This window comes from Leclercia sp. 1548 (assembly GCF_050435045.1).
In the GTDB taxonomy this organism is placed as follows: Bacteria; Pseudomonadota; Gammaproteobacteria; order Enterobacterales; family Enterobacteriaceae; genus Enterobacter; species Enterobacter adecarboxylatus.
In genome coordinates, this window is the sequence record NZ_JBNDJP010000006.1 from 57,271 (window position 1) to 172,613 (window position 115,343).

Annotated in this window: 100 protein-coding genes, 1 tRNA gene, 1 other RNA gene, 1 pseudogene and 1 other annotated feature (2 of these 104 only partly in view); of the genes and pseudogenes, 47 read left to right on the top strand and 56 right to left on the bottom strand. The window is 57.2% G+C overall.

Going from position 1 to position 115,343, the window contains the following annotated elements; genetic code table 11:
• The 3 genes from ABIE02_RS16415 to ABIE02_RS16425 form a co-directional block, all read right to left on the bottom strand.
• Positions 1-2,272: the 5' portion of an efflux RND transporter permease subunit gene (locus ABIE02_RS16415; RefSeq protein WP_336994783.1), read on the bottom strand. 824 nt of this gene lie to the left of the window's left edge; 2,272 of the gene's 3,096 nt are visible here — the first part of the coding sequence; its start codon is at positions 2,270-2,272; its stop codon lies beyond the left edge, outside the window.
• A gap of 9 nt (positions 2,273-2,281) precedes the next feature.
• The gene (locus tag ABIE02_RS16420; protein WP_059308562.1) at positions 2,282-3,346 is read right to left on the bottom strand and encodes an efflux RND transporter periplasmic adaptor subunit; all 1,065 of its coding nucleotides are present in this window, start codon (positions 3,344-3,346) and stop codon (positions 2,282-2,284) included.
• Between the two features lie 357 nt (positions 3,347-3,703).
• Positions 3,704-6,424: a cation-transporting P-type ATPase gene (locus tag ABIE02_RS16425; protein ID WP_336994784.1), complete on the bottom strand. Its 2,721-nt coding sequence runs from the start codon at positions 6,422-6,424 to the stop codon at positions 3,704-3,706.
• Positions 6,425-6,911: 487 nt separating this feature from the next.
• Between ABIE02_RS16425 and ABIE02_RS16430 the strand changes: the two genes are divergently transcribed.
• Complete coding sequence (locus tag ABIE02_RS16430) at positions 6,912-7,160, top strand: DUF1158 domain-containing protein (protein WP_032616939.1); 249 nt, start codon at positions 6,912-6,914, stop codon at positions 7,158-7,160.
• Here the strand turns inward: ABIE02_RS16430 and ABIE02_RS16435 are convergent.
• Positions 7,146-8,714, bottom strand: a complete 1,569-nt coding sequence (locus tag ABIE02_RS16435; protein ID WP_336994785.1) for an alpha/beta hydrolase-fold protein — start codon at positions 8,712-8,714, stop codon at positions 7,146-7,148. The two genes, ABIE02_RS16430 and ABIE02_RS16435, sit on opposite strands and share 15 nt — an antisense overlap.
• A gap of 122 nt (positions 8,715-8,836) precedes the next feature.
• On the opposite strand from ABIE02_RS16435, the gene ABIE02_RS16440 reads away from it, so the two are divergent.
• A complete protein-coding gene (locus ABIE02_RS16440; RefSeq protein ID WP_336994786.1) occupies positions 8,837-10,981 on the top strand; it encodes a TonB-dependent siderophore receptor in 2,145 nt (714 codons plus the stop codon).
• A 108-nt stretch (positions 10,982-11,089) separates the two neighbouring features.
• On the opposite strand, the gene ABIE02_RS16445 is transcribed toward ABIE02_RS16440, so the two are convergent.
• Positions 11,090-11,431 carry a RamA family antibiotic efflux transcriptional regulator gene (locus ABIE02_RS16445; RefSeq protein WP_032616935.1) on the bottom strand — a complete coding sequence of 114 codons (342 nt, stop codon included), beginning with the start codon at positions 11,429-11,431 and terminating at the stop codon, positions 11,090-11,092.
• A gap of 32 nt (positions 11,432-11,463) precedes the next feature.
• Entirely contained in the window at positions 11,464-12,567 is a 1,104-nt protein-coding gene (locus ABIE02_RS16450; protein ID WP_117385893.1) for an MBL fold metallo-hydrolase, read from the bottom strand.
• A gap of 190 nt (positions 12,568-12,757) precedes the next feature.
• On the opposite strand from ABIE02_RS16450, the gene ABIE02_RS16455 reads away from it, so the two are divergent.
• The 3 genes from ABIE02_RS16455 (at position 12,758) to nfsB (ending at position 14,439) form a co-directional block, all read left to right on the top strand.
• Complete coding sequence (locus tag ABIE02_RS16455; protein WP_032616933.1) at positions 12,758-13,348, top strand: TetR/AcrR family transcriptional regulator; 591 nt, start codon at positions 12,758-12,760, stop codon at positions 13,346-13,348.
• A complete protein-coding gene (locus ABIE02_RS16460) occupies positions 13,338-13,709 on the top strand; it encodes an MmcQ/YjbR family DNA-binding protein (protein ID WP_032616932.1) in 372 nt (123 codons plus the stop codon). Before ABIE02_RS16455 ends, ABIE02_RS16460 begins: the two co-directional genes overlap by 11 nt.
• A gap of 76 nt (positions 13,710-13,785) precedes the next feature.
• On the top strand, positions 13,786-14,439 hold the full coding sequence (gene nfsB, locus ABIE02_RS16465; RefSeq protein WP_103791867.1) for an oxygen-insensitive NAD(P)H nitroreductase: 654 nt from the start codon (positions 13,786-13,788) through the stop codon (positions 14,437-14,439).
• A 27-nt stretch (positions 14,440-14,466) separates the two neighbouring features.
• Here the strand turns inward: nfsB and ABIE02_RS16470 are convergent, their stop codons facing one another.
• The 3 genes from ABIE02_RS16470 to ABIE02_RS16480 all read right to left on the bottom strand — a co-directional run bounded on the left by ABIE02_RS16470 (position 14,467) and on the right by ABIE02_RS16480 (position 17,126).
• Positions 14,467-15,069, bottom strand: a complete 603-nt coding sequence (locus ABIE02_RS16470) for a hypothetical protein (protein WP_151583705.1) — start codon at positions 15,067-15,069, stop codon at positions 14,467-14,469.
• A 153-nt stretch (positions 15,070-15,222) separates the two neighbouring features.
• On the bottom strand, positions 15,223-16,260 hold the full coding sequence (locus ABIE02_RS16475; protein ID WP_077226211.1) for a DUF2157 domain-containing protein: 1,038 nt from the start codon (positions 16,258-16,260) through the stop codon (positions 15,223-15,225).
• Complete coding sequence (locus tag ABIE02_RS16480) at positions 16,257-17,126, bottom strand: helix-turn-helix transcriptional regulator (protein WP_155166409.1); 870 nt, start codon at positions 17,124-17,126, stop codon at positions 16,257-16,259. Before ABIE02_RS16480 ends, ABIE02_RS16475 begins: the two co-directional genes overlap by 4 nt.
• Before the next feature lie 107 nt (positions 17,127-17,233).
• Between ABIE02_RS16480 and ABIE02_RS16485 the strand changes: the two genes are divergently transcribed.
• Positions 17,234-18,670, top strand: coding sequence for an MFS transporter (locus tag ABIE02_RS16485; RefSeq protein WP_103791865.1), 1,437 nt, complete (start codon positions 17,234-17,236; stop codon positions 18,668-18,670).
• 66 nt (positions 18,671-18,736) lie between these two features.
• Complete coding sequence (locus ABIE02_RS16490) at positions 18,737-19,981, top strand: mechanosensitive ion channel family protein (RefSeq protein ID WP_077226214.1); 1,245 nt, start codon at positions 18,737-18,739, stop codon at positions 19,979-19,981.
• Between the two features lies 1 nt (position 19,982).
• Here ABIE02_RS16490 and ABIE02_RS16495 read toward each other — a convergent pair whose 3' ends face one another.
• From ABIE02_RS16495 to ABIE02_RS16510, 4 genes are all read right to left on the bottom strand, one after another.
• Positions 19,983-20,963, bottom strand: a complete 981-nt coding sequence (locus tag ABIE02_RS16495) for a LacI family DNA-binding transcriptional regulator (protein WP_032616924.1) — start codon at positions 20,961-20,963, stop codon at positions 19,983-19,985.
• 75 nt (positions 20,964-21,038) lie between these two features.
• A complete protein-coding gene (locus ABIE02_RS16500; RefSeq protein WP_077226215.1) occupies positions 21,039-22,181 on the bottom strand; it encodes a Gfo/Idh/MocA family protein in 1,143 nt (380 codons plus the stop codon).
• Positions 22,174-23,199, bottom strand: a complete 1,026-nt coding sequence (locus ABIE02_RS16505) for a sugar phosphate isomerase/epimerase family protein (RefSeq protein WP_059308572.1) — start codon at positions 23,197-23,199, stop codon at positions 22,174-22,176. Before ABIE02_RS16505 ends, ABIE02_RS16500 begins: the two co-directional genes overlap by 8 nt.
• A gap of 11 nt (positions 23,200-23,210) precedes the next feature.
• Entirely contained in the window at positions 23,211-24,452 is a 1,242-nt protein-coding gene (locus ABIE02_RS16510) for an MFS transporter (protein WP_077226245.1), read from the bottom strand.
• A 276-nt stretch (positions 24,453-24,728) separates the two neighbouring features.
• Between ABIE02_RS16510 and ABIE02_RS16515 the strand changes: the two genes are divergently transcribed.
• Positions 24,729-25,091: a type II toxin-antitoxin system RelE/ParE family toxin gene (locus ABIE02_RS16515; protein WP_317518908.1), complete on the top strand. Its 363-nt coding sequence runs from the start codon at positions 24,729-24,731 to the stop codon at positions 25,089-25,091.
• Positions 25,079-25,378 (top strand): helix-turn-helix domain-containing protein, encoded by a 300-nt coding sequence (locus ABIE02_RS16520; protein WP_059308573.1) that lies wholly within the window; start codon positions 25,079-25,081, stop codon positions 25,376-25,378. The genes ABIE02_RS16515 and ABIE02_RS16520 overlap by 13 nt, the downstream gene beginning before the upstream one ends.
• Before the next feature lie 140 nt (positions 25,379-25,518).
• On the opposite strand, the gene pheP is transcribed toward ABIE02_RS16520, so the two are convergent.
• The 6 genes from pheP to ABIE02_RS16550 all read right to left on the bottom strand — a co-directional run bounded on the left by pheP (position 25,519) and on the right by ABIE02_RS16550 (position 33,917).
• Entirely contained in the window at positions 25,519-26,904 is a 1,386-nt protein-coding gene (pheP, locus tag ABIE02_RS16525) for a phenylalanine transporter (protein WP_077226217.1), read from the bottom strand.
• Positions 26,905-27,007: 103 nt separating this feature from the next.
• Complete coding sequence (locus ABIE02_RS16530) at positions 27,008-28,981, bottom strand: PhoX family protein (protein ID WP_130589209.1); 1,974 nt, start codon at positions 28,979-28,981, stop codon at positions 27,008-27,010.
• A 119-nt stretch (positions 28,982-29,100) separates the two neighbouring features.
• Positions 29,101-31,287, bottom strand: coding sequence for a TonB-dependent receptor (locus tag ABIE02_RS16535; protein ID WP_130589210.1), 2,187 nt, complete (start codon positions 31,285-31,287; stop codon positions 29,101-29,103).
• Positions 31,288-31,351: 64 nt separating this feature from the next.
• A complete protein-coding gene (locus ABIE02_RS16540; RefSeq protein ID WP_077226220.1) occupies positions 31,352-32,434 on the bottom strand; it encodes a hypothetical protein in 1,083 nt (360 codons plus the stop codon).
• A 497-nt stretch (positions 32,435-32,931) separates the two neighbouring features.
• Positions 32,932-33,777 (bottom strand): hypothetical protein, encoded by an 846-nt coding sequence (locus tag ABIE02_RS16545; protein WP_117385907.1) that lies wholly within the window; start codon positions 33,775-33,777, stop codon positions 32,932-32,934.
• Between the two features lie 63 nt (positions 33,778-33,840).
• Positions 33,841-33,917 (bottom strand) — tRNA-Arg (locus tag ABIE02_RS16550).
• Between the two features lie 222 nt (positions 33,918-34,139).
• Between ABIE02_RS16550 and folD the strand changes: the two genes are divergently transcribed.
• From folD to ABIE02_RS16575, 5 genes are all read left to right on the top strand, one after another.
• Positions 34,140-35,006, top strand: coding sequence for a bifunctional methylenetetrahydrofolate dehydrogenase/methenyltetrahydrofolate cyclohydrolase FolD (gene folD, locus ABIE02_RS16555; protein ID WP_032616914.1), 867 nt, complete (start codon positions 34,140-34,142; stop codon positions 35,004-35,006).
• Position 35,007: 1 nt separating this feature from the next.
• Positions 35,008-35,220: a ribosome-associated protein YbcJ gene (ybcJ, locus tag ABIE02_RS16560; protein ID WP_032616913.1), complete on the top strand. Its 213-nt coding sequence runs from the start codon at positions 35,008-35,010 to the stop codon at positions 35,218-35,220.
• Positions 35,221-35,492: 272 nt separating this feature from the next.
• Positions 35,493-36,992, top strand: a complete 1,500-nt coding sequence (locus ABIE02_RS16565; RefSeq protein WP_032616912.1) for a PTS transporter subunit EIIC — start codon at positions 35,493-35,495, stop codon at positions 36,990-36,992.
• A 74-nt stretch (positions 36,993-37,066) separates the two neighbouring features.
• A complete protein-coding gene (gene malI, locus ABIE02_RS16570) occupies positions 37,067-38,083 on the top strand; it encodes a Mal regulon transcriptional regulator MalI (protein WP_032616911.1) in 1,017 nt (338 codons plus the stop codon).
• A gap of 72 nt (positions 38,084-38,155) precedes the next feature.
• Positions 38,156-38,677: a metal-dependent hydrolase gene (locus ABIE02_RS16575; RefSeq protein ID WP_230431252.1), complete on the top strand. Its 522-nt coding sequence runs from the start codon at positions 38,156-38,158 to the stop codon at positions 38,675-38,677.
• An 87-nt stretch (positions 38,678-38,764) separates the two neighbouring features.
• Here ABIE02_RS16575 and cysS read toward each other — a convergent pair whose 3' ends face one another.
• Positions 38,765-40,150, bottom strand: a complete 1,386-nt coding sequence (cysS, locus tag ABIE02_RS16580; RefSeq protein WP_032616909.1) for a cysteine--tRNA ligase — start codon at positions 40,148-40,150, stop codon at positions 38,765-38,767.
• Between the two features lie 205 nt (positions 40,151-40,355).
• Here cysS and ppiB point away from each other — a divergent pair, with 205 nt between their 5' ends.
• The 7 genes from ppiB to mnmH all read left to right on the top strand — a co-directional run bounded on the left by ppiB (position 40,356) and on the right by mnmH (position 45,082).
• On the top strand, positions 40,356-40,850 hold the full coding sequence (gene ppiB / locus ABIE02_RS16585) for a peptidylprolyl isomerase B (RefSeq protein ID WP_032616908.1): 495 nt from the start codon (positions 40,356-40,358) through the stop codon (positions 40,848-40,850).
• Positions 40,851-40,853: 3 nt separating this feature from the next.
• Entirely contained in the window at positions 40,854-41,576 is a 723-nt protein-coding gene (lpxH, locus tag ABIE02_RS16590; RefSeq protein WP_144883528.1) for a UDP-2,3-diacylglucosamine diphosphatase, read from the top strand.
• Positions 41,577-41,721: 145 nt separating this feature from the next.
• Positions 41,722-41,931, top strand: coding sequence for a YdgH/BhsA/McbA-like domain containing protein (locus ABIE02_RS16595; RefSeq protein WP_032616906.1), 210 nt, complete (start codon positions 41,722-41,724; stop codon positions 41,929-41,931).
• A gap of 70 nt (positions 41,932-42,001) precedes the next feature.
• Complete coding sequence (locus ABIE02_RS16600) at positions 42,002-42,190, top strand: hypothetical protein (protein WP_032616905.1); 189 nt, start codon at positions 42,002-42,004, stop codon at positions 42,188-42,190.
• A 173-nt stretch (positions 42,191-42,363) separates the two neighbouring features.
• Positions 42,364-42,873 carry a 5-(carboxyamino)imidazole ribonucleotide mutase gene (gene purE, locus ABIE02_RS16605; protein ID WP_032616904.1) on the top strand — a complete coding sequence of 170 codons (510 nt, stop codon included), beginning with the start codon at positions 42,364-42,366 and terminating at the stop codon, positions 42,871-42,873.
• On the top strand, positions 42,870-43,937 hold the full coding sequence (gene purK / locus ABIE02_RS16610) for a 5-(carboxyamino)imidazole ribonucleotide synthase (RefSeq protein WP_103791855.1): 1,068 nt from the start codon (positions 42,870-42,872) through the stop codon (positions 43,935-43,937). Before purE ends, purK begins: the two co-directional genes overlap by 4 nt.
• 74 nt (positions 43,938-44,011) lie before the next feature.
• Positions 44,012-45,082: a tRNA 2-selenouridine(34) synthase MnmH gene (gene mnmH, locus ABIE02_RS16615; protein WP_032616901.1), complete on the top strand. Its 1,071-nt coding sequence runs from the start codon at positions 44,012-44,014 to the stop codon at positions 45,080-45,082.
• 83 nt (positions 45,083-45,165) lie between these two features.
• Here mnmH and ABIE02_RS16620 read toward each other — a convergent pair whose 3' ends face one another.
• The 3 genes from ABIE02_RS16620 to ybbA all read right to left on the bottom strand — a co-directional run bounded on the left by ABIE02_RS16620 (position 45,166) and on the right by ybbA (position 49,591).
• Positions 45,166-46,311 carry a porin gene (locus ABIE02_RS16620; protein WP_336994846.1) on the bottom strand — a complete coding sequence of 382 codons (1,146 nt, stop codon included), beginning with the start codon at positions 46,309-46,311 and terminating at the stop codon, positions 45,166-45,168.
• A gap of 182 nt (positions 46,312-46,493) precedes the next feature.
• Positions 46,494-48,908 (bottom strand): putative ABC transporter permease subunit YbbP, encoded by a 2,415-nt coding sequence (gene ybbP / locus ABIE02_RS16625; RefSeq protein WP_336994847.1) that lies wholly within the window; start codon positions 48,906-48,908, stop codon positions 46,494-46,496.
• Positions 48,905-49,591 (bottom strand): putative ABC transporter ATP-binding protein YbbA, encoded by a 687-nt coding sequence (gene ybbA / locus ABIE02_RS16630; RefSeq protein WP_032616898.1) that lies wholly within the window; start codon positions 49,589-49,591, stop codon positions 48,905-48,907. The genes ybbP and ybbA overlap by 4 nt, the downstream gene beginning before the upstream one ends.
• On the opposite strand from ybbA, the gene tesA reads away from it, so the two are divergent.
• The 7 genes from tesA (at position 49,559) to ABIE02_RS16665 (ending at position 56,323) form a co-directional block, all read left to right on the top strand.
• On the top strand, positions 49,559-50,185 hold the full coding sequence (tesA, locus tag ABIE02_RS16635) for a multifunctional acyl-CoA thioesterase I/protease I/lysophospholipase L1 (RefSeq protein ID WP_164539983.1): 627 nt from the start codon (positions 49,559-49,561) through the stop codon (positions 50,183-50,185). The two genes, ybbA and tesA, sit on opposite strands and share 33 nt — an antisense overlap.
• Positions 50,175-50,984 carry an SDR family oxidoreductase gene (locus ABIE02_RS16640; protein ID WP_191153084.1) on the top strand — a complete coding sequence of 270 codons (810 nt, stop codon included), beginning with the start codon at positions 50,175-50,177 and terminating at the stop codon, positions 50,982-50,984. The genes tesA and ABIE02_RS16640 overlap by 11 nt, the downstream gene beginning before the upstream one ends.
• A 57-nt stretch (positions 50,985-51,041) precedes the next feature.
• Positions 51,042-51,896: a co-chaperone YbbN gene (locus ABIE02_RS16645; RefSeq protein ID WP_032616895.1), complete on the top strand. Its 855-nt coding sequence runs from the start codon at positions 51,042-51,044 to the stop codon at positions 51,894-51,896.
• A 213-nt stretch (positions 51,897-52,109) separates the two neighbouring features.
• On the top strand, positions 52,110-53,024 hold the full coding sequence (locus ABIE02_RS16650) for an SPFH domain-containing protein (RefSeq protein ID WP_032616893.1): 915 nt from the start codon (positions 52,110-52,112) through the stop codon (positions 53,022-53,024).
• The gene (locus ABIE02_RS16655; RefSeq protein ID WP_130589219.1) at positions 53,021-53,479 is read left to right on the top strand and encodes an NfeD family protein; all 459 of its coding nucleotides are present in this window, start codon (positions 53,021-53,023) and stop codon (positions 53,477-53,479) included. The genes ABIE02_RS16650 and ABIE02_RS16655 overlap by 4 nt, the downstream gene beginning before the upstream one ends.
• Positions 53,480-53,495: 16 nt before the next feature.
• Positions 53,496-55,640: a hypothetical protein gene (locus ABIE02_RS16660; protein ID WP_336994848.1), complete on the top strand. Its 2,145-nt coding sequence runs from the start codon at positions 53,496-53,498 to the stop codon at positions 55,638-55,640.
• On the top strand, positions 55,610-56,323 hold the full coding sequence (locus tag ABIE02_RS16665; RefSeq protein WP_032616890.1) for a DUF3142 domain-containing protein: 714 nt from the start codon (positions 55,610-55,612) through the stop codon (positions 56,321-56,323). Before ABIE02_RS16660 ends, ABIE02_RS16665 begins: the two co-directional genes overlap by 31 nt.
• Here ABIE02_RS16665 and cueR read toward each other — a convergent pair.
• A complete protein-coding gene (gene cueR, locus ABIE02_RS16670) occupies positions 56,320-56,730 on the bottom strand; it encodes a Cu(I)-responsive transcriptional regulator (RefSeq protein WP_032616888.1) in 411 nt (136 codons plus the stop codon). The genes ABIE02_RS16665 and cueR overlap by 4 nt on opposite strands.
• Before the next feature lie 107 nt (positions 56,731-56,837).
• On the opposite strand from cueR, the gene copA reads away from it, so the two are divergent.
• The 3 genes from copA to ybaK all read left to right on the top strand — a co-directional run bounded on the left by copA (position 56,838) and on the right by ybaK (position 60,889).
• Positions 56,838-59,336 carry a copper-exporting P-type ATPase CopA gene (gene copA / locus ABIE02_RS16675; protein ID WP_336994849.1) on the top strand — a complete coding sequence of 833 codons (2,499 nt, stop codon included), beginning with the start codon at positions 56,838-56,840 and terminating at the stop codon, positions 59,334-59,336.
• 78 nt (positions 59,337-59,414) lie between these two features.
• Positions 59,415-60,209, top strand: coding sequence for a TraB/GumN family protein (locus ABIE02_RS16680; RefSeq protein ID WP_144838285.1), 795 nt, complete (start codon positions 59,415-59,417; stop codon positions 60,207-60,209).
• Positions 60,210-60,409: 200 nt separating this feature from the next.
• A complete protein-coding gene (gene ybaK, locus ABIE02_RS16685) occupies positions 60,410-60,889 on the top strand; it encodes a Cys-tRNA(Pro)/Cys-tRNA(Cys) deacylase YbaK (protein ID WP_032616885.1) in 480 nt (159 codons plus the stop codon).
• Between the two features lie 97 nt (positions 60,890-60,986).
• On the opposite strand, the gene ushA is transcribed toward ybaK, so the two are convergent.
• Positions 60,987-62,639, bottom strand: coding sequence for a bifunctional UDP-sugar hydrolase/5'-nucleotidase UshA (gene ushA, locus ABIE02_RS16690; RefSeq protein WP_059308592.1), 1,653 nt, complete (start codon positions 62,637-62,639; stop codon positions 60,987-60,989).
• Between the two features lie 163 nt (positions 62,640-62,802).
• Here ushA and ABIE02_RS16695 point away from each other — a divergent pair, with 163 nt between their 5' ends.
• Both ABIE02_RS16695 and ybaL read left to right on the top strand, forming a co-directional pair.
• Positions 62,803-64,008: an MFS transporter gene (locus ABIE02_RS16695; RefSeq protein WP_059308593.1), complete on the top strand. Its 1,206-nt coding sequence runs from the start codon at positions 62,803-62,805 to the stop codon at positions 64,006-64,008.
• Between the two features lie 233 nt (positions 64,009-64,241).
• A complete protein-coding gene (gene ybaL, locus ABIE02_RS16700; protein WP_059308594.1) occupies positions 64,242-65,918 on the top strand; it encodes a YbaL family putative K(+) efflux transporter in 1,677 nt (558 codons plus the stop codon).
• A gap of 91 nt (positions 65,919-66,009) precedes the next feature.
• Here the strand turns inward: ybaL and gsk are convergent, their stop codons facing one another.
• The 9 genes from gsk to ABIE02_RS16745 all read right to left on the bottom strand — a co-directional run bounded on the left by gsk (position 66,010) and on the right by ABIE02_RS16745 (position 75,529).
• Positions 66,010-67,314 carry an inosine/guanosine kinase gene (gene gsk / locus ABIE02_RS16705; protein WP_059308595.1) on the bottom strand — a complete coding sequence of 435 codons (1,305 nt, stop codon included), beginning with the start codon at positions 67,312-67,314 and terminating at the stop codon, positions 66,010-66,012.
• 62 nt (positions 67,315-67,376) lie between these two features.
• Complete coding sequence (hemH, locus tag ABIE02_RS16710) at positions 67,377-68,339, bottom strand: ferrochelatase (RefSeq protein WP_032616879.1); 963 nt, start codon at positions 68,337-68,339, stop codon at positions 67,377-67,379.
• A gap of 246 nt (positions 68,340-68,585) precedes the next feature.
• A complete protein-coding gene (adk, locus tag ABIE02_RS16715; RefSeq protein WP_032616878.1) occupies positions 68,586-69,230 on the bottom strand; it encodes an adenylate kinase in 645 nt (214 codons plus the stop codon).
• A gap of 217 nt (positions 69,231-69,447) precedes the next feature.
• Positions 69,448-71,322, bottom strand: a complete 1,875-nt coding sequence (htpG, locus tag ABIE02_RS16720; RefSeq protein WP_032616876.1) for a molecular chaperone HtpG — start codon at positions 71,320-71,322, stop codon at positions 69,448-69,450.
• Positions 71,323-71,433: 111 nt separating this feature from the next.
• Complete coding sequence (recR, locus tag ABIE02_RS16725; protein ID WP_032616875.1) at positions 71,434-72,039, bottom strand: recombination mediator RecR; 606 nt, start codon at positions 72,037-72,039, stop codon at positions 71,434-71,436.
• Complete coding sequence (locus ABIE02_RS16730; protein WP_032616874.1) at positions 72,039-72,371, bottom strand: YbaB/EbfC family nucleoid-associated protein; 333 nt, start codon at positions 72,369-72,371, stop codon at positions 72,039-72,041. Before ABIE02_RS16730 ends, recR begins: the two co-directional genes overlap by 1 nt.
• 53 nt (positions 72,372-72,424) lie before the next feature.
• Positions 72,425-74,359, bottom strand: coding sequence for a DNA polymerase III subunit gamma/tau (dnaX, locus tag ABIE02_RS16735; RefSeq protein WP_336994850.1), 1,935 nt, complete (start codon positions 74,357-74,359; stop codon positions 72,425-72,427).
• Positions 73,031-73,095: a sequence feature (DnaX frameshifting element), on the bottom strand. (Overlaps the previous gene by 65 nt.)
• Positions 74,360-74,447: 88 nt before the next feature.
• Entirely contained in the window at positions 74,448-74,999 is a 552-nt protein-coding gene (gene apt, locus ABIE02_RS16740; protein ID WP_000127359.1) for an adenine phosphoribosyltransferase, read from the bottom strand.
• Between the two features lie 152 nt (positions 75,000-75,151).
• Positions 75,152-75,529, bottom strand: coding sequence for a DUF454 family protein (locus ABIE02_RS16745; protein WP_032616872.1), 378 nt, complete (start codon positions 75,527-75,529; stop codon positions 75,152-75,154).
• Between the two features lie 50 nt (positions 75,530-75,579).
• Between ABIE02_RS16745 and priC the strand changes: the two genes are divergently transcribed.
• Positions 75,580-76,107: a primosomal replication protein N'' gene (priC, locus tag ABIE02_RS16750; protein WP_032616871.1), complete on the top strand. Its 528-nt coding sequence runs from the start codon at positions 75,580-75,582 to the stop codon at positions 76,105-76,107.
• Between the two features lie 12 nt (positions 76,108-76,119).
• Complete coding sequence (gene rsmS, locus ABIE02_RS16755) at positions 76,120-76,278, top strand: pleiotropic regulatory protein RsmS (protein WP_032616870.1); 159 nt, start codon at positions 76,120-76,122, stop codon at positions 76,276-76,278.
• 49 nt (positions 76,279-76,327) lie between these two features.
• On the opposite strand, the gene mscK is transcribed toward rsmS, so the two are convergent.
• Complete coding sequence (gene mscK, locus ABIE02_RS16760; protein WP_059308597.1) at positions 76,328-79,675, bottom strand: mechanosensitive channel MscK; 3,348 nt, start codon at positions 79,673-79,675, stop codon at positions 76,328-76,330.
• 108 nt (positions 79,676-79,783) lie between these two features.
• Positions 79,784-80,437: a multidrug efflux transporter transcriptional repressor AcrR gene (gene acrR / locus ABIE02_RS16765; protein ID WP_059308598.1), complete on the bottom strand. Its 654-nt coding sequence runs from the start codon at positions 80,435-80,437 to the stop codon at positions 79,784-79,786.
• Between the two features lie 142 nt (positions 80,438-80,579).
• Here acrR and acrA point away from each other — a divergent pair, with 142 nt between their 5' ends.
• The 5 genes from acrA (at position 80,580) to ABIE02_RS16790 (ending at position 86,783) form a co-directional block, all read left to right on the top strand.
• Positions 80,580-81,773, top strand: coding sequence for a multidrug efflux RND transporter periplasmic adaptor subunit AcrA (gene acrA / locus ABIE02_RS16770; protein WP_032616867.1), 1,194 nt, complete (start codon positions 80,580-80,582; stop codon positions 81,771-81,773).
• A gap of 22 nt (positions 81,774-81,795) precedes the next feature.
• Positions 81,796-84,936, top strand: coding sequence for a multidrug efflux RND transporter permease subunit AcrB (acrB, locus tag ABIE02_RS16775; protein WP_117385933.1), 3,141 nt, complete (start codon positions 81,796-81,798; stop codon positions 84,934-84,936).
• A 491-nt stretch (positions 84,937-85,427) separates the two neighbouring features.
• On the top strand, positions 85,428-85,820 hold the full coding sequence (gene tomB, locus ABIE02_RS16780) for an Hha toxicity modulator TomB (protein WP_032616865.1): 393 nt from the start codon (positions 85,428-85,430) through the stop codon (positions 85,818-85,820).
• Between the two features lie 8 nt (positions 85,821-85,828).
• Positions 85,829-86,047 (top strand): HHA domain-containing protein, encoded by a 219-nt coding sequence (locus ABIE02_RS16785; RefSeq protein WP_032616864.1) that lies wholly within the window; start codon positions 85,829-85,831, stop codon positions 86,045-86,047.
• 271 nt (positions 86,048-86,318) lie between these two features.
• On the top strand, positions 86,319-86,783 hold the full coding sequence (locus ABIE02_RS16790; protein WP_032616863.1) for a YlaC family protein: 465 nt from the start codon (positions 86,319-86,321) through the stop codon (positions 86,781-86,783).
• Between the two features lie 59 nt (positions 86,784-86,842).
• Here ABIE02_RS16790 and ykgO read toward each other — a convergent pair whose 3' ends face one another.
• Entirely contained in the window at positions 86,843-86,983 is a 141-nt protein-coding gene (ykgO, locus tag ABIE02_RS16795; protein ID WP_032616862.1) for a type B 50S ribosomal protein L36, read from the bottom strand.
• A gap of 265 nt (positions 86,984-87,248) precedes the next feature.
• Here ykgO and ABIE02_RS16800 point away from each other — a divergent pair, with 265 nt between their 5' ends.
• On the top strand, positions 87,249-88,817 hold the full coding sequence (locus ABIE02_RS16800; protein ID WP_191153090.1) for an EAL domain-containing protein: 1,569 nt from the start codon (positions 87,249-87,251) through the stop codon (positions 88,815-88,817).
• Positions 88,818-88,849: 32 nt separating this feature from the next.
• On the opposite strand, the gene ABIE02_RS16805 is transcribed toward ABIE02_RS16800, so the two are convergent.
• The 4 genes from ABIE02_RS16805 to ABIE02_RS16820 form a co-directional block, all read right to left on the bottom strand.
• Positions 88,850-89,203: a DUF1428 domain-containing protein gene (locus tag ABIE02_RS16805; RefSeq protein WP_336994851.1), complete on the bottom strand. Its 354-nt coding sequence runs from the start codon at positions 89,201-89,203 to the stop codon at positions 88,850-88,852.
• A 59-nt stretch (positions 89,204-89,262) separates the two neighbouring features.
• Positions 89,263-92,349 (bottom strand): beta-galactosidase, encoded by a 3,087-nt coding sequence (locus ABIE02_RS16810; RefSeq protein ID WP_336994852.1) that lies wholly within the window; start codon positions 92,347-92,349, stop codon positions 89,263-89,265.
• A gap of 106 nt (positions 92,350-92,455) precedes the next feature.
• Positions 92,456-93,529 carry a LacI family DNA-binding transcriptional regulator gene (locus tag ABIE02_RS16815; RefSeq protein WP_336994853.1) on the bottom strand — a complete coding sequence of 358 codons (1,074 nt, stop codon included), beginning with the start codon at positions 93,527-93,529 and terminating at the stop codon, positions 92,456-92,458.
• Positions 93,530-93,605: 76 nt separating this feature from the next.
• A complete protein-coding gene (locus ABIE02_RS16820; RefSeq protein ID WP_032616857.1) occupies positions 93,606-94,214 on the bottom strand; it encodes a YczE/YyaS/YitT family protein in 609 nt (202 codons plus the stop codon).
• 84 nt (positions 94,215-94,298) lie between these two features.
• Between ABIE02_RS16820 and ABIE02_RS16825 the strand changes: the two genes are divergently transcribed.
• Positions 94,299-95,720: a PLP-dependent aminotransferase family protein gene (locus ABIE02_RS16825; protein WP_130589229.1), complete on the top strand. Its 1,422-nt coding sequence runs from the start codon at positions 94,299-94,301 to the stop codon at positions 95,718-95,720.
• Between the two features lie 127 nt (positions 95,721-95,847).
• Here the strand turns inward: ABIE02_RS16825 and ABIE02_RS16830 are convergent, their stop codons facing one another.
• The 3 genes from ABIE02_RS16830 to ffs all read right to left on the bottom strand — a co-directional run bounded on the left by ABIE02_RS16830 (position 95,848) and on the right by ffs (position 96,713).
• Positions 95,848-96,066, bottom strand: coding sequence for a hypothetical protein (locus ABIE02_RS16830; RefSeq protein ID WP_077226238.1), 219 nt, complete (start codon positions 96,064-96,066; stop codon positions 95,848-95,850).
• Positions 96,063-96,314, bottom strand: a complete 252-nt coding sequence (locus tag ABIE02_RS16835; RefSeq protein ID WP_032616854.1) for a hypothetical protein — start codon at positions 96,312-96,314, stop codon at positions 96,063-96,065. The genes ABIE02_RS16830 and ABIE02_RS16835 overlap by 4 nt, the downstream gene beginning before the upstream one ends.
• A 302-nt stretch (positions 96,315-96,616) precedes the next feature.
• Positions 96,617-96,713: signal recognition particle sRNA small type (gene ffs, locus ABIE02_RS16840), an RNA gene on the bottom strand.
• Positions 96,714-96,889: 176 nt separating this feature from the next.
• Here ffs and ABIE02_RS16845 point away from each other — a divergent pair.
• Positions 96,890-97,204, top strand: a pseudogene (locus ABIE02_RS16845) (MGMT family protein); the annotation flags it as partial.
• A 33-nt stretch (positions 97,205-97,237) separates the two neighbouring features.
• Here the strand turns inward: ABIE02_RS16845 and ABIE02_RS16850 are convergent.
• Positions 97,238-97,807, bottom strand: coding sequence for a YbaY family lipoprotein (locus ABIE02_RS16850; RefSeq protein WP_032616852.1), 570 nt, complete (start codon positions 97,805-97,807; stop codon positions 97,238-97,240).
• Positions 97,808-98,015: 208 nt separating this feature from the next.
• Here ABIE02_RS16850 and tesB point away from each other — a divergent pair, with 208 nt between their 5' ends.
• Complete coding sequence (gene tesB, locus ABIE02_RS16855; RefSeq protein WP_032616851.1) at positions 98,016-98,876, top strand: acyl-CoA thioesterase II; 861 nt, start codon at positions 98,016-98,018, stop codon at positions 98,874-98,876.
• A gap of 88 nt (positions 98,877-98,964) precedes the next feature.
• On the opposite strand, the gene amtB is transcribed toward tesB, so the two are convergent.
• From amtB to ABIE02_RS16880, 5 genes are all read right to left on the bottom strand, one after another.
• Positions 98,965-100,251, bottom strand: coding sequence for an ammonium transporter AmtB (gene amtB / locus ABIE02_RS16860; RefSeq protein ID WP_130589231.1), 1,287 nt, complete (start codon positions 100,249-100,251; stop codon positions 98,965-98,967).
• Positions 100,252-100,284: 33 nt separating this feature from the next.
• Positions 100,285-100,623 carry a P-II family nitrogen regulator gene (gene glnK, locus ABIE02_RS16865; protein ID WP_032616849.1) on the bottom strand — a complete coding sequence of 113 codons (339 nt, stop codon included), beginning with the start codon at positions 100,621-100,623 and terminating at the stop codon, positions 100,285-100,287.
• Positions 100,624-100,819: 196 nt separating this feature from the next.
• Complete coding sequence (locus ABIE02_RS16870; RefSeq protein ID WP_130589232.1) at positions 100,820-102,598, bottom strand: SmdB family multidrug efflux ABC transporter permease/ATP-binding protein; 1,779 nt, start codon at positions 102,596-102,598, stop codon at positions 100,820-100,822.
• Positions 102,591-104,363, bottom strand: coding sequence for a SmdA family multidrug ABC transporter permease/ATP-binding protein (locus ABIE02_RS16875; protein WP_336994854.1), 1,773 nt, complete (start codon positions 104,361-104,363; stop codon positions 102,591-102,593). The genes ABIE02_RS16870 and ABIE02_RS16875 overlap by 8 nt, the downstream gene beginning before the upstream one ends.
• 42 nt (positions 104,364-104,405) lie before the next feature.
• Complete coding sequence (locus tag ABIE02_RS16880) at positions 104,406-104,864, bottom strand: Lrp/AsnC family transcriptional regulator (protein ID WP_032616846.1); 459 nt, start codon at positions 104,862-104,864, stop codon at positions 104,406-104,408.
• Positions 104,865-104,977: 113 nt separating this feature from the next.
• Here ABIE02_RS16880 and ABIE02_RS16885 point away from each other — a divergent pair, with 113 nt between their 5' ends.
• Positions 104,978-106,027 (top strand): PLP-dependent cysteine synthase family protein, encoded by a 1,050-nt coding sequence (locus ABIE02_RS16885; RefSeq protein WP_220123977.1) that lies wholly within the window; start codon positions 104,978-104,980, stop codon positions 106,025-106,027.
• Between the two features lie 40 nt (positions 106,028-106,067).
• Here ABIE02_RS16885 and cof read toward each other — a convergent pair whose 3' ends face one another.
• Positions 106,068-106,886 carry an HMP-PP phosphatase gene (gene cof / locus ABIE02_RS16890; protein WP_059308606.1) on the bottom strand — a complete coding sequence of 273 codons (819 nt, stop codon included), beginning with the start codon at positions 106,884-106,886 and terminating at the stop codon, positions 106,068-106,070.
• 101 nt (positions 106,887-106,987) lie between these two features.
• On the opposite strand from cof, the gene ABIE02_RS16895 reads away from it, so the two are divergent.
• Together ABIE02_RS16895 and queC are read left to right on the top strand one after the other, a co-directional pair.
• Positions 106,988-108,688, top strand: coding sequence for an SgrR family transcriptional regulator (locus ABIE02_RS16895; RefSeq protein WP_059308607.1), 1,701 nt, complete (start codon positions 106,988-106,990; stop codon positions 108,686-108,688).
• 66 nt (positions 108,689-108,754) lie between these two features.
• Positions 108,755-109,450: a 7-cyano-7-deazaguanine synthase QueC gene (queC, locus tag ABIE02_RS16900; RefSeq protein ID WP_032616842.1), complete on the top strand. Its 696-nt coding sequence runs from the start codon at positions 108,755-108,757 to the stop codon at positions 109,448-109,450.
• A gap of 53 nt (positions 109,451-109,503) precedes the next feature.
• Here queC and ABIE02_RS16905 read toward each other — a convergent pair whose 3' ends face one another.
• From ABIE02_RS16905 to lon, 5 genes are all read right to left on the bottom strand, one after another.
• Complete coding sequence (locus tag ABIE02_RS16905) at positions 109,504-109,902, bottom strand: YbgC/FadM family acyl-CoA thioesterase (RefSeq protein WP_032616841.1); 399 nt, start codon at positions 109,900-109,902, stop codon at positions 109,504-109,506.
• A gap of 96 nt (positions 109,903-109,998) precedes the next feature.
• Positions 109,999-110,367, bottom strand: a complete 369-nt coding sequence (locus tag ABIE02_RS16910) for a helix-hairpin-helix domain-containing protein (protein WP_059308609.1) — start codon at positions 110,365-110,367, stop codon at positions 109,999-110,001.
• Positions 110,368-110,515: 148 nt separating this feature from the next.
• Complete coding sequence (ppiD, locus tag ABIE02_RS16915; RefSeq protein ID WP_077227874.1) at positions 110,516-112,387, bottom strand: peptidylprolyl isomerase; 1,872 nt, start codon at positions 112,385-112,387, stop codon at positions 110,516-110,518.
• A gap of 211 nt (positions 112,388-112,598) precedes the next feature.
• A complete protein-coding gene (gene hupB, locus ABIE02_RS16920; protein WP_002444653.1) occupies positions 112,599-112,871 on the bottom strand; it encodes a nucleoid-associated protein HU-beta in 273 nt (90 codons plus the stop codon).
• 210 nt (positions 112,872-113,081) lie between these two features.
• Positions 113,082-115,343 carry the 3' portion of an endopeptidase La gene (gene lon / locus ABIE02_RS16925; RefSeq protein ID WP_117385945.1) on the bottom strand. Its footprint extends 93 nt past the window's final position, so only the last 2,262 of its 2,355 coding nucleotides appear in the window; its start codon lies beyond the right edge, outside the window; it ends in the stop codon at positions 113,082-113,084.

Consider the following 115,343-nt stretch of genomic DNA (forward strand, 5'->3'; position numbering starts at 1 on the left):
CGCGGTTGTTGACGCTGAAATCCCCGGCACGCGTGCCGCCAAAGGCGGTCTGCAGGCTGCTGAAGATGCGAGAGACGGGCATATCAAGACGGGCGGCACGCTCGCGATCGACGGTCAGCGTCAACTGTGGCACGTTGCTGCTCCAGGTAGTGAATACCCGGCTCAGCTGCGGATGCTGGTTGGCTTTTGCCAGCACCTGGCGGGTGACGCGCTCCAGCTCCACCGGGCTTTGTCCTGCCTGGGCCTGTATGCGCAGGTCGAAACCTGAGGCGTTCCCCAGCCCCGGTAGCGTCGGCGGCGCGAAGGTCATGATGGTCGCTTCCGGCAACGCCAGCAGCTGGCGCTGAAGCGTGCCCATCACCTCGTCCAGGGTTGGACGCTCGCTCCAGTCTTTTAGCATCACGGAGATAAACCCACCGTTGGAGGCGCTGGTGCCGTTGAGAATGTTAAACCCGGAGACCTGAATCACATCGTCCACCGCCGGATGTTGTGCAATCAGCGCCCGGGCCGTCGCCATCACCGCTTCGGTGCGTTCCAGCGAGGCCGACTCCGGCAACTGAACGCTGGCAAAGAAGTAGCCCTGATCCTCCTGGGGCAGGAAGCCTTTTGGCATCGACATAAAGCTGAATGCCACCACGACGGCAGCGCCTGCGGTTGCCAGCAGCGCCAGCCACGGGCGCAAGGTAAACAGGCTCAGGATTCGAGTGTAAAAGTTGCGCGTGGCATCCAGCCCGCGGTTGAAGGCGCGGTAGACTGCCGCCGGGCGCGCAGGGCGCGGGCGCAGCAGCATCGCGCACAGGGCAGGCGTCAGGGTCAGCGCCACCAGGCTTGAGAGCGTGACGGTGGTCGAGAGCGTCACCGCAAACTGGCGGTACAGCTCACCGACAATCCCCGGCAGCAGCGCCACCGGGATAAATACCGCCAGCAGCACCAGGGTGGTGGCAATCACCGGCCCGGCAATCTGGCGCAGCGCCTGCGCGGTCGCCGCCGTGCGGCTCTGCCCTTCCGCCATCAGCGTTTCAACACTTTCTACCACCACGATGGCGTCATCCACCACCATGGTCAGCGCCAGAATAAGGGCGAACAGGCTCAGCGTGTTGGCGGAGTAGCCGAGCGTATAGAGCACGGCAAACGTGCCCACCAGCGACACCGGGATCGCCAGCGCGACAATCAGCGTGGCGCGCCAGCTCTGCAGGAACAGGGAGACCACCACCACCACGGCCAGCAGGGTTAACGTCAGCGAAACGCCAATCTCTTTGATGGTCGCGGCAACAAACTGCGTGGTATCGAATTTGACTTCGTAGACCAGGTCGTCCGGGAAGCGCGTCGAGAGATGCTCCAGCTCAGTACGCACCGCATCGGCCACCCGCAGGGCGTTGGCGGACGGCGTGGGGTAGATGGCGAGATAGGCGGAGTCATGCCCGTTCAGCTGTGCGCCCGCGCTATAGCTGCGCGAGCCGAGTTCGATGCGGGCGACATCTTTCAGGCGCACCAGCTGGCCCATCTCACCGACGCGGATAATGATATCGGCAAAGTCTTCCGCCTGATTTAAACGCCCCAGCCCGTTGATGGTCAGGGTCTGCTGCTGACCGTTAAACACTGGCGGCGTGCCCACCTGGCCTGCCGCCCCCTGCACGTTCTGCTCGCGCAGCGCCTGCGCCACGTCGTCGGTGGTCACGTTGAGAGCGTTCATGCGATCCGGTCGCAGCCAGATGCGCATGCTGTAGTCCCGTGCGCCAAACAACTGCACCTGCCCCACGCCCGGCAAACGCGACAGCGCCTCACGCACATGGGTGCTGGCGTAGTTGCTGACCAGCAGCGGCGTGTGGGTGTTATCCGGGGAGTAAAGACTTACCCCCATCATCAGGTTGGTGGCGCGCTTGCGCACCTGTACGCCGTTTTGCTGTGCCTCGGCGGGGAGTTGCGCCACGGCCTGCGCCACGCGGTTTTGAACATCGATGGCAGCCAGATCCGGGTCGGTGCCCGCCGCAAAGGTGATATTCAGGCTGTAGGTGCCCTCGTCGGAACTGGTGGACTCCATATAGAGCATGTGATCCACGCCGTTAAGCTGGGTCTCCAGCGGTGTGGCGATGGCCTCCGCCACGTCAGCCGAGCTGGCTCCCGGCCAGGACGCACTGACATTCACCACCGGGGGCGTGATCTGCGGATACTGCTCTACCGGAATAATTCTCAGCGCGATGGCCCCCAACAGGGTTATCACCAGCGCAATCACCATCGCGAAGCGCGGGCGTTTGATGAAAAACGTCAGCATGATGGCTCCTTAATTGAGAATCTGAACGGCCGCGCCCGGCTGCACGCGCTGCGCGCCGTCGGTGATCGCTCGCTCGCCGGAAGTGACGCCGGACGCGATCCGGAACTGCTGGCCAATTTGCCCTGCGACGGCCAGCGGACGCATTTCTGCTTTGCCGTCGGCGTTAACCACCCAGGCATAGAATCCGTCGCCGTTTTGCTGCACCGCCGCGGCGGGCAGGGTCAGCACCGGCTGCTCGCTTGCCGGGCGCAGAAAGACATTCACATTCCCGCCGGGCAGCAGCTGATGGCGCGGATTCGCAAACTCGGCACGCAGCATCACGCTGGCGGTGCGCGGATCGATGCGGTTATCCACGGACGTCAGTTCACCGCTGATGCGCTGGCCGTTGCTGTCTATCAGCGCCTGCCAGGCCTTTTTCAGGGCACTGATATCCGCATGCTGTCCGACCTTGGTGGCAAACGCCCCCTCTTCCAGCGCAAAGGCGATGCGGATCGGGTCAAGCTGTACCACGTCCACCAGCACGCCGCTTGAGGGATTCACGAGGCTGCCCACGTGAAAGCGGCTGTGGCCCACGCGGCCATCGATGGGTGACGTGATGCGCGTGTACCCCAGCGTGACATGGCGGGTTTCCAGCCGGGCTTTCGCCTGCTCCAGCGCGGCGCGGGCAACGTCGCGCTGCATGCGGGCGTTATCCACGTCGTGGCGGCTGATGGCGTTATTGCTGCCCAGACTTTCGAAGCGGGAAAGCTGCTGCTGCGCCTGGCGCAGGGTGGCTTCAGCGCTTTGCACTTCGGCCTGTGCCAGCCGCACGGCGGCACGCGGCTCGGCGTCGTCCAGCTCGAACAGCAGGTCGCCTTTTTTCACATACTGTCCGTCGCGAAAGTTGATTTTGGTAATGGCGCCCTCCGCGCGGGCGCGCAGCTCAACGGTGTGAATGGCTTCAATGCGCCCGGGGATCTGGCGCTCGGCGGCATGGGCGGTCTGCTCCACGGTAGCGACGCGCACGGGAATGGCGGCGGCAAATGCGGGTTGCAGGGTGCTGGCGAGAAGCACGAACAGGAGCGGGAGTTTCATGGGTGTACCTCAGTGTAATTTTCCCCTCACCCCGGCCCTCTCCCCAAAGGGGCGAGGGAGAAAACCGAGCCGTCCTCTCTCCCCGCAGGTGGGGGGAGAAAACCGAGCCGTCCTCTCTCCCCACAGGTGGAGGAAGAAAACCGAGCGGTTCCATCCCCCCACAGGTGGAGGGAGAAAACCGGGCGGTACCATCACCCCACAGGTGGAGGGAGAAAACCGAGCAGCTCCCTCTTCCCACAGGTGGAGGGAGAGTGCCGAGCGGTTCCCACTCCAAACAGGTAGAAGGAGAGTGCCGGACTGTCCCCTCTCCCCTATGGGGAGAGGGTTAGGGTGAGGGGTAAGGTTTTACGTTTTCAGTTATGCAGCCTTACGGAACCTGCGGGTCAGTCGCTTCTCGATCTCGACGATGAAGAACATCGCGCTCGCCATACCCAGGGTGACACCCCAGTAGCGCAGCGGCAGGGCTTCGGTGCCGAACAGCATCTGCATAAACGGCAGGTAGATAATCGCCAGCTGCAGCAGGAGCAGCACGCCCGTGACCAGCCAGATCCCCTTGTTCGCCAGCAGACCGCGATTAAGGGAGAAGCCTTCGGTGTTGCGGCAGTTAATCATGTAGACCCACTGCGCACAGACAAGCATCTGCAGCAGCACGGTGCGGATGAACTCGGCGCTGTGGCCGCGCGGGGCCAGCCAGGCTTCCAGCGCAAAGGCGGCAACGGCAATCAGGGTGCCGACGAAGGCCACACGCCATACGGCGTAAGCATCCATCACGTGCTGGCCGGTCTGACGCGGCGGACGGCGCATGATGTTGCGCTCGGCGGCTTCAAAGGCCAGGCCGAAGGAGAGCGTGGCGGACGTGGCCATGTTCATCCACAGGATCAGCACCGGCGTCAGCGGAATAATGTTCCCGGCCAGCAGGGCAATCACAATCAGCAAACCCTGCGCGAGGTTAGTCGGCATGATGAAAAGGATGGTCTTCTTCAGGTTGTCGTAGACGCGACGCCCCTCTTTTACCGCGCTGGCGATGGTGGCGAAGTTATCGTCCGTCAGGACCATATCCGCCGCCTCTTTGGTGACTTCTGTCCCCTTGATGCCCATGGCGATGCCCACGTCTGCCTGGCGCAGGGCCGGTGCGTCGTTTACGCCGTCGCCGGTCATGCCGACGATCTCGCCCTGCTCCTGCAAGGCCTTCACCAGACGCAGCTTATGCTCCGGGCTGGTGCGAGCGAAGATGTCATACTCCACCGCCGCTTTCGCCAGTTCGCCATCGTCCATGTGCTCCAGCTGATAACCGGTCACCGCCTGGGCGCTGTTGGTGATCCCCAGCATCTGCCCGATGCTCATCGCCGTCTGCGGGTGATCCCCGGTGATCATCTTCACGCGGATCCCGGCCTGCTGGCAGGCGTGAATAGCGTCGATCGCCTCCGGGCGCGGCGGATCCATCATCCCGGCGATGCCGAGGAAGATCAGGCCGTGGTTCAGCACATCATGAGTCAGCGCCTGCCCCTCCTGAGCCGGTTTGAACGCCGCGGCCACCATGCGCAGCCCCTGACGGGCATAGCGCTCCATCTCCGCTTCCCAGTAGGCGCGGTTAAAGGCTTCTGGGCCGTTACGGGTCTGCTGCTCTGCGCAGAGGGCAAAAATCACGTCCGGCGCGCCGGTGATCAGGATCTGCTCCTCGCTACCGATTTGGTAGTGGGTACTCATGTACTTGTACTGCGAGTCGAACGGGATTTTGTTGATAAGCGTGGTCATCACCGGTGCAAGGTGGGCTTTCGCCGCCAGCACCTTCAGCGCGCCTTCGGTTGGCCCGCCGGTGATCCCCCACAGGCCGCGCTCGTCCTGAATCATCTGGCTGTCGTTACACAAATCGACGGTGCGCAGATACTGCTCCAGTACGGTGCCCGGCTGGATCTGCACCGGCTCGTCGCTGCCCTCAAGGCAGATCTTGCCTTCCGGGGCATAGCTGTCGCCCTCAACGCGATAGCAGCTGTCGGCGGTGATGATCGCCTTAACGGTCATCTCGTTCATTGTCAGGGTGCCGGTTTTATCCGAGCACACTACGGTCATCGCCCCTAAGGTTTCCACGGTAGGCAGCTTGCGGATGATTGCCCGCTGACGCGCCATCGCCTGTACGCCCAGCGACAGGATAATCGAGATGATGGCAGGCAGACCTTCAGGCACCGCCGCCACCGCCAGGCTAATCAACGACAGCAGCAGTTCGCCGAGCGGCATGTCGCGCAGCAGCAGGCTGAAGACAAAGAGCGCGGCCATCATCGCCATGATCAGCCCGAAGATGGCTTTGCCGAGCTTGTCCATCTGCACCAGCAGCGGGGTGCGGTGTTTTTCAATCCCGTCCATCATCTGATTGATGTGGCCCAGTTCCGTTTCCTGGCCGGTAGCAATCACCACGCCCATGCCGCCGCCCGCGCTGACGGTGGTACCGGAAAACAGCAGATTGGTCCGGTCGCCGAGGGTTAATTCTCCGGTTAACGGCTGAATATGTTTATCAACCACCGTGGATTCGCCGGTGAGGATCGCCTCTTCCACACGTAAATTATGCGCTTCAATCACTCGCATATCCGCGGGAATACGATCGCCAGCGCGTAATACAATAATATCCCCGGGAACTATTTCAATTGTAGGTATTGTTTCGTGAACGCCTTCACGAATAACGCGCGCATCGCTGGCGAGCATATTTCGAATGCTGCTCAGGGATTTTTCGGCGTTGCTCTCCTGAATATGACCAATTAAGGCATTAATCACCGCCACGCCCAGAATAACCAGCGTATCCACCCAGTGGCCCATTATTGCGGTTAAAACCGCGGCGGCCAGCAATACGTAAATTAAGACATCGTTAAAATGGGCCAGAAAACGCAGCCATGCGGGTCTGGCTTTTTTTGCCGGCAGGGCATTGGGGCCATGCTGCTGCAGGCGCGCCTGCACCTCTGCGCGGCTCAGTCCGGCCATGGTGCTGCGCTGTGCGGCAAGGGTCTGCTCGACGGTCTGCTGATAAGCGTGCGTCGGAGTGCGGTCCTGGCTGGACGGGGGCGTGTGGGGGTGATGCATTTTGGTCATATTTCAGCTCCTTCAGTTTGCGGTGAGCAAAAGCCTGAATTCCATGTCTGCTTTTAAAAATCGTGAGCGTTAATTTAATGGGTTGTCACGGCAATTAATTTAACGCACTATTATTTCTGTCGATGGCATTAAACAGAGAACGTTTCATTTCGTTACAGTGATTTTTACAAATTATTTTTAAACCTAAACTAAACGAGGGATAAGCATGTTTGGTATTTATCGCGGTCGGCGTCTGGCGTTATATATTATCGCTGCCATTGTTATTGCAACGTTAATTGGATATAGCACTTATACCTTTGTAAGATTATTAGCCGGAGGGTGACAATAATTTACATTAACGCAGGTTAATTGAATTAATGGACATGATGAGGGTAAATAATAGTGAATAAACGGGCGATTATTTATCGCCCGCCTGCTTTACGGTTGATATTGCTTTACGAAGCCCTATCCGTGACAATGTTATTTTTAACTGACGATTAACATAATCATGAAACACCCGTTAGAATCGCTGCTTACTGCGGGGGGCATTTTATTGATGGCCCTGCTGTCCTGCCTGCTGTTACCTGCGCCGTCCCTTGGGCTGGTGCTGGCGCAAAAGCTGGTTCAGACCTTTCACATGGTCGATCTGAACCAGCTTTACACCATTTTATTCTGCCTGTGGTTTTTAGTCCTCGGTGCCGTTGAGTTCTTTATCCTGCGCTTTATCTGGCGCCGTTGGTTTTCACTGGCGTCGTAAGCCCATGAAATCACGCATCCCGTGGATCAACGCTTCACACCAGGCCGCGTAGTCGTGGCCGCTCGACCACGGGTGGAAACTGACACGATAGCCTTTCTCCCGTAGCACCTGTTCGAAATCCTGCGTGGTGCGATAGATCCCCCTACCCGGCCCCGTGGTTTCAAACTTCCCGGCCTGCAGCCAGAAGCGCACCGGATACTGCGGCGACTGTTGATACTGCCGCGTCAGCCAGCCTGGTGCTTCATCTTTCGGCGCCCACCAGTAAGAGCCAGAAAGACTCAACACATTGCCAAACAGTCGCGGGTAGCGCAGCGCCACCCATGAGGAGGCGATCCCCCCGTAGCTTGAACCCGCCAGCACCGTTTTCTGCCGCTGCATCGCCACGCCCTGTCCGCGCAACCACGGCAACAGTTCATGCGCCATAAAATCGGCAAAAGCCGGGTTCGGCGGCAGCTCTTTACTGCGTCGGGCGTGATCGAGGCTGTCGATAAACACAACATTGACCGGGGGCAGATGATGGCGGGCGATCAGGCCATCCAGCACGTTAGCGAAATGGTAGTCATCCTGATAGATCTGTCCGTCGAACAGGATTAACGTCCAGCGGGCGGGTTGTGCGCCGCGCGGCTTGTAAATCATCACTTCCCGGGAATTGCCGAGGATTTTGCTGCTCAGCATCTGGCGGGTCAGGGTGCCGCTCACCAGCGGCTGCGCGGCAGCCTGCACCGAGCAGTAACGTGCCGGGCTGAGATCGAGCAGTGAATAGCGGTTCCAGCGATCTGCCTTCTGTTCACCAAAGGTGTTCGGGTTGAGCGGATCGGCCTGGGCGCTCACCAGGATCGCCCGTCGTTGATCCCGCGCGGAGCCGTCAATCACGGGGACATCAGGCGCGAGCTTGTACTGCATCACCGTATCGGCGGGCACGACGTAACTGCGAAACCAGACGTCGCTTTTGCCCAGACGGAACAGCGGGTCGTGATCCCCCGCCGGCGAGCCGAGAATAAATACGTTGCCGCGCGCCCCGCGCCACAGGAAGGTGACGCGCTTATGGCTGGCGTCTACCGGCTCCACCATCGGCGTTCCCTGCCGAATCTGCGCCTGCCAGAACGCATCAGTACTCCCACCGGCAGCAACCGTTTTTGCCAGCGCCTGCAACGTGGGGCTTTCAGGCTCCAGCATCTGTACGCGTGGTAAGGCAGAGGTCTCTTTCATCCGCCACTGAAAACGCCAGGGTTTGCCAGCTTCGCCGTGCAGCACCAGAGACGCGTTGTGTTTCACGGGCAGAGCAAACAACAGGGTGTGTTCACCGTCGGCGGGGCCATTTTCAACCAGCGTGCGAATGCGGCGGTTTTGCGCGTCCAGCAGGCGGGCATCCGTCACGCCGTTCAGCGTGGCAGAAACATAGTTTTCACTCAGCTCAGGCAGGATAAAACAGACTTCACCGCTGGCATCAAACTTTCCGTGAATGTCTCCCTGAAGGGACGAATGTTCGCACGTCACCGCCACCGCGGGCAGCGTCACTATCCCTAATAACAATCCACTCCATGCCCTCTTCATTACCGCAAGTTCCCCGACAAAATTTGTTAATAACGCTAATGCAAATGGTAATAGTTTGCAATATCATCTATCAGAATTAACCGGTGTTTTATGGCGATAGCAACCAAGGACGTTAAAAAAACATGTTTAAAAATAATAAGATAATGCAGGCATGGCTTCTTAGTCTGGCCACGGTCAGCGTGGCGGCCCAGGCAGAAAATAGAGAAGAAACCATGACGGTGACGCAGGGGACGAGTGAAGATCCTACCGCCCCTGTGAAGGGGATTGTGGCAACGAAGACGCTCTCTGCCACCAAGACCAGTGCAGAGATCGTGAGGACGCCGCAGTCGGTATCGGTGATCACCCGCGATCAGATGGACATGCAGGATGTGACCTCCGTTTCGCAGGCGCTGCGCTATTCGGCGGGGGTGTTTACCGAGTACCGCGGATCGTCTAACCGCAACGATGAGGTGTTTGTTCGTGGCTTTAGCTATGTGCCGAAATTCCTCGACGGCCTGAGCTTCGGTGCCACCGCCTCGTCACAGACGGGAACGATTGACCCCTGGTTACTGGAGCGCGTGGAGCTGGTTCGTGGCCCGGCATCGGTGTTGTTTGGCCAGGTCAATCCGGGTGGATTAATCAGCATGACCAGCAAGCGCCCGACCTCTGAATCTATTCACAACATTCAGTTCCGCACCGGCAATAACCACCTCGCGGAGGGCGCGTTTGATTTCGGCGGCAAGCTCAGCGACGATGGCCGCGTGCTGTATCGTGTTAACGGGATTGCCCGCACCCAGCATAATCAGGTAGAGGATTATAAAGAGACGCGCATGGCGATTGCGCCAGCGATCACCTGGTATCCTAACGATCAGACCCGCTTTACGCTGCTCACCAGCTACCAGAAAGATCCCGACGCGGGATACCGCAACTTTCTGCCCGCGTACGGGACGGTGAAAAGCGTCGACGGCAAATACATCCCGCGCGACTTTAACGTCAGCGACCCGGATTACGATCAATCCTGGCGCGAGCAGACGATGATCGGCTACGAGCTGGAACATCAGTTCGCCGATAACCTCATCTTCCGCCAGAACGCGCGTTACGCCACTATCAAGCAGAAGTATCGTTATCTTGTTTACGCCACCAGCGCCGCCAACAGTTCGGTATTGACCCGCCGCGCCCAGCATGAAGAGCGCACCACCAACGAGTTTGGCCTGGATAACCAGCTGGAATACCTGATGGATACCGGGCAAGTGAGCCATACGCTGCTCGGCGGATTCGACTATAAAACCAGCAAAGATAAACAGCTGCTGGAACGTGGGAGCGGTTCGCAGTACAACCTCGACTGGATGAACCCGGTCTACGGCGTGAATGTGGATGAAAGCAGCTTTACTACCGCCAGTAACGAACAGCAAAACCTCGATCAGATGGGCCTGTATTTGCAGGATCAGATGAGCTGGCATAACTGGGAGTGGCTGGTATCCGGGCGCTATGACTGGAGCGAAGTACGCACTAACGACTTCACCGATAGCAGCTTTACTCAGCAGAATGACAATAAATTCACCTGGCGTACCGGCCTGCTGTACGCCTTCGACTTTGGCCTGTCGCCGTACGTCAGCTACAGCACCTCGTTTGAACCGAACCTGCAAACCAACCGGGCACCGGGCGTAGGGCCGTTTAAACCGACCACCGGTGAGCAGACGGAGATTGGCCTTAAATATCAGCCGGTTGATACCACGCTGATGACCCTGGCACTGTACGATTTAACCCAGGATAACGTGGCGACCTATAACAGCACCGAAGGCTGGTTCGAGAATGCGGGCAAAGTGCGTTCGAAAGGCGTTGAGGCAGAAGTTCACTCCACGCTGATGGACACCATCAATCTGATTGGCTCGTACACTTACACCGACGCGAAAACCGAGAGCACGACGGTGGCTGGCACCGAAGGCAAAACGCCAGCGCGTATTCCGGCGCACATGGCCTCGGCGTTCGCCAGCTACACCCTGCCTGGCGGGCCGCTGAAGAGCCTGACCGCTGGCGTGGGCATGCGCTATATCGGCACCAGCTACGGCGACGCGAAAAACACCTTTAAGGTGCCTTCGGTAGATCTGTATGACGCGATGGTGAGCTATGAGCTGGGCGAGTTGAACAGCAGCCTGAAGGGGGCGAATCTGCAGTTTAACGTCAATAACATCGCCGACACCAAATACGTGGCTTCCTGCGCCAGCGATACGGCATGCTTCTACGGCATTGGCCGGACGATAACAGCGACGGTTAACTACAGCTGGTAAAGTGCTTTTTGTTGACGCGGTAAGCGCAGCGCCACCGGACAATACGGTATTGTGCCAATAAAAACGCCGGGTAGTGGCTACGCCCTACCCGGCCAACCTTCGATGCCTTCAGTGTGCCCGGCTGGGGTGATCCCTGCGGTAAGCCCCGGGCGGCTGGTTAAAGGTGCGGGTGAAGACGCGGGTAAAGGTCTGCTGGGAGTCAAAGCCGTAACGCAGGCAAATATCGTAAACTTTTTCGTCCGATTCACGCAGATCCCGCGCCGCCAGGCGCAGCTTACGTTCCCGAATGTAACGCCCCAGACTCTCGCCCTTATACTGCATAAACAGCCGCTGGAGGTGCCATTTGGAATAACCCGCATGGCGGGCGATATCCTCGATACGCAACGGCTGATGAAGGTTGTCGTCGATCCACTCGACTATGGTGTCGATAACCTGAGCGGAAATAGTCATGCTGCTCTCCCCCTCTGCTCTTCGATTAAACATTATTCCCACCACGCGCGAAATTGTTGCGTGGCATCATTCACTCTGAGTGGCTCCCCGAGTTCCGGCGTCAACAGGCGATAGGGTTTATCCTTGCTGGCCTGCGAAAGCTTGATCAGCGGGTCGTTCCAGGTGTGTTTTGCCAGTACAAAGCGGCCGGAGTGACCCGGCACTACCGCCCTGGCATTTAAATCCGTGGCGGCCTGCGCCGTTTCAGAGGGCTGCATGTGGATGTACTTCCAGTCCTGGTCGTACTGCCCGTTCTCCATGATCGCCAGATCGACGCTGCCAAACCGCTCCCCGATGGCGCTAAAGTGCGGGCCGTAGCCGGAATCCCCGCTGTAGAACACCTTTTGCTGCGGGGTGACAAACATAAAGCTGCCCCACAGCGTCTGGTTGCGCTTCAGCCCGCGCCCGGAGAAATGGCGCGCGGGCAGGACGTGTACGGTCAGGTCATCGCTGATGCGCACCGATTGATCCCAGTCCCGCTCCTCAATGATGGACGACTCCATGCCCCAGTAGCGCAGATGAGAACCCACGCCGAGCGGCGTGACCACGCGCCTCACTTTTGGCAGAAGCGCCTTGATGGTGGCGTAGTCGAGATGGTCGTAGTGATCGTGGGAGATAATCAGCAGATCGATGTCGGGCATCTCTTCCGCGTGCCACGGATATTCCCCGGCAAAGGCTTTGTTGAGGAAGGAGAACGGCGCCGCGTAATTGCTGAACACCGGGTCGATCAGGATACGTTTGCCCGCCAGCTGCAGATACCACGAGGAGTGACCGAGCCAGACCAGGGTGTCCTGATCCAGCGGCAGCTGTGCCAGATCGGTTTTGACCAGCGGCAGGGGCTGGGCCGGACGCGCGTTTTCACGTTTCGTCACCAGAAAATCCCACCAGGCCGCCAGCATGTTCTTGTTGCCGGTAAAGCCCGGTGTGGGCAAGGTGTTATGGAACTGCCCGTCGCGATACTGCGGCGAAGCGGCAAACTCACTTAGCTGCGCGCCCTGTGGCGGCTGGCCGAATCCGGCATTCAGTACGAACGGCAAACTCGCCGCTGATGCAATAATCATCACTACCACCAGGCTAATAATAAAACGCTTTTTCATATCCCGACCCGAATTCGCGCCCCATCCAATGGCCTGCGCGGGCAAAACTTGATTATGAGTGAGTAAGCACTCATTATAGGAGTGATGCGAAAGTCGTCAAGACGTTTTAAGAACTTTGACATTCCGCGTTGCAGCCCCGCAAAGAGCATGATTCAATCAAGGTTTTTGCACATAAACTGGAGGAAATGCAGTGGCTCGTCCGAAAAGTGAAGATAAAAAACTGGCGTTGCTGGACGCGGCAACCTCCGCTTTTGCCCAGTCGGGCATTGCGGCTTCAACCGCGTTAATCGCCCGCAGCGCAGGGGTGGCTGAAGGCACCCTGTTTCGCTATTTCGCCACCAAAGACGATCTGCTCAATGCCCTCTACCTGCACCTGAAACAGGATCTGTGCCAGACCATGCTGGCGAATATGGATCGTGCCCTCACCCAGCCGAAAGAGCATACCCGCAATATCTGGAACAGCTACGTTGACTGGGGGATCCGTAACCCGATGGCCCACGGTGCGATCCGCCAGCTCGGGGTGAGCGAGAAGATCAACGCCGAGACCGAACAGGCGGTGCACGAGATGTTCCCGGAACTGCATGAGCTTTGCCGCCGTCATATCCGCCCGGTGTTTATGTCTGAAGATTTTCGTCTGTTTGGCGATGCGCTGTTTTTATCGCTGGCGGAGACAACCATGTCCTTCGCCACCCGCGAACCGGCGCGCGCCACCGAATTCAAGGCGCTGGGTTTTGAAGCCATGTGGCGCGCGCTGGCCGAAGAGGATAGCCATGGACAGTAAAACGCTCGCCGCCTGCGCACAGCAAGTGGCACTGGAACTGCCCTTTACCGAGCACTGCTGGCCGTTTGGACCGGAATACGATGTGTTCAAAGTGGGCGGCAAGATTTTTATGCTGATGGGCGTGGCGCACGGGCGTCAGCACGTCAGCCTAAAGTCCGATCCGCAAAAATCGCTGCTCAACCAGCAGATCTACCGCGGGATCGAGCCGGGCTACCATCTGAATAAAAAGCACTGGATCTCGGTTTACGCAGCGGAGGATATCACCCCTGAGCTGATAGCCGATCTGGTCAACGATTCGTGGCATCTGGTGGTGGATAAGTTGCCGAAGAAAGAGCAAAAACGGTTACGCCCCGGCGGTTAAGCGCTCGGAATGCCCTTACCTTTGTTCACCTCTCTTTGTATCATTTTCCCTTTTGCACTTAATCCCAGGAGTCGTAATGGATATCATCTCTGTTGCCTTGAAGCGTCACTCTACCAAGGCCTTTGATCCGAACAAAAAATTGACTGCCGACCAGGCGGAACAGATTAAAACCCTGCTGCAGTACAGCCCGTCCAGCACCAACTCGCAGCCATGGCACTTTATCGTGGCCAGCACCGAAGAAGGTAAAGCCCGCGTGGCGAAATCCGCAGCCGGTGGCTTTGTCTTCAACGAACGCAAAATGCTGGACGCCTCTCACGTGGTGGTCTTCTGCGCCAAAACCGCGATGGACGATGCATGGCTTACGCGCGTCGTGGATCAGGAAGAGGCCGATGGCCGTTTCGCCACCCCGGAAGCGAAAGCCGCCAACCACAAAGGCCGCACCTTCTTTGCCGATCTGCACCGTGTCGATCTGAAAGATGACCACCAGTGGATGGCGAAACAGGTTTACCTGAACGTCGGCAACTTCCTGCTGGGCGTGGCCGCGATGGGTCTGGACGCCGTGCCGATTGAAGGCTTTGACGCCGCGGTCCTCGACGAAGAGTTTGGCCTGAAAGAGAAAGGCTTCACCAGCCTTGTGGTGGTGCCGGTTGGCCATCACAGCGTGGAAGATTTTAACGCCACGCTGCCAAAATCGCGCCTGCCGCTGAGCACGGTTGTGACTGAGTGCTAAGACAAACGGGCCGCAGAAAGCGGCCCGTTACTTTTTACTGATAACCAGTCTGCGATGCGGATGCACGTCACGATCGTCTCCCCAGGCGAACGTAATCCAACGCTCTTCCAGTTCAGCGTAAGAATGAATCGGCGTTAAATGCCACTCTTCCCCGCCAGTGCCGTCCGCCACACCGATCTGATAATTCATGTTAAACGCCCAGTCGATCATCCGTAGCCAAAAGCGCTGCCCGTCTCCGGTTTGTTCGCTGTCTGACACAACAATGTCGTATTCGCTGAGTACCCACTGAAAGAATAATTGTGGTAATCCGCTTATCACGCGTTGATGGACAGCGCGTGGCGTACGCCAGACCATAACTTGCGTAGCGGCACCGTGGGGAAAGGTAATTTTTTTATGAAACGCCAGCTTAACGGCATAGGCCGTGTAAGGCTTACCGCTATCGGTGGTCACGAGACGGTATTCATCGCCATAACGCGATTTCAAAAGTTGGTATCCCACAGGAAGCAAAAAACCCGGCAGGTGAAAATCCATTGTGCCCCGTGCCAGAAACGCTTCGGTATGTTCGACGTTTCGGGAGATAAGGCCGAGTTTTTGGCTGAAATCTGCGGAATCAATCATCAGTGGCGACACGGGTGGTTTCTCATCGCGTAAGTATAGTCCACATTACTCTTCATCTAAATGACGTAGATTCAGTAGGTTGGTTTAAATTAAAACCCACCTTACGCGTTTTGAGAGCCTTTTACAGAACGGGCTGCCGATCCCGGAAGCCCCCTCGCAAAAGATTTACTTCGCCGCTTTTCCCGCGTGCCAGATCCGCTCCGCATAACGTCCAATCACCGCCAGCGATGCCGCCAGGATCAGGAAAAACAGCACCTTGTTCATTCCATCCCAGAAGTATTCGAAATAGCGGGTGTAGAGGTTAATGGCCAGAAAAGTCAGGCCAAACCCGCGCAGCATGCCGTCGTCGGTTTTCAGGCTGATCCAGATACAGATCCCCGCCGCCACGGCAAACAGCAGCACCCACGGCAGCAGCGCCGCACGGGTAGCACCGTACCCGCCATTATCGATATCGTAATGACCAAAAATCGACATGATCCACAGGGCGACAAACAGATAGGTTAGCCCCATCGCTTTACTGGTGGTGTACAGATGGCGTTTGCGCAGCATCCCACGCAGCCACCAGCACAGGGCCAGCAGCGCGCCGCCGAAGAAGATAAAGCGCATCGGGTAGCTCATCCCCAGCCAGTAGGCTCCCCAGCCGGACATATAGCCAGTCTCTGCGCCGAACCAGTTGCCAAGCGAGAGCAAAAAGAACAGCCACACCAGGCCAGAGCGGCCTAAGAACCCGACCAGCCCATAAATGACGCAACCCAGCAGGAACAGCGGCGCGATATGGCCGCTGCCGGTATCAAGCCGCTCCCCCAGTTGCCAGAGGGCGATGGCGGTAAAAAATACGCCGAGGAATAAAATCGCCTCGGTGCTGTAGTGCCACTGCGTTTCCCGCCGCTGGCGGCTGAATCCCCACAGATAGAACAGCACGGCAACCAGCGCAGGCAGCCCGATGCGGGCGAGGGTTGAGAAGGCAAAAAATTCAATAATGCGCGCCATCAGTTCGCTGTCAGCAAACAGGCTACCGATAGCGATGATGACGCAGGCGATAGCCGTCCAGAAGGCGTAGCGACTGAGGCGCTGCCAGTCCAGGGTGACGCGTTTTAAGCTACTGGCCAGACGTTGATGCTCGTCGGGGGTGAGTGCCCCTTCCTGTTGCCACTCGGTGAGGGCGCGGCGCAGGAGGCGTTCCTGCTTGCGGGTGACGTTCATTTTGCCTGCTCCGTCAGCCACGCCAGCGCGCGCTCGCCTGCATCATCCACTGGCAGATAAACCAGCAGCCGCGAGCCGTTGCGCGGGGCGGAGTACCAGTACATCTGCTGGAGATGAAAATCGCCCAGCTCAGGATGGGTAAAGAGCTTGAGCTGGTTTTCCACGCCGCGCACGTCGTTGCGCTGGTGCCACAGGGTTTTGAACTCCTCAGAGACCGCAAAGAAGCGCGCCAGTTTGGCCTCCCACTGCGGATCGCCCCGGTGCTCGGCCATCGCCGCGCGGAAGTAAGAGACAAAGATCGGCAGCACGTCATCGCGCTTACCGAGGCGGGCGCGCCACGCCGGGTGGGTAAGGAACAGATAAATACAGTTACGGTCTTCCGGGGGAATGGTGTTGAAATCCACGCCCATCAGATGACCGAAGCTGTCGTTCCACGCCACGATATCGAAATTTGGTTTCTGAATGCTGGCAGGTTTTGGCATCAGGGTGTCCAGCAGACGACGGGTGCCCTCGCTGATCCCCTCACAGCAGACCGCCTGAGGTGCTTCGCCCGGTGGCAATCCGGCCAGCAGGAACAGGTGCCGGGCTTCGGTCGGGGTACACTGCAAGGCTTTCGCCACCGCCGCCATCACCGCGCTGGAGGGGTTCACATCCCTGCCCTGCTCAAGCCAGGTGTACCAGGTTACGCCCACGTCGGCCAGCAGGGCCACCTCTTCCCGGCGCAGGCCCGGCGTGCGACGGCGGCCGCTGCGCGGTAAGCCGAGGCGCTGCGGATCGAGACTTTCTCGTCGGGCGCGTAAAAATGCGCCCAGCTGTTTACGGGTGTCATCCTGGAGTGAGGTGACGGGTTCAGACATCAGCGCCATATTGCCCCCTGCATGGTAGTACCAGTACCAGTATAAGCAAGAACTGGTACCCGTTTATCAGATGGTTGATGCTACGACGCTACGCTGTTTGACGCAATGGAGTCACCATGAATACGTCAGTTGTTTCACCGGGCCGGGCAGGCCTGATATTGCTGTTAACTGGCCAGATGCTGCCGCTGATTGATACCTCAATCACCAACGTGGCGCTGGATTCTATTACCCACTCCCTGCACGCCACCGCCACCGAACTGGAGCTGATTGTTGCCCTCTACGGCGTGGCCTTTGCCGTCTGCCTGGCGCTCGGCAGCAAGCTGGGGGATAACCTTGGCCGTCGTCGTCTGTTTATGTGGGGCGTGGCGAGCTTTGGCCTGGCCTCGCTGCTGTGCGGCATGGCGGGGAATATCGAGCAACTGCTGGCCGCGCGCGTCGTCCAGGGTGCCGGGGCGGCGCTGATCATGCCGCAAATTCTCGCCACCCTGCACGTGACGCTCAAAGGCAGCGCCCACGCGAAGGCGATTAGCCTGTTTGGCGGCATCGGCGGGATTGCGTTTATCGTCGGGCAGATGGGCGGTGGCTGGCTGGTGTCGGCGGATATCGCCGGGCTGGGCTGGCGTAACGCCTTCTTTATCAACGTGCCGATCTGTCTGCTGGTGCTGGCCCTGAGCCGTCGCTACGTGCCGGAAACCCGCCGCGATACGCCGTCGCGCATCGACTGGCCGGGCACCGCGCTGCTGGCCGTCATCCTCTGCTGCCTGCTGTTCCCGATGGCGCTCGGTCCGCAGTGGCACTGGTCATGGCCGCTGAAGGCCATGCTTATCGCCATTGTTCCGCTGGCCGGGTTAATGGCGCTGAATGCGCGTAAAAAAGAGCGCGAAGGTGCCCACCCGCTGATCCCGCCGCGTCTGCTACAACTCGGCAGCATCCGTTTCGGGGTGCTGATTGCGGTACTCTTTTTCAGCGTCTGGTCCGGGTTTATGTTCTGCATGGCGCTGACCATGCAAACCGGTCTGGGAATGGCACCTTGGCAGTCCGGTAACAGCTTTATCGCCCTCGGCGTGACGTACTTTGTCTCGGCGTGGTTTGCCCCGCGCCTGATTGCCCGCTACAGCACCAGCACGATTTTGCTGACCGGTCTGGCAATCCAGATAACCGGTCTGCTGGCGTTGATCGCCACCTTCCGCTACTGGGGAATGGCGAACACTGCCCTGACCCTCGCCCCGGCGACAGGGCTGGTGGGCTACGGCCAGGCGTTGATTGTGAACAGCTTCTACCGTATCGGGATGCGCGATATTCAGCCCGACGACGCCGGGGCCGCCAGCGCCATTCTCAGCACCCTGCAACAGGCGGCGCTTGGCCTCGGCCCGGCCCTGTTTGGCGCGATCTTACTTCATGCCCTGCACAACCATCACGGGGATTACGCCCAGGCGATTAACGTCTTCCTGGTTGTCGAAACCGTCATGATGCTCGTGCTGGCACTCGCCACCCTGCGGCTGCGCCACCGCCTCTGCCTGCCGGTGGTGAAGACCTGTCAGGCGGTAAAATAAGCCTGCGAATTTGCATAATAGATCCGCAGCCGCCATTATGGCGGCTGCATTAATACAGGAGACGTTATGCAGGAGTTCATTTCCCTGATCGAAGAGTCAGGCATTGAAATTAATCACACCACTTCAATCGCGATCATCTTTGGCATTATTTTTCTTACCGCCGTCATTATTCACTTTATTCTGCACAAAATCGTGCTGCGGGCTTTTGAAAAACGCGCCCGGGCCAGCAGCCATTTATGGCTGCAAATCATTACCGAGAATAAGTTATTTCACCGTCTGGCCTTTACCCTGCAGGGGATAATCGTCAATGTCCAGGCGGTATTGTGGCTGCAAAAAGGCAGCGATGCGGCAGAAATACTCACCACCTGCGCAAAGCTGTGGGTAATGGTGTATGCCCTGCTGGCGTTTTTCTCGCTGCTGGACGTGATCTTCAATCTGTCGCAAAAAATGGCCACCGCCTCGCAGCTGCCGCTGAAGGGGATTTTCCAGGGCATTAAGCTGGTGAGCGCCATTCTGGTGGGGATCCTGATTATCTCCCTGCTGATCGGCCAGTCCCCCGCCATTCTGATTAGTGGCCTGGGGGCGATGGCGGCGGTGCTGATGCTGGTGTTCAAAGACCCCATTTTAGGGCTGGTGGCGGGCATTCAGCTCTCCGCCAACGACATGCTCAAGCTCGGCGACTGGCTGGAGATGCCGAAATACGGTGCCAACGGTACGGTGACCGACATCGGCCTGACCACCGTCAAGGTGCGTAACTTCGATAACACCATCACCACTATCCCGACCTGGGCGCTGGTCTCCGATGCCTTCATCAACTGGAGCGGCATGTCGGCCTCTGGCGGACGGCGCATTAAGCGCAGCCTGAACATCGATACCACCAGCATCCATTTTCTCGACGAGCAGGAACAACAGCAGTTAATACAGGCGAAGCTGCTGAAGCCCTATATGGCCACGCGCCACGAAGAAATTACGCTGTGGAATCAGGAGAATGGCGAAGGTGATTCGGTTCTGAACATGCGCCGGATGACCAATATTGGCACCTTCCGCGCCTACCTGAATGAATATCTGCGCAACCATCCGCGTATTCGCCAGGATATGACCCTGATGGTGCGGCAATTAGCACCGGACGCCAACGGGCTACCGATTGAAATATATGCGTTTACCAACACCGTGATCTGGGCGGAATATGAAGCCATTCAGGCCGATATTTTCGACCATATTTTCGCGGTGATTGATGAATTTGGTCTGCGCATTCACCAGACGCCGACCGGAAACGATATTCGCTCACTGGCAGGCGTTCTGGCGAAATAACTCAGCTACTGGCGCGGGAAATAAAGCGCCAGTTCATCATCACCCGTTCGGTGGGGGCGTCGGGGTTGTCGATTTTATTCAGCAGCAGATCGACCGCCTTACGCCCGATATCCCGCGACGGCTGCTTGATGGTGCTGAGCGGCGGCGAGACCATTTCAGAGAGTTCAGTGCCGTCGAACCCCACCACGGCGATATCCTGCGGGATACGCAGACCGGCCTTTTCGATGGCGCGCAACGCACCAGCGGCCAGGGTATCGGACACCGCAAAAACCGCATCCGGGCGCGGTTCCGCCGCCAGTAGTCGGGTCATGGCCGCCATGCCGGCCGCCGCGCTGAGATCGCTGGCGTACTCAATGGCCTGATACGATAGATCGCGCAGGTGCAGCACGCTTTTGTAGCCCCGCTCGCGCAGGCGGGCATATTTGTAGCTCAGGTCGTGGTTGATCAGGGCGATACGCTGACGCCCGCCGTCGGCCAGGCGGCTGACCACGTGCTGGGAGGCATCGACGTCGTTAATGCCGACGCAGGAGACTGCCCCCGCATCGGCATATTCAGCGCACTGCACCCAGGGCGCATCGCCAATCAGCGCCGCCAGCTCGGTGAGCCGGGTAAACGCATCCATGGTGATAATGCCATCGACCATTTTGCCGGTCAGCAGGCTTAGCCCTGAACGGGAACGTTCAATATCGGAGCCGGAGTTGCACAGCAGAATGCGATAGCCGTTTTTCTCTGCCTGCTCCTCAATGCCTTTCACCACCTCAGCACAGAACGGGTTAGCAATGTTGGAAACCATCACCAGGATCATAAAGCTGCGCGAGGTGCGCAGCTGACGGGCAAGAAGATTGGGCTGATAGTTAGCCTCTTTAATCGCCTGCAAGACGCGATCGCGATTTTTGGCTTTGACGGTATCGCTGTTATTCAGCACACGCGATACCGTCGCCACCGAGACGCCCGCCAGTTGGGCGATTTTCTGAATTGACATAGCGACGAGTGATCCTGCAGTTAGCGTTAGCAGCAGGCTACCATAAATTCATTGCCCGGCGTACCGGGCAAGGTGTTACTGCGCGACGCTGACCCAGCGCTGCTGCTGATGGCTTTTCACTATGGCATCAATGATATACATCACGTTCGCCCCGTCATGGAAGGTGGCAAACAGCGGCTTTTCGGGCATCCTGCCCGCCTGTACCGCCCGATAAAACTGCGCCATCATGTTCTTAAACGCATCCGGCCAGCCTTCGATGTGGCCGCCCGGGAAGTGGGCGCTGTCGGCCACGTCACGGTTCATCAGCCCCGGATCGTCCGTCAGCGTCTGGTTAGCCTGCGCGCGATGGCCGACCCACAGCTGCTGGGGCACCTCCTGATCCCAGGCCACGGAGCCGTCGCTGCCGTTCACCTCCAGGCTCAGGCGGTTTTTCCGTCCGGCGCTCACCTGCGAGACGTTAAAGCTGCCCTTGCTGCCATCGTCGAAGCGGAACAGCACCGAGCCAAAATCCTCGGTGGTGACGGGTTTGTCTTCATAGACGGCGTCGGCTGCCTGGCTGAAGGTCTGATGACCGGCCACGTTCGCCTTGCGGGTCGGCCAGACGATAGAGAGGTCAGCCATGACCTCAGTGATGCGCCGCCCGGTAATAAACTGGATTGTGTCGCACCAGTGGGAACCGATATCGGCCACCGCACGCGACGCCCCCCCGAGCGCGGCGTCGACACGCCAGTTGTAATCTGTTTCCAGCAACATCCAGTCCTGCAAATAGCTGCCATGGGCGGCAAACAGCCGTCCGAGCGTGCCCGCCTCCACCATGCTCGCCGCCTGGCGTACCATAGCAAACTGGCGATAAACAAAGCTCACGCCGTGCACCACGCCCGCCTGCTCCGCCAGCGCAACCAACTCCCGCGCCTCGTCCGGGGTCATGCACAGCGGTTTTTCGGAAAAGACATGCTTCCCGGCACGCAGGATCTGGCGGTTGATCTCCGCATGCAGATGGTTTGGCGTGCAGTTGTGGACCACGTGGAGATCCGGGTGCGCCAGCAATGCCTCCACGCTGCCGTAGGCATGGGGGATGTTCAGTGCCCGGGCCTTCTCCTCGGCCTGTGCCTGGGTGCCGTCGCACAGGGCGACAACCTGCACAAAGCCGAGACGGCGCAGGGCTTCGATGTGCGCCGGGCCGATAAAGCCGCTGCCGATAATGCCGACGTTAATCATGAAGTTCTCCTGCGGCGAAATCGTCAAACGCCCGGTCGGAGACCGGAATAATGTGGCGGGAGATAAACTCACGCCCTTCCCGTGCGCCGGTATCGCCCTCTTTCAGGCAACACTCCCACTCCAGAACCGCCCAGCCGTCGTAGTCGTACTGCGTCAGCTTGCTGAAGATGCCCTTGAAATCGATCTGCCCGTCGCCCGGCGAGCGAAAGCGCCCTGCGCGGTTAATCCAGCTTTGATAGCCGCCATACACGCCGCTGCGTCCGTTGGGGCGGTACTCGGCATCTTTAACGTGAAACGCCTTGATGCGGGTATGGTAGTGGTCGATAAAGGCCAGATAATCCATCTGCTGTAGCAGCAGGTGGCTCGGATCGTAGAGAATGTTGCAGCGCGGATGGTTATCCACCAGCGCCAGAAAACGCTCGAAGGTCACGCCGTCGTGCAGATCTTCTCCGGGGTGGATCTCATAGCAGACATTCACCCCCTGCTCGTCGAAGGCGTCCAGAATCGGACGCCAGCGGCGGGCCAGCTCGCTGAACGCCTCCTGGAAACGCGCCTCGTTATGGGGCGGCCAGGGATACATCCACGGCCAGGCCAGCGAGCCCGAGAAGGTGGCATGGGCGGTCAACCCAAGCCGTGCCGATGCGACCGCCGCCTTTTTCACGATATCGGTGGCCCACGCCTGGCGGGCAGCGGCATTACCGCGCACCGCCTGCGGGGCGAAGTTATCAAACGCCTCGTCATAGGCCGGATTCACGGCGATAAGCTGACCTTCCAGATGGGTGGACAGCTCGCTTACCACCAGTCCGTGCTGCGCCAGCTTGCCGCTTATCTCATCGCAGTAGGTCTGGCTTTCTGCCGCCAGCTCCACGTCAAATATCGCCTTGTGATTGCAGGGAATTTGCAACGCTTTGTAGCCTTTTTCCGCTGCCCAACCTGCCAGCCCGTCGAGCGTGTTAAACGGGTGTTGCCCGCCGATAAACTGCGACAGAAAAATGCCTGGACCTTTAATTGTCCTCATACCACCTCCAGTTAGTGCGCCTTTTCTTCGTCATATTTGAACGAGAAGAGGAAAATCAGCGCGATGACCGCAGCCGCCACCGCCGGGATCCACCAGAAGGTGACCCAGGCTTGTGGAACGGTCTGCCCCGCCACCAGGCGGTTGTACAGCGCGCCGGAAATCTGTGAGCCGAGCAGCATGCCGATACCGTAAGTGAACATCACGATCATGCTCTGCGCCTGGCCTTTTACCTTTTCGCCCGCCACGCGGTCGGTGTAGATAAAGCCCACCACAAAGAAGAAGTCATAGCAGACGCCGTGCAGCAGGATGCCGAGATACAGCAGGATACGTCCCTCTTCGCTCATGCCCAGGGCAAACATGGCGTAACGGACGAACCACGCCAGCATGCCGATCAGCAGCATGTATTTCACGCCCAGACGGCGGAACAGCAGCGGGATCACCAGCATGAAGAAGATTTCAGACATCTGGCCAAAGGACATGGCGGTACTGACATCAGCGATACCGGCATCGGCCAGATAGGACGCGGTGTAGGCGTAGTAAGTGCCCAGCGGAACGGAGATCAGCATCGCGCACAGGCAGAAGATAAAGAAGTGACGGGTTTTCAGCAGCGCGAAGGCGTCGGCGCAGAAGAGATCGCGCATCTGCACTGGCATCCCTTTGGCCGGCGCCGGCGTGTGCGGCAACGTCAGGCTATAGAGCGCCAGCAGGACGGAGCTGGCCGCCGCTACGTGGAAGATGGTGACGCTGGACGCCACGCCGGTCACGCCGATAAAGATCCCGGCCACAATCCAGCCAATAGTGCCGAATACGCGAACCACCGGGAAGGTCTTATCGACGTTCGCCAGGCTGTGGAAGGCAATGTTGTTGGTCAATGCCAGGGTCGGCATGTAGCAGAGCGTGTAGCCAAACAGCAGGCCGATCAGCAGCGCACCGTTTTCCGCAATTAATGCCCCCGGCACGAACCACAGGATTGCCGCGCCAGCGAGGTGCATTACCGCCATCACCTTTTGCGAGGCGAAGAAGCGGTCCACCAGCATGCCGAGGACAAACGGCGACAGAATAGAGGCAATCGGCCCGGCAGAAAAAGCATCGCCGATCAGCAATGACATGTTGTGCTGGGTCATGACCAGACCGAGGGTAACTGACCAGCTACCCCAGATAAAAAATTGCAGGAACATCATCAGCGACAGGCGCGGCACCAGCATCCGGTGCTGCCCTATCACCTTTCCACTACTTTCAGTTGTTGACACCATGATCATCCCCACCCTTAAAAAGTAATCGATTACAAACCGTATCAAATGAAAAGTAATCGATTACAAAATAAAGATCCTGTGGATCGATTCAGAAGTGCGAGGAGGGTCACGATAAAGGTTTGGATTGGGGCGAGCAGGTGCCGGGTGAGAGGTGCGCCTTGCCCGGAATAGGGGTTGTCAGGCTTGTGAGAGCGCCGCGCCGCAATATAGTTGCAGTTGCAGTTATAGCCTTTTGGCTATAATCTTTTATAGCCAAAAGGCTATAAGGAAATAGTTATGTGGGAAGTCGAAACAACGGATACGTTTGACAAGTGGTTTAACCACCAGACACAAGCCTTGAAAGAAGATGTCCTGGCTATAATGCATATCCTCTCAGAGTACGGTCCACAGCTGGGCCGTCCCTGGGTCGATACAGTTAAAAACTCACATTACGCGAATTTGAAAGAGCTACGCATTCAGCATGCAGGGGATCCGGTTCGTGCTTTTTTTGCCTTCGATTCTGTTCGTAAAGCCATAATTTTATGTGCTGGAAATAAGACGGGAAAAAATGAAAAGCGATTCTATAAAGATATGATCACCATGGCTGACGCTGAATTCAGCGATTATCTGGCGAGTAAGGAGGCCGAATGGCTACGTTAAAAGAACTCATGGCCCAGCAGAGCCAGGAAAGTCAGGAGCGAATTGCCGCTAAAGTTGAGGATCTGCGCATTATTGTCGCGCTCAACCAGCTCCGGGAAGAACTCAACATATCGCAAACTGAACTTGCTGCCGCGATGGGGGTTAAACAGCCTACCGTTGCGAAAATTGAGCAACCGGATAATGATCCGCGTCTTTCTACGCTTAAACGCTATGTTACGGCATTAGGGGGTGAAGTGAGTATTGATGTCATTCTGCCCACCGGGAAGCGGGTGGCGTTTCATTTTTGATTACCCTGCGGCATTTTTGCGGTTAGTGCTGTGCTTACCTGGTTTACGGTTTTTGTAGGCTGTTACAAGCGCCGCGCCGCAATGCGAAAACGGGAATGGTGCGGCCTGAAGCCCTCTCCCACCGGGAGAGGGCCAACGCTTTACTTTCTGGAAAGTTTAAAGGCCGCAAACAGGAACACAATCCACACCGGCAGCAGGATGGCCGAGGTGCGCATGCCGTCCATGGTGCACATCAGCACCAGGATCATCGCCAGGAAGGCGATACAGAGATAGTTACCCGCCGGATAGAGCAGCGCTTTGAACTGCGTCTCGCGTCCTTTGCGGCGCATCGCCGCGCGGAACCGCAGGTGCGCCAGGCAGATCATGATCCAGTTCAGCAGCAGGGTCGCGACCACCAGCGCCATCAGCAGGCCAAAGGCTTCGTGCGGCAGCAGGTAGTTGACCAGCACCACCAGCGAGGTAATGCCCCCGGAGAGCAGCAGCGAGTTCACCGGGACGCCGCGACGGCTGACGCGGGTTAAAAACTTCGGCGCGTTACCCTGTACGGAGAGGCCAAACAGCATGCGGCTGTTGGAGTAGACGCCGCTGTTATAGACCGACAGCGAGGCCACCAGAATCACAAAGTTCAGCGCCGACGCCACCACGTTGCTGTTCAGATCGTGGAAAATCATCACAAACGGGCTGCTGTCAGACTTCACTTCCACCCACGGGTAGAGCGCCAGCAACACCACCAGCGAACCGATATAAAACAGCAGAATACGGTACACCACCTGGTTGACCGCTTTCGGGATACTTTTATGTGGGTCCTGCGCTTCAGCGGCGGTAATGCCGATCAGCTCCAACCCACCAAACGAGAACATGATCACCGCCAGCGACAGCACCAGCCCTTTCCAGCCAGTCGCGAGGAAGCCGCCGTGCTGCCACAGGTTGTCGAGGGTCGCCCGCTCGCCGCCGTGGCCGGAGAACAGCAGCCACAGGCCAAAGCCGATCATACCGATGATGGCCAGCACCTTAATTAAGGCGAACCAGAACTCGGTCTCTCCGTACAGGCGCACGTTCACCAGGTTAACGGCGTTAATGATGATGAAGAATACCGCCGCCCAGATCCAGGTGGGTACCTCTGGCAGCCAGTACTGCATATAGATGCCCGCGGCGGTCAGCTCTGCCATCCCCACCAGCACGAACATCACCCAGTAGTTCCAGCCAGAGAGGAAACCGGCGAACGGCCCCCAGTATTTATAGGCAAAATGGGCAAAGGAACCGGATACCGGCTCTTCTACCACCATCTCGCCGAGCTGGCGCATGATCAGAAAAGCGATAATGCCCGCGATGGCATAACCCAGCAGCACGGCAGGACCGGCCATCTGAATGGCAGGACCGATGCCGAGAAACAGCCCGGTGCCGATAGCGCCACCGAGTGCGATAAGTTGAATATGTCGGTTCTGTAAACCACGATGCAGCGTCGGTGTCTGTTCCGACGAGGCTTCAGTAACACCAGTACCTGAAGCGGATGACGCGTTTTTCACGTCTTACCCCTGTCTCTTTTTATGGAAGGGGCACCTTTTAACACTTCAGGCAGACGGGAGCAAGTTAAACGCCGGGCAACGGTTGCTGCCCGGCGGGAGGCTATCACGAACCGATAATACCGCCGTCCGCTCTGGTGATGACCACCGTTGAGGCGCGAGGACGCCCTTGCGGATTGTTATCCGGCCAGTTAGAAACGGCGCGCGGGTTTGCCGGGTCGGTAATATCGTCCCCGCCCTCCCCCGGATGCTGAATATTAATAAACAGCGTGCGGTTGTCCGGGGTGAACGCAATGCCGGTGATTTCGCAGCCGCGTGGGCCAGTCAGGAAGCGGCGATACTCGTTGGTGCCCGGAATGGTCGCCACCATCTGGTTATTGCCCATCCCCTCATAGGCTTTCTTGTTAATGGTGCTGGAGGAGACGTCGGTCTGGATCCAGAGCACGCCCTGATGGTCAAACGACAGGCCGTCCGGGCTGCCAAATTCGGCCCCCTTCATGCTGCCTTTCGCCTTTTCATCCGCAGTGTCCGTTCGCCCGGCCAGCACCAGGATGTCCCATTTAAAGCGTAACGCTGCCGGATCGCCGCCCTCTTCGTGCCAGTGCATGATGTGGCCAAACGTGTTGTTTGCTCGCGGGTTGGCTGCATCCACCGGCGCTTTGCCCTCTTTGCCGCGATCGCTGTTGTTGGTCAGCGTGCAGTAAACGCTGCCGCTGTTATGGGGATCGACCGCAATCCACTCAGGACGGTCCATCTTAGTCGCCCCCACGGCGTCGGCCGCCAGACGGGTTTTAATCAGCAGGTCGCCCTGATTGTCGAACCCTTTGCTCTTATCCAGGCCGTTCTGGCCAAACACCAGCGGCAGCCACTCGCCGGAGCCGTCATCGTTGAATCTGGCGACATAGAGCGTGCCAGCGGAGAGCAACTGCATGTTGGCTTCGCGATCCGCCGGATTGTAATGGTTGTCGGAAACAAATTTGTAGATGTACTCAAACTTCTGGTCATCCCCCATATAGGTGACCACGCGCTTATCGGCGGCCAGGGTGACGGCGGCCCCTTCGTGTTTGAAGCGACCCAGCGCGGTGTGCTTGCGCGGCGTGGAGTTCGGGTTGTACGGATCGATTTCGACCACCCAGCCAAAGCGATTCGGCTCGTTAGGGGTTTTATCCACGTTGAACCTGTCGTCCACCTCGCTCCAGCGGTAGGACTCATCGCTGTCGCTGATGCCGTAGCGCTTCTCCAGCGCGTTACGCTCGCTTTTTTTGACGAAAATATCCGACCAGTTCTCTTCGCAGGTGAGATAGGTTCCCCAGGGGGTATAACCGTTAGCGCAGTTTTGCATGGTGCCGAGCACCTGCTCGCCCTGCGGATCGGCGGCGGTTTTCATTAACGCCTGCTGACGCGCCGGGCCGGTGAGCTGCATCGGGGTATTTACCGTGATACGGCGGGCAAAGCCGGAGGGGCGCACCACTTCCCAGTCGCTGCCGCTCTTTTTCACTTCGATAATCGACACGCCCATCGCGTTCTGGCCTTTACGCGCCTTCTCCAGGCTCCAGTTGGCGGTGCCGTCGGTAAAGAGCATACCGTTGTCGATATACTCGTGATTCATCGCCAGCAGGCCATGGGCGGGATCCTGCTCCCCTTGCGGCAGGCTAAACCACGCCATGCCGTCATGGTGCATACCCGCCTGTGCCGCCTGCTCGTCTGTCGTGTTGCTGGCGTCAAATTTGAAGGCTGGCAGATTGCCCTTGATGCCGGTGGCGTCGCCCCAGCGATAGAAAGGACGTGCAATGTAGCCCTCGGGCACCCTGACCGCATCGTCGGTTGAGACCGGAATGCTGGTAAAACCGAGCGAGACCGCTTTGCTCAGGGCTGAAGGCTGTGACACCGCGGCCAGAGCGTTTTCAGGCTTGAGTAAAAAAGGGAAAGAGGCGGCGGCACCGGCAACGGCACCCATCTGCAGGAAACGGCGGCGGGAGAGGAACATCTCCGCCACGGTGGAAAATACCGGGTTAGCGCTGGGATTGCTGACATCATCGCGATGTTCTTTTTTGAATACGGACTTAAGAGGTTTACCCACGATGGCTTCCTTTCTTTAGGCTAAGAAATGACAAAGTGGGAACACTATAAGAACAATTTGTTACATTTTTATAACAGGCGGACGGTGGGGCATCCCTGCCCCGATAACGAGGGTCGAACTCAGAACTCGTAGCCGACAGAGACCTTAAAGGTACGCGGCTCACCCTGGAACAGGTAAGTGCCGCTGTCGTCAACGCTTGACCAGTAGTTTTCGTCGGTGACGTTTTCAATGCCAGCGCGAACGGTCATCTGGTTCTGGTCATTGTTGACCGCGAAGCGGTAACGCATGCCCAGATCCAGGGTGGTGTAGCTGTCCAGCTTTTTGCTGTTGGCCAGATTGGCATACTGCGAACCGGAGTGGTTCACACGGGCGGTGGCGGTCAGGCCGTCGACAGGCTTGATGTCATACTCCGCACCCAGCACGCCGTAGAACGACGGAACGCCAATGGCATCGTTGCCCTGATTAACGCCGTTGTTGGTTTTGGTCAGCTCCGCCTGCAGCCAGGTGGCGCTGGCATTCAGACGCAGGCCCAGCGTCGGCTCGCCAAAGACGTTCAGCTCGATGCCGCGGTTACGCTGCTCTGCATCCAGCCCGTAATATTTGGTCTGGCTGTCGAGAATGGCAGACGGCATTTTAATTTCAAACAGGGCCAGCGAGCCGCCAACGCGACCGAAGTCAGCCTTCACGCCCACTTCGTTCTGCTTAGAGTGGACGATACCGGTGCTCTGGCCGTAGTTGATGGCGGTGTTAGGCGCGGTTTTACCCGGCTGCAACGCTTCGGTGTGGTTAGCGTACAGCGAGATTTCGTCCCAGGGTTTGTACACCACGCCATAGGTAGGCATCCAGCGGTCGCCGTCGAAGCTATCGCCAGCGTTTTCCAGGCCGGTGACTTTGTTATACCCGCGAATGACCACTTTCTGATGGCGCGCCCCGACGGTGAATAGCAGTTTGTCGTCCAGCACGCCGAGGGTGTCGCTCAGCAGCCAGCCCTGGGTTCGGGTGCGGCCGCTGGTCAGCGGATCGCTGTAGTTACCGCCCGCCCCATTGGAGTTGGTGCTCGGTGGCGCATCCACACCGGTGTTGTGGTAGATATTGGTGACCGGGTTATCCTTCGCCGCCGACATTTTCCAGGCAATTTTCTCGTTTTTGGTCATCGCCGAGTAGCCGACGTTAACCTTATGGGTCACAAAGCCGGTCGCAAAGTTACCGCGGATCCCCGCCATGCCGCTTACGCTGTCGCTGATACGGTTGGTATCCAGGCGGCTCGCGGTGGCTTTGCCGCTCTTATCCACCAGCTTCGCACCGCTGTACAACCCTTCTTCATGGGCGTGTTGCGCCCCCAGACCGGTATAGGCGGTCCAGTTGTCGCTGATGTCGTACTCGCTGCGCCACATGCCAAATTCGTTTTCGATATTGCTATAGGCCCATTTCTGCGAGTAGTTGCGATCGTTTTTCGGCGGCTCTGGCACGAAATCTACGCCAGAGATGTTGACCCCGGTTTCCGAGCCATGGAAGGTTTTCTTCTGATACCCAAAGTCCACGGAGGTACGGAAGTCATCTCCCGCATAGTCCAGACCGGTGGACAGCAGCGTGGTGCGGCGGCGGTCGTTAGCAACCGGCGCTTCGCCTTCACGGTGCACCACGTTGACGCGGGCACCAAACTGGTCGCTGTCGCCGAAGCGACGACCGGCATCAAGGGTGGTGCCAATCTGCGAATCCGAGGTGTAGTCCACGCCCACTTTCGCCTGCGGCGTTGCCCCCGCGTGTTTCGGTTCGAGGTTAATCATGCCGCCCACGCCAGAGCTGGCCGCGCCGTTCATCAGGGAGTTGGCACCTTTGAAGATCTCAATGCGATCCACCATCTGTGCGTCCACCACCTGACGCGGCAGCACGCCGGAGAGGCCGCCGAAGGTCATGTCATCCCCGTCGAACTTCAGGCCACGAATGCGATAGCTTTCTGCGCTGTTGCCGTAGCCCTGTACGGACTGGACGCCCGCATCGTTAGCCACCACGTCAGCAATGGTGTGCGCCTGCTGATCTTCCACCAGTTTGGAGGTGTAGCTGATGATGTTAAAGGGGACGTCCATCGCATTTTGCTGACCGAGCATCCCCATGCGACCGCCGTTCGCCACCTGCCCGTCCAGGAAGGCTGGCACCAGCTGGTCGCCGCCGGGTTTAAAATCGCTGGCGGCAGACTGCACCACGATGGTCTCTTCTTTTTTGCTCTCCGCTGCCACCGCGGAATGGGCGATGGCGCCTATAGCGAGTGCCAGCAGCGTTTTGTTCATTTTTCTGGTGTGGTTCATGATTAACTCGTTCAAATTTCGCGCAAAATGGCCCGTTGCCGGGCCTGAGTTGTTATGAGAAAGCTTATTTCAGGGCGATACGCACAACGCTGTCCGGCCCGTTAGTCGAGTGGTCTTTGTTGAACGCCTGCTTAACGGTGACGTACAGCGTCTGGCCGTCAGCCGACAGCAGCAGGCTGTTCGGGTTCGGCGGCAGATCCCACGTCTGCTTGACGGCATAGGTGGTGGCATCGAGGCTCAGCAGCTTGCCGCTTTCACGCTGGGTGATGTACAGCTCGTTGCGTTTGGCGTTGAACTTCACCGCCAGCGAGTCGCCGACGTCGAGCTGTTTAATGATTTCACCGGTATGGATGTCCAGCACCAGGGTGGTTTTGGCTTTCGAGTTGTCGGTGACAAACAGGCGGCCCGTCGCGCTGTCTTCCGCGAGGTTCAGCAGCAGCGCCGGTTTATCCCCGAGCGGCTTCCAGCGTTTTTCAATGCGGTTGCGCTTAGGATCCAGGATCAGAATCTCTCCCCCGCCATTCGCCACGTAGATGCGTTGGGTCTGTTCAGACCACATCAGACCGGTGACCCACTGGCCCGCGTTCTGGATGGTCTTTTTCAGCTTCAGTGTTTTTGCATCTACCACCCAGATCACCGCCGGATCGGCCACGCCGCCGATGTAGAGCACGTCGTTATGCAGCAGCACCTGGCGCGCGCCGTACGGGAAGCCCTCTTTGTTGCGCTCGGTGAACAGCAGGCGCTGTTTCACTTTGCCATCGGCGGTGTTGATGGCGCTGATCCCGCCGTCCAGTGAGTTGGTGGTATAAAGGGTCTGGCCGTCCTCAGAGATCGCGAGGGCGAAGTTTTTCAGATCGGTATGGCTGCGGCCGATGGTTTTCAGGGTCGCCGGATCGAGCTTGTACACCACCCCGCCCTGCACATCCTTGAAACCTTCCGAGCTGGCAACGTACAGCGCATCGCCTTTCGGGCTCATAACCATTTCGTACAGGCCGTCAGCCAGATCGCGTTTAACGACGTTGGTCTGCGCCGGGGCGGCAGGTTTCGGGGCATCAGCAGCGGGAGCGGTGGTCGCGGTGTGTTGAGCGGCGCAGCCGCTGAGTGAGACAGCAACCAGCAGCGCCAGGGCGGACAATTTTTTTGACATCAGGAACATCCTTTACCGTGCAAATCGAATTTGAGGTGGACGTCTGCGTCGCATATACATTGCGATTAGAAGTGTGATTTCGGGCCATCAGGCCTGTGCAGCGTCCACCGTTAACACTCAGTGTTCCGTGTGAGATCTGCACTCACTGTTGATGCGGGAAAGTCCCTACGCGCCCACAAACACTAAAGAGAATGAGAACTATACTCATTATCCTTCTGTAATCAAGTGTAAACAGGGTCACAAAGTAAAAAAGCGGTTCAAAAACATCCCGGTAATGGCTCGGGGTTATCCTGTCGTGGAAGAGAGGTTCGGAGAGGTGCGGTTGGTTAACACGCCGCTGTGAGGTGTGGCGGGAATAGAGATTTGTGGCGGGTCGATAGCGTGATCGTCTTCGGGAAAGCTTGCCCCTGAATGTCTGTCTGAAGGGGGAGTCAATAGCCCAGGCCGATCATGTATGCCTTTAGCACAGCGATTTATGCCGGGGGTTTTGCTAGCCGTTACCGGCCAGTAAGCTTATCCATCGGGTTATTGCCCTTACTCGCAAGTTCTCCATCTGTCGCTTTCAAAACCGGCGTCGGGCTTTCCGACAGCGCCGCCATTCCCAGCGCCGAGGCGATGCCGCTTGCGATCGTCTCATCGGAAAACGGCACGTTCCCATTTTCCTGATGAATAATGGCCTTGCTCAGGGCGGTTAAGACGTCAGGCGAGGCGACATCCAGCCGGGTCGTCGGTGTTACGCCGAGCGCCTGGCTGACGTTCTGTATATAGGCGGTGGTATTGTTATTATCCTGCGGCGGTGCCCAGCGGGAGATAATTTTGCTGATGGTATCCAGTCCACGCCGCTGGTAGGCGAGCAGGTTTACGCCCAGAGCGCGGATCCCATGCTCAGGAGAGGCGAAGGTAGCGAAGCGCCCGTCGGTGCCGTTCTGCCCCTGCCAGGTAAAGGCCCAACTGGCTTCCAGATTGCCGGGGTTGTTATTGCGGATGCCGCGAACGCCCCCGACGGGCGACCATGCAGGCCCGGTGTGGCTGTTTCGGTACTGGGGCAAGCGGTTCATGAGCGCCAGTTGATTTTCACTCCAGCCCTGCAGGCTGGCGTACTGCCCCAGTTGCTCAAACGAGGCGGGTGTGGCGGTAACCGATGTCTGGCGGTGGTCAGCGGGTTGCGATGTGCTTGCCGCAGGCTGGGCGATGATCGGCTGGGAAGAGAGTGTTACCTGCTGAAAGGAGGCGGGTACGCTGGTCTGCGTCATTCCGGCAGCGGGCGCCTGAGCCGATAGCGTGGCCAGTTGCTGCGTGTGAACGCTCTGCTCGTGTAAATGGTAATGCGCAATACCGGACATGATTTCAATCTGGTTCTAATAAGAAACACGAAGAGACGGAGAAATGCGACGTTATGATGCGAATGGCACGCCCTAAAGGATTCGAACCTTTGACCTACGGCTTAGAAGGCCGTTGCTCTATCCAACTGAGCTAAGGGCGCACAGAGAAGAATGTCTTCGCAGTGGTGAAGCGCGTGGAATTATACGGTCAATGACCGATGAGTCAATGGATTTTAGTACAATCCCCTTGCAGTTCATACCTATGCCCGACAACAACGCCGCTTAACAGGAAAATCCGCAAAGTGTGACTGACAGCAGCGCGCGCTTCTGACAAAATATGCTCATCCCCCCTTTCACTCCTTACAGATGGAATCTTCTCTCTGATGGCAGCAAAGATTATTGACGGTAAAACGATTGCGCAGCAGGTGCGCTCTGAGGTTGCGGAAAAAGTGGCAGCTCGTCGGGCCGCTGGAAAACGCGCCCCCGGGCTGGCCGTTGTGCTGGTCGGCAGCAACCCGGCATCGCAAATTTATGTCGGCAGCAAACGCAAAGCGTGCGAAGAGGTGGGCTTTCTCTCCCGCTCCTACGATCTGCCAGAAACCACATCCGAAGCAGAGCTGCTTGAGCTGATTGATACCCTGAACGCCGATAACGAGATCGACGGCATTCTGGTACAGCTGCCGCTGCCTGCGGGCATCGACAACGTGAAGGTGCTCGAACGTATCGCGCCTGACAAAGATGTGGACGGCTTCCACCCGTACAACGTTGGCCGTCTGTGCCAGCGTGCGCCGCGCCTGCGTCCGTGTACCCCGCGCGGCATCGTCACGCTGCTGGAGCGTTATAACATCGACACCTACGGCCTGAACGCCGTGGTGATTGGCGCGTCCAATATCGTGGGCCGTCCGATGAGCATGGAGCTGCTGCTGGCTGGCTGCACCACCACCGTCACCCATCGCTTTACCAAAAATCTGCGTCAGCACGTCGAAAATGCCGACCTGCTGATCGTCGCCGTGGGTAAGCCGGGCTTTATTCCGGGCGAGTGGATCAAAGAAGGCGCTATTGTCGTCGACGTAGGGATTAACCGTCTGGAAAGCGGCAAAGTGGTGGGGGATGTGGTTTACGAAGATGCTGCCGCCCGCGCCTCTTACATCACGCCGGTACCGGGTGGCGTAGGCCCGATGACCGTAGCAACACTGATTCAGAATACTTTGCAGGCATGCGAAGAGTATCACGACGTAGAGGAAGCGTAAGATGGCCACTTTTTCATTAGGAAAACATCCGCACGTTGAGCTGTGCGATCTGCTGAAGCTCGAAGGCTGGAGCGAAAGCGGTGCCCAGGCCAAAATCGTCATTGCTGATGGTCTGGTGAAGGTTGACGGTAAGGTTGAAACCCGCAAACGTTGCAAGATTGTTGCCGGGCAGACCGTGAGTTTTGAAGGCCAGAGCGTCACCATTACTGCCTGAGTGCGCTTACCCCTCCTCTCCCCCAAACGGAGAGGAGTCAAACGCCATGCCGGGCAAGGCGCCAGCCGCCACCCGGCAGCTTCCCTCAACAATCCCCCACGACCATCACGGTTAATTATCGATCGACTTCAAATAATCACTATTTCATCTGTTGAAATGTGAAAATTCAGTTGCGCGAAATTCAGGCTTTCCTCACGATAAGTAGAACGTTCTACTAAAACGTTCTACTCACTATAACAAGCGCTCACAGAGCGCACTCGGGGGAAATCAGCATGAGTCTGATATCAGGGTTTGTTAAATCGCTGTCGAAATTATCGATGATTGGTCGCGCCTTAATGCTGCCAATCTCACTGCTTCCTGCTGCGGGCCTGCTGTTGGCCTTCGGGGATAAGTTCCACCTGCCGCTGATGATGAATGCGGGCGGCGTTATCTTTGATAACCTGCCGATGCTGTTTGCCATCGGCTCGGCCGTGGGGCTGGCATCTGAATCCGGTATCGCGGCGCTGTCAGCGGCGGTGGCGGTATTTGTCACCAATATCACCATCGGCACCGTGCTCGGCATTACGCCGGAGATGGCCTCCCAGGGCGGTAAATACGCCATGGTGGTGGGCATCCCGACACTGCAGATGGGCGTCTTTGGCGGCCTGCTGTGCGGTATTCTCGCCGCCTGGTGTTACAACCGCTTCCACACCATGCAGTTGCCAGAGTTCCTCGGCTTCTTCTCCGGTAAGCGTTTTGTCGCCATTGCCACGGCGTTCCTGTCCTTTGTGATGGGCCTGCTGCTGCCTTATATCTGGCAACATATCCAGGCCGGTATCGACGCCCTGTCGGTGGTGGTGAACGGGGATAACCAGGCGGCATCGACCTTTATCTTTGGTCTGGTGGAACGCGCGCTGATCCCGCTGGGTCTGCACCACATCTGGTACCCCTCTTTCTGGTACTCGTTCGGGGATTACACCACGCAGGCAGGCCAGGTGATTCACGGCGACCAGACTATCTGGTTCAAAATGCTGGAAGAAGGCACCAAATCCTTCAGCAGCGATACCTACCAGAACGCCGGTAAGTTCATGCAGGGGGAGTTCCCGCTGATGCTGTTCGCGCTGCCTGCCGCCTGTCTGGCGATGTACCACGAAGCGCACACCAAAAATAAAAAGATCGCTGCCGGTATCCTGTTCTCTGCGGCACTGACCTGCTTCCTGACCGGGATCACCGAGCCGGTAGAGTTCACCTTTATCTTCGTGGCACCGATCCTCTATGTCTTTAACGCCATCATGGCGGGCCTGGCCTACATGACCATGTACCTGATGCATGCGCATATCGCCAAATCCTTCTCTGCCGGCTTTATCGACTACCTGTCGTTCGGGATCCTGCCGTCGTTTAACGGCTACCAGACCAACTTCCTCAACGCCATTATCATCGGTATTCCGATGGCGCTGATTTACTACTTCACCTTCCGCTTTGTGATCCGTCGTTTCGACGTGAAAACGCCGGGCCGCACCGAAGTGACGGCTAACGCGGATGATAAGACCGACAACGAAATCGCCACCGAAATTATCGGCCTGCTGGGCGGCGCGCAGAACATCGACTCTGTCGGCTCCTGCATCACCCGTCTGCGTCTGGAAGTGGCGAAGAGCGAGATGGTGGATAAAGACGGTCTGAATGGCCTCGGCGCACGCGGCGTGGTCTTCGTCGGTGACTCTGGCATCCAGGTTATCTTTGGCGCCCGGGCGCAGTTTATCGCCCAGACGATGTCCACCATGATCGGTAAATAATAAGCTGCCTGACCGACACGTCTCCTGTACTCTTACGGGAGACGTTGTCTTATCAGGCATTTCAGGGAGAAGATGTGAAGAAGGTCAGCATCATTGATGTCGCCAGAGAGGCAGGCGTTTCGGTCTCCACCGTCTCGCTGGTTCTGCGTCAGAAAGGAAAGATCTCCGAGGCGACGATCGAAAAAGTCCACGCCGCCATCACCGCCCTGGGCTACGTCCATAACGTGGCCGCCGCCAACCTCCGCGCCAACACCTCGAATCTTATCGGTCTGATCCTGCGCGATTTCAGCGACAGTTTTTCCATCAAAGTGATGGCGAGCATCGTTCAGGAGCTGGAGAAGCAGGGTTTTATGGTTTTTCTCGGCCAGCCGCTGAATGATGGCGAACATCTCGAGCGCTGCCTGCTCTCCTTTAAGCAGCAGGGTGTCGCCGGGGTAATCTACCTGGCGTCCAACACGCGACATGCCACCCTGCCGACGTTGATCCGTCAGTGTCCGCTGCCGCTGGTTGCGGTGTCGCAGTCGCTACTGGATGAAACCTGCAATCTGGTGATGCGCGATAATCGCCAGGCAGCGCATCTGGCGACCCGCTACCTGATTGAGCGCGGCCATCGCAATATCGCCTACATCGGCGGCCGGGAAGGGGATCTGATCCGCGAGCAGCGCCTGCTGGGTTTTCGCAGCGCGATGACGCAAAACGGGCTGGTGTTCCGCGACGAATCTGCCCCGGCCTGCAGCGACGACACCCAGGCGGTGAGTTTCGCCACCCGTCAGTTGCTGGAGAAAAACAACACCATCACCGCCCTGCTCTGCCACTCGCCGGATGCAATGATCGGCTCTATCTCCGGTATTCACCACGTGGGCCGCACGGTAGGAAAAGATGTGTTTCTCACCCAGCAGGTGGCGCTGGTAGGGTTTGAAGATATGCTGCACGTCAATCTCACCTCCCCGTCCTTTACCTATGTCTCCTCCGCCAGCGAAGAGACGGGCCGTCAGGCGGCGGGGCTGATGATCCGCAAGCTGAAAGAGCCTGAACTGCAAACCCAGCGCATTACCCTGTCGGGGCAGTTAATCGCAAGGGAATCGGCCTGATTCAGATTTACGCCCGGGCCTGACTTCCACCGCGCTCTGCTATATTTCCATGCTTTGCCATGGATAATTTTTATGCCAACGATCATTACCCACGCCGCTGTGCCGATTTGCCTCGGACTGGGACTGGGCACCCGGGTTATTCCCCCTCGCCTGCTGTTCGCCGGGGTTGTCTTCGCCATGCTGCCGGATGCCGACGTGCTGTCGTTTAAGTTTGGCGTCGCCTACGGCAATATTTTTGGTCATCGCGGCTTTACGCACTCCCTTCTGTTCGCCTTTGTGGTGCCCCTACTCTGCGTGTTAATCGGCCGACGCTGGTTCAGGGCCAGCCTGATGCGCTGTTGGCTGTTTTTAACGGTATCGCTGCTGTCACATAGCCTGCTGGACTCGGTGACGACGGGCGGGAAAGGGGTTGGCTGGCTGTGGCCCTGGTCGGATGAACGTTTCTTCGCCCCCTGGCAGGCGATCAAGGTCGCGCCCTTTGCGCTGTCGCGCTACACCACGCCTTACGGGCATCAGGTGATTCTCTCGGAGCTGCTGTGGGTGTGGTTACCGGGGGCGATCCTGATGGGGATGTTGTGGTGGAAACGGCGTTAAAAAAGCCGGGTGGCGGCTACGCCTGACCCGGCCTGTCTTCTTGCATTTGTCGGCCCGGCAAGCGAAGCGCCGCCGGGCGTTACAGACTTACTTACGGCGCCAGGTGGTCCCTTGCGGGCCATCTTCCAGAATGATACCCATCTCGGTAAGACGGTTACGCGCGGCGTCGGCTGCGGCCCAGTCTTTCGCCTGACGTGCTTCCAGTCGGGCTTTAATCAGCGCTTCGATCTCCGCGACTTCGCCGTCATCGGCCTGGGCACCGCTCTGCAGGAACACTTCCGGTGCCTGCTCCAGCAGACCCAGCACGCCAGCCAGCTTACGCATATGGGAGGCCAGGGCGTTAGCGGCATGCGCATCTTCCCCTTTCAGGCGGTTGACTTCACGGGCCATATCAAACAGCGCCGAGTAAGCTTCCGGGGTGTTGAAGTCGTCGTTCATCGCCTCGACAAAACGGGCTTCGAACGCCTCGCCACCGGCTGCAGGTACGGAGGTATCGGTCCCGCGAAGCGCGGTATACAGACGCTCCAGGGCGGAACGTGCCTGCTTGAGGTTCTCTTCGCTGTAGTTCAGCTGGCTACGATAGTGGCCGGACATCAGGAAGTAGCGGATGGTTTCGGCATCGTAATACTTCAGCACGTCGCGCACGGTGAAGAAGTTGCCCAGCGATTTGGACATCTTCTCGCGGTCAATCATCACCATCCCGGAGTGCATCCAGTAGTTCACATACTCGCCGTCGTGCGCGCAGGTGGACTGGGCAATTTCGTTTTCATGGTGTGGGAACATCAGGTCTGAACCGCCGCCGTGAATATCGAAATGATTACCCAGCTGTTTGCAGTTCATGGCCGAACATTCGATGTGCCAGCCCGGACGGCCCGCGCCCCACGGCGACGGCCAGCTTGGCTCACCCTCTTTGGACATCTTCCACAGTACGAAGTCCATTGGGTTACGCTTCACGTCAACCACATCCACGCGAGCACCGGCTTGCAGCTGATCCAGGTCCTGACGGGAGAGTTGACCGTAATGCGGATCGGTCGGTACATCGAACATCACGTCGCCGTTATCTGCCACGTAGGCGTGACCTTTGGCGATCAGCTGTTCGGTGATCTCAATGATCTCAGGAATATGGTGCGTCGCACGCGGCTCCAGGTCCGGGCGCAGGATATTCAGCGCATCGAAATCTTTATGCATTTCGGCGATCATACGATCGACTAATGCGACGAAATTCTCGCCGTTTTCATTAGCGCGCTTGATAATTTTGTCGTCGATATCGGTGATATTGCGTACATACTTAAGGTTGTACCCGAGGAAACGCAGATAGCGTGACACCACGTCGAAGGCGACAAAAGTACGGCCGTGGCCAATATGACAGAGATCGTAAACGGTAATACCACACACGTACATGCCGACTTCCCCGGCATGAATAGGTTTGAATTCCTCTTTTTGGCGCGTCAGTGTGTTGAAGATTTTTAACATCGAAGATTCCATGTGAGACGTGTGTGGACGAAAACGGCGTATTCTACACGCAAAATCATTTAAAGGGATGCGGCGTGTAACCGTAATTCAAACCCGAAGCCGCCAACAATGCAAGGTGATCGCGCCGTGAGGTTATGCTATAACAAGCGCTTATTGTGGCCCCCCGAGGGGTCGAAGCACCACTATAACGGAACAGGATGCAAAAATGGTTACTTTCCACACTAATCATGGCGATATCGTAATCAAAACCTTTGATGACAAAGCGCCTGAAACAGTTAAAAACTTCCTGGACTACTGCCGCGAAGGTTTCTACGACAACACCATCTTCCACCGTGTCATTAATGGCTTCATGATTCAGGGCGGCGGTTTTGAACCTGGTATGAACCAGAAAGAGACCAAAGCAGCCATCAAAAACGAAGCTAACAACGGTCTGAAAAACACGCGTGGTACGCTGGCAATGGCCCGTACTCAGGCTCCGCACTCTGCAACCGCACAGTTCTTCATCAACGTAGCGGACAACGACTTCCTGAACTTCTCCGGCGAAAGCCTGCAGGGTTGGGGCTACTGCGTGTTCGCAGAAGTCGCTGAAGGCATGGACGTGGTTGATAAGATCAAAGGCGTTTCTACTGGCCGCAGCGGTATGCACCAGGACGTTCCAAAAGAAGACGTCGTGATCACAAGCGTGACCGTCAGCGAATAATTCGTGGCGACACTCTTTATTGCAGATCTGCATCTGCAAACAGAAGAACCGGCGATCACCGCCGGTTTTCTGCGTTTTTTACAGGGTGAAGCCCGCCACGCCGATGCGCTTTATATCCTCGGGGATCTGTTCGAAGCCTGGATTGGCGATGACGACCCAAACCCGCTGCACCGCGAAATAGCCATTGCCATCAAGGCGCTGGTGGATTCCGGCGTTCCCTGCTTTTTTGTCCATGGCAACCGCGACTTTCTGCTCGGCAAGCGCTACGCCCGCGATTGCGGCATGACCCTGCTGGCAGAAGAGACCGTCCTCGACCTGTATGGCCGCAACATTCTGATCATGCATGGCGACACGCTCTGCACCGACGATACCGGTTATCTGGCGTTTCGCGCCAAAGTGCATAACCCCTGGATCCAGACCCTGTTTCTCGCCCTGCCGCTGTTTATCCGCAGCCGCATCGCCGCGAAGATGCGCGCCGGGAGCAAAGCCGCCAACAGCAGCAAATCCATGACCATCATGGATGTGAATCCCCAGGCCGTCGCCAGCGTGATGGCAAAACACCAGGTTCAGTGGCTGATCCATGGCCATACCCATCGCCCATATATGCACGACCTGACCGTCAACGATAAACCCGCCCATCGCGTGGTGTTAGGGGCCTGGCATACCGAAGGTTCGATGATCAAGGTTACGCCGGATGGCGTAGAGCTGATCGCTTTCCCGTTCTAAAATCCCCCCGCCTGAAATTCATTCAATTTTTTTGAACCGTAACCGCAAATTGTTTTGATTTTAATCACACTCTGGTCGGCCTATGATTACTCACATCAGGGCAACAACGCCCTATCCCAAACAAAAACGCTTAAGGAATACGACCATGAAATCCATCAAAACTTTCGTTGCAGTTGCCGCTCTGTCTCTGATCTCTTTCGGTTCTTTTGCACAGAGCATTAGCACCACCGCCTCTACCCTTGACCGTGCCGAAGCCAATATCGCCGCGCAGGCTGCTAAAGAAGGCGCCGCTTACAAAATCACCAGCGCCCAGTTCGACAACCGCGTGCACATGACCGCTGAACTGACCAAATAATTTAACTGATTGCCGTGCCGCCAGATAACACACCCGCGACAGCGACAATACGATGAAGAAGGAAAAGAGAATGAAAAATATCAGCATCGTCAGCGCCCTGCTGCTGGCCGCAACCCTGTCATCTGGCGCAATGGCTGCAGCGCATCCTGTCTCCACACCGGAGGCGGGTTCGAATATCGACACGGCGATCCATCACAATCATATTGATGTGAACCATGCCTTCGACAAAGAGAACCTGACCGCAGGCAATCTCCTGTAAAAAGGGTTCAGGTATCCTGTGAAAGACCGCCGAAAGGCGGTCTTTTTTATTGCAGCAAGAGACCGACTTTGGCTGAAGTTTTAGCCGCGCAACCGTTTTCCTTGCCTGTGTATCGTGCTATTCTCTGTCACCTCAAAAGCCGAGAGTTGTGCACCACAGGAGTTTTAAGACGCATGTCTTCCAGCAATAATCCGGCGCGTGTCGCCATCGTGATGGGGTCCAAAAGCGACTGGGCTACCATGCAGTTCGCCGCCGAAATCTTTGACATCCTGAATGTTCCTCACCACGTTGAAGTGGTTTCCGCACATCGCACCCCCGATAAACTGTTCAGCTTCGCCGAAGGTGCGGAAGAGAACGGCTATCAGGTGATTATTGCCGGTGCCGGCGGGGCCGCGCATCTGCCCGGCATGATTGCCGCCAAAACCCTGGTGCCGGTGCTCGGCGTCCCGGTACAAAGTGCTGCCCTGAGCGGTGTCGATAGCCTCTACTCCATCGTGCAGATGCCGCGCGGCATCCCGGTGGGCACCCTGGCGATTGGCAAAGCGGGTGCCGCTAACGCCGCCCTGCTGGCGGCACAGATCCTGGCGACGCACGATAAAGAACTGCATCAGCGTCTGGTCGCATGGCGTACCGCCCAGACCGACGAGGTGCTGGAGAACCCGGATCCGCGAGGTGCGGCATGAAACAGGTTTGCGTCCTCGGTAACGGTCAGTTAGGCCGGATGCTGCGTCAGGCCGGTGAACCACTGGGTATCGCCGTCTGGCCGGTCGGGCTGGATGATGAACCCGAAGCCGTACCGTTCCAGCAAAGCGTGATCACCGCAGAGATTGAGCGCTGGCCAGAGACCCCGTTAACCCGGGAGCTGGCGCGCCATAATGCCTTCGTTAACCGCGACGTCTTCCCGATCATTGCCGACCGTCTGACGCAAAAACAGCTGTTCGATAATCTGCACCTCGCCACCGCTCCGTGGCAGCTGCTTACGGAGAAAGGCCAGTGGCCTGACGTCTTTGCCACGCTGGGTGAACTGGCGATCGTCAAGCGCCGCGTTGGCGGCTACGACGGACGCGGCCAGTGGCGTCTGCGCGCCGGTGAAACCGACCAACTGCCGGATGAGTGCTATGGTGAGTGCATCGTTGAGCAGGGTATTAACTTTAGCGGTGAAGTGTCGCTGGTGGGTGCCCGCGCCCACGACGGCAGCACCGTCTTTTATCCCCTGACCCACAACCTGCATCAGGACGGCATTCTGCGCACCAGCGTGGTCTTCCCGCAGGCCAATGCGGCCCAGCAGGCGCAGGCCGAAAGCATGCTCTCGGCCATTATGCAGGAGCTGGGCTACGTTGGGGTGATGGCGATGGAGTGCTTCGTCACTCCTGAAGGTCTGCTGATCAACGAGCTGGCACCGCGCGTGCACAACAGCGGCCACTGGACGCAAAACGGCGCTTCCATCAGCCAGTTTGAACTGCACCTGCGCGCCATCACCGGCCTGCCGCTGCCGCCGCCGGTGGTCAATAGCCCGTCGGTGATGATCAACCTGATCGGCACCGATCTGAACTATGACTGGCTGAAACTCCCGCTGGTGCATCTGCACTGGTACGACAAAGAGGTTCGTCCGGGTCGTAAGGTTGGCCATCTTAACCTGAACGACGGCGATATCCCTCGCCTGAGCGCGACGCTGGAAGCCATTGTGCCTCTGCTGCCGCCGGAGTACGCAAGCGGCATCGCCTGGGCGCAGGCAACACTCCGCTAAGCCCCACCGCCGGGGAGTTGCTATTCCCCTTCCCCGGCGTAAAATCCTGCCCATCGCTGTTTTGAGGGATCCTTATGAACGATGGGACGGACTACCGCGCCATACTTGCCGCCGACACGCCGTTAATCGACGTGCGTGCGCCCGTGGAATTTACCCAGGGTGCCATGCCTGCGGCAATCAACCTGCCATTAATGAATAACGACGAACGCGCCGCCGTGGGCACTTGCTATAAACGCCAGGGGCCGGAGGCAGCGCTGGCGCTCGGCCATCGTCTGGTAAGCGGCGAGACGCGCGAGCAGCGGCTCGAAGCCTGGCGCACCGCCTGCCTTGCGCAACCTCAGGGCTATCTCTGCTGCGCCCGGGGCGGGCAGCGCTCGCACATTGTGCAGTCGTGGCTGCAGGCGGCGGGCGTCGATTACCCGCTGATTCGTGGCGGCTATAAAGCTCTGCGTCAGGCAGCGATGCAGGCTACCGTTGAGCAGGTGCAAAAGCCGATGGTGCTGATTGGCGGCTGTACGGGGAGCGGCAAAACGCTGCTGGTGAAGGCCCGGCCTGACGGCATCGATCTTGAAGGTCTGGCGCACCATCGCGGCTCGTCTTTTGGCCGCACGCTGACGCCGCAGCTTTCGCAGGCAAGCTTTGAAAATCATCTCGCGGTGGAATTGCTGAAGAGAGACGCCGCGCGCTGGGTACTGGAAGACGAGGGGCGGATGATTGGCTCCAACCACCTGCCGGAATGCCTGCGCGACCGCATGGTGCAATCGCCGATTGCAGTAGTTGAGGATCCGTTCGAGGTGCGCCTTGAGCGCTTGCGCGAGGAGTATTTCGCGCTAATGTGGCAGGCCTTTCGCACCGCGCGGGGCGAAGAGGCAGGCTGGCAAGAGTACAGCGAGTATCTGCACCACGGCCTGTTTGCCATCCGCCGTCGGCTGGGATTACAGCGCTATGCTGAATTTACCGCCCTGCTGGATACCGCCCTGGATGAACAGCAGCGCACCGGCAATACCGAGGCGCATTTCACCTGGCTGGCACCGCTGCTCAATGATTATTACGATCCGATGTATCGCTATCAGCTTGAGAAAAAAGCGGAGAAAATTGTTTTTCGCGGGACCTATGCAGAGGTTGCGGAGTGGTTGAATCGCTAATAAAAAGCCGGATGCGCTCATGCTTATCCGGCCTACAGGTTCTGCCCGACGCTTCCCTCTCCCTTTCAGAGAGAGGGTGAGGGTCAGAAGTCGTAACGCAGACGCACCAGGTTCATGTCACCCAGGTCGTCGGTGCTGGAGGTGAATACGTGTTCGTAATCAACACGGAAACCGTAATCCAGCTGGAAGCTAATACCCACGCCGTTGTCGATGCGCTGATAGTTGCGGCCATTCATGGTCTCAATACGGTCACCCATGAAGTAAGGCTGGATGGATTTCACCGCATACTGACCAATCGGGAATTTATAGCCCGCGAAGTACTCAATACCCCACGCATCACCCGCGAAGTAGTCGTTTACCGACACTTTTTTGCTGGTCATAAAGTTCTGATACCAGCCGCCGCCCGCAGAGAAGGTCCAGTTGTCCGGGGTCCAGCTCAGCGCGGTGCCGAGGATATTCTGATCCCAGGACTTGCTGTCGCCGTTGTCCGGGTTACGCATGTCTGCACGGGTGTAGTTCCACGCGGCGCCCCAGGTCAGGTCGGTGGTCAGACGATAATCCAGACCCAGCGAGCCGCCGCCTTTACGCTTGTAACGCAGGCCATTGCCTGGCAGGTATTCGCTGTCTTCGAACAGGTAAGAGGCGTAGATGTCGGCATCGCCGAGGGTTTTCTTGTACTTCAGCATCTGGCGTGAACGGTAAGAGCCGTCGTAATCACCGTTGATGCCGTTACCCGGTGCCTGGCCGATCATGTCGTAATCCCAGATATCGGTTTTCGCGCCAACCACATCATAGTAAACGCTGTTCTGCTGACCGAAGGTCAGGGTGCCCCAGGTGTCGCTTTTCAGGCCGGTGTAGAGCATACGACGGGAGGTGTCGTGCGCGCCCTCAGCATGGTGATTATCCCAGTCGAACTGGGCCGGAATGTTCACGCCCAGTTCGTAATAGCTGATCCAGCTGATGTCATCAAACAGGTAATAATCTGCCGCGAAACGGAAACGGGTGCCGCCATCAAAACCGTTACGCTTATAGCTGTTCTTGCCGTCGTCGCCGGTCATGTTCTGGAACTGCGGACGAATACTGCCGCCCACGGTGAAGTTCAGGCGGCTCAGCGGGTTACCTGCCTGTGGATCCTGTTTCAGTACGGTGATTTCAGCCTGGGATGCAAAAGACGCCAATACCACTGCCGCGCCGATCGCAACCGCCAGCGCTTTTTTTGTTATGGTCATTATTTTTCCTTGATAGACACACTGCCATTTATTTAGCAGGTGAATATTAACCAGGATTTATCTGCCCGTGTTGCCCGGTTTTTAATGATTTGTGCCACTAAAATTCAAGGAGTTATCTTTTTATGCTACTTAAGTGGAACGCGCCGGTATATTAACCGGCGCGTTATGACTACAAAGGGGAATTAACCAGAGAACTGACGGAACAGGGCTTTGCCTTTCAGTAAACGAGCGCCCAGCCAGCCGCCGCACAGCGAGAGCATCACCGCCCCACAAAGTGGAAGGATCACCCACAGCCGCCAGTCAGGCTCCCACGGGAAGTAGAACACCCGGGTCTGTAGCACCGCCAGCGCCGTTTCTGCGCCAATGGCCGCCACCAGGCCTGCCACCAGTCCCAGCAGGGCAAACTCGCTCCACAGCGTGGTACGGAGCAGCTTTTTACCTGCGCCCAGGGTGCGATAGACCACCAGCTCCTGATGACGCTGACGCATCCCGACCTGCACTTGCGCCAGCAGCAGCAGCACGCCGCAAATCGTGACCAGCACCACCATCACCTCCAGCGCCCGGCTCACCTGCTCCAGTACCTGCCCGACCTGTCTCAGGATCGCGCCGATATCCAGCAGGCTGATCGTCGGGAACTCGCGGTTAAGCTGGGTGAGCATGCCGTTGCCGTTCTCCCAGCGGAAGCTGGTCAGCCAGCTCTGGGGTTGCCCGTCCAGCGCCCCGGAAGGGAAGATAAAGAAGAAGTTTGGCCGCAGGCTCTCCCAGTCAACCTTGCGCAGGCTGGTGACTTTCGCGCTGAAGTCCTGCGTATCGCCGGTAAAGGTCACCGTATCGCCCAGCCCGACGTTGAGGCGTTTCGCCAGCCCCTCCTCCATCGACACCTCCCCCGCTTTCGGCGGCCAGTTGCCGGCAGTGATCGGGTTATGATCCGGGCGTTTATCCTGCCAGGTCAGATTCAGCTCGCGGTTAAGGGATTCATCTTTATTACCCTCGGTCGATTGACCGTTAATCTGAGTCAGGCGCGCCCGCACGATGGGATAATACGACTCGGGGATAACCTGGTGCTCCGCAAGGAATTCCTTCAGCGGGGCGATCTGCTCCGGGGCGATGTTAATCAGGAAATAGTTCGGGCTTTCCGGCGGGAGCTGCTGTTGCCAGCGATCCAACAGGTCGCCGCGCAGCACTAGCAGCAGCGCCAGCAGCATAAACGACAGCGAAAACGCCGACAGCTGGCTAAGGGTCGACCACGGCTGGCGCAGCAGGCGGTTCACCGCCAGACGCACCGGCAGCGACTTCACCGTTAGCCCTTTCAGCACGCTGAGCAGCATCCAGCCCAGCATGCCACAGAGCAGGGCCAGCACTATCGCTCCGGCCAGCACCGCCCATAGCAACATGCTACCGCCCATCAGCCAGGCGAGCAGCGCTACCACCACCATCACGATAACCGGCAGATAAAATTTCAGCGGCCAGACGCTGGCGACCACATCGCGGCGCAGGACGCGCAGCGGCTGGGTCGCCAGCAGCAGCCGGTAAGGACGCAGCCCCACCAGCAGTGAGATGACGATCATCGCGCCGACGGCCCACAGCCACGGCCAGAGGCTGGCAGGCGGCAGCGCGGCGGGCAGTACCGGCTTAAGCAGTACCATCAACACCTTTTCAAACAGCAGGCCCATCGCCCCGCCGGTCACGGCAGAGAGCGCGAGCACCATCAGCCACTGGCCGACAATCAGCTTACGCAACTGCGCCCTGCCCGCCCCCAGCGTTTTGAGGATCGCCACCAGGTCGTAGCGGCTGCGGCAGTAGTGACCCATCGCCACCGCCACGGCCGCCACGGCCAGCAGCAGCGTCAGCAGCGCCGAGAGCAGCAGGAACTGCTGGGAACGCTCCAGCGACTTACCGAGCGCGCCGTCCTCCTGTTCCATCCCTGACCAGCGATGCTCCGCCTTCAGCTGCGGCAGCAGCCACTTCTCGTAACTCGCCAGTTGAGCGGGCGTGCCGCCAAACTTAATACGCCAGGTGACGCGGCTCCCGGGCTGGACCGCCCCGGTTTTTGCCACATCTGCGGTATTCATCAGCAAGCGCGGCGCCATCTGGAAGGGGTTAAAGCCGGAGTCCGGCTCCTGAACCACTTCCCCGGCAATTTTGAGCGTGGCATCCCCGACGTCGATGCTGTCACCGGTTTTTAAATTCAGCAGTGCCATCAGACGCGAGGCCAGCAGCACCGTGCCCGGGGCCGGTTTCAGGCCCGGCGGGTTGGTCTGCAACGCGCCGTACATCGGATAAATATCATCCACGGCCTTCACGCTCGCCAGTTGCGGGGTGTCGGCGGCAAAGGTCATGGTCTGGAAACTCAGTTGCTCGCTGACCTTCAGCCCCGTTTTTCTCGCCTCATCAAGCCATGCCTGCGGCACCTCGCGGGAGCTGCGTAGCGTCCGGTCGCCCGCCATAAACTCGCGGCTTTGCTGGCTAAGTCCCTTTTCCATCCGGTCGCTGACACTGCCGAGCGCCAGCACGCAGGCCACCGCCAGGCTTAACGCCAGCCAGACGATCAGCAGCGAGGGGGAGCGCCATTCGCGCCAGAACCAGCGGGCAATCATGCTTCCTCCTGCAGTTCACCGTTGACCAGCCGCAGGCGGCGATCACAGCGGGCCGCCAGCTGCGGATCGTGGGTGACAAGGATCAGCGTGGTGCCGTGCTCACGGTTCAGGGAGAACAGCAGATCGGCAATTTTGTCCCCGGTCTGGCGATCGAGGTTACCGGTGGGTTCGTCGGCAAAGAGCACGTCCGGGCGGCCATTGAACGCCCGGGCCAGCGCCACGCGCTGCTGCTCACCGCCGGAGAGTTGCGCCGGAAGGTGATCAAGACGCTTACCCAACCCCAATTGCTCCAGCAGGGCTTTAGCGCCCGCCCGGCTCTGGGTCGTATTCTCGCCGCGAAGCAAACCCGGCAGCTCAACGTTCTCCAGCGCATTGAGGGTGGGGATCAACATAAACGACTGGAAAACAAAGCCAATGTGCTTTGCGCGCAGGGCGGCGCGCGCCTCTTCATCCTGCTGATGTAGCGGTTGCCCGACCAGATGGACCTCACCGCTGCTGCCGTCATCCAGACCGGCGAGGATCGCCAGCAGGGTGGATTTGCCGGAACCCGACTCACCAATCAGGGCGATGCTCTGCCCGCGTTTGACAATGAGTTCAACTCCGGTGAGGATGGAAAGCTCGTGCTCACCCTGACCCACGGACTTCTTAAGATGATGAACTTCAACAATGTTTTCCGCTGGCATTTGCCCTTCCTGTTTCTGATTCTGATGACATTTCGCGCCGCGGCGGCGGACACGTTATTAATTCTGGGCGACAGCCTCAGCGCGGGCTACCGGATGGCGGCCAACGCCGCCTGGCCTGCCCTACTGAACGATAAATGGCAGACCCAAACCTCGGTTATTAACGGCAGCATCAGCGGCGATACCTCCCAGCAAGGGCTTTCTCGTCTGCCTGCCCTGCTGAAACAGCACCAGCCGCGCTGGGTGCTGGTGGAACTGGGCGGCAATGACGGTCTGCGCGGCTTCCAGCCTCAGCAGACCGAGCAGACGCTGCGGAAAATTTTGCAGCAGATCCGCGCGGCGAACGCCCAGCCGCTGTTAATGCAAATTCGTCTGCCTGCTAACTATGGTCGTCGTTATAATGAAACCTTCAGCGCGATATATCCGAAGCTTGCCAAAGAGTTCGATATTCCGCTGCTGCCCTTTTTTATGGAAGAGGTCTACCTGAAGCCGCAGTGGATGCAGGATGACGGTATTCACCCCAATCGGGACGCACAGCCGTTTATTGCCGACTGGATGGCAACCCGGCTGGCTCCTTTAGTTAAACATGACTCGTAATTCAGCGGAGATCCTGACAGGTAAAGTTATGCAAAAATCGGTCTTAATAACAGGATGTTCCAGCGGAATTGGCCTTGAAAGCGCCCTTGAACTCAAGCGTCAGGGATTCTGGGTGCTGGCCGCCTGCCGCAAACCCGAAGACGTTGAACGGATGAACGGCATGGGGTTAACTGGCGTATTGCTGGATCTGGATTGTACCGACAGCATTGAGCGCGCCGCCGATGAGGTGATCGCTCTGACCAATAATCGTCTGTATGGGCTGTTTAACAATGCCGGTTTCGGCGTTTACGGCCCCCTGCAGAGCGTGACCCGCCACCAGCTTGAACAGCAATTTTCCGCCAACTTTTTTGGCGTTCACCAGCTCACCATGCGCCTGCTGCCTGCCATGTTGCCGCACGGCGAAGGGCGGATTGTGATGACCTCCTCGGTGATGGGGCTGATCTCTACGCCAGGCCGCGGGGCTTATGCCGCCAGCAAGTACGCACTGGAAGCCTGGTCAGATGCGCTGCGCATGGAGCTGCGCCACAGCGGCATTAAGGTCAGCCTGATTGAACCGGGGCCAATCCGCACCCGCTTTACCGACAACGTTAACCAGACCCAGGCCGATAAACCGGTAGAAAATCCGGGTATTGCCGCACGTTTTACGCTGGGGCCGGAGGCAGTCGTCGCCAAAGTGCGCCATGCTTTTGAGAGCAAAAACCCCAAAATGCGTTATCCGGTCACGCTGGTGACCCACGCCGTCGGCCTGCTGAAGCGCCTGCTGCCCGGCCGGATGATGGACAAAATTTTACAGGGCTGAGTTGAAGCCACGCGCCACGCCCCCATGTAAATAAAAACTCATAACCGAGAATGACGCATGTCCGTACAGAATATTGTCAACATTACCGAAGCAAACCTGCACCAGACCCTTGAACAGTCAATGACCAAGCCGGTGCTGTTCTACTTCTGGTCTGAACGTAGCCAGCACTGTCTGGAGCTGACGCCGGTGCTCGAGAAGCTGGCAGCCCAGTACAACGGTCAGTTTATTCTGGCAAAACTGGACTGCGACGCTGAACAGATGATCGCCTCGCAGTTTGGCCTGCGCGCCATCCCAACGGTTTATCTGTTCCAGAACGGCCAGCCGGTTGATGGCTTCCAGGGGCCGCAGCCGGAAGAGGCGATCCGCGCCCTGCTGGATAAAGTCCTGCCACGCGAAGATGAGCTGAAAGCACAGCAGGCGGCGGCCCTGATGGCCGAAGGCAAACACGACGAAGCCCTGCCGCTGCTGAAAGAGGCCTGGCAACTTTCCGGTCAGAACAGCGAGACCGGTCTGCTGCTGGCAGAAACGCTGATTATCCTGAAACGCTCCGAAGATGCCGAAGTCGTGCTGAAGACCATCCCGCTACAGGATCAGGATACCCGTTACCAGGGTCTGGTAGCGCAGATTGAACTGCTGAAACAAGCCGCGGATACCCCGGAAATTCAGCAGCTGCAGCAGCAGGTTGCCGCTAACCCTGCCGATGCCGCGCTGGCCAGCCAGCTGGCACTGCAGCTGCATCAGGTTGGTCGCAACGAAGAGGCGCTGGAGCTGCTGTTCAGCCATCTGAAAACCGATCTGGCTGCCGCTGATGGCCAGGCGCGTAAAATGTTCCAGGAAATTCTGGCGGCGCTCGGTACGGGCGATTCACTGGCCTCGACCTATCGCCGTAAGCTGTACGCCCTGCTGTACTGATCACTCTAACCAGCCCGGCGGCACGTTGCTCGCCGGGCCAGCCACACCTTGCTGTTTTTATCTCGCCCCGCCATATTTAGCGGGGCGTTTTTATGTCTGGATCCCGCCCGCCTCGTTGATTCCGCGCGAATTTATGCCTGTTTGTCGGTATACTAATGAACAACAAACGAACAGTTGTTATCGCAACAAGGAATGCAAAACAGGAGGTTTTATATGTTCATCGTCATCCCTATTCTGATCTTCGTCGCGCTGGTCATTGTGGCCGCCGGGGTGAAAATTGTCCCTCAGGGCTATCAATGGACGGTTGAGCGTTTTGGTCGTTACACCAACACGCTGCAGCCGGGCTTAAGCCTGGTCGTCCCCTTTATGGATCGCATTGGTCGCAAGATCAATATGATGGAACAGGTGCTTGATATCCCGTCCCAGGAGGTTATCTCCAGAGATAACGCCAACGTCACTATCGACGCGGTCTGTTTTATTCAGGTCATTGACGCGCCAAAAGCCGCCTACGAGGTGAGCAACCTTGAGCTGGCCATCATCAATTTAACCATGACCAATATCCGTACCGTTCTCGGCTCGATGGAGCTGGACGAAATGCTCTCCCAGCGCGACAGCATCAATACCCGCCTGCTGCACATCGTGGATGAAGCCACTAACCCGTGGGGCATCAAAGTCACCCGTATTGAGATTCGCGACGTGCGTCCACCCGCTGAGTTAATCACCTCCATGAACGCCCAGATGAAGGCCGAGCGAACCAAACGCGCCTATATTCTGGAAGCCGAAGGGGTGCGCCAGGCAGAGATCCTGAAGGCCGAAGGGGAAAAACAGTCACAGATCCTCAAAGCCGAGGGCGAACGCCAGTCTGCATTTTTACAGGCTGAGGCTCGCGAGCGGTCGGCCGAAGCGGAAGCCCGCGCCACCCAGATGGTCTCGGAGGCAATCGCCGCCGGGGATATCCAGGCGATTAACTACTTCGTGGCGCAAAAATATACCGACGCGCTGCAACAAATCGGTTCGGCGGATAACAGCAAAGTCGTGATGATGCCGCTGGATGCCAGCAGCCTGATGGGGGCGATCGGTGGCATCGCGGAACTGATCAAAAACAGCGGCAACGAGCGCAAATCATGATCGAGACGATCGCAGCACATCCGCATGTCTTCTGGCTGAGCCTTGGCGGCCTGCTGCTGGCGGCAGAAATGCTCGGCGGCAACGGCTACCTGCTGTGGAGCGGCGTGGCGGCGGTGATCACCGGGCTGCTGGTCTGGCTGCTGCCGTTTGACTGGGCGTGGCAGGGGGCGCTGTTTGCGGTGCTGACCCTGACCGCCGCCTGGCTCTGGTGGCGCTGGCTCTCAAGACAGGTGCGCAGGCAAAAGCCCGCCGACGCCCGGCTCAACCAGCGTGGACAGCAGCTGGTGGGGATGCAGTTTACGCTGGATAGCGCCCTGGTAAACGGGCGCGGCCATATGCGCGTAGGCGACAGTTCCTGGCCGGTTATTGCCGATGAGGATCTCAGCGCGGGCACCAAAGTCGAGGTCGTTGCCGTCGAGGGGATCACCCTTCGCATCCGAACCCTTTCCCGATAAGAACAGGAATAGCATCATGGTCAGGAAGACGACGCTGGCAATCAGCGTTAGCGCATTACTGGCGAGCACCGCACCGGCATTCGCCTCGTTTGATATGGAAGACTGCAAGTGGAGCGATGAGCACTGTCTGCTGAAAGGCGATCCAGTGCTGACGCCCGGCAACGACTCTCGCGATAACCTGCTGCGTCTGCTGAGTGAAGCCAAATCCTTCACTCTGCCCGTGCAGTCGATACCAGCGGATATTACCCGCTCCCGGGATGTCTATTTTGCCTACCACCCGGAGTGGGATGACCTGGAGGATCCGGCTCCCGCAGCCGTGGACAAACCGGCTGAAGAGAGCCTCCTCAACAAGCAGTTGGCCGCCTTGCAGCTTGAGCCAGTCGAAACGGATCAGGATGGTGAGCAGGAAAACCGCTTCGTCTCGAACAACGCCGGGAGCCTCAGTCAGTTTTTTGCCGCGCTGCTGGCCGACGATTCCCTGACGGCGGAACAGCGCCATGCCCTGGCGCAGGCGCGTCTGGGGCTTTACGCTGCCGCGTCCGATGAGCAGATTTCGGCCTCGCTGGCGACGCTTCCCGCCGACTCGGCCGCCCTGCTGTATAAAACCTATCTGACCGGCGCAGCCCGTTTTTATGCCGGGGATTACGAGGGCGCGGATCGGGCCTTTGCCCCGCTGATCGACAGCGATCGCCCGTGGCTGGCTGAAACCGCGCACTATATGCTGATGCGCACGGCGCTGAACAAAAGTAGCCAGAACAGCATGGGCGAGTATGGCGATTTTACTATCGATCGCATCGACCGTCCGGCTGCAGAACAGGCGCAGAAAGCCGCCCAGGCATATCTTCAGCGCTGGCCCGAGGGCCGTTACGCCGACTCCACGCGCGGGATGCTGCGCCGCATCAACTGGTATCTGCAGGCGTGGCCGCAGCTGGCGGGGCTGTACGAGCAGCAGTTCCAGCAGGCTGCCGATGCCGGGGCGCTGCGGGGGTTGGTTATCGAATACGATAATGTCTACGGCATGCAGTTCAACGGTCGCGCCGTGCGGGAGGCTTTCCCCGATGCGCCGCTGATAAGCTATATCGAGCTGCTGCGCGCCCTTCGCCTGAACAGCGATGAGAAACCGACGCTGACGCAGGACGATCTCAATAGCAGCAAACCGGCCTTTGAACAGCGCGGCAAGCTGGCGCTGTGGCGCAATTTACAGCTGAACCTGTGGCAGGCGACAGACAACAATGCCGCCATCCTTCAGGCCGTCAAACCGGCAGAACAGCTCCCGCCGCACGACATTCTCGCCTTTAGCGAACAGGTTCTGTATGGCGAAGCGCTGATGGCGCAAAAGCAGTGGCCCGCCGCGCGCGATTTCTGGCTCAAATTGCTCAAGCTCAGCCAGGATGCGGAACAGCAGCAGTATGTGCAGGCCAAACTGGCGGCTACCCTGGTCTTTAGCGGCGACACAGAGGCAATTTTTGCCGCGGACAGCGCCATCACCAATCTGCGTTTTCGCTCGCGGGTGCTGAAAACGGTGGCCTCCCCCGAACGGTTACGCCAGCAGGCCAGCCAGGGACCTAACAACGAAGAGCGCACCATTGCGCTGCATACCCTGCTGGTGCGCGATTTGACTGAGAACCGCTTTAGCGACTGGTTAAAAGACAGAAAGCTCGCCAGCGCCATTACGCATCCGGTTCTGGGCAAGGCGTTTGACGATGTGAATCTGAGCGCCTTCGACTGGAACGGCGATGCCGCCGAAAACGGGTACGTCTGTCGAAGCCTGAATGAAACGGTGCACGTGCTCAGCCAGAACGCCAACGATGCCCATGCCCTGAACTGTCTGGGTGAGTTCTTCCGCACCTCAAATACCCATGTCGATCTGTGGAAAGACAGCGCGGGTAATGACGTACTGGAGATGGCGATCCACCGCAAAACGCCTTACGGGCAGTTCGACAGGCAGGCCTACTATCAGCAGGTCATTGCGGCACCGAAGGCAGAGCCAGAAGATAAAAGCTATGCGCTTTATCGGGCCATCATGTGTTATGCCCCGTCCGGCATGAACGAATGTGGCGGCGCAGATGTAGACAAAGCCCAGCGCAAAAGCTGGTTCTCGCAGTTGAAAACGCAGTATCCGGGCAGTCCGTGGGCGCAAAAGCTCAAGTATTACTGGTAGCCGCGCTGCTGGCCGGGCAGGCGCAGGCGGAGATCGTCACCGCTGGCGAGCACCCGGCCTTCTGGCTCTGGTCGGGCGTGAAAGCCAGTGACGCGTTGAAAGCGGCGCAAACGGTCTATCTGCATCAGGGTGAAGTGCTGGCCCGGCCTGGTGAGGTGGTGTTTCAACGCCTCGGCCTGCCGGTCAGCCGCCTGACGTTTCCGTCAATCTGGCTAACCGTGCGCTTTACCACCCTTGAGGTGCCGCCAACCGTCCTGCCGAGAATTGTGCGTTTAATGCAGCGCTGGCAGGCGGCCGGAAATCAGGTGGTGGGGTTGCAGATCGATTTTGATGCCGCAACCCACCAGCTGGCGGATTACGCTCGCTTTCTGCGCACACTTCGCCAGCAGCTGCCGCCTGAGTTTGCGCTGGGGGTGACCGGGCTGCTGGACTGGGCGAAAACCGGCGATGTCGCCACGCTGAACACCCTGGCGGTGGATGAACTGGTGATCCAGAGCTATCAGGGCCGTCATACGGTAGATAACTATCAGGCCTATTTGCCCGCACTTGCCCGGCTGCGCATTCCGTTCAAGCTCGGGCTGGTAGAGGGCGGCAAACGGGATCGCCAGGCCGAGGCGCAGCTACAGCGCTCCCCCTGGTATCGCGGGACGGTGGTCTTTATGCTCAATCCGGCGCGCGGTTAGGCCTTCACCTTGCGATGGCAGCAGCCGGAAAGGTTATCGATGATCGGGCAGTCTGCGCCTTCATCCCCGGGGCAGCTCTCTGCCAGCGCCAACAGCTGATCGCGCATGGTCTGCAACTCCAGGATATGGCGTTCAATTTCGGCGACCTTCTCGAGGGTCCGGCTTTTCACATCGGCGCTGTGTCGCGCGGGATTGTTAAACAGGTTCACCAGGTCGCCGCACTCATCAAGATTGAACCCCACCTGGCGAGCCTGACGCAGCAGCGTGAGTTCATCGAGGTGCTTTTGCGTGTAGCTCCGGTAGCCGTTCTCGCTGCGCAGCGGCGGCGTCACCAGCCCTTTCTCTTCGTAAAACCGGATTGCTTTGCTGGTTAACCCGGTTTTTTTGGCAACATCACTGATATTCACGTTTCCCCCTTGACCTTCCCCTTGATGGAAGGTTTAACCTTCATAACAGTTAGATGAAAGTGTCCCTCCGGTCAATATCTGGCTGGAGATTTATAAGGAGTATTCGTATGTCTCACACCATCGATCTGACACTGGACGGCCTCTCCTGCGGCCACTGTGTCAAACGCGTTAAAGAGAGTCTGGAGCAACGCCCGGACGTTGACACCGCAGAGGTCACCATCGACCACGCCGCCGTTACCGGCAGCGCCAGCGCCGATGCCCTGATCGACACCATCAAACAGGCCGGTTACGGTGCGGTGTTAAGCCACCCAAAGGCTGATCCGCTGACAGCGTCAACAACTCCGTCGGAAGCACTGACAGCGGCCCCCTCTGAGCTTCCGGCAGCTCACGACAGTGATGACAGCCAACAGCTGTTGATCAACGGCATGAGCTGCGCCAGCTGCGTTACCCGAGTACAGAACGCCTTGCAGGCCGTACCGGGTGTCGCACAGGCACGGGTCAACCTGGCGGAGCGCACTGCGCTGGTGATGGGCCATGCCTCCGCCGCTGATTTAGTGCAGGCCGTTGAAAAAGCAGGCTATGGCGCCGAGGCGATTGAAGATGACCTCAAACGCCGTGAACGCCAGCAGGAAACGGCCATTGCCACCATGAAACGTTTTCGCTGGCAGGCGATTGTCGCCCTGCTGGTGGGGATCCCGGTGATGGGCTGGGGCATGCTCGGTGACAATATGATGGTCACCGACGACAACCGCACGCTGTGGCTGGTAATTGGCGTTATCACACTCGGGGTGATGATCTTTGCTGGCGGCCATTTTTATACCAGCGCCTGGAAAAGCCTGAAAAACCGCACCGCTACCATGGATACGCTGGTGGCGTTGGGCACGGGCGCGGCGTGGCTCTACTCGATGAGCGTCAACGTCTGGCCGCAGTGGTTCCCGATGGAAGCCCGCCATCTCTATTATGAAGCCAGCGCCATGATTATCGGCCTGATTAACCTCGGCCATATGCTGGAGGCGCGGGCGCGCCAGCGCTCCTCCAAAGCGCTGGAAAGATTGCTCGATTTAACTCCGCCGACCGCCCGGGTAGTCACGGAAAACGGTGAACAAAACCTGCCGCTGGCCGAGGTTCAGGCAGGGATGATCCTGCGCCTGACGACCGGCGATCGCGTCCCGGTGGACGGCGACATTACCCAGGGCGAAGCCTGGTTTGACGAAGCCATGCTCACCGGCGAACCGGTGCCGCAGCAGAAAAGCGCCGGGGAGAGCGTCCACGCCGGTACGGTGGTGCAGGATGGCAGCGTGCTGTTCCGCGCCAGTGCCGTCGGCAGCCACACTACGCTGTCGCGCATCATCCGCATGGTGCGCCAGGCCCAGAGCAGCAAGCCGGAGATCGGCAAGCTGGCGGATAAAATTTCCGCTATTTTCGTGCCGGTGGTGGTGGGTATTGCCCTGTTCAGCGCCGCTATCTGGTACTTCTTTGGCCCTACGCCGCAGATTGTCTACACCCTGGTGATCGCTACCACGGTGCTGATCATCGCCTGTCCGTGCGCATTGGGGCTGGCGACGCCAATGTCGATTATCTCTGGCGTTGGCCGGGCCGCAGAATCCGGCGTGCTGGTGCGTGATGCCGACGCCCTGCAACGCGCCAGCACCTTAGACACTCTGGTATTTGATAAAACCGGAACCCTCACCGAAGGTAAACCGCAGGTAGTCGCCGTCGATACCACGGGCGGGATCGACCAGGCCGAAGCGCTGCGCCTGGCCGCCGCGCTCGAACAGGGTTCCAGCCACCCGCTGGCACGGGCGATTCTGGAGAAAGCAGATGCCTCCCTGCCGCAGGTGAATAACTTCCGTACTCTGCGCGGGCTGGGGATCAGCGGGGACGTTGATAACCGTAGGCTGCTGCTGGGCAACCAGGCGCTGCTGGCCGAAAACGGCATCGACACCGGGGCGCTGGATACGCAGTTGCAGGCCCATGCCGCGCAGGGGGCGACCCCGGTACTGCTGGCGGTGGATGGCCAGGTCGCGGCGCTGTTTGCCGTACGCGATCCGCTGCGCGCCGACAGCGTGAGTGCGCTGCAACGCCTGCACCGCGCGGGCTATCGTCTGGTGATGCTGACCGGGGATAACGCCGTCACCGCTCAGGCGATTGCCAGCGAGGCCGGTATTGATGAGGTGATCGCGGGTGTGCTGCCGGACGGCAAAGCGGATGCGATTATCAAACTGCAGGATCAAGGCCGCCGCGTAGCCATGATTGGCGACGGCATCAACGATGCCCCGGCGCTGGCCCAGGCGGATGTTGGGATCGCCATGGGCGGCGGCAGCGATGTCGCCATCGAAACGGCGGCGATCACCCTGATGCGCCACAGCCTGATGGGCGTGGCCGATGCGCTCGCCATCTCGAAAGCGACCCTGCGCAACATGAAGCAGAACCTGCTGGGAGCCTTTGTCTATAACGCCTTCGGCATTCCCATCGCCGCCGGGATCCTCTGGCCGCTGACCGGTACGCTGCTCAACCCGGTAGTGGCGGGTGCCGCCATGGCCCTCTCCTCGATTACCGTGGTGAGCAACGCCAACCGCCTGCTGCGGTTTAAACCGAAAGAGTAACCGCGTGCATAAGACAAGGACGTCTTGCACCGCCCTTTCCCACGCGCTAGCATGAATTTTTACCATCCTGGAGCGCGTATGAGTCTGTTTCAACGTATAAAAGCATCGTTTCGCGCCCTTTTCCCCCGCCGCTATCGCTGGCCCGGCCTCGATATCTCCTTGCCTGGCGGGCAGCACCTGCATCTGGTCGGCAGCATCCATATGGGCACCCGGGATATGTCTCCCCTGCCCGCGGGCCTGATCGACAGGCTGCACAATGCCGATGCGCTGATTGTAGAAGCGGATATTTCCGGGGAGGAGTCGCCCTTTTCAGGCCTGGCGATCCCGCCTCCGCTCAGTGAGCGCCTTAGCGCCAGCCAGCTGGCCGAGGTGGAACGGCTTGCCGACGAGCTTGGGCTGTCGCTCTCTATGCTTGAAAGCCAGCCGTTATGGCAAATCGCGATGGTGTTGCAGGCCACGCAGGCCCAGCGTCTGGGGCTGCGGGGCGATTACGGCATTGATTACCAGTTGCTTAATGCCGCCCGTACACAACAGCTGCCCATTATTGAGCTGGAGGGGGCCGCCAGCCAGATTGCCCTGCTGCGCCAGATGCCAAACGACGGCTTACTGCTGCTGGAAGATACCCTGACTCACTGGCACACCAATGCCCGGTTGCTGCAAACCATGGTGAGCTGGTGGCTGGATTCACCCCCCATCGTCGACAGGCTGGCACTTCCGGCCACCTTCAGCGAATCGCTGTATGACGTGCTGATGCACGAGCGTAACCAGGCATGGTGCGAGAAGCTGCGCGCGCTGCCTGCGGGACGGTATGTGGTTGCGGTTGGGGCGCTGCATTTGTACGGCGAGGGGAATTTGCCGTCATTGCTGAGATAAAAAAGTGGCCAATATTTCTATTGGCCCGTCAAAGAGGAATTTCATCGTTATTATTATGCCGAAGGAGACCTCCGGTTGAGCCGATTGTCGCTCAAAGTGACCATCACTGCCAACACTATATGCGCAAGATGGTGCTATTTTTTAGCCTCTTCTGAGGCGTATGCTTAGAGCGTTTATTGTCCGGGCTAAGAAGGATTGCTATGACACCCGCCGTGAAATTACTCGAAAAAAACAAAATCACTTTTCGGATCCATACCTATGACCACGATCCGAGTGAAACCAATTTTGGTGATGAAGTGGTGCGTAAACTGGGGCTGAACGCCGACCAGGTTTATAAAACGTTGCTGGTTGCGGTCAACGGCGATATGAAGCATCTCGCCGTGGCGGTGACGCCGGTTGCCGGGCAGCTGGATCTCAAAAAGGTGGCGAAGGCGCTGGGCGCCAAAAAAGTGGATATGGCCGACCCAATGGTGGCGCAGCGCACGACGGGGTATCTGGTGGGCGGTATCAGCCCGCTGGGCCAGAAAAAACGTCTGCCAACCCTGATCGATGCCCCTTCTCAGGCCTTTGAAACGATCTATATTTCGGGCGGCAAGCGCGGGCTGGATATTGAGCTGGCGGCCAGCGATCTGGCCAAAATGCTGGATGCGCAGTTTGCGGATATCGCACGCCGGGAATAAAAAAAGCCGGGTGGCGGCTACGCCTTCCCCGGCCTACAACATGAAAACCATCCAACCGCTGGCCGGGTAAGCGAAACGCCACCCGGCACGGCCTTCATTACTGCCAGCTCACCTCACCCTTAGGTTCATACGCGTTCACATCCAGCGGAGAATTCTGCTGGATATACTGCTTCAGCACCTCGGCGTCGATAAAGCCGGTATTCACATAGCCCGGTTTGTCATCGATATGCGGATAACCGTCGCCGCCGGTGGCGTTAAAGCTCAGGGTCGCCATCCGATAGGTTTTGGCCGGGTCAACCGCTTCGCCTTTGATCTTCAGGTCGTTGAGTACCCCGCCCTTCGCCACAAAGCTGACGTTGGCGAACTGCGGATAGGCACCGGAGTCAGGCTTCATCTGTGCTACCGCGGTCAGGTAATCCGTCACCTCTTTGCCGGTCATATCGACATACACCAGCACGTTGCCAAACGGCTGCACCTTCAGGACATCTTTATAGGTGATATCACCGCCTTCAATGGAGTCGCGGATCCCGCCGCCGCTCATTACCGCAAAATCGGCGTTAGTACGCGCCATTTGCGCTGCCAGCACCAGGTGCCCCATGTTGGTCTGCACGAAACGCACCTTACTGCGATCCCCTTCCAGCCTGCCGGAGAGTGTACCGATCTTCACATCCAGCTGGGCTTTGCCTTTATTCTGGAACGGCGACAGCAGGGAGAGCATCTGTGGGTTTTCCGCAATTTCCGGGGTATAGAGGACGCGCTCGCTCTGGCCGTTATCGTAGGTCACCTTCTTCTTCAGGTTGACCGGGATCAGCTGATAATGCACCAGCTTCATCTCCCCGTTACGGAATTCGAAATCCGCGCGGCCGACGTATTTACCCCACTCATGGGCCTGCACAATCCAGATGCCGTTCTGCTTGTCCGGCGCGCACGGCGTGCCAGGCACATAGTCCACCTGCTTTTTATTTTCTGACGCCATGCAGACCGGATCCTGGGAGTGACCGCCCACAATCATCGCCAGCGAACCCGCCGGCAGGCTGCGCGCCATCTCCACATCGCCCGGGGCGTTCGAGCCGTGGTCGCCATTATCGTAATGGCCCATATGGGTGGTGGCGATAATCACGTCCGGTTTTTCGTTCTGCTGTAATTCCTGGATCACCAGCTTCGCTTCGTCGGCCGGTTTACGGAATTCGATATCGGTAAAATATTCCGGGTTGCCGATTTTGGCTGTGTCATCGGTGGTCAGCCCGACCACGGCGATTTTAATATCCTGGCGTTTGAAAATGGCCCAGGGTTTAAATAAACGCTCGCCGGTGCTTTTCTGGTAAATATTGGCGGAGAGGAACGGGAATTTGGCCCACTTCTCCTGCTGGCGTAATACTTCGATAGGATTATCAAATTCGTGGTTACCGACGGCCATCGCATCGTAGCCAATCAAATTCATGCCGCGGAAATCGGGTTCTGCATCCTGTAAATCCGATTCCGGCACGCCGGTATTAATGTCGCCGCCGGAGAGTAACAGCACGCTGCCGCCTTTGGCTGCCACCTCTTTGCGGATCCCGTCCACCAGCGTCTTCTGCGCCGAGAGGCCATACTCGCCATATTCGCTGCGCCAGAAGTGGCCGTGATGATCGTTGGTATGCAGGATGGTAATGTTATAGGTTTTATCCTGCTCCCAGGCCTGAGCTGGCAGGCTTAACAGACCGCACGCCGCGATTATTGCCAGCGCGATGCCTCGCTTCATTAACTTCATTTCTTCACTCCCTGATCCATAGACAAAGGCAAAAATTACAGCGAGTAAGCAGAATAGACAACTTTGTTTTCAGAAATGCGACTTTCCTCAAATGTCGGGGACAGGTATGTTAGTCGGATAATAATTACATCCTGCATTTCCTATAACAATCGACGTGGTATTTATGGCAATCAGTGAATCTACTCCACCGGTGTCGGCTGCTAAGTCTCGCACCTCATTTGGTATTCTCGGCGCAATCAGTCTTTCACATCTGCTGAACGATATGATCCAGTCGCTAATTCTGGCGATCTATCCGCTATTACAGTCCGAGTTCTCCCTTACCTTCGTGCAGATCGGCATGATCACCCTGACCTTCCAGCTGGCCTCATCGCTGCTGCAACCGGTGGTGGGTTACTGGACGGATAAATATCCGATGCCATGGTCACTGCCGATTGGCATGTGCTTTACCCTGAGCGGCCTGATCCTGCTGGCTATGGCGGGCAGCTTTGAGGGCGTTTTAGTGGCCGCCGCACTGGTGGGTACCGGCTCGTCGGTCTTCCACCCGGAGTCGTCCCGCGTGGCGCGCATGGCCTCCGGGGGCCGTCACGGTCTGGCGCAGTCGCTGTTCCAGGTGGGCGGTAACTTCGGTAGCTCCCTCGGCCCGCTGCTGGCAGCGGTGATTATTGCCCCGTACGGTAAAGGCAACGTGGCGTGGTTTGTGCTGGCGGCGCTGTTAGCGATTGTGGTGCTGGCGCAGATCAGCCGCTGGTATGCGGCCCAGCACAAGGTAAATAAGGGCAAACCAAAAGCGCCGGTAATTAATCCCCTGCCGCGCAACAAGGTAATTCTCGCCGTCAGCATCCTGCTGATGCTGATTTTCTCCAAATACTTCTACATGGCGAGCATCAGCAGCTATTACACCTTTTATCTGATGGAAAAATTCGGATTATCGGTACAAAACGCCCAGTTTCACCTGTTTGCCTTCCTGTTTGCGGTAGCAGCAGGGACGTTTATTGGCGGGCCATTGGGGGATAAGATTGGGCGTAAATATGTTATTTGGGGCTCTATCCTCGGCGTAGCGCCTTTCACCCTTATTTTACCTTACGCAAGTCTGTGGTGGACGGGTGTTTTAACCGTGATTATTGGTTTTATCCTCGCCTCCGCGTTTTCGGCCATCCTGGTGTATGCCCAGGAGCTGCTTCCGGGACGTATCGGCATGGTTTCCGGGCTGTTTTTTGGTTTTGCCTTCGGGATGGGCGGCCTTGGCGCGGCGGTATTAGGGCTGATTGCAGACCATACCAGCATCTTTTTGGTCTACAAAATCTGTGCTTTCCTGCCACTTCTTGGGATGTTGACCATATTCCTGCCTGATAATCGGCATAAAGCCTGATTTATCCGCGGTCAAACTCCTGGTTTGGCCGCAACCTTCCCTACTGCCATAAGCCTTTCTTAGCATAGCCTCTGCAAAATCGTCCTGTTCTGCTTTCGTTTAACTGTTATTGCTGTTTTACTCAAATTTCAACAATTATTCATAAACATAATCATTAAATTTGTCATAAACTATTACTCGGCTTTTTGGTTTTAAACCAAAAATGGATTAACTCAGCAACGAAAGGAGACGGAATGCATCACGCCACACCGCTTATCACCACCATTGTCGGTGGACTTGTACTCGCATTTATACTCGGCATGCTTGCCAATAAACTTCGCATTTCGCCTCTGGTGGGCTATTTATTAGCTGGCGTGTTAGCCGGTCCCTTTACCCCAGGTTTTGTTGCTGATACTAAACTTGCCCCGGAGCTGGCGGAGCTTGGCGTGATCCTGCTGATGTTCGGTGTTGGTTTGCATTTCTCCCTGAAGGATCTGATGGCGGTAAAGTCCATCGCCATTCCCGGCGCGATCGCCCAGATAGCCGTGGCGACGTTGCTGGGTATGGCGCTTTCAGCGATGCTGGGCTGGCCGCTGATGACCGGCATTGTATTTGGTCTGTGTCTTTCTACCGCCAGTACCGTGGTGCTGCTGCGCGCGCTTGAAGAGAGGCAGCTGATTGACAGCCAGCGGGGGCAGATCGCTATTGGCTGGCTGATTGTTGAAGATCTGGTAATGGTGTTAACCCTGGTGCTGCTGCCTGCTGTCGCAGGGATGCTCGAAAAAGACAACGTCGGCTTTGCCACGCTGGCGCTGGATATGAGTATCACTATCGGTAAAGTGGTGGCGTTTATCGCCATTATGATGCTGGTAGGTCGCCGCCTGGTGCCGTGGATCCTCTCCCGCAGCGCTGCGACCGGCTCGCGCGAGCTGTTCACCCTCGCGGTGTTGGCCCTGGCGCTGGGCATCGCCTTTGGCGCCGTTGAGTTGTTTGATGTCTCCTTCGCCCTCGGCGCTTTCTTTGCCGGGATGGTGCTGAATGAATCTGAGCTGAGCCACCGCGCCGCCCACGATACCCTGCCCCTGCGCGATGCATTTGCCGTGCTGTTCTTCGTCTCCGTGGGGATGCTGTTCGACCCGCGGGTGCTGATTGATCAGCCGCTGGCCGTGCTTGGCACCCTGGCAATCATCATCTTTGGTAAGTCGGTCGCCGCGTTCTTCCTGGTGCGTCTGTTCGGTCACTCGCCGCGTACCGCATTGACCATCGCCGCCAGCCTTGCGCAGATTGGTGAGTTTGCCTTCATCCTTGCCGGGCTGGGCATGGCGCTGGATCTGCTGCCACAGGCCGGGCAAAATCTGGTGCTGGCGGGGGCAATCCTCTCGATTATGCTCAACCCGGTGCTGTTCGCCCTGCTGGAAAAATACCTCGAAAAAACCGAAACCCTTGAAGAGCAGACGCTGGAAGAGGCGACGGAAGAAGAGAAGCAGATCCCGGTGGATATCTGCAACCATGCCCTGCTGGTCGGCTTTGGCCGCGTCGGGAGCCTGCTGGGCGAGAAGCTGATGGCCCAGGGCATTCCGCTGGTGGTGATTGAAACCTCCCGCACGCGAGTGGACGAACTGCGCGAGCGCGGTATCCGCGCGGTGCTGGGCAATGCGGCGAATGAAGAGATCATGAATCTGGCGCATCTTGACTGCGCACGCTGGTTGCTGCTGACCATCCCCAACGGTTACGAAGCCGGTGAGATTGTGGTTTCCGCCCGTGAAAAATCCCCGCACCTGGAGATTATTGCCCGGGCGCATTACGACGACGAAGTGGAATACATCATGGAACGCGGCGCTAATCAGGTGGTAATGGGCGAGCGTGAGATCGCGAATACCATGCTGTCGCTGCTGGAGAAACCGCCGGTTGAAGCGACGGTGACGGGTTAAGTTCGCTGCGGGCTGATGCCCTCACCCTGGCCCTCTCCCACAGGGAGAGGGAACAAACACTAAAAAGGCAACTCACGTTGCCTTTTTGCTTTTACCTGTCCCAGTAAGACTCTTCCAGGCTATCTTCCCGCTCCGGCAAGCCACGCGTTAAGCGCGGTGAGTGCTGGTTTAGCACCTGATAGCTCACGCGGTTCGCATATTTACACACCTGCGCCAGTGACGAATAGGTCAGCCAGTTAAACTTGTGTTTGCTGGAGTTCGGCACGTTGGTGCGATGGAAGGCGTTGGCGGTGATATCGTGCAGCAGCGCAGCCAGCGCGCCGTCTCCTGCGCCGTTTGTGTTCATGATCTTCTCAGGCCCACCCATATACGGGGCGATATGCGAGAAGATACGCAGCGGGTTCTGGCAATCCTTGTGGCGCATGGCGCGACTGAATTCAAACTGGTTGAACTCGGCGATCGCCCCTGGCAGCAGTGGATGCTGGGTTTTGCGTTTCGCCTCTTCTTCGGTGAAGCCCGCCATATACAAGCCTACCGGCCCGGCGGTGCAGAGTACCAGATCGACCCAGTCCAGCGCTTTATCAGAAGCCAGCAGCGGATCGCTCTCGCCGGTCAGGGCTTCGGCCTCTTCTTCATTCATCGCCAGAATAGAGACGTGCTCTTTCAGGAAGGCCTGCCACCACTCCGGGTTATCCGCGATCACGAATTTGGTACCCAGGGTCAGGACCACCGGCACGTTATACTTCTTCGCGTACTCTATCGCCTTCATGGTGGCTTCCGGCATCGGCTCGCCCGGCTTGCAACGCACCAGATAGGAGGTCAGCACCAGCGCTGATGCCCCGGCAATCACCTCTTCCGGGATGCTCTCTGCGCGCAGTTTGTTCATGTGCCCTGGGCTGATGGCGAAGGTACGCTCGCCGGATTCGCCGATCAGCGTGAAGCAGCGGCCAATCGCCCCGTCCACCCCTTGCAGGTAGTTCAGATCGGTACGGCTGGAGGTGTTGCAGAGGTAGCGGTAGGCGTAACTGCCAATTTCGATGTTGCTGCACATCACACCCAGCAGAACGGAGCGGTCATCCGCCAACACCGAGTAGTTGTGCATGGTGTTGCCGATGGTGCCACCGGCAAACTGATGGGTAATGAGGTTGTCCCGTACCAGCTCCTGGTACAGCGCTTCCGCAACATTGTCTTCAATGACCAGGGAGTGCCCGGCGCTCAGGCCGTAACGCGCGACAAACGCATCGTCCACTTTTGCTTCAATATCCACCAGCGTCTGATCGATACCCACCACCCAGGCGGCGTTGGTCTCATTCTCCGGCTGAATTTGCTGGAGCAGCGGATCGCGGGCGTTAACGGGAAAGTAGTGTTTGGATTTGCGTTTACCGGGAAATTTCATCTTCTGAGCTACGAGTAACGGATGGGCCGGAAATGGTAGCACAATCCCGGCCTTTAACGCGATCAGCGGCTGTTAGTCACCAGCGACACCATCATCTCGATGTGTTCTGGGTCGTCGTTCAGCGCCGGAATGTACTCGTATTTCGTTCCGCCCGCTTCGAGGAAGAACTCGCGGTTTTGTACCGCAATTTCCTCCAGGGTTTCCAGACAGTCGGCCGCAAAGCCCGGCGACATGACCTGGATGTGCTTCACGCCTTTCTCGCCCAACATTTTGAGGGTTTCATCCGTATAAGGGGTCAGCCACGGCTCGCGGCCAAAGCGCGACTGGAAGGTCATCATCACCTTTTCCGGCGGCAGGCCCAGGGCGGACACCAGCTCACGCGTGGTATCGCGGCAGCGCTGCGGATAATCGTCACCTTCATCGGCGAACCGCTGCGGGATACCGTGATAGGAAAGCAGCAGTAGATCCGGCTCGCCGTGTTTTGCAAAGGACGCGCGTGCGCTGCTGGCAAGGGCGTTGATATACATTTCGTTATCCGCGTAATCGCGAATAAAGGTCACGGAAGGAATACGGCGTCGGGTCGCCAGAATACGCGCCAGCTCGTCCCAGACCGCGGCGACGGTGGAGCAGGAGTATTGCGGATAGAGCGCCAGCACCACGATATGGTCCACGCCCTGTGCCAGCAGCTCTGTGACGGCGCTTTCCAGCGACGGTTTACCGTAGCTCATCCCCAGCGCAACCGGAATATCCGGCAGACGGGCGGCCAGCGCCTTCTCCTGGCGGCGGCTGTAGACCATCAGCGGCGACCCCTCTTCCATCCAGACGGACTGATAGAGCTTAGCCACACGCGGCGAACGGATCGGCAGGATCACGCCACGCAGCAATGGCCACCATAGCAGGCGCGGGGTATCCACAACGCGCGTATCACTCAGAAACTGACGCAGATAACGGCTGACCGCTGCGGGGGTTGGGGCTTCGGGGGTACCTAAATTGGCAAGCAGGATGCCGGTTTTCGCCTGACTCATTCACGCCTCATAACCTTATAACAGGCTGATAAGTGTATCTGAAAAGTGCGTAAACGGAACCCATTGCTGCGATAGATAAGATGAGAATTTTTCTCACCCGGGGGCCCGGGTGAGAGTCACGACATCCTTCAGGCTGCCTCTGTGTTGGCTGCGTACCCTTACCTCAGTCACAGCGTTATCTGAATGACTGGGATTCGCGTACGTGCCGCCGCGATACAACCCGAATGACTGGGTGATGGTGTGCGATTAGCCGAGGATTTTTTCCAGCTCTGCACGAACTTCAGCGACAGGCTTGGTGCCGTCAACTTTAGCGTATTTGGTGTTACCCGCCTGCGCTTCCTGAGAGTAGTAGCCGATCAGTGGCGCGGTCATCTGATGGTATTCCACCAGGCGCTTACGCACGGTCTCTTCCTGATCGTCTTTACGGGTGGTCAGCTCTTCGCCGGTCACGTCGTCTTTACCTTCCACCTGCGGTGGATTGAATTTCACGTGGTAAACGCGGCCGGAAGCGGCGTGTACGCGACGACCGATGATACGGTCCACGATCAGTTCGTCCGGTACGTCGAACTCCAGAACGTAATCCACGTTGATGCCCGCTTCTTTCATGGCATCAGCCTGAGGAATGGTACGTGGGAAGCCGTCCAGCAGGAAACCGTTGCGGCAATCTTCCTGAGTAATGCGTTCTTTAACCAGAGCAATAACCAGCTCATCGGTTACCAGTTTGCCGGCGTCCATAATGTCTTTCGCCTGTTTGCCCAGCTCGGAGCCAGATTTAACAGCGGCACGCAGCATGTCACCCGTAGAGATTTGCGGAATACCGTATTTCTCCATGATGAACTGAGCCTGAGTTCCTTTACCCGCGCCCGGAGCGCCAAGCAGAATAATACGCATTGCGAAAATCCCCTCAAAAGTTGGTTCAATTTTTCAAAAAGCGCTAAACAATACCATCAGAACGGACGTGGCTCAAGGAAGGCGGGAAGGCTGAAACGGTTAACGAGGGAGATAATTTGACAGAGGGCAGAGGATTTCCCCTCACCCTGCCCTCTCCCCAAAGGGGAGAGGGTATTGAAGTCCCCTCTCCCCTTTGGGGAGAGGGGCAGACGTTTAATTACGCCAGCAGCAACGCATTGACGCGCTTGATGAACTGGTTTGGATCTTCCAGCGTGCCGCGCTCGGCCAGCAGGGACTGATCCAGCAGCAGTTCAACCCACTCGGCAAAGCGGGCGTCGTCCTGGGTGTCTGCCGCGCGTTTCACCAGCGCGTGATCCGGGTTGAGTTCAAAGATGTACTTCACTTCCGGTACGCTCTGGCCCGCAGCAGCGAACAGCTTCGCCATCTGGGTGCTCATCTCATCGGCTTCGGTGGTGACGATGGCTGGCGTATCGGTCAGACGGTGTGTGAAGCGCACCTCTTTCACGCGATCGCCCAGATGGGTTTTCACACGCTCAACAAATGGCTCCAGCGCTTTTTCCGCCTCTTTCGCGGTTTCGTCCACTTCATCCGCCAGCTTGTCGATGGACTCATCGGCTTTCGCCACGGACTGGAACGCTTTACCGCTGAACTCGGTCAGGTAGTTCATCATCCACTCATCGATGCGATCGGAAAGCAGCAGCACTTCGATGCCTTTCTTACGCAGCAGCTCGAGGTGCGGGCTGCTCTTCGCCGCGGCATAGCTGTCGGCGGTGATGTAGTAGATCTTCTCCTGCCCTTCCTTCATGCGGGAGATATACTCTTCCAGCGACACGGTCTGCTCGGAGGAGTCGGTATGCGTGGAGGCAAAGCGCAGCAGTTTGGCAATGGCTTCGACGTTGGACGAATCTTCCGCCGGGCCTTCTTTCAGTACCAGGCCGAACTGTTTCCAGAAGGTCTGGTATTTTTCTGCGTCGTCTTTCGCCAGCTTGTCCAGCATCTGCAGAGCACGTTTGCTCAGGGCGGTGCGCAGGTTGCGGGTCACGGTGCTGTCCTGCAGGATCTCACGAGAGACGTTCAGCGGCAGATCGTTGGAATCAATCAGGCCACGCACAAAGCGCAGGTAGTTCGGCATGAACTGCTCGGCTTCGTCCATGATGAACACGCGCTGCACGTACAGCTTCAGGCCGTGCTTGTGATCGCGGTTCCACATATCCCACGGCGCCTGCGCCGGGATGTACAGCAGGCTGGTGTACTCCTGCTTCCCTTCCACGCGGTTGTGGCTCCAGGTCAGCGGATCGGTAAAGTCGTGGGCGATGTGCTTGTAGAACTCGGTGTACTCTTCGTCTTTGATCTCAGACTTGTTACGCGTCCACAGCGCCTGCGCCTTGTTGATCTTCTCCCAGGAAATAACGGTTTCGCCGTCCTGTTCTTCCCGTTTTTCGATCTCAACCGGCAGAGCGATATGGTCAGAATATTTGCTGATGATGGAGCGCACGCGCCAGTCGTTGAGGAAATCGTCTTCCCCTTCACGCAGGTGCAGGGTGATCTCGGTGCCGCGATCGGCTTTGGTGATGTCGGCTACAGTGTATTCGCCTTCACCATGGGATTCCCAGAAGACGCCGTTTTCAGCGCTCTCGCCTGCCGCACGGGTGCGTACGGTGACTTTATCCGCCACGATGAACGCCGAATAGAAGCCCACGCCGAACTGGCCGATCAACTGGCTGTCTTTAGCCTGATCGGAACCCATGGACTGCAGGAAGGCTTTGGTGCCGGATTTCGCGATAGTACCGAGATGGTCAATGGCTTCATCGCGGGTCATGCCGATGCCGTTATCCGCGATGGTCAGGGTGCGGTTCTCTTTATCAAACGAGACGCGCACGCGCAGTTCGCCGTCACCTTCATACAGCTCTGGCTTCGAGAGTGCACGGAAACGCAGCTTGTCTGCCGCATCAGAGGCGTTAGAGATAAGCTCACGCAGGAAGATTTCTTTATTGGAATAAAGAGAATGGATCATCAGATGCAGAAGTTGTTTTACTTCTGACTGGAAACCGCGGGTTTCTTGTCCTTTCATACTAAGTCGACCTCAACAATGCCATTTAATGGGGTTTAAAAGCGTTGAGGGAGAGATGGGGATAGCGAGGAAGGTTTTCAAGCGGAGGCCACGGCTGCAGCCTCCGTTTGGTCAGAAAATAATCTTGTGACGACCGGCCAGAGAGTGTGACAGCGTGGTGCCGTCCACCATCTCCAGCTCGCCGCCCACCGGTACGCCGTGGGCGATACGGCTGGCTTCGACGCCTGACTCCGCGCACAGTTCCGCGATGTAGTTGGCCGTTGCCTCCCCTTCCACCGTTGGGTTGGTGGCGAGGATCACCTCGTTGATCGTTTCCGATTTCAGACGCTGTTCCAGACGGTCCAGACCAATATCATCCGGGCCGATACCATCCAGCGGCGACAGGTGGCCCATCAGCACAAAATAGCGGCCAGAAAACTGCCCGGTCTGTTCGATGGCGTAGATGTCCGCAGGACTCTCCACCACGCAGATCTGACCGTTTTCCTGACGGCGCGGATTGGCGCAGATGTTACACACTTCCTGCTCGGTAAAGGTGCGGCAGTCTGCACAGTGTCCGATTTCTGACATGGCGCGGGTCAACGCCTGCGCCAGACGCATGCCGCCGCTACGATCGCGCTGCAGCAGGGTAAACGCCATGCGCTGCGCTGACTTCGGGCCTACGCCCGGCAGGCAGCGTAGCGCTTCCATTAGCTGCGTGAGCAGCGGACTGGTTTGCATCAGAACGGCATCTTAAAGCCCGGTGGCAGCTGCATTCCAGAGGATACAGAGGCCATTTTTTCTTTCTGGGTTTCGTCGATACGGCGCGCAGCATCGTTAAATGCAGCGGCGACCAGATCTTCCAGCATGTCTTTGTCGTCTTCGAGCAGGCTTGGGTCGATCTCCACGCGACGGCAGTTATGCGCACCGTTGATGGTCACTTTGACCAGACCTGCGCCAGATTCGCCAGTCACTTCCATCTGTGCGATCTCTTCCTGCATCTTCTGCATTTTTTCCTGCATCTGCTGGGCCTGCTTCATCAGACCACCCAGACCGCCTTTACCACCAAACATAGGCTTCTCTCTTCTTTCACGTTAAAGATAACAACCGTAAGTCAGACTCACGATCAAATGGGTCGAATACTCTCTTCATCCAGTTCTGCATCAAAGTAACGTTGCAGGGTCTGAATGTTATTATCCGCGATAATCGACTCACGCGCCTGCGCGAGTTTCTCTTCATAGATGGCCTGACGCCACTCCAGCGGCGTTCGCACCGCCGGATTATCATCTTCAATGATGGTCAATTCAACAGGCGCACCCTGTAATGTGGAGAGCGCCTCAGTCAGGACCTGTTGGGCACTTGCTGAGTTCAGATGGCGCTGGCCCGAACGCAGATGCAGGCAGATCCGGTTGCCGTCCTGTTCACGCCAGGCATTCAGGGCAACCTGCTCCACCAGCTTGGGCAGTTTTAACTGACTGACCTCAGCCGCCCAGGCATCACGCTCCAGCGACTCCCCGGCAAGCTTAGCGGCCAGTTCCGGGGTTTTCTCGTGCTCCAGCGCCTTTTTCAGCGCCTTTGGCGTGGCGACTTCCACCTTCACCTCTTCGGTGACGGTGGTCGCTTTCCAGCGATAGGCCTCTTTCTTTGCCGGAGCCTGTGGCTCAGACGTGACCGAGGTAGAACGCGACTGCACGCGCTCCGAGACCGAGGCCAGACGTTCAAGCGCGGCGTTATTTACCGGCCGCGCTCTTGCAGGCGCTGCCGGTTCACTCTTTTTTGGCTTGGTTGCTCCCTGCGCGCGTTGCAACTGATTGCGGGCGGCGAGTACCGAACTGGTAGCATCCGACAGCGGCACATCGTGGCGCGGCAGTGGCGGTGCACTCTGCTGCACGGGAACCTGCGGCGGCGTCATCACTGCCGTGGGGGCGACCGGCGCGAAAGAGGGTTGCGGCACCTCGGGTTCCGGCAGCGGCATTCGCGGATGGAACGCCAGCGCGCGCAGCAGGGTCATTTCCACGCCCATGCGGCGATCCGGTGCAAAAGGCAGCTCTTTGCGACCAATTAACAGGGTTTGATAGTAGAGCTGCACGTCGGTTGGCGGGATAGTACGCGCCAGTTCGCGCATGCGCTGCTCAATCGCGGCCATGTCCGGCCCCAGCGCAGCCGGGGAGAGCTGTATCATCGCAATGCGGTGCAGCAGGCTAAGCATCTCAACCAGCAGGGCTTCCCACTCGATGCCGCGCGCCGCTGAGGCGTGGACTAACGCCATCACTTGCTCGCCGTTGGCCTCGACCACCGCCTCAATCAGCGACAGGGCCTGATCGTCGTCCAGGGTGCCGAGCATGGTGCTGACCGCAAGCGTCGTCAGCTGCCCATCACCGCTGGCAATGGCCTGATCGGTGAGGCTGAGCGCATCGCGCAGGCTGCCGTCAGCGGCACGCGCCAGCAGCTGCAGGGCACGCGGTTCGTGCGTCACCTGCTCTTCATTCAGAATATGTTCAAGCTGATCGCGGATCTGCCCGACGTCCAGCGCCTTCAGATGGAACTGCAGGCAGCGGGATAAGATGGTCACCGGCAGCTTTTGCGGATCGGTGGTCGCCAGCAGGAACTTGACGTGTGCAGGCGGCTCTTCCAGCGTCTTCAGCAGGGCGTTAAAGCTGTGGCGCGACAGCATGTGCACTTCATCGATCAGATAGACCTTGAAGCGGCCGCGCGCCGGGGCGTACTGGACGTTATCCAGCAGATCGCGGGTATCTTCAACTTTCGTGCGCGAGGCGGCATCGATCTCAATCAGATCGACAAAGCGCCCCTGCTCGATTTCACGGCAGTTGTCGCAGACGCCGCACGGCGTGGCGGTGATCCCGCTTTCGCAGTTGAGGCCTTTCGCCAGTAAACGGGCAATAGATGTTTTACCGACGCCGCGGGTGCCGGAAAAAAGATAGGCGTGATGGATACGTCCTAGCGATAAGCCGTTCGCCAGGGCGGTCAGCACATGTTCCTGGCCGACAACGTCAGCAAAGGTTTGGGGTCGCCATTTACGGGCTAACACCTGATAACTCATGGGCAGGCTCTGCAACGCTGGAAGGTGGATAATCAGGGGGTAATGCTAACACAACCTCACCCGTTGGGCGAGGTTGTGGGCGGGAGGATTAATGTCCCGGGAAAGGCACGAGGCTGTAGCTGGTGATGCCCTGTTTTTCCAGGCGCTGTTCGCCACCCAGATCGAACAGGTTGATGATGAAGGCCGCATCGGTCACTTCGCCACCCAGACGACGGATCAGCTTCACGGTCGCCTCAATGGTGCCACCGGTTGCCAGCAGATCGTCAACCACCAGCACTTTGTCGCCAGGCTTGATCGCATCAACATGGATCTCAAGCTGGTCGGTACCGTACTCAAGCTCGTAGCTTTCAGCGATGGTTTCGCGTGGCAGTTTGCGCGGCTTACGCACCGGCACAAAACCAACGCCCATTGCCAGCGCAACCGGGGCGCCAAACAGGAAACCGCGTGCTTCGGTGCCGACAACTTTGGTGATCCCGGCGTTTTTGTAACGCTCGACCAGCAATTCAATGCTGAGGGCGTACGCTTTCGGGTCTTCCAGCAAGCTGGTGACATCACGGAAAAGAATGCCAGGTTTTGGATAGTCCTGGATACTTTTGATGCTGTTTTTAAGGTATTCAAGCTGCTGCGCAGTTGCGGTCATAAATGGATGCCTGATGAAAACGGTGTTACTCACGGAGCGGAGAGATGGTCGGTCAAAATAACAATTGCTTAACCTTTGACCAAGCCTGCCCGTGCTCGAAAACGGTCGAATTTACTGGCTGCGCACAAGAATTGCAACAGCCAGTCTGAGGATTATTGCTTTTGTTGCTTTCCATCAACTACGGGCATCCGCCACATGAAAATTAGCAGGCACGCGAGGATAGCCAACAGCAGGATCCGCACCCACATAATTTTTACCATCCATAATGAAATGGCGAAGGTGACGAGGATCACCGCAATGGCCCGCGGCTTCGCGCCGGGCGGCATGGCGCGGTACTGTTGCCAGTGGCGCAGATAGCCGCCAAACCATGAGCGGTACAGCAGCCATTGGTGAAAACGCGGAGAAGAACGGGCGAAGCACCAGGCGGCCAGTAATATAAAGGGGGTGGTTGGCAGAATGGGTAAAACGACGCCCAGCGTGCCGAGCACTACCGCTAGCCAGCCAATGATGATTAAAATAGTACGCTGCATAATGCGATTCGTTATCAAACTGAACGGCTACTGTACCACTGGAGAGCGGATTGAAAACAGCCTTGCTTTTACAGACGCTGCAAAATCAGCTGACGTCCCTGCGTACGCAGGCCGCCCCCCTGATGCAGCACGCTACGCTAAAACCGCGCTTTGACCGGCAGCTGTTTCGTACCCGCAGCACAGTGATGAAAGATTATCTTGATGAAGCTCAGGCCAATCTTGATGAATTGGGTCATGCGGTAGAGAAGGCGCAAACGGAGCAGGTCAACTGGCTGGCCACCCATCTGGCCGAGCAGATCGCCGCCCTGCACAGGGAGATTGCCGCCTGGCCTTTACGGGTCTGGGACAGTGCTTCTGCCGGTGCGACAAAATGGCAGCGCAAGCGGCTGGAGCATCAGGAGTTTGAGCGGCGGCTGTGTGAAATGAAGTCTGAACGCGAGGCGCGGCTGAACCAGGCCGAAACGCTGGAAGAGCAGCAGATGCTGATGCGCGAAATTACTGCGCTGGAGGGGCGGCTTGAACGCTGTCGCAAAGCACTGGATGATATTGAGCGCGTGATTGCGCGTCTGACCCGTTAACAGGAGTAGTGTGTGTCACTGGAAAACGCCCCCGATGAAATAAAGCTGGCGGTTGATCTGATCATGTTGCTGGAAAATCATGACATCCCGGCCGAGACGGTGCTGAAGGCGCTGGAGATTGTGAAGCGGGATTTTGAGGGGAAAATCGACGCCGCTTCCCCCTCACCCTAACCTTATTCCAAAGGGAGAGGGAACCTGATCCGCCCTCCCCTTTAGAAAATCATGCCGGTGTTGGGTCATCCCCCTTCACTTCACGTTTCACTTCTATGTGCTCGTCGCCCTTCTCATTGCGAAGATGCACTTCAAGCTGGTTGAACGCGATGTTGATGTTGTTCTCACGGCACAGACGCTCAATGGTGCGGTTCAGTTCATCCACGGTGTAGCTGCGGTCACGCAGTTCACGCACGTACAGACGCAGTTCATGATTCAGCGTACTCGGGCCGAAGGTGGTAAAGAACACGGCCGGCTCGGGATCGTGCATCACTTTCGGATGATCCATCGCCGCTTTCAGCAGCACTTTTTTCACCGTATCCAGATCGGAACCGTAAGCCACGCCCAGACTGATCACCACGCGGGTGATGGTGTCGGAGAGCGACCAGTTGATCAACCGCTCGGTCACGAAGGCTTTGTTCGGGATGATCACCTCTTTACGATCGAAATCCGTAATAGTGGTGGCACGAATACGGATCTTGCTGACCGTTCCCGAGAAGGTGCCGATGGTCACCGTATCGCCGATGCGCACCGGGCGCTCGAACAGGATAATCAGACCTGAAACGAAGTTACCAAAGATCTCCTGTAAACCGAACCCAAGACCTACCGACAAAGCCGCCGCCAGCCACTGCAGTTTGTCCCACGAGACCCCGAGCGAACCGAAGACGGTCATCGCGCCCGCCACCAGAATCACATAGTTCAGAATGGTGGTGATGGCGTAGGAGGCCCCCTGGCGCATATTCAGGCGCGAGAGTACCAGCACTTCCAGCAGGCCTGGCAGGTTGCGGATCAAGGCCCAGGCCACTACCGCCGAAACCAATGCAAACAGCAGGCTGCCCATGGTGACGTTTTTCACCACTGCCGCACCGGCTTCAGTGCCGCTGTAGTGCCACAGGGTAATGCTGTCGAGATAGGCAAAGACGGTAATTAAATCAGACCAGATGGCCCAGAACATCACGCCGAACAGAGCGATCATCACCAGCATGGTAATGCGCAACGTCTGCTGGTTGACCTGCTCGAGGGCGATGGTCGGCTCCTCCTGCGGCTCCGCGCCTTCGGCTCCCTCTTTTACCATATTCTGCCGACGCGCCAGGGCGCGGCGATAGGCGATACGACGGGCGGCCACGCTCAACCCGCGCAGGACGGTCTGATACAGCAGGTTCCAGAGGATCACCAGATAGACGGTTTCAATCCAGCGGCCCGACAGACGCAGGGTGGTATAGAAATAACCGGTAGCCGTGAGCACCATCAGCGCCACCGGGATAATGGACAGCACGGTGACCGTCGCCAGGCGAATGGAATGGGACTCTTTATCGCGCCAGCTGTCGCGGCACATCGGCCACATAAGGATGGCGATCACCAGCAGGTTAAGCAGAATAACGAACTGCCCCAGCACGTCATCCATCAGATGCAGCGGAGAGAGTTCCGCCACCACCGACCAGAAGTGCAGTGGCAACAGCGCGAGGCTCACCCGCACGATCTGGCGTCGCCAGTGGCTGGTGAGCTGGGCAGGCATATTAAAGTGATTCACCGCCACGCCGTCTTTTTCCAGCACTTTCCAGCACAGGCCAAACACCAGCCAGAACAGCGCCAGTTTTTTACTGAAGGCCCACAGCAGATCGCTGATATTAAGCTGCATGGTGAGCAGGATCAGCCCCGCCGCCAGAATTAACAGGCAGACCGGCAGAGCGCGGATCAGATCGATAAGAATGGCTTTCGGGGTATGAAGCTGGCTGTCATTACGCAATTGCCCTACTTCATTCGCCAGTTTCGCCTGGTACTTTTTCAGCCAGCCGAGACGCCAGCGGATCAACCCGGCAATCAGCAACAGCGGCAGACCCGCAAGGAAGGCAAAGGCCACCGCCGGACCGGCTTTTTCCCAGTTAACGGTGATTTTCATTCCTTTGATCTGGTCTTTCAGCATCCCCGGGAAGGATTTGATCCACTCCCAGTCCATCGGTTTGTTGCTGTTTACCCAGAAGATCTGCTGGGTGAGGATCTCCTGCAGGCTTTTGGATACGCTCACCAGCTGCTGCTGGTTGATCTGCAGGTTAATGGCCATCATCAGCTGATTACCCAGCTGTTTATTCAGCTGATCGAGCAGCTCGCGGCGCATGTCTACCACCTGCAGCAGCGCATCGTGGACTTCAGCGTTGACGTCGCTGCTGTGCCCCTCTTCCACTTTGGCGACGAAGGCATCGCTCTGGAACAGGGCATCGCGCTGCTGGTTGACCTCGAACTGTTCGAGACGCAAATCCGCAATGCGGTTGGTCATGTCCTCCAGTTCATCGGCGGAGGGTAAAGTCTGCTGCTGCTGATAGAGGATACGCGACAGCAGCAGGCTGCCTTTCAGGACGGCGATCTGCTCTTTAATGTTGCGCTCAGACTGCAGGGCGCGATCCAGCCAGTTTTTGACTTTGATGTTCCGCTGAACCAGCGAGTTGCCGTTTTCAGTGGCCGTGATCAAACGCTGGCTGAGCTGATGGTTGGCATCCAGCTCTTGTTTCACCAGCGGGTTTTCCTGGATACGCGCGGTTTCGTCCGGGTTAACGGCTTCCTGCGCGGTTTTCTCCGTCAGGGTGAGTCGCTTGCTGTTGACCGCTTCCTGCAACAGCTGTAGCTGATGCTCCAGACGGTTAATGTTGGCGGTAACATAGTCGCGCTGTTTTTGCAGGGTATCCTGCAGCACAGTGTTACCTTCCAGACTCTTACGCTGCTGTTCGATCTGCGCATTCAGCAACTGCTGCTGCGTCAGGAGTAAGGTTTGCTGCGTCGGGCGTAACGCCGCTTCGCCCGCGGAGGTGCCGTTCAGGCGATTGCGGATCTGCTGCAACTGCTGAGAGGCCGAATACATCGCATTCTGCACGCGCTCCGGCTGGGTTTGCAGGGAAACCAGTTGGCTATTGTAAGTGGCGAGATCGTTTTGTGCGGTTTGTAAATCGTCGAGCAGTTGCGCCACGCGCAGTTCCAGCTGACGCAGCGACAAGGTCGCCAGCGTTTTGCGGGTTTCCGCATCGTTATCGACATCACTCAGCGCGTTAAGGCTCTCGGTCGCCTTACGCATCATCTCAGGCGCTTGCGCCACCTTCTGGCGTAACTGCGTAGTTTCCGCTTTGACCCGCTCGAGCTTGTCGATGGTCTCCAGGGTTTCCGTCAGATCCTGCTGGACCAGCTTGTCCTGCGGAGTAAGCTCTTTCTGTTTGCTCAGGGCATCAAGCTGGCTCTGCACATCTGCCCTGGTAGGCATGTCGCTGCTATTATCGGCACGCGCAAACGCAGCCGGTGAAGCCATCAACGAGAGAAAGAAAACCAGAATAAAAGCAAAGATGGGATGCTGTTTGCGTGTGTAGTGCAACATAGTTATGTGTAATTCGTGTGATGAATACCAAAAAGACCGGCGTGAAGAATATCACGGCAATCGGGTGCAAAATAGCATCAACGCGTGGCTCCCGGACAATTCCTGGGATCAGGCATGGAGCGAGTCTGGCTGCGCGCGCAGCGTAGGGCAGAACTGGTACATCTCCAGCAGGATTTCCACATAATCACGGGCTTCACGTTGCAGATCAAAAGACTGGGGAGCAAAAAGCCAGTTTTCCATCAGGCCGGAAATATAGCTGCGCATCAGGATGGCGGCGCGGCGGGTTAATAAATTGGCAGGTAACATGCGGGCTTTAATACAATGCAATAGGCTCTGTTCAATACGATCGTAACTCTCCAGACAGAGACTGCGCTGTGCCTGTTGCACTACCGCCATTTCCCCGACAAACTCGCATTTGTGGAAGATAATCTCCATCATCAGGCGGCGGCGTTCTTCTATAACTGTAGCCTCAAGGATATAGACCAGAATCTCTCTTAAAACTGAGAGTGGATCGTCGGGGAATTTTGCCTGATACTCAGTCTCGAGATCCCCAATATTGGATTCTGAAAGCTCCCAAATTTCACCAAATAAATCTGACTTATTTTTGAAATGCCAGTAAATCGCTCCACGGGTTACTCCCGCCGCCTGAGCAATCTGTGCCAGCGAAGTGGAAGAAACACCCTGTTGCGAAAACAAGCGCAAAGCTACATCAAGGATGTGCTGGCGTGTCGCAAGTGCTTGTTGTTTGGTTTTTCGTGCCATACCCAGGTGAATTTACAGGAGTCAGATTTACATACATTTATGAATGTATGTACCATAGCACGACGATAATATAAACGCAGCAATGGGTTTGTGGACGCGTGATCCATTGATCAATTTGAAATCGGAAACTCGAGGTTTACATATGAACAAAAACAGAGGGTTAACGCCTCTGGCGATCGTTCTGATGCTCTCAGGCAGCTTAGCGCTTACAGGATGTGACGAAAAACAGGCTCAACAAGGGGCTCAGCAGGTGCCAGAAGTTGGCGTCGTGACGCTCAAATCCGAACCTCTCCAGATAAAAACAGAATTACCCGGCCGAACCAGCGCTTACCGCATTGCTGAAGTGCGTCCACAGGTGAGTGGCATCATCCTGAAACGTAATTTTACGGAAGGCGGCGATGTTAAAGCCGGTGAATCTCTGTATCAGATTGATCCCGCTACCTATCAGGCTAATTACGAAAGTGCAAAAGGCGATCTGGCTAAAGCCCAGGCTGCGGCAAAAATTGCCCAGCTGACCGTCAGCCGTTATCAGAAACTGATCGGCACTCAGTACATCAGCCAACAGGAATTTGATAGCGCCCAGGCCGATGCTCAACAGGCAAACGCTGCCGTTACCGCTGCGAAAGCCGCCGTTGAAACCGCACGTATTAACCTGGCTTATACCAAAGTGACGTCGCCTATCAGCGGCCGCATTGGTAAATCGGCAGTGACCGAAGGTGCCCTGGTGCAGAATGGCCAGACTACCGCACTGGCCACTGTGCAGCAGCTTGACCCTATCTATGTCGATGTCACCCAGTCGAGCAATGATTTCCTGCGTCTGAAACAGGAGCTGGAGAACGGCACCCTGAAGCAGGAAAATGGCAAAGCGAAAGTGGAGCTGGTCACTAACGACGGCATTAAGTTCCCACAGGCCGGCAGCCTCGAGTTTTCTGACGTGACGGTCGATCAGACCACCGGTTCTATCACCCTGCGCGCCATCTTCCCGAACCCGAACCATACGCTGTTACCAGGTATGTTTGTTCGCGCAAGCCTGGAAGAAGGGACTAACCCAACGGCACTGCTGGTTCCACAGCAGGGTGTGACCCGTACGCCGCGCGGCGATGCCAGTGCAATGGTCATTGGCGCTGAAGACAAAGTTGAAGTCCGCCAGATCACCGCAACCCAGGCAATTGGCGACAAATGGCTGGTTACCGAAGGTCTGAAAGATGGCGATCGCGTCATCATTACCGGTTTACAAAAAGTTCGCCCGGGCGCCCAGGTTAAAGCGCAAGAGGTCACGTCTGACAATCAACAACAAGCCTCCGCAGGCGGCCAGTCAGAACAACCTAAGTCTTAACTTAAACAGGAGCCGTTAAGACATGCCTAATTTCTTTATCGATCGCCCCATTTTTGCGTGGGTGATCGCCATAATCATCATGCTAGCCGGGGGACTTGCGATCCTGAAGCTGCCTGTCGCGCAATATCCAACTATTGCGCCGCCAGCAATTTCAATCGCCGCAACCTACCCAGGGGCTGATGCCAAAACGGTGCAGGACACCGTAACTCAGGTTATCGAACAGAACATGAACGGTATCGATAACCTGATGTACATGTCCTCCAACAGTGACTCCACCGGTACGGTGCAGATCACGCTGACCTTCGAATCCGGTACGGATGCGGACATCGCTCAGGTTCAGGTGCAGAACAAACTGCAGCTGGCGATGCCGTTACTGCCGCAAGAAGTACAACAGCAGGGTGTGAGCGTGGAGAAATCCTCCAGCAGCTTTCTGATGGTTGTCGGCGTTATCAACACCAACGGCACCATGACGCAGGAGGATATCTCCGACTACGTGGGCGCCAACATGAAGGATGCCATCAGCCGTACTTCAGGCGTGGGTGACGTGCAGCTGTTCGGTTCTCAGTACGCGATGCGTATCTGGATGGATCCGAACAAACTGAACAACTTCCAGTTAACGCCAGTGGACGTGATCAACGCGATTAAAGCGCAGAACGCCCAGGTGGCAGCCGGTCAGTTAGGCGGCACGCCGCCGGTGAAAGGCCAGCAACTGAACGCCTCAATCATCGCGCAGACCCGTCTGACCTCGGCAGATGAATTCAGTAAAATTCTGCTGAAAGTGAACCCGGACGGTTCCCAGGTTCGCCTGCGTGATGTGGCGAAGGTAGAGCTGGGCGGTGAAAACTATGACGTTATCGCCAAGTTTAACGGCCAGCCGGCATCCGGTCTGGGGATTAAGCTGGCGACTGGCGCTAACGCCCTGGATACCGCTACCGCGATCCGTGCCGAATTGAAGAAAATGGAACCTTTCTTCCCGTCAGGCCTGAAAATCGTTTATCCGTATGACACCACGCCATTCGTGAAAATCTCCATTCACGAGGTAATCAAAACGCTGGTCGAAGCGATTATCCTGGTGTTCATCGTGATGTACCTGTTCCTGCAAAACTTCCGTGCGACGCTGATTCCAACCATTGCCGTGCCGGTCGTTCTGTTAGGGACGTTTGCGATCCTCTCGGCCTTTGGCTTCTCGATAAACACCCTGACGATGTTCGGGATGGTGCTGGCGATAGGCCTGCTCGTGGATGACGCCATCGTCGTGGTAGAAAACGTCGAGCGTGTCATGTCCGAAGAGGGACTGCCGCCGAAGGAAGCTACCCGTAAATCGATGGGTCAGATCCAGGGCGCGCTGGTCGGTATCGCCATGGTGTTGTCGGCGGTATTTATCCCGATGGCCTTCTTCGGGGGTTCTACCGGTGCGATTTATCGTCAGTTCTCGATCACTATCGTCTCGGCAATGGCCCTGTCGGTACTGGTTGCGTTGATCCTGACCCCTGCACTGTGCGCCACCATGCTGAAACCAGTGGCCAAAGGCGATCACGGCGAGAACAAAAAAGGCTTCTTCGGCTGGTTTAACCGGATGTTCGATAAGAGTACGCACCACTACACCGACAGCGTAGGCAATATCCTGCGCAGCACCGGTCGTTATCTGCTGCTCTATATCATCATCGTGGTGGGTATGGCGTACCTGTTCGTTCGTCTGCCAAGCTCCTTCCTGCCGGACGAAGACCAGGGCGTCTTCCTGACCATGGCCCAGCTGCCAGCGGGTGCATCTCAGGAACGTACCCAGAAAGTGCTGGATGAGGTGACGAATTACTACCTCACCAAAGAGAAAGCCAACGTTGAATCGGTGTTTGCGGTTAACGGCTTCGGCTTTGCGGGTCGTGGCCAGAACACCGGTATTGCCTTCGTTTCTCTGAAAGACTGGGCTGAACGTCCGGGCGAAGAGAACAAGGTTGAAGCCATTACTGGCCGCGCGATGGGCACCTTCTCGCAGATTAAAGATGCGATGGTCTTTGCCTTTAACCTGCCTGCGATCGTCGAGCTGGGTACGGCAACCGGCTTTGACTTCCAGCTTATCGACCAGGGCGGTCTGGGCCATGAAAAACTGACTCAGGCGCGTAACCAGTTGTTTGGTGAAGTTGCCAAGCATCCTGAGCTACTGGTAGGCGTACGTCCGAACGGTCTGGAAGATACGCCGCAGTTCAAAGTGGATATCGATCAGGAAAAAGCACAGGCGCTGGGCGTTTCTATCAGTGACATCAATACCACACTGGGCGCGGCCTGGGGCGGTAGCTACGTCAACGACTTCATCGACCGCGGTCGTGTGAAGAAAGTGTACGTGATGTCTGAAGCGCAGTACCGTATGTTGCCGAACGATATCAACAACTGGTACGTTCGCGGCAGTGACGGACAGATGGTGCCATTCGCCGCCTTCTCCACTTCACGCTGGGAATACGGCTCGCCGCGTCTGGAACGTTACAACGGTCTGCCATCAATGGAGATCCTGGGTCAGGCGGCACCGGGTAGAAGTACCGGTGAGGCCATGAACCTGATGGAAGAGCTGGCGCAAAAACTGCCAGCAGGCATCGGCTACGACTGGACGGGCATGTCCTATCAGGAACGCCTGTCCGGCAACCAGGCTCCTGCCCTGTATGCCATCTCGCTGATTGTGGTATTCCTGTGTCTGGCAGCGCTGTATGAAAGCTGGTCGATTCCGTTCTCGGTTATGCTGGTTGTGCCACTGGGGGTTATTGGTGCCCTGTTGGCGGCCACGTTCCGTGGGCTGGGTAACGACGTGTACTTCCAGGTGGGCCTGCTGACAACCATTGGCTTGTCGGCGAAGAACGCGATACTTATCGTGGAATTCGCCAAGGATCTGATGGATAAAGAGGGCAAAGGGCTTATCGAAGCCACGCTGGAAGCGGTGCGTATGCGTCTGCGTCCGATTCTGATGACCTCCCTGGCATTTATCCTCGGGGTTATGCCGCTGGTAATCAGCTCGGGTGCAGGTTCCGGTTCGCAGAACGCCGTAGGTACTGGCGTAATGGGCGGGATGGTCACCGCAACCGTACTGGCCATCTTCTTTGTTCCGGTCTTCTTTGTGGTAGTACGTCGTCGTTTCAGCCGTAAATCTGAAGACGTCGAACACAAACATTCGGTGTAAGACCACCCGGAATGTGCTGTTAACAGTTAAAAAGGCCGCTAATGCGGCCTTTTTTTTGGCAATTGAAAATCATAAAATAAGCTTATTGGCGATTTATATATTTTATGTCACCTTTAAACCACTTTTCATATTTAACCTAATCCTCTTACACAAATTCTCACTTTCTTGCGTTGCTTCTTAGTTATTAAGAGTATTCCTGGTGTTTTTTGTTTACGATGGCGCGTAATAGCGCTTTTGAAATGGTCTTAACATCGAGTCGGGAGATAAGAACCCGGGGGGCAACTGGAAAAACAATATATAACAGAGTGTCTGCCTAAACCTTTACCCTCCGGCGTAATTGTAATTTTTCGTAATAGCGCGGTGAAATCCTAATCAGAGTAGATTATAGTTAATGGTAAGACGCATACAGTAGTCGTTGACGCTAAGTCAGTTGTACCCTTCCCGACAACGATGTTCGGTGAGTAAAAAATCACTCAAAAAGGGGATGCGCTATGGACGAATACTCGCCTAAAAGGCAAGATATTGCACAGTTGAAATTCCTTTGTGAATCCCTGTACCATGACTGCCTTTCCAATCTCGATGAAAGCAACCATGGCTGGGTCAATGACCCTACTTCTGCCATTAATTTGCAGTTAAACGAGTTGATTGAGCATATAGCAACCTTCGCGCTTAATTATAAAATTAAGTATAACGAAGATAATAAGTTGATTGAGCAAATTGACGAATACCTGGATGACACTTTTATGTTATTCAGTAGCTACGGCATTAATGCACAAGATTTGCAAAAATGGCGTAAATCGGGCAATCGGCTTTTTCGTTGTTTTGTCAATGCAAGCAAGGCTAACCCGTTAGCTTCGCCAGTTAAAATTATTACAAACAATTAGGTGACTTTATGTCTGATAAACCCTTAACCAAGACAGATTATTTGATGCGTTTGCGACGCTGTCAGTCAATTGACACCCTTGAACGTGTGATTGAGAAAAATAAATACGAGCTTTCTGATAATGAGTTAGCAGTATTCTATTCTGCAGCCGATCATCGTCTGGCTGAACTCACTATGAATAAGCTGTATGATAAAATCCCGACAGCCGTGTGGAAGTTTGTACGCTGATTGGGTGATTCACACGCCGAAGAGCATCACACTGCATTAGACGTTTAAACACTGCTTTCTACCACCAGCATGAGTTCCTCACCCGTATGGGCGACCGTTATCGCCCAACGGAGACGCTGCCTCGTACTGAACAGACTGACCGCTTTATCTAACCCGCCCTTTTCTGGCAACTGTTATGTTTTTTCTTAGCCTAACTGTTACTATCCACAAACATTGTGGTCACTTAAAATATACAGATCCCCGTTTTAAGTGATTTGAGAAAGGGCAGAAGATGACCGAGATACAACGCCTGCTTACCGAAACCATTGATGACCTCAATGTTCGAGAAAAGCGTGACAACAGACCGCGCTTTAGCATCAGCTTTATTCGCAAACACCCGGGTCTGTTTATCGCCATGTACGCCGCCTGGCTGGCAACGCTGGTGGTGATGCTGCAATCGGAGACGCTGATCGGTTCCGTCTGGCTACTGGTGGTATTATTCGTCGTCTTTAACGCCTTCTTCTTTTTTGACGTTAATCCGCGCTACCGCTACGAAGATATTGATGTGCTCGATTTTCGCGTCTGCTACAACGGTGAGTGGTACAACACGCGCTATGTGCCCAACCAGCTGATCGAGAGCATCCTGCACTCCCCCCAGGTTGAGTCACAACAAAAAGAGAAACTGCAAAAAATGATCGCCACTAAAGGCGAACTCTCTTTCTACGACGTCTTTACCCTTTCCCGCGTATCTGCCTGAAGCCTGTCCCGGCCTGCCGCCTATAGCCTCGCTGTAAGCGGCAAGCCTGCTGTCCTGCCCTACCGTTTCTTCTTACGTCCCTGCACGGCCTTGAACCGCGGATTAGATTTGCATATCACATACAGCCGACCTTTGCGTTTAACGATCTGGCAATCTTTATGACGTTTTTTAGCACTGCGCAATGAATTGAGGACCTGCATATTTACCCTTACCGAAGTTAATTGTTATAACATAACAATTAGCATATCCGAGTGGAGGTGCAAAAACAACCCACGACGGATAAGCGCCTCCTCAACTCTTCGCCCTTCGTTAATCTCGCCTAAAATATTTTTATTTGTGCGCCCGGTTGCTAAATGAAATCAATGGCAGGGGCGTGCTATAACACTACAATGCAGCGTGGCTTTCCGTATTAATGTCATCGACTTGTGCGCCTCTCGCCCGGCGTAATAAAAAGGAAACAGGAGCATGACAACCCGACACCTGGTTAGTGTGGTGACCTGCGTACTCGTTATTGCAGTGCTTGTTCCTGTCTGCCTCAGCGTCTGGCTGGCGCACAGTAATGCGGAAGATAAGTTTGTTGAGGACCTGAACAGCTATGCTTCCCGCGTCCAGATCCGTACCGACCGAGTAATTACTCAGGCCAAATCTGCGTTAAACGAAATGCAGTCCTTCAAAGGGATCCCCTGTAGTCGCGAACATACGCTGATGATGCGCCGCACCGCATTCTCCTGGCGTTATATTCAGGAAATGCTCTACGTTGACGATCTCAAGCCACGCTGCTCTTCGCTGGAACAAGAGAGCCAGACTCCCTCTTTTCCACCCGCACTGCGGATCACCCCCGATGGCTATCGGGCCTGGGTGACTTCGCACAACGATTTAAATGTTAATCGCTATATGGCCGCTATTGGCACAGGGCATTATATCGTGATGATCGACCCGGGCTCGCTGATCGACGTGATCCCCTTTGGCTCCTGGCCGATCGACGTCGCCCTGGTCGGGATCCGGCGCAATATCGTTTTCGCCAGCAGCAACAGCCTGGATATGCAGGTGTTCAATGAAATGCAGCGGACTAACAGCACGCATTTTCAACATAACGGCGCGATGTATAACGTGCACAATGTGCCCGACCTGGGTTTTGCCATTGTGACGTGGGCGTCCCTGAAACCGTTAAAAGAGAGCTGGCATCACCAGCTTTATTTTTGGCTGCCTTTTGGCATTTTGATCAGCTTGCTGACGGCCGGGTTTATTTTGCGCGTGTTACGCCGCCTGCAATCGCCCCGGCATCGCCTGCTGGATGCCATCAATGCCCGGGAAATTCAGGTGCATTTCCAGCCAATTGTTGCATTAAACAGCGGCAGATTAACCGGTGCAGAAGCGCTTGCCCGCTGGCCACAGCCGGACGGCAGTTACCTGTCACCTGATATTTTTGTTTCGCTGGCAGAGCAAACTGGCCTGACAAACTCGCTAATGACTCTGATCATTGAAAAGGTATTTGAAGAGATGGGCGAGTGGTTGCGCCAGCATCCTGGCCACCATATCTCGATTAACCTCGCCCCGGCCGATTTGATATCGGGTAGCGTACTCCCGCTACTGAGCCGTCTGCTGAATCAATGGAAGCTCCACCCATCTCAGATTGCGCTTGAGCTTACCGAGCGGGGGTTTGCCGATCCCACCGTCAGCGCACCTGCTATTGCCAGCTTCCGGCGCGCAGGTCACGCTGTCTATATCGACGATTTTGGCACTGGCTATTCCAGCCTCAGCTACCTGCAGGATCTGGACGTCGATACCCTGAAAATCGATAAATCTTTCGTGGACGCGCTGGAATACAAGAATGTGACGTCACATATCATTGAGATGGCCAGGTCGCTGAATCTCGATATGGTAGCGGAAGGGATTGAAACCGAGGGCCAGCTGGCATGGCTTCGCCGCCACGGTGTGCAGTACGGCCAGGGCTGGTTTTTCAGTAAAGCGCTGCCGAAAGAGGCCTTTATTCAGTGGGCAGACAACAATCTCGATCCGGAATCACACAACTAGCGCCCGGCGGAGTGTACCGCCGGGCATTATAATTATTCATCCAGCAGCGGCGAGAAGCCGCCATAAATCATACGCTTGCCGTCGAACGGCATTGCGTCGCCAAACGCTTTCATTCTGGGATCGTTCATCATCTTCCGGTTTGCTTCATCGCGAACCTCTCTGAAAGGATATTCGATCCAGCTGAAGACCACTTCTTCGTTCTCTTCCGCCTTCACCGCCAGGCGAAAGTCCGTTAATTTGCCGTCGGGGACGTCATCTGCCCAACACTTTACGATGCGAAGCGCGCCAAATTCTTTAAACAGCGGTGCGGCTTTCGCGGCCATCTCGCGATAAGCCTCCTTATTATTCGCGGGAACGGCAACCACAAAACCATCGACATACTTCATCAGATAAACCTCCGAAGTGAATGTGCGGCCACATGGTGTGACCGCATCAGCGATTAAGTTTAGTTCTGTTGCCAGCTAAAGGCGTAACGTACCTTTTTCCCCTGCAGGACAAACTCCGGCGACACGCTCGGGCTCCAGGAGTCGTCGCCCCCAACGCCCATATGAAACGCATCCAGGTTCAGCCAGCAGCCAGGCTCTTCCCGTAACAGATGGTGATGGGAGGTCTCGCGCAGCTGCGTCTGGCTGTAGCGGCTCACCCCAAAGTGGAAATCGCCATCCAGCTGATGCTGCCCCAGCGTCAGTTGCCGGGTATTGCAGCGCAGGCCGTTTTCGGTGGGGAAAATATAGGGCGTATGCAGCGCCGCAAGCGGCAACTCCCAGCGACCCTGCCGGGCGGCAAGTTTGCGATCCGGGTAGTTTTCATAAGGCCCAAGCCCACACCAGTTCACGCTCTGTGGCACCTGCGCCAGCTGACAGCTCAGCCCGATACGCGCCGGCTCCGGTATGTTGCTTGCCACCTGCACCTCAATATCGCCATGCAGTACACCCTGGCTGTCGATGCGCCAGCATTTGCGGCTCAGGAATAGCACCTGGTTGTCGTGCTCCCAGGCGTGCAGGGTGGTGATCGCCACCGCCTGCGCCAGCTGCTCGCCGTCACACTGCAAAAGACGCGGCGTCAGACTGTACATCCCCGCCGCCTTCCAGCGTTCCACCCAGGCATTGGGATCGATACGGGTCGCTTCACTGACGCCGATATCATTATCCAGCGGGGCGCGGGTGAAGTTGTCGGTCAGCGGCGCGAGCAGCGTCGTCTCTCCCTCCCGCCACCACTGGGTCAGATCTCCGGTGGCGCGGTTAAACTGCCAGCGCTGCTGTTGATGGGTCACCACCAGCGCGTCATCTTCGCGCATGAGCTGCGGTGCCACCCCACCAGCTTTCGTTGGTGCGACAAGTAACGGGACCGGCAGCGGCCATTGATCCCAGGCACAGAGATGATTTTCCGCAGACCACGGCGTGGCCGCGGGCTGGAACACATCCACATTCAGCCACAGTTCACCCTCTGCCGGTGTGCCCTGCGGCAACGCGATCTCCAGCCGTTGCGTACCTTGCGCCGGGATGTTAAGCGCCACCACCTCAGAGGCCAGCACCTCGCCATTACGCAGCACTGACCAGCGCAGATGCTCGTTGTCGGTATTGCGGAAGAGATAATCGCTCTCTACCTCCACCACCAGCGGGGAATGACTCACCAGGGTAAAGGTAAAGAATTGCTGGGCGCGCTGGGCCTCATACAGAGCCGGATGCGGCGTGCGATCGGAGAAGACTAACCCGTTCAGACAGAACTGGCGGTCGTTGGGTTTATCGCCAAAGTCGCCGCCGTAGGCCCAGAAAGGGTTGCCCTGTTCGTCATGCTTCGTCAGCGCCTGGTCCACCCAATCCCAGACGAAACCGCCCTGCAGACGAGGATGCTTGCGGAAGGCCTCCCAGTATTTAGCGAAACCGCCAAAGCTGTTGCCCATCGCGTGGGCATATTCGCAGAGGATCAGCGGACGTGTCTCGTCCGGCATGCCGATCCACTTCTTAAGCGACCATTTCGGTACCGCCGGGAAGGGCTGATCCTGATCGACGCGGGCATACATCGGGCAAACAATGTCAGTTGCAGCGGTGTTGGCCCCGCCGCCCTCATATTGCACCGGACGGGTCGGATCCGTCGCCTTCACCCAGCGGTAAAGGGCATCGTGGTTAGCGCCGTGACCGGACTCATTGCCCAGCGACCAGATGATAATCGACGGGTGATTACGATCGCGCTGCACCATGCGGGTAACGCGCTCGCTCATGGCAGGCAGCCAGCGCGGATCGTCGGCCAGACGGCTCATCGGCACCATACCGTGGGTTTCAATATTGGCTTCATCCACCACGTACAGCCCGTAGCGGTCGCACAGGCGATACCATAGCGGGTGGTTAGGATAGTGCGAACAGCGCACGGCGTTAAAGTTATGCTGCTTCATCAACGCAATGTCGCGGCGCATGGTGGCTTCGTCCATCACCTGCCCGTGCTCAGGGTGATGTTCGTGGCGGTTAACACCGCGTATTAGCAGCGGCTTACCGTTGAGCTTCAGCAGACCGTTGCTGATTTCGACCCGACGAAAACCAACATCGCAGGCTTCAACGTCCAGCACCTGGCCCTGCCCGTCGCGCAGCACGAGGGTTAACCGGTAGAGGGCGGGGATTTCAGCGCTCCACAGGGCCGGTTGATCCACCCTGAGGGAGACATTCACTCTCTCCTGCCAGTGACCACGCTCATCAACAATGGCCGAGCCGGGCGTACCGGTTGCGCTGGCGATACACTCCCCTGCCCGCCACAGATTCACGTCGATCTTGCAGTTCGCGTAGTCGGCTCCCCCGAGGGTCAGCCCCAGCTGGAGTTGAGCGCGATCATAATCGGCGTTCAGTTCGGTGACCACATGGTAATCGGCAATATGGGTGTCGGGTTTGTGCAGCAGGGTGACATCGCGGAAGATGCCGCTCATGCGCCACATATCCTGATCTTCAAGGTAGCTGCCGTCACACCAGCGAAGCACCATCACCGCCAGTCGATTGCTGCCCGGGCGCAAGAAAGCGGAAATATCAAATTCCGCGGGCAGACGGCTGTCCTGGGAATAGCCGACCCACTGTCCGTTGCACCACAGGTAAAAGGCCGAGTTGACGCCTTCAAATACCAGCCGCGTCATGCCGCGCTCCAGCCAGCTGGCATCCATATCGAATGTGAGCGAGTAACAACCGGTTGGATTCTCTGCCGGTACAAACGGCGGATTCACCGCAATGGGATAGGTCACGTTGGTGTAGATCGGGGTATCAAAGCCCTGCATCTGCCAGTTGGAGGGAACGGGCATGATCACCGCATCCGCGCAATCTTCCTGCGTCCAGCTATCGGGAACGCGCTCTGGCGCGGCAAAGAAGCTAAATTTCCAGTCACCGTTCAGCGAGCGAACGGCAGGTGAATCACCCTCCTCCCGCGCCGCCTGCTCGTCACGCCAGCCGCTGAGCGGCACATGGGCAGGGAGGCGATTCCATTGCGTGACGCCGGGGTTTTCCCAGTCACGGCGGGCAAGAAGTGCGCTGAGAGTCAGCGGATCAGAATGGGACATAGTTACCTCTTTTGCGAAGCGCTCACAATTTTCAAACTACAATGCCCTGTCGGGGGAACAGGGTAAAGCGGGAGAGCGTCATGAAGCGATGGGGATCACAAAAGCGTTATCGGCGAGCCAGTTGTTCAGCCAGTACAGCCAGCGATTTTAGCTGCTGGGCCAGCTCCTCACTGCTCTGCGGGATCCCTTCCCGGGCGGTGGAGTGACGTTCGATCAGGGATACCGGAAGACGGGTTTGCGCAGGTGCCTGCCCGACGATGCCCTGCTGCGCCAGCAGCCACTCTACGCTGCGCAACCCCGCCTCGCGGAAGGCCTGACGAATGGTGGTCAGCGGCGGGGTAAACCATGCGCTGTCGGTGGTATCGTCAAACCCGACTACCGAGAGCTGGCCCGGAACGCTAATGCCCTTATCGGCGCAGGCGCGCATCACACCGAGCGCCATCTGGTCATTAGCCACCAGGATCGCCTGCGGAAGCATGGCACCCGCCAGCAGCTGATGGCCTTTCTCGTAACCCGAGGCGGCGCTCCAGTCTCCCTCGGCGATGGCACAGGGTTCCACCCCCGCCGCCGCCAGCGTCGACAACCAACCCGCCAGGCGCGCACGCGCCGACACAGAACTTTGCGGCCCACCGAGCAGGGCGATCCGCTGATGGCCCAGCGCCAGCAGATGGTGCGCGCCAAGGGCTGCCCCCTGTCCGGCATCAAACACCAGGCTGTGCACCCGGGCAGTGGGCGAGACATCAAGAAAGAGTACCGGCACCGGAACGGCCTGCGCCTGGAGGCTTTCTGCCTGTTCGTCCTCCAGCGGCACGTTAACCAGCAGTCCCTCTACGCGCTGCGCCAGTAGCTCCTGGACCGCCGCCAGGCACTGCTGCGGATGTTCGACCATCGAGATCAACACGCTCGCCCCGCGCTCGCCTGCACGGGTCTTGACCGCAGAAGCAATCTGCGAGGGGGCATGCAGGGCCAGATCGGTGGTGATCAGCCCCAGGGTGCGGGTGCGTTTCCCGGCCAGCTGCTGTGCCCCGCGGTTGGGGACATAGTGCAGTTCGGCCATTGCCTGCTGTACTTTCTCCCGGGTCCGGGCAGAGACATGCGCCGCATCATTAATGACACGTGAGACGGTCTGATAGGAAACGCCCGCCAGGCGGGCAACGTCGTAAAGGGTTATGGCTTTCATGCGCGTCGCGTTGCAAGGAGTGATGCACGTATTTTGTCATAACCCACCGCACAAAGCATGTGAGCGCTTCGCAAAATCAAACAACGCGCTCAGGCTGCGGGGCTAACATACGCGGCTTCTGACGAAACCACGGCAGGCAGATCTGGATCAGCGGGCCGATGCTTAAGGCATAGAGCACGGTTCCCACGCCAAACGTGCCCCCCAGCACGCATCCTGTCAGCAGGACTGACACCTCAATCGCCGTGCGCACGCTGCGAACCGACCAGCCGGTGCGGGCGTTGATCCCGGTCATCAGGCCGTCGCGCGGCCCGGCACCAAACCCGGCGCCAATGTACATGCCGGTCGCCAGCGCATTGACGATCACCGCGCTGACCAGCAACAGGCTGCGCACCATCAGGGAGTCGATAGCCGGAATGAACCTTAGCGCGACATCGGCGGCCAGACCAATGGCAATCACGTTACTGATGGTGCCGAGGCCGGGGCGCTGTCGCAGCGGGATCCACAGCAGTAGCACCAGCACGCCGGTGAGAATAATGACAGTGCCAATATCCATTGCCAGCAGTTTAGCCACCCCAAGGTGGAAGACATTCCACGGATCGGCACCCAGATCCGAACGTATAAACATCGCCGTTGACAGGCCATACAGGCTTAATCCGACGTAAAGCTGAAGTAATCGACGCAGCATAATCTTTCTCCGGTTATCTCGACTTTCATCATCACCTGAAATGGCACTATGATTAATGTCCAGTTTTGAAAAAGTGGACTGCTTATGTCATCGCGTCGATTTGGAAGCCAGTCATTAGTTCGCCTGTTAGGCCACTGGCAGCAGGACACCTCCCGTACCCCGCTTTGGCGTCAGCTTGCCGATGCACTACGCCTGCTGATCCTTGATGGCAGGCTGGCGCTGGATACGCGCCTGCCAGGCGAACGCGAGCTGGCCTTAACTCTGGCGGTGAGCCGTACCACCGTCAGCAGCGCGCTTGCGCACCTGCGTGATGAAGGCTACCTCGAAAGCCGCCATGGCAGCGGGTCGCGGGTGATCCTGCCTGACAGCCGCACGCCCCCTACCCGCGCTAACGCCAGTGCGGCGCTGGATCTCTCTACCGCCGCACTGGGTGCCGGGCCGGAGATCCATCAGGCTTACACCCACGCCCTGACTGCCATTACGCAGCATCTGACGCAAACCGGCTACGACCAACTGGGATTGCTGGCGCTGCGCGATGCCATCGCTGCGCGCTATACGGCACGGGGTCTGCCTACCCGGCCAGAAGAGGTGATGGTGGTTAACGGGGCCGTCAGCGGGCTGGCGCTGGTGCTGCGGATGTTCACCGGGCCAGGCGATCGGGTGGTGGTGGATCACCCTACCTACCCGCTGGCTATCGCCGCCATTCAGGGTGCCTCCTGCCGTCCGGTTGGCGTGTCACTGCCACAGACCGGCTGGGATATTGATGGCTTTGCCGCCACCCTCGCCCAGACCGCGCCGCGCCTGGCGTACCTGATGCCGGACTTTCATAATCCCACCGGCCGCTGCATGGATGCGACCAGCCGTGAGGCCATTGCCGCCATTGCCGCCCATGCCCGCACCACGCTGGTGGTGGATGAAACCATGGTTGATCTCTGGTTCGATGCGCCCCCGCCCCCGCCGCTGGCCTCCTTCTGCCCAAACGGCAATGTCATTACCCTGGGCTCAGCGGGAAAAAGTTTCTGGGGAGGCCTGCGTCTGGGCTGGGTGCGTGCACCAGCGCGCACTATCGCGGCGCTGGCGCAAACCCGCGATACGCTCGATCTGGGATCGCCGCTGCTTGAACAGCTGGCCACCCTGTGGTTGATTGAAAATGGCGACACATTTTTACCCGCCCGACGGGAGATGCTGCGCGAGCGGCGGGATCGCTGTGCGGCGTTACTGCGTGAACATTTCCCGGAATGGCGTTTTCAAATGCCGGAAGGTGGGCTTTCCTATTGGGTGGAGCTGCCGGATATGTTGGCAACCCAGCTGGCCACCCGCGCCGAAGCGGCAGGGATCCATCTGGGGACCGGGACGCGTTTTGGGCTTTCCGGGTCCTTTGACCGCTATCTGCGGATGCCCTTTTCGCTGGAGACAGCGGAGCTGGAAAGTGCGCTGATGCGGATCAAGCCGCTGTGGCTGGCGCTGAATAAAGGCGGGCAAGCATTCAAACGCCCCTTTGTATAACGTTCTGCAACGGTAATATTTATTACCGTAAAAAAGTGAGCGGGCGCACAAATAATTCCCCCAACGGGGAGATTCAAAAATGTCTGACTGTAATCATTACAGTCAGACATTTTCAGCAGGAAGGAAGTCAGTGCTGAGCAGGGATAGGGAAACCTTTAAGGGAAATAACAAAACTATCGCCTTCTTTCTTTATTTTAGCCCCGGTATCGCACCAGTCAGACGCAATTCGAAAGAACTCATCACTGCCAACATCCCAGCCCAGGCGGACATGTTTGACATAGCCAGAGCGCAGAAGCGTGCAGGCTTCCGAGTAGCAGCTGGCGGTTGATTGCTGATGTTGTTTCATTTTTTCTTCTTCAGAATCTTTCTTAATGCTTTGATTTCTTTAGGAGTAAAAGGTGCTACGCTCTCTTCTTCCGTATGTTGATTATCGATATCCTCTTCCGTTACTCCCGCCTCGTCTGCTACAGAAAATGCCATTTGCAGCAGTTTCTCTGTGGTAACGCTGAGATTCTCATTATTCACTTCTGCGTAGTGACGAAGCTTCTCTTTTAGCGCTTCGTCAATTTTTACATTCAGCACGGCAGTGGTCATAGTGGCTACATCCTTGACATCAATTTGTTAAATTAATACACGAAGTTATCATTATTATCCAGATATATATTGCCAGCTTATATATCATAAAAATGTCACACTTAACCTGCACAACATTTATGACAGAATAATGACAACCACATTTCAGTATGATGACAATTAATGAAATAAACAGGACAACTTAGAAATATATAATGTACTTACTGTTGCCATGGATATTGGACCGACACGGAGCGTAAGAGATGAAAAGAGTGAAGGATAAAGAGAATTGAGAGGTTTTCAGAGGCAGAAATGGGTGGAGGCCCTGCCAGCTACATCCCGGCACACACGTCGTCTGCCCTGGCTGCTTCCTTCCGGACCTGACCTGGTGAACAGAGTAGCGTTGCGGGAGAACCAACAGAGCCTCCATTGAGAGCGTTGTTAACCAACGCGCTGGCGCATTATCACTGTACCCGATCGCAATTGCAAGTTAACCGCGTCCGGGTGGTGCTTTATTGCGCAAAGCGTTTACAGAGTGCACGTTTTCTTCCTGTCCTGGCGGCGAATCTTTATCATGCTCTCAACACAGGAGTAAAAAAATGGACGAACACGACACTTTTCCCCAACGGGTCTGGCAGATAGTGGCCTCGATTCCCGAAGGGAGCGTCACGACTTATGGTGAGGTGGCACGACTGGCAGGTTCCCCGCGTGCAGCACGGCAGGTGGGTGGCGTTCTTAAACGGTTGCCGGAAGGGAGCACTCTGCCCTGGCATCGGGTGGTGAACCGCCATGGAACGATCTCTTTAACCGGCCCCGATTTGCAGCGACAACGTCAGGCCTTGCTCAGCGAAGGGGTGCAGGTTTCAGGCAGTGGAAAGATCGATATGCAACAATACCGCTGGCGGTATTAAAAAGCCCCTCTCAGGCGAGAGGGGCTGGCGACATTAAAGCTGGGTAGGTGCCGGGGTAGCAGTAGACGGGCTAACCTGAGTTGGCGAGGTGGAAGGTACAGTTGTTGGCGCACCGCCGCCAGGCTGCAGCGGCAACGAGGTCTGCTGTACTGGCACCAGCACCAGATCGGCTTTTGTACCGCCCTGATTGATGACCGGCTTCACGATATCGGTCATCAGTACAACCTTATCGTTAATGGTGATCGCCGCGCTCAGCAGGATACGTGCGTTTGGCTGCACATCCGCCGGGTTAAACGGCAATTCAAACTTGAACGGGGCCTGTTTACCTTCAGTACGGGTCGCCTGCTGCGCCAGCACTTTTGATGGTGAATCGGCCAGCGAAGCATCAGACAGGGTGACGGTTAATACCGCATCCGGCGGCAAAGCTACTTTCTGACGGATCCAGATGGTCCCGGATACATTAGGCTGCTGAATAGTCGGCTGAGTTGCCACACCAGCAGTGTTTGGGTTTGGCGCTGGCGTCTGTATATCTGCACTTTTATCTGCGCAGGCAGAAAGAGCAACCGCTACCGCTAAACCACTTAACACGTGCACGAGTTTCATTGAGTTCTCCTTATCATCAATGCACCAGCGGGATCGATACCGCCAGATGAGTGGTTAACATAAACATAACGAGAGTAAGTGTGGCACACATCACTTATTTATGCCTGGAATCTCCCTGTTATTCAGATTATTGCACCCATCGGACCACTTCCTTTTCTGCGTTATACTCTCTCTATCTTTCGCCACGGCGTTTTAATTGAGGACGACTATGAGTCAGGCACTAGGCAATCTGCTGACATTATTAAACCTGGAAAAAATTGAAGAAGGACTCTTTCGGGGACAAAGCGAAGATCTGGGCTTACGCCAGGTATTCGGCGGTCAGGTTGTGGGGCAAGCCCTTTATGCAGCGAAAGAGACAGTACCTGCAGAACGCTTTGTGCACTCCTTTCACAGCTACTTTTTGCGCCCGGGCGACAGCCAGAAACCGATCGTCTATGACGTGGAAGTCCTGCGTGACGGCAACAGCTTTAGCGCCCGCCGCGTGGCGGCTGTGCAGAATGGTAAGCCGATCTTCTATATGACCGCGTCATTCCAGGCACCGGAGCCAGGGTATGAGCATCAGAAAGTGATGCCCCCTGCCCCGGCACCGGATACGTTACGTTCTGAAACGGACATTGCCCGCGCACTGGCACATCTGCTGCCGCCGCAGGTTAAAGAGAAGTTTCTTTGCGACAAGCCGCTGGAGATCCGCCCGGTTGAGTTCCATAACCCGATGAAGGGCCATACCGCCGAGCCGGCGCGTCAGGTCTGGATACGCGCCAATGGAACGGTGCCGGAAGATTTCCGCGTTCATCAGTATCTGCTGGGTTATGCCTCTGATTTCAACTTCCTGCCAGTTGCCCTGCAGCCTCATGGCGTGGGCTTCCTTGAGAAAGGGATGCAGGTTGCCACCATCGACCATTCGATGTGGTTCCACCGTCCGTTTGATATGAACGACTGGCTGCTGTACAGCGTGGAGAGTACCTCTGCGTCGAGCGCTCGCGGATTTGTTCGCGGTGAGTTTTATACTCAGGATGGCGTGCTGGTTGCTTCTACGGTGCAGGAAGGGGTAATGCGTAACCGGGGATAACAGCTGCGGGCTGATGCCCTGCCCCTCTCCCTCAGGGAGAGGGGGCAAATACAAAAACGGCAACCTCTCGGTTGCCGTTTGCTTTTACTCAAGCGTTATACGCATTCTCGCCGTGGCTGTTGACGTCCAGACCTTCGCGCTCCTGCTCTTCTGGTACGCGCAGACCCACCGTCATGTCCGCCAGCTTGTAGCCGATGAAGGCCACTACGCCAGACCAGACCACCGTAATAGCGATACTTTCCAGCTGCACCAGAACCTGATGGCCCATGGTCACGCCTTCTGCGTAGCCGACGCCGCCCAGGGAGGTAGAAGCAAAGAAGCCAGTCATGATGCAGCCGATGATGCCGCACACGCCGTGCACGCCAAACACATCGCAAGGATCGTCCACACGCAGAACACGTTTCAGCGCAGTGACGCCCCACAGACCCGCCAGACCCGCGACGATACCGATGATCAGCGCGCCGCCCACCCCGACAAAGCCACAGGCCGGCGTGATACCCACCAGACCGGCAATTGCACCGGAACAGGCACCCAGCAGGGAAGGCTTACCGCGTACCGCCCACTCGCCGAAGATCCACGAAAGGATAGCGCCCGCTGTTGCCACCACGGTGTTCACGAAGGCCAGCGCCGCGATTTCGTTTGCTGCACTGGCGGAACCGGCGTTAAAGCCAAACCAGCCGAAGTAGAGGATCGCGGTACCGGTAAAGACCATCGGCAGGTTGTGCGGTTTGAAGGCCTCTTTGCCAAAACCGACGCGTTTGCCAATCAGGTATGCGCCTACCAGGCCCGCTACCGCGGCGTTGATGTGCACAACGGTACCGCCCGCAAAGTCCAGCGCGCCATGGGAGGCCAGCAGACCACCGCCCCAGACCATATGCGCCACCGGCACATAGGAGAGAGTCAGCCATACCACCACGAAGATCAGCACTGCGGAGAAGCGAATACGTTCCGCCAGCGCCCCAACAATCAGGCCGACGGTGATACAGGCGAACGACCCCTGGAATGCCACGTGAATGTACTGATAGAAGCTGCCCATCACCGCGGTCAGCTCGATATTTTTCAGCATCGCCCAGTTAAAGCTGCCGAAGAAGGCGTTGCCTTCTCCAAAGGCCAGCGAGTAGCCGTAGACGACCCACAGGACGCACACCAGCGCGAAGGTCACTGTTACCTGGGTAAGCATGGAGAGGACGTTTTTACCGCGGATCAGGCCGCCGTAAAACAGCGCAATCCCCGGAATGGTCATAAACAGCACCAGCGCGGTGCAAATCATCATAAAGGCGTTATCGGCTTTGTCTGCCACCGCCGGTGCAGCCATTGCCAGCCCCGGCAGCAGTGCCAGAGACCCCAGACTTGCTTTGAGTGTTGTTGTGTTCATTTTCTCGATCCCTATCACTGTGTGCCTGATTTTTTACAGTGCCGCTTCGTCGGCTTCGCCTGTACGAATGCGAATAACGCGTTGCAGCTCAGCAACGAAAATTTTGCCGTCGCCAATTTTGCCGGTATAGGCTGCTTTGCTAATCACATCGATGACTTCATCCAGCTGATCGTCGGCGATCGCCACGTCAATCTTCACTTTTGGCAGGAAGTTGACGCTGTATTCGGCGCCACGGTACAGCTCTGCATGACCTTTCTGTCGCCCAAAGCCTTTCACCTCGGTGACGGTCAGTCCCTGAATACCCATTGAAGAGAGTGCTTCACGCACGTCTTCGAGCTTGAATGGTTTGATGACCACGGTAACCAGCTTCATATATCTCTCCAGTCAGAATTCGGTAATGGCTCGCGAACTGATTAGGTATTGCAAGGGGTGTGCCAGAATTGAAAAGAGAGGAAAGATGAGGCGTGGCGGAGAGAAGATGAAAAAAAACGCACCATGACAGTGCATGGTGCGTTTCATTTTTGCACCAACCGATTCAGCGGCTGGCGACTTGCTTAATTTTAGTGCATCAGGCGCTTAGCGACTCTTCGCGAGTGCTGGCGGCCAGCTCTTCACCGGCCAACTGCAATTGATACATTTGCCAGTAACGCCCTTTTGCCTCAAGCAGTTGCTTATGGGCGCCGCGCTCAACCGCCTGGCCGCGATGAAGCACCAGAATGGTATCTGCCTCGACAATGGTCGAGAGGCGGTGGGCGATAACCACCAGCGTGGTCTGGTCCCGCACCGCAGCCAGCGCCTGCTGAATCGCCTGTTCAGTGCCAGAATCGATGCTTGCCGTGGCTTCATCAAGGATCAGCACCTGAGGCGTATCAATCAGCACCCGGGCCAGAGCCAGGAGTTGTTTTTGCCCCACGGAGAGGTTGTTCCCCTGCTCGCCCAGCCGGGTGTGGATCCCCTCGTGCAGGCCGCGCGCCAGCTCCGCCAACTGGACTTTCTCCAGCACGTCCCACACCTGCTCCTCGCTAAACGGCCGCCCGAGCGTCACGTTGGCGTAGAAAGTATCGGCCAGCACCACCGGATCCTGCTGCACCATTGCCACCCCTTTACGCAGCACGGCGTGACTCAGGGTCGAGAGCGGACGCCCGTCGAGGCGAATTTCCCCTTCGGTAAGCGGGTAGTAACCCATCAGCAGGCTGGCGAGGGTACTTTTACCGCTGCCGGTATGGCCCACCAGCGCGACAAAGCTTCGGGAAGGCACCTTCAGATCGATATCCTGCAACACCAGCCGATCCTCGCGATAGGCGAAGGAGACCTTATCGAATTCAATGGTGCCGCTTTGCAGGTCACGATCGTCATCGCCATATGCCTGCCGCGGGCGGTCCATCAGTTCAAAGACGCGTTCGCCAGCAACCACCGCCTGCTGCAGCATCGACTGCTGCGTGGTCAACTCAATCAGCGGCTCGTTAAGACGGCCCAGGTAGCTGATAAAGGCATACAGTACCCCGACCTCAATGGTGCCGCGTGCGGCAAAACCAAACTGCATCAACAATCCGCACAGCACCAGGGCCGAAAACAGGCTGAGCAGCGGGCGCAGGAGAAAGCCGTCCAACCGCAGCGTCTGCATGCGGGCCATATAGTGTGAACGGCTGGCCTCACCCATCCGCTCGCCAAAGCGCGCCTGCTGACGGAACTGCTGGATAACACTCATGCCGTTGATGACTTCGTTGAAACCATCATTGATATCCGCCAGATAGGTCCGCACGCGACGGACAATGGGCGTGCTGTAGCGCTGGTAGATGATCATCACAATCATCACCGCCGGGAAAATGGCCATCGCCACCAGCGCCATTCGCCACTCCAGGCTGAACATCGCCACCAGCATGGCACCGACCAGCGCGGCGCTGCGCAGCACCGTGGCGACCACCGTGACATAAAGATCGCGGATCACTTCGGTATCGTTAGTCACGCGCGAGATGATCTGCCCGACGGGCTGGGTATCGAACGCGCTCAGCGGCTGGCGCAGGGCGGCATCCATCACGTCGGTACGCAACTGCTGTACCACCCCAACGGCGGCCTGGTTAAACAGCAGTGACTGGGCGTAGTGCAGTCCGGCCGCCAGCAACTGCAGGCCCACATAGGCCACCGCCAGTCCGGTCACCAGACCGAGCGGGAGATAATTTTTTGCCACCATGTTGTCGATGAAATAGCTGATCAGCAGCGGGCCGGTGACTTCGGCGATGGCCGCGATCCACAGCAACACCACTGCCAGCGACAGCGGTTTACGCCATGGCGAGCCATAGGCCAGCAGGCGTTTAAGGGTGGGCCACAGCTGGGAAAAACTACGCATCGGTGGCCTCCTCGTTTATGTCCGGCACGTCATCCAGCGCCGCTTCCAGTTGTTGATAGCGATACATATCGCGATACCATCCCGGCTGGTCTGCCAGCTGTTCATGCTGCCCGCGCTGGACAATATGCCCGTGCTGCATCACCAGAATTTCACTCGCCTCGGTCAGAGCCGACAGACGATGGGCGCTGATGATCACCGTGCGCCCTTCTCCCCACTGGCGCAGGTTATGCAGGATCTGGTGTTCGGTACGGCCGTCTACCGCAGACAGGGCATCGTCGAGGATCAGGATCTCGGCATTAAGCAGCAGCGCGCGGGCGATGGAAATACGTTGCTTCTGCCCGCCCGAGAGCATCACGCCGCGCTCCCCCACTTCGGTTTCATAACCCTGGGGCAGGCGCAGGATATCGTCATGTACGCTGGCGAGACGGGCGACGTGCTCGATCGCTTCCCGGGTCGCTTGTGGACAACCCAGCGCAATATTGTTGGCGACGGTATCAGAGAAGAGGAACGGCGTCTGGCTTACCACCGCCAGCCGGCTGCGCCAGCTATCCAGCTGCAGCTGTGTCAGGGGGAGGTCATGGAAGCGGATCTCGCCCTGGTCAATATCAAAGTGGCGCTGGATCAGCGACAGGATAGTGCTCTTTCCGGCCCCCGTAGGGCCACAAATGCCCAGCATCTGTCCGGGTTGCAGCCGGAAGTTGACGTTTTCGAGCGTCACCTGCTCCGTTTGTGGGTAGGTAAAGGCGCGAACAGCGACATTCAGCTCACCGCGCCCGGTCGGCACCGGCTCGCTGCCGTCATTGACGACCGGCGCTTCAGCAAGCATGTCGCGGATCCGGCTGTAGGCCGCGCTACCGCGCTCGACGATATTGAACATCCAGGCCAGCGCCAGCATCGGCCAGATCATCAGCCCCAGATACATGGCAAAGCTGGTCAGCTGCCCGAGCGTGAGCGAACCGTTGATCACCATCCAGCTGCCGCCGCCAATGGCCAGCAGGTTGGCGGTACCAATGGCGATATAAATAGTGGGATCAAAGCGGGCGTCGATGCGGGCAACGCGCAGGTTTTTGGCCCCGGTGTCGGCGGCATCGGCAGCAAACAGCGCCGACTGGCGATCTTCCAGGCCGAAGGCTTTGATCATACGGATACTGGTCAGACTCTCCTGAGTGCGGTCGTTAAGGGAGGAGAAGGCTGCCTGCGCCAGCTTGAAGCGCTGGTGCAGCTGGTCGCCGTAGCGTTTGATCGCCAGCGCCATAATCGGCATCGGCAACAGAGCCAGCAGCGTCAGCTGCCAGCTGATCTGCGTGGACATCACAATCAGCACCGCGCAGCCCATCACCAGCGAATCCACCAGGGTCAGCACCCCTTCCCCGGCGGCAAAGACCACGCGATCCACATCGTTAGTGGCGCGGGCGATCAGGTCCCCGGTGCGATGGCGCAGATAAAATTCCGGGTGCTGACGGCTAAGCTGGCGGTAAAAATCTTCCCGCAGCTCCACGGCCAGCTGATAGGACGCGCCAAACAGCAGTACGCGCCAGACATAGCGCAGCAGATAGACGACCACCGCCGTCAGCACCAGCGTGCCGATCCACATCATCACCCGTGCGTTGGTGTAATGCTGTTCCGTTACGCCATCCACAACATAGCCCACCACTTTCGGCGGGATGAGCTGCAGAACGGCAATGATAATAAGCAGGGCGACTGCACCGAGATAGCGTTGCCACTCCCGGCGAAAGTACCAGCTTAACTGAGCAAATAATCGCACGCGGTTTTTTCCTGAGGATCGTGTTCCGGCGAGGCCGGGAAGTTATTCAATGGGTAAGGCGGTGGTATATTTAATCTGTTCCATCGCAAAACTGGAGGTGACATTCGACAAACCTGGCACGCTGTTAACCAGCCGTTTATAGAAATCATCATAGCGTTTCATGTCTGCCACCTGAACGCGCATCAGGTAGTCGTATTCGCCCGCCATGCGCCAGAAACCCAGCACTTCCGGCATCTCCGATACCACGCTGACGAACCTACAGTACCAGTCGCTGCTGTGGTGCTGCGTTTTTATCAAAACAAACGCGGTCAGACCAAGCCCCAGTTTTTCAGGATCCAGCAGCGCCACGCGTCCCAGCAGAATGCCTTCGTCTTCGAGTCGCTTAAGGCGTTTCCAGCAGGGCGTGGTGGTCAGATTAACGGCATCCGCCAGCGCCTGCAAAGAGAGGGTGCAGTCGCTTTGCAGTAAGGACAGCAGCTTACGGTCAATTTTATCTAGCATACCCACCCCCACAGAGAAAATTTTTCTCCTTACATTCTATTTTAAAGGCCAGATAGCAACAATTTTTTCTGTGCTTTTCGCTATGCTGGGCACAAAATGACAAACGGATAACTGTGATGAATAGCTCCTGGGTTAAAAACGCCATCAGTGAAATTAATGCCGATTATCAGCGCTCGGCAGATACACACCTTATTCGCCTGACCCTGCCAGGCTTTGCCGGTATTCAGCTCTATCTGAAAGACGAAAGTACCCACCCGACCGGCAGCCTGAAGCACCGACTGGCGCGTTCGCTGTTCCTGTACGGGCTGTGTAATGGCTGGATCAATGAAGGTACCACCATCATTGAATCCTCTTCCGGCTCCACCGCCGTTTCTGAGGCCTATTTTGCCCGCCTGCTCGGCCTGCCCTTTATCGCTGTTATGCCCGCCTGTACGGCGAAACGCAAAATCGAACAGATCGAATTCTACGGTGGCCGTTGTCACTTTGTGGAAAGCGCCTGTGAAATTTATGCGGCATCAGAGATGCTGGCCCGGGAGCTGAACGGTCATTATATGGATCAGTTTACGTATGCAGAGCGGGCAACGGACTGGCGCGGCAATAACAACATTGCCGACAGTATTTTCCGCCAGATGCAAAATGAACCTCATCCCGTGCCCGCCCATATCGTGATGAGCGCCGGAACCGGTGGGACCTCGGCCACCATTGGCCGCTATATTCGCTGCCAGGGGTACGATACCCGTCTGATGGTGGTGGATCCGCAAAACTCGGTGTTCCTGGATTACTGGCAGCAGCGCGATCCCGCCCTGCGCAGCCCGGTGGGCAGTAAAATCGAAGGGATTGGCCGCCCGCGGGTAGAGCCGTCGTTTATTCCTGACGTTGTGGACGAGATGCTCCGCGTGCCGGATGCCGCCAGCGTCGCCACCGCCCACTGGCTGGAAACGCAGCTGGGCCGTAAGGTCGGGGCATCGACCGGGACCAACATGTGGGGCGCGTTACAGCTGGCCGCGCGGATGCGGGAGGCCGGGCAAACCGGCTCCATCGTTACCCTTCTGTGCGACAGCGGCGAGCGTTACCTGGACACCTACTACAACGCCGGATGGGTGAAAGCCAACATTGGCGATGTGACCCCGTGGCTGGCAGAGATTGCCCGGCTGGTAAAATAAAAAAAGCCAGACTATCGTCTGGCTTGCTGGAAGGGTCTCACTATTCGGGGGAATAAGGAAGATCAGGTGTATCCAGCCAATGGGTTAAAAAATGGGACACGGCCTCGTTACGGCAGTGTCCAATAACCGGTAAATGCGAAAGCTCAGCGATCAGTTGCGGCATCGCATTGCCCATGATCAGGCCGCGCCCCACGCTGCCCAGCATCTCGCGATCGTTCATCGCATCGCCAAACGCCATACACTCCTGCAAACTCAGGCCCAGATGCTCACTCAGTACCGCCAGGGCAGAACCTTTGTTGCACCCGACCGGCAGCACTTCCAGGCAATCTATTGCCGAAAACGTAAGATGCGCGCGGCTGCCTAAGGCTTCATTGAGCTGGATGCGTAGACGGCACAGATCGTCGTGGTCGCCGCAAAAACAGATTTTGGTTACCGCATGCGCCGGGATACGGCGTAGATCGGTCAGCTGATACTGGAAACCACTGTAGACGTGCGCTTCCAGCAGCGCCGGGATCGCTTTTCCAGTCAGCCAGCCGGTGTCGTTAAACACATGAATGCTGGCCTGGGTATCCCAGGTGGTATGCAGCACCTGCTCCGCCACATCCGGGGCGAGATCCTGACGATAGAGCACCTCCCCCTCCAGGGAGTGAATGCGCGTGCCGTTGCCGGTGATCAAAAAGGCATCAAGGGCCAGCGTACCCATCAGGTGACGCATCTCCAGCACATGTCGACCGGTGGCGAAGGTAAGCGTAATGTCGCGCTCACGCAGTCGCTTGAGCACACTTAGCGTTTTGTCGCCTAAACGGTGGTCCGGCGTTAACAAGGTGCCATCCATATCAAATGCAGCCAGCCGTGCCATAGGATCTCCGAAAGTGTGAGGGGGTTAACTTGTGCTTCAGTATTGCGTGATATATACGGAAGTAATACTGAATAGATGGAAATTATTGTTCCGGGTTTATTATGCGCCAGCTCAATCGACTTAATCAGTACCAGCGGCTGTGGCAACCCTCCGCCGGTGCGCCGCAGCAGGTGAGCGTGGCCGAACTGGCCAGCCGCTGTTTTTGCAGCGAAAGGCACGTGCGTACACTTTTGCGTCAGGCCCAGGAGGCGGGCTGGTTATGCTGGCAGGCGCAGTCCGGGCGCGGTAAACGCGGTGAGCTGCGCTTTCATGTCACCCCCGAATCGCTGCGCAACACGATGATGGAGCAGGCGCTAAAAAACGGCCAGCAGCACAACGCTCTGGAGCTGGCTCAGTTGGCTCCCCAGGCGCTGCGCGCGCTGCTGCATCCTTTTCTGGGTGGGCAGTGGCAGAACAATACTCCGACGCTGCGCATTCCCTATTACCGGCCACTCGATCCGCTTCATCCCGGTTTTTTACCCGGCCGCGCCGAGCAGCATCTGGTCGGGCAGATCTTTTCCGGCCTGACGCGGTTCAACGACACCAGCAGCGAGCCTGGAGGCGATCTGGCCCATCACTGGGAGATTACTGCTGACGGGTTACGCTGGCATTTTTATCTTCGCTCCACGCTTCACTGGCATAACGGTGATAAGGTCGAGGCGGCCCAGCTACAGAGCCAACTGACGCAGTTACTCACCCTGCCCGCGCTGCGCAAACTGTTTAACAGCGTAAAGCTGATTGAGGTGACCCACCCGCAGTGCCTGACCTTTGTGCTGCATCAGCCGGATTACTGGCTGGCACACCGCCTGGCAAGCTATTGCAGTCGTATTGCTCACCCTGAACACCCCCTGACGGGGAGCGGGCCGTTTCGGCTGGCGATCTTCGACGCGGATCTGGTCCGGCTGGAAAGCCACGAGCAGTACCATCTGGGGCATCCGCTTCTGAAAGCGATTGAATACTGGATCACACCCCAGCTTTTTGACCAGGATTTAGGCACCAGCTGCCGTCATCCAGTACAAATCGCCATTGGCGAGCCGGAGGAACTTGCCCGTCTGCGGCTGGTCAGCAACAGTATCAGCCTCGGCTTTTGCTATCTCACCCTGAAACAGAGCGGCCGGTTAAGCGAGGCGCAGGCCCGCAAGGTGATCGACATTATTCATCACACCGCCCTTCTGCATACGCTGCCGTTGGACGAGGATCTCATCACCCCGACCCAGGCGTTACTGCCGGGGTGGTCCATTCCACAGTGGGCGCAGGAGGAGAACACTGTTCTGCCACAATTCCTTACGTTGGTTTACCACCTGCCGGTAGAACTCCACACCATGGCAGAGCAGCTTAAACGCTACCTGGCGCAGGAAGGGTGTCAGCTGACAGTGATTTTTCACGACGCGAAAACCTGGGATGGCTGCGCCGCTCTGGCAGATGCCGATATCATGATGGGCGACAGGCTGATTGGCGAAGCGCCGGAATACACCCTGGAGCAGTGGTTACGCTGCGATACCCTTTGGCCGCATCTGCTTAGCGCCCCGCAGTTTGCGCACCTGATGGCGACCCTGGATGCAGTTCAGGTTCTGCCCGACGCGGCAGCGCGCCATCTGGCATTGAAAGAGGTATTCACCCGGTTGATGGAACGCGCTGTCCTGACGCCGCTGTTCAACTATCAGTATCAAATCAGTGCCCCGCCGGGGGTAAACGGCATCCGTCTGAATCCGCGTGGCTGGTTTGATTTTACCGAGGCCTGGCTGCCAGCCCCGAAAGCGTGAAGAAGCTGGTCGCCGCCACGGGCAGACGTTAACATAGGTCTTTAATCGTCAAAGTTGGGAAGACTAATGAAACGTGCCGTTGTCGTGTTCAGTGGAGGCCAGGACTCCACCACCTGTCTGGTTCAGGCTCTGCAGCAATATGATGAAGTCCATTGTGTGACTTTTGACTATGGTCAGCGCCATAGCGAAGAGATTGAGGTCGCGCAGAAACTGGCTGTGAAACTCGGCGCACGGGCGCATAAGGTTCTGGACGTCACCCTGCTCAACGAACTGGCGGTGAGCAGCCTCACCCGCGACAGTATTCCGGTGCCGGACTACGAACCGGATGCCGAGGGGATCCCGAATACCTTTGTGCCGGGACGTAATATTCTTTTCCTGACCCTGACCGCCATCTATGCCTACCAGGTGAAAGCCGAGGCTGTTATTACCGGCGTGTGTGAAACCGACTTCTCCGGCTACCCGGACTGCCGCGACGAGTTCGTGAAAGCCCTCAACCATGCCGTAAATCTTGGCATGGCTAAAGATATCCGCTTCGAAACGCCGCTAATGTGGCTCGATAAAGCCGAAACCTGGGCGCTGGCTGACTACTGGGGCAAACTGGATCTGGTGCGTAACGAAACGCTGACCTGCTATAACGGCATTCAGGGTGATGGCTGCGGCCATTGCGCCGCCTGTAATCTGCGCGCTAACGGCCTGAATCACTATCTTGCCGATAAAGCCGGGGTGATGGCGGCCCTGAAAAAGAAAACCGGTCTTAACTAAGCGGGCCAGTCTGCCGGGTGAAGGATCCGCTTCGCCCGGCATCCGCAGCGGGGTTATTTGATTAACAGCTCCAGCTTCTCACGGAGTTCCCCTTCCAGCGGCAACGCTTTCTGCGTTTTCAGATCGATGCAGACAAAGGTAATTAACGCATCTGCCACCACCTGTCCTTCCGGCTCCAGCGTCACCACCTGACTTAGCACCCCGCTTTTACCGTTCAACTGCTGAAGCTGACTGGTGATGGTGAGCAAGTCGCTGAGTACCGCGGGGCGACGATAGTTAATGTTGATATTCGCTACAACAAAGGCGATACGACGCTCGGTCATCCATTGAAAGCTATCGCTGTTTTCCAGCCCTTCCCAGCGCGCCTCTTCAAGAAACTCGAGATAACGAGCGTTATTAACGTGTTGATAAACATCAAGGTGATAACCGCGTACTTTTATTTGGGTCTGCATAGCGCAATAGCCTTCAGGGTTATTATTTATAAGATTCAGAGGTCATAACTGGTATGACCTCTTTATCCTGGCAAATTTTAGCTACTGTGCAAGTTATTACAGCGTCAGATTAGCAAGATTACGCTCCACCAGCGCCGCGCCCATTCCAGGCACCTGTTTCAGGTCATCAAGCGTTTTGAACGGGCCGTACTCTTCCCGGTAGCTGACAATCGCCTGGGCTTTCTTCAGCCCCACACCGTTCATCACCCGTGCCAGCTCCTCCGCCGGAGCGGAATTGATACTGATCCGCTCTTTCTCCGTTTCCGCCGCTTTCGACGGCTGGGGTGAGGCGGCGAGGGGTTGCGCATCGGATTTGCCCTGCACAGCCTGTGTTTTGGCGGCTGGTGTCGCCGCCAGCACGCTATGGCTCATCCCGGCAGAAGCAAGGGCAAGCGTAATAAAAAGGGCTTTAATTCCATGTTTCATGCTGTTTTCTCCTTGTTTGTTGACAGCCCACTCACCATAAACGGGCCGCTTCACCGGGACAAACAGCAGATTGCAGAAATGGAAAAGGCCGCGAAAGCGGCCTTTAGTTGTTGCATTACGTTGCTCAAATTTGCGAGCAGCGACGTAATTACTGCTGGGTCATAATATCGCCCAGCTTGATTTTGGCGTCTTTACGCAGGTTGCTCATCAGGGCTTCGAAGGTGATTTGCGCGTTGTTCTGGGTGATACCCTGAACCATCGCTTTCTTCTGCGCTTCCGGCATGGTGCCCGCTTTCACTTCGTCCAGCGCCAGAACCACTACGTTGCCTTGCATGTCGTTGGCGATACCGAAGCTCGGCTTGTCTTTTGCCGGCAGGCTCAGACCAAACGCCGCCTGGCTGATCGGATCCTGACCGGTACGGCTCAGCGTCTTCGCCTCGCCAAAGCTCAGGCCAGCCGCTTTCAGCGCCTCGTCACCTTTACCGGCTTTCAGCTCAGCCAGCAGCTTTTCAGCGTCCAGCTTGGCCTGTTGCACGGCTTTGTTATGTTTCACCAGGGCAGTAATCTGATCTTTCACTTCGTCCAGTGGCTTGATCGCTTCTGGCTTGTGATCGCTCACGCGCAGAACAAAGGCGCGATCGCCATCGACGGTGATGATGTCAGAGTTGCTGCCCGGGGTACCGTTTTCGCCCACCAGACCGCCACCAAAGATCGCATCCGCAACCGGCTTGAAGTTCAGCTCTTCCGGGAGGTTGTCATGACTGAACCAACCGGTGGTTACCGCTTTCGCACCTGCAGCCTGCTCAGCGCCCGCCAGCGATTCGTTGTCATTGCTGGCCGCGTCGCTCACTTTCTGCTGCAACGCATAGAAGCCATCCAGCGCTTTCTCTTGCTTCACTTTCGCCGCGATATCATCACGGACGTCAGCCAGCGGTTTGGTGGTCGCAGGAGTGATGTCATCCAGACGCACCACCAGGAAACCGACGGAGGATTTGATCACACCAGAAAGTTGACCTTTCTCTTTCAGACCCGCGTTTTTCAGCTCGTCCGGGGTGGTGCCCTCTTCCAGCCAGCCCATGTCACCGCCGTTTTTCGCAGAGATGATATCGGTGGATTTCTCTTTCGCGACCGTCGCGAAGTCGGTGCCTTTGTTCAGCTCGTCCAGCGCCGCTTTGGCATCGGCTTCAGTTTTGGTCTGAATGACGCTGTAACGGTTACGCTGTGGCTGGGTGAACTGGTCCTGATGCTGATCGTAGTAAGTCTGGATCTCCGCATCGGTAGCGTTTTCCTGCATCGCAGCCGCATCCAGCTTGATGTAGCTTACGCGGAACTGCTCCGGGGAAGTGAAGTTGTTCTTGTTCTGCTCGTAGTAGCTTTTCACTTCTTCGTCGCTTGCCTGCTGTTTAGCCGCAAGAGCGTTGACGTCGAAGGTAGCTTCACGCACCACGCGCTGCTGAGAAACCAGCGTCGCCAGTTCATCCGCTTCGCCTTTCAGCATGAAGTCGGTGCCCACTACGGCGTTGATCAGTTGCTGAGTGGTCAGCTGGTTACGCAGCGCCTGAGCATATTGATCCGGCGTCATCCCCATCTGGTTCACGATAGCGTTATAGCGGGTGTTATCGAATTTGCCGTTATTCTGGAAAGCCGGGGTGGAGAAAATGGCTTTCTTAACCTGATCGTCGCTGATGCTCAGACCGATTTCACGGGCATACTGATCCAGCAGTGCTTCGTCGATGAGACGGTTCAGCGTCTGCTGGCGCAGGTTTTTCATGTACCCTTCATTCGCCGCCAGTTCAGAGAACTGATCGCCCAGCTGTTGCTGCATGCGGTTACGTTCACCCGCAAAAGCATTCTCAAACTGCCCACGGCTGATTTCCTGGTCGTTCACTTTTGCGGCGTAGTTTGCACTACCGCCAATCAGGTATCCGCTCACGCCGGTCAAAATGAACGACACGATAATGATACCAAAAATAATCTTGAGCACGAGACTGTTAGCAGCCGTGCGTAAGCTGTCCATCATGGTGTAACCACACTCCGCTGTAGGTGACTGGTGACCTGACGCTGGCGGAAATCCTGACCGCAGCGCGTAAAGACGTATTGTGACAAGAAACCGGGGCGATTGTCAGCCCACAACTCGCATAAACTCACATAAATCAGGTCTGGACAAACAAAAAAGGCACATCAAATGATGCGCCCTTGTACTTTTCAACTTCCCTGACGTAAGAAAGCGATCAGTTTACTGCGTCTTTCAGCGCTTTGCCGGCGCGGAAGCCCGGAACTTTAGCAGCAGCGATGGTGATCTCTTTGCCGGTCTGAGGGTTGCGGCCAGTACGGGCAGCACGCTCTTTAACAGCAAAAGTACCAAAACCTACCAGCGCCACGTCGTCCCCAGCCTGCAGAGATTCGGTAACAGAAGCAATCAAAGCATCTAACGCACGTCCAGCCGCAGCTTTGGAGATGTCAGCACCCGCAGCAATTTTGTCAATCAGTTGAGATTTATTCACTCTTCTCTTCCTCTCTTTATAATTTATATCGCGCCTGAGTCCTTCAAAACGCGACCGCGCAGCAGTTATATCAGGCCTGCCATGACCTTACAACACCCGTTGTTGATGGTTGGCCTAATCAGCAATCTAAATTAGCTATACAAAAAAAGGCTGGCAAGCCCGAATTAGCTTACCAGCCTTGTTTTTATTGACGCTCTTTGCGCGAGGTCACTATTTTGCGGTTACAACCTGCATACCGGAAGGCTCATTCTGCAGTGCAAGGGTCAGAACTTCCTCAATGCGTTTCACAGGATGGATTTCCAGATCGGCGATAACGTTATCCGGGATTTCTTCCAGATCGCGCTTGTTCTCATACGGGATGAGGACCGTTTTAATGCCACCACGGTGGGCTGCCAGCAGTTTTTCTTTCAAACCGCCAATTGGCAGAACCTGGCCACGCAGGGTGATTTCACCGGTCATCGCCACGTCGGCACGCACCGGGTTGCCGGTCAGGCAGGAAACCAACGCAGTACACATCGCGATACCGGCGCTCGGGCCGTCTTTCGGCGTCGCCCCTTCCGGTACGTGAACGTGGATGTCGCGTTTTTCGTAGAAATCCGGGTTGATACCCAGTTTTTCCGCACGCGCACGCACCACGGTCAGCGCAGCCTGAATGGACTCCTGCATGACTTCACCCAACGAGCCGGTGTAGGTCAGCTTGCCTTTACCCGGCACACAGGCGGTTTCAATGGTCAGCAGATCGCCGCCCACTTCCGTCCACGCCAGACCCGTTACCTGGCCTACACGGTTCTCGCTGTCAGCACGACCATAGTCGTAACGCTGAACACCAAGGTATTCGTGCAGGTTGTCGCCGTTAATAACGATGTGCTTCAGGCTCTTATCGAGCAGCAGCTGTTTGACCGCCTTACGACACAGCTTGGAGATTTCACGCTCAAGGCTACGCACGCCCGCTTCACGGGTGTAATAGCGAATGATGCCGATGATCGCGCTGTCTTCAACGGTCAATTCGCTTTCTTTCAAAGCGTTACGTTCAATCTGCTTCGACAGCAAGTGACGACGGGCAATGTTCAGTTTTTCGTCTTCGGTGTAACCAGAAAGACGGATCACTTCCATACGATCCAGCAGCGGTGCCGGGATGTTCATGGAGTTGGAGGTCGCCACGAACATCACATCGCTGAGGTCGTAGTCCACTTCCAGGTAGTGATCGCTGAACGCCACGTTCTGCTCTGGATCCAGCACTTCAAGCAGGGCTGAAGCCGGATCGCCGCGCATGTCGGAAGACATTTTGTCGATCTCATCCAGCAGGAACAGCGGGTTTTTAACCCCTACTTTTGCCATTTTCTGGATAAGTTTGCCTGGCATCGAACCGATATAGGTCCGACGGTGACCGCGGATTTCCGCTTCGTCACGTACGCCGCCCAGCGCCATACGGATGTACTTACGTCCGGTCGCTTTAGCAATAGACTGACCCAGAGAGGTTTTACCCACCCCTGGCGGCCCTACCAGACACAGAATTGGGCCTTTGAGCTTGTTAACACGGCTTTGAACCGCGAGATACTCAAGGATGCGGTCTTTGACGCGCTCCAGACCGTAGTGGTCGGTATCCAGGATCTCCTGCGCTTGGCGCAGGTCTTTTTTGACCTTGCTGCGGGCGTTCCACGGAACCTGAACCATCCACTCGATATAGCCGCGAACAACCGTGGCTTCCGCTGACATTGGAGACATCATTTTCAGCTTCTGCAGTTCTGCTTCGGCCTTCTCTTTTGCCTCTTTCGGCATTTTCGCCGAGTCGATTTTACGCTTCAGCGCTTCGTTTTCGTCAGGTGCGTCATCCATCTCACCCAGTTCTTTCTGAATGGCCTTCATCTGCTCATTCAGATAGTACTCGCGCTGAGATTTCTCCATCTGCTTTTTAACGCGGTTGCGAATGCGTTTCTCAACCTGCAGCAGATCGATTTCAGATTCCATCATCGCCATCAGATATTCCAGACGCTCGTTAACGTCGGACATCTCCAGCACGGACTGTTTGTCAGCCAGCTTCAGCGGCATGTGCGCAGCGATGGTGTCAGCCAGACGTGCAGGATCGTCGATGCTGTTCAGCGACGTCAGCACTTCTGGTGGGATTTTTTTGTTCAGCTTGATATAGCCTTCAAACTGACTGATGGCGGTGCGTACCAGCACCTCCTGCTCACGCTCATCAAGCTGAGGCGAGTCCAGGTATTCGGCTTTTGCTGCGAAGTGTTCGCCATCATCAGATAGCGTGGTAATACGCGCACGCTGCAGCCCCTCGACCAGCACCTTCACGGTGCCATCAGGCAGCTTCAGCATTTGTAAAATAGAGGCCACGGTTCCGACGGTGAACAGATCGTTTACACCCGGCTCATCCGTTGATGCTTCTTTCTGCGCAACCAGCATGATTTTTTTATCATGATCCATGGCGGCTTCAAGGCAACGGATAGATTTTTCCCGCCC

Bases quoted from the DNA above. Each gene is read 5' to 3' on its own strand.
- ABIE02_RS16420 (WP_059308562.1), bottom strand. From the start codon at position 3,346: ATGAAACTCCCGCTCCTGTTCGTGCTTCTCGCCAGCACCCTGCAACCC.
- ABIE02_RS16425 (WP_336994784.1), bottom strand. From the start codon at position 6,424: ATGACCAAAATGCATCACCCCCACACGCCCCCGTCCAGCCAGGACCGC.
- ABIE02_RS16430 (WP_032616939.1), top strand. From the start codon at position 6,912: ATGAAACACCCGTTAGAATCGCTGCTTACTGCGGGGGGCATTTTATTG.
- ABIE02_RS16435 (WP_336994785.1), bottom strand. From the start codon at position 8,714: ATGAAGAGGGCATGGAGTGGATTGTTATTAGGGATAGTGACGCTGCCC.
- ABIE02_RS16440 (WP_336994786.1), top strand. From the start codon at position 8,837: ATGTTTAAAAATAATAAGATAATGCAGGCATGGCTTCTTAGTCTGGCC.
- ABIE02_RS16445 (WP_032616935.1), bottom strand. From the start codon at position 11,431: ATGACTATTTCCGCTCAGGTTATCGACACCATAGTCGAGTGGATCGAC.
- ABIE02_RS16450 (WP_117385893.1), bottom strand. From the start codon at position 12,567: ATGAAAAAGCGTTTTATTATTAGCCTGGTGGTAGTGATGATTATTGCA.
- ABIE02_RS16460 (WP_032616932.1), top strand. From the start codon at position 13,338: ATGGACAGTAAAACGCTCGCCGCCTGCGCACAGCAAGTGGCACTGGAA.
- nfsB (WP_103791867.1), top strand. From the start codon at position 13,786: ATGGATATCATCTCTGTTGCCTTGAAGCGTCACTCTACCAAGGCCTTT.
- ABIE02_RS16475 (WP_077226211.1), bottom strand. From the start codon at position 16,260: ATGAACGTCACCCGCAAGCAGGAACGCCTCCTGCGCCGCGCCCTCACC.
- ABIE02_RS16480 (WP_155166409.1), bottom strand. From the start codon at position 17,126: ATGGCGCTGATGTCTGAACCCGTCACCTCACTCCAGGATGACACCCGT.
- ABIE02_RS16485 (WP_103791865.1), top strand. From the start codon at position 17,234: ATGAATACGTCAGTTGTTTCACCGGGCCGGGCAGGCCTGATATTGCTG.
- ABIE02_RS16490 (WP_077226214.1), top strand. From the start codon at position 18,737: ATGCAGGAGTTCATTTCCCTGATCGAAGAGTCAGGCATTGAAATTAAT.
- ABIE02_RS16495 (WP_032616924.1), bottom strand. From the start codon at position 20,963: ATGTCAATTCAGAAAATCGCCCAACTGGCGGGCGTCTCGGTGGCGACG.
- ABIE02_RS16500 (WP_077226215.1), bottom strand. From the start codon at position 22,181: ATGATTAACGTCGGCATTATCGGCAGCGGCTTTATCGGCCCGGCGCAC.
- ABIE02_RS16505 (WP_059308572.1), bottom strand. From the start codon at position 23,199: ATGAGGACAATTAAAGGTCCAGGCATTTTTCTGTCGCAGTTTATCGGC.
- ABIE02_RS16510 (WP_077226245.1), bottom strand. From the start codon at position 24,452: ATGGTGTCAACAACTGAAAGTAGTGGAAAGGTGATAGGGCAGCACCGG.
- ABIE02_RS16515 (WP_317518908.1), top strand. From the start codon at position 24,729: ATGTGGGAAGTCGAAACAACGGATACGTTTGACAAGTGGTTTAACCAC.
- ABIE02_RS16520 (WP_059308573.1), top strand. From the start codon at position 25,079: ATGGCTACGTTAAAAGAACTCATGGCCCAGCAGAGCCAGGAAAGTCAG.
- ABIE02_RS16535 (WP_130589210.1), bottom strand. From the start codon at position 31,287: ATGAACCACACCAGAAAAATGAACAAAACGCTGCTGGCACTCGCTATA.
- ABIE02_RS16540 (WP_077226220.1), bottom strand. From the start codon at position 32,434: ATGTCAAAAAAATTGTCCGCCCTGGCGCTGCTGGTTGCTGTCTCACTC.
- ABIE02_RS16545 (WP_117385907.1), bottom strand. From the start codon at position 33,777: ATGTCCGGTATTGCGCATTACCATTTACACGAGCAGAGCGTTCACACG.
- folD (WP_032616914.1), top strand. From the start codon at position 34,140: ATGGCAGCAAAGATTATTGACGGTAAAACGATTGCGCAGCAGGTGCGC.
- ybcJ (WP_032616913.1), top strand. From the start codon at position 35,008: ATGGCCACTTTTTCATTAGGAAAACATCCGCACGTTGAGCTGTGCGAT.
- ABIE02_RS16565 (WP_032616912.1), top strand. From the start codon at position 35,493: ATGAGTCTGATATCAGGGTTTGTTAAATCGCTGTCGAAATTATCGATG.
- ABIE02_RS16575 (WP_230431252.1), top strand. From the start codon at position 38,156: ATGCCAACGATCATTACCCACGCCGCTGTGCCGATTTGCCTCGGACTG.
- cysS (WP_032616909.1), bottom strand. From the start codon at position 40,150: ATGTTAAAAATCTTCAACACACTGACGCGCCAAAAAGAGGAATTCAAA.
- ppiB (WP_032616908.1), top strand. From the start codon at position 40,356: ATGGTTACTTTCCACACTAATCATGGCGATATCGTAATCAAAACCTTT.
- ABIE02_RS16595 (WP_032616906.1), top strand. From the start codon at position 41,722: ATGAAATCCATCAAAACTTTCGTTGCAGTTGCCGCTCTGTCTCTGATC.
- ABIE02_RS16600 (WP_032616905.1), top strand. From the start codon at position 42,002: ATGAAAAATATCAGCATCGTCAGCGCCCTGCTGCTGGCCGCAACCCTG.
- purE (WP_032616904.1), top strand. From the start codon at position 42,364: ATGTCTTCCAGCAATAATCCGGCGCGTGTCGCCATCGTGATGGGGTCC.
- purK (WP_103791855.1), top strand. From the start codon at position 42,870: ATGAAACAGGTTTGCGTCCTCGGTAACGGTCAGTTAGGCCGGATGCTG.
- mnmH (WP_032616901.1), top strand. From the start codon at position 44,012: ATGAACGATGGGACGGACTACCGCGCCATACTTGCCGCCGACACGCCG.
- ABIE02_RS16620 (WP_336994846.1), bottom strand. From the start codon at position 46,311: ATGACCATAACAAAAAAAGCGCTGGCGGTTGCGATCGGCGCGGCAGTG.
- ybbP (WP_336994847.1), bottom strand. From the start codon at position 48,908: ATGATTGCCCGCTGGTTCTGGCGCGAATGGCGCTCCCCCTCGCTGCTG.
- tesA (WP_164539983.1), top strand. From the start codon at position 49,559: ATGATGAACTTCAACAATGTTTTCCGCTGGCATTTGCCCTTCCTGTTT.
- ybbA (WP_032616898.1), bottom strand. From the start codon at position 49,591: ATGCCAGCGGAAAACATTGTTGAAGTTCATCATCTTAAGAAGTCCGTG.
- ABIE02_RS16640 (WP_191153084.1), top strand. From the start codon at position 50,175: ATGACTCGTAATTCAGCGGAGATCCTGACAGGTAAAGTTATGCAAAAA.
- ABIE02_RS16645 (WP_032616895.1), top strand. From the start codon at position 51,042: ATGTCCGTACAGAATATTGTCAACATTACCGAAGCAAACCTGCACCAG.
- ABIE02_RS16650 (WP_032616893.1), top strand. From the start codon at position 52,110: ATGTTCATCGTCATCCCTATTCTGATCTTCGTCGCGCTGGTCATTGTG.
- ABIE02_RS16655 (WP_130589219.1), top strand. From the start codon at position 53,021: ATGATCGAGACGATCGCAGCACATCCGCATGTCTTCTGGCTGAGCCTT.
- ABIE02_RS16660 (WP_336994848.1), top strand. From the start codon at position 53,496: ATGGTCAGGAAGACGACGCTGGCAATCAGCGTTAGCGCATTACTGGCG.
- copA (WP_336994849.1), top strand. From the start codon at position 56,838: ATGTCTCACACCATCGATCTGACACTGGACGGCCTCTCCTGCGGCCAC.
- ABIE02_RS16680 (WP_144838285.1), top strand. From the start codon at position 59,415: ATGAGTCTGTTTCAACGTATAAAAGCATCGTTTCGCGCCCTTTTCCCC.
- ybaK (WP_032616885.1), top strand. From the start codon at position 60,410: ATGACACCCGCCGTGAAATTACTCGAAAAAAACAAAATCACTTTTCGG.
- ushA (WP_059308592.1), bottom strand. From the start codon at position 62,639: ATGAAGTTAATGAAGCGAGGCATCGCGCTGGCAATAATCGCGGCGTGC.
- ABIE02_RS16695 (WP_059308593.1), top strand. From the start codon at position 62,803: ATGGCAATCAGTGAATCTACTCCACCGGTGTCGGCTGCTAAGTCTCGC.
- ybaL (WP_059308594.1), top strand. From the start codon at position 64,242: ATGCATCACGCCACACCGCTTATCACCACCATTGTCGGTGGACTTGTA.
- gsk (WP_059308595.1), bottom strand. From the start codon at position 67,314: ATGAAATTTCCCGGTAAACGCAAATCCAAACACTACTTTCCCGTTAAC.
- hemH (WP_032616879.1), bottom strand. From the start codon at position 68,339: ATGAGTCAGGCGAAAACCGGCATCCTGCTTGCCAATTTAGGTACCCCC.
- adk (WP_032616878.1), bottom strand. From the start codon at position 69,230: ATGCGTATTATTCTGCTTGGCGCTCCGGGCGCGGGTAAAGGAACTCAG.
- htpG (WP_032616876.1), bottom strand. From the start codon at position 71,322: ATGAAAGGACAAGAAACCCGCGGTTTCCAGTCAGAAGTAAAACAACTT.
- recR (WP_032616875.1), bottom strand. From the start codon at position 72,039: ATGCAAACCAGTCCGCTGCTCACGCAGCTAATGGAAGCGCTACGCTGC.
- ABIE02_RS16730 (WP_032616874.1), bottom strand. From the start codon at position 72,371: ATGTTTGGTGGTAAAGGCGGTCTGGGTGGTCTGATGAAGCAGGCCCAG.
- dnaX (WP_336994850.1), bottom strand. From the start codon at position 74,359: ATGAGTTATCAGGTGTTAGCCCGTAAATGGCGACCCCAAACCTTTGCT.
- apt (WP_000127359.1), bottom strand. From the start codon at position 74,999: ATGACCGCAACTGCGCAGCAGCTTGAATACCTTAAAAACAGCATCAAA.
- ABIE02_RS16745 (WP_032616872.1), bottom strand. From the start codon at position 75,529: ATGCAGCGTACTATTTTAATCATCATTGGCTGGCTAGCGGTAGTGCTC.
- mscK (WP_059308597.1), bottom strand. From the start codon at position 79,675: ATGTTGCACTACACACGCAAACAGCATCCCATCTTTGCTTTTATTCTG.
- acrR (WP_059308598.1), bottom strand. From the start codon at position 80,437: ATGGCACGAAAAACCAAACAACAAGCACTTGCGACACGCCAGCACATC.
- acrA (WP_032616867.1), top strand. From the start codon at position 80,580: ATGAACAAAAACAGAGGGTTAACGCCTCTGGCGATCGTTCTGATGCTC.
- acrB (WP_117385933.1), top strand. From the start codon at position 81,796: ATGCCTAATTTCTTTATCGATCGCCCCATTTTTGCGTGGGTGATCGCC.
- tomB (WP_032616865.1), top strand. From the start codon at position 85,428: ATGGACGAATACTCGCCTAAAAGGCAAGATATTGCACAGTTGAAATTC.
- ABIE02_RS16785 (WP_032616864.1), top strand. From the start codon at position 85,829: ATGTCTGATAAACCCTTAACCAAGACAGATTATTTGATGCGTTTGCGA.
- ABIE02_RS16790 (WP_032616863.1), top strand. From the start codon at position 86,319: ATGACCGAGATACAACGCCTGCTTACCGAAACCATTGATGACCTCAAT.
- ykgO (WP_032616862.1), bottom strand. From the start codon at position 86,983: ATGCAGGTCCTCAATTCATTGCGCAGTGCTAAAAAACGTCATAAAGAT.
- ABIE02_RS16800 (WP_191153090.1), top strand. From the start codon at position 87,249: ATGACAACCCGACACCTGGTTAGTGTGGTGACCTGCGTACTCGTTATT.
- ABIE02_RS16805 (WP_336994851.1), bottom strand. From the start codon at position 89,203: ATGAAGTATGTCGATGGTTTTGTGGTTGCCGTTCCCGCGAATAATAAG.
- ABIE02_RS16810 (WP_336994852.1), bottom strand. From the start codon at position 92,349: ATGTCCCATTCTGATCCGCTGACTCTCAGCGCACTTCTTGCCCGCCGT.
- ABIE02_RS16815 (WP_336994853.1), bottom strand. From the start codon at position 93,529: ATGAAAGCCATAACCCTTTACGACGTTGCCCGCCTGGCGGGCGTTTCC.
- ABIE02_RS16820 (WP_032616857.1), bottom strand. From the start codon at position 94,214: ATGCTGCGTCGATTACTTCAGCTTTACGTCGGATTAAGCCTGTATGGC.
- ABIE02_RS16825 (WP_130589229.1), top strand. From the start codon at position 94,299: ATGTCATCGCGTCGATTTGGAAGCCAGTCATTAGTTCGCCTGTTAGGC.
- ABIE02_RS16830 (WP_077226238.1), bottom strand. From the start codon at position 96,066: ATGAAACAACATCAGCAATCAACCGCCAGCTGCTACTCGGAAGCCTGC.
- ABIE02_RS16835 (WP_032616854.1), bottom strand. From the start codon at position 96,314: ATGACCACTGCCGTGCTGAATGTAAAAATTGACGAAGCGCTAAAAGAG.
- ABIE02_RS16850 (WP_032616852.1), bottom strand. From the start codon at position 97,807: ATGAAACTCGTGCACGTGTTAAGTGGTTTAGCGGTAGCGGTTGCTCTT.
- tesB (WP_032616851.1), top strand. From the start codon at position 98,016: ATGAGTCAGGCACTAGGCAATCTGCTGACATTATTAAACCTGGAAAAA.
- amtB (WP_130589231.1), bottom strand. From the start codon at position 100,251: ATGAACACAACAACACTCAAAGCAAGTCTGGGGTCTCTGGCACTGCTG.
- glnK (WP_032616849.1), bottom strand. From the start codon at position 100,623: ATGAAGCTGGTTACCGTGGTCATCAAACCATTCAAGCTCGAAGACGTG.
- ABIE02_RS16870 (WP_130589232.1), bottom strand. From the start codon at position 102,598: ATGCGTAGTTTTTCCCAGCTGTGGCCCACCCTTAAACGCCTGCTGGCC.
- ABIE02_RS16880 (WP_032616846.1), bottom strand. From the start codon at position 104,864: ATGCTAGATAAAATTGACCGTAAGCTGCTGTCCTTACTGCAAAGCGAC.
- cof (WP_059308606.1), bottom strand. From the start codon at position 106,886: ATGGCACGGCTGGCTGCATTTGATATGGATGGCACCTTGTTAACGCCG.
- ABIE02_RS16895 (WP_059308607.1), top strand. From the start codon at position 106,988: ATGCGCCAGCTCAATCGACTTAATCAGTACCAGCGGCTGTGGCAACCC.
- queC (WP_032616842.1), top strand. From the start codon at position 108,755: ATGAAACGTGCCGTTGTCGTGTTCAGTGGAGGCCAGGACTCCACCACC.
- ABIE02_RS16905 (WP_032616841.1), bottom strand. From the start codon at position 109,902: ATGCAGACCCAAATAAAAGTACGCGGTTATCACCTTGATGTTTATCAA.
- ABIE02_RS16910 (WP_059308609.1), bottom strand. From the start codon at position 110,367: ATGAAACATGGAATTAAAGCCCTTTTTATTACGCTTGCCCTTGCTTCT.
- ppiD (WP_077227874.1), bottom strand. From the start codon at position 112,387: ATGATGGACAGCTTACGCACGGCTGCTAACAGTCTCGTGCTCAAGATT.